This is a genomic window from Nocardia anocheti, assembly GCF_029675105.1.
GTDB lineage: Bacteria > Actinomycetota > Actinomycetes > Mycobacteriales > Mycobacteriaceae > Nocardia.
Genome location: NZ_JAQQFV010000003.1, coordinates 456015 through 568006, shown reverse-complemented (window position 1 = coordinate 568006; position 111992 = coordinate 456015). Strand labels below are relative to the sequence as shown.

Below are 111992 nucleotides of genomic sequence, written 5' to 3'. Positions count from 1 at the left end.
GCCGCGGCCGGGACTCCTACGGCGCGACGATGCGCTGGGCCGCCAGCACGGTGGCCGCGCGCCGGGTGGCGATGTGGCGGTCGTCGGCGTGACTGGTGTCGTGGCGCGCGTGCGTCGCCGCGGTGCGGGCGAGATCGGTGAGCATGCGCAGCAGCAGTGCGGCCGGGATCTCGGTGGTGACCAGGCCCTCGCGTTGGCCCCGGCGCATCTCGGCGACCTTGGCGTCGACGGTGCGACGCAGGATGACGGTGATGTCGGGACCGGAGGGCTCCAACTCGGCCCAGGCCTGCAACTGCGCGTCCTCGGGCTGGGTGATGAAGTGGTCGAAGAGGCGTCCGATGTAGCCGGGCAGGTCGTCGGCGGTGAAATCGGTGTCGTCGGCGGTCTGCTCGGCCCACAGTTCGGTGACGGCGGCGTAGAGCTCGCTCTTGCCGGGGAAGTAGGCGTAGAGCCGGTCCTTGCTGGCATGGGCGGCCGCCGCGATCCGGTTGATCCGGGCGCCCGCGACCCCGTAGCGCGCGAACTCGCTCTTCGCCGCGACCAGAATTCGTTCCCTGGTCGCCTCACCCGCTGCCCGCATGATCGGCATCGTACCTCTTGCCGAACCATCTGGTTCGGAACTATGGTCGCTTTTCAGAACCGGATGGTTCTGGAATCGCGAGACGAGGACATTCATGAGCGCGGACACACCACGCTGGCAACAGCTTCGGGAGCAGGCCGAGGGCGTCGCGACCGACGAATTGGACCAGCTCTGGACGCGGCTACGTCCCGCGCGTGCCGAGGACATCCTGGGCGAATGGCGCGGCGACGCATTTCAGACCGGCCACCCGCTGTGCCGGGCGCTGCCCGCCAGCCGCTGGTACGGCAAGAACTTCGTCGCGCTCGATGACGCCAAGCCGCTGATCTGTCGGGCCGAGGACGGCTCGCTGTTCTCGAATGTCGAACTGGGACAGGGCGAGGCGACGCTGTGGAACATCGAGTTCCGCGGTGAGGTCACCGCGACCATGGTCTACGACGGTCGCGCGGTGTTCGACCACTTCAAGTGGCTCGACGACCACACGCTGATGGGCATCATGAACGGCAGGCCCGAGCTGGTCCTCTCGCGCGGCGCGTACTTCTACTTCCTGCTCGAACGGGTCGGCTGATGCGGACCACGGCCGTGCTCTCCCGCGATCCGGCGGCCGGATTCACGGTCGAGCCGGTCGAGATCGACGACCCGAGGGCCGGGGAGATCCTGGTGCGGGTGGTCGCGGCCGGGATCTGCCACACCGACCTGGTGAGCAGGCGCGCTGGTGCCGCCGACCGGCCGATCCTGCTGGGGCACGAGGGTGCCGGGGTGGTCGAGGCGGTCGGCCCGGACGTGCGTTCGGTGCGTCCCGGCGACCATGTCGTGCTGACCTTCCGTCACTGCGGCGCCTGCGCCAACTGCCTCGCCGGTCGGCCCGCCTACTGCGTGCGCGCGACCGCGCTCAACCAGTTCGGCCGCCGCGCCCATGACGCCCCACGGGTGCACCTCGACGGCATCCCGGTGCTGGACGGGTTCTTCGGACAGTCGAGCTTCGCGGGCTACGCGCTGACCACCGAGGACAACACCGTCGTCGTGGATCCCGCGATCGATCTCGCCCTCGCGGCGCCCTTCGGCTGCGGATTCCAGACCGGGGCTGGCGCGGTCCTCAACGTGCTGCGCCCCGGCGCGGGCGACCAGTTGGTGGTGTACGGGGCCGGTGCCGTCGGAATGGCCGCGCTGCTGGCCGCCCGGACCGTCGACGGTGTGCGCGTGCACGTCGTCGAGACCTCCGCCGAGCGGCGGGCTCTCGCCACCGAACTCGGCGCCGAGACGGCCATCGACCCGGCCGGGGAATCCACCGTGGACCGGGTCCGCGCGGTCACCGACGGCGGTGCCACCCACGCGCTGGACACCACCGGCCGGGCCGAGGTGCTCGGGGAGGCGGTGGCCGCGTTGACCATCGGCGGCGCGGCAGTCGCGGTCGGCCTCGGCCGGGGTATTCCGCCGATCGACCTCGGCGATCTGGTGCTGCACGGCAAGACCGTGCGCGGGTGCCTCGAGGGCGACAGCGTGCCCGCCACCTTCCTGCCGTTCCTGCTCGAACTCCTGGCGAGTGGCCGCTTCCCGGCCGAGCGCCTCGTCGCTTGCTATCCACACACCGACATCGATACCGCGCTGGCCGAGCAACGCGCCGGACGCGTCGTCAAGCCGGTCCTGACCTGGTGATCACATGACGATTATCGATACCGACTTCCTCGGCACGGAGACCCCGGCCGACGCGGTCGACCCCCGCGCCGACCTCGGCACCGCCCGCACCCAGCGGCGGCTCGTCGCCCTGCACGCCGCGCGCGACGTCTTCGTCGCCCACGGCTACCACGGCGCGAGCATGGACGAGATCAGCGCCCGCGCGGGCATGAGCAAGCCGGTGCTGTACACGCACTACGCCAGCAAGCTGGATCTGTATCTGGCGGTGCTCCAGGTGTATCTGGACCGGATGGTCGACGGGATCCGCGACGCGCTCGCGGTGTCCACCGGCCACGAACAGAAGGTGCGCCGCGCGGTCCTGGCCTATTTCGACTTCGTCGACGAGGACGCGGGCGGCCACACGCTGGTCTTCGAATCGGCGGTGCCGAGCGAACCCTGTGTGCGCTGGCGGGTGCGCAACGCGATGGGGGAGTGCGCGGTGCTGGTCAGCGCCGAACTGCGCGCGGCGGGCATGGACCCGACCCGCGCCTACGCGTGCGCGTTCGGCCTGGTCGGTGCGAGCCATTCCGCCGCGCGGCACTGGCTCGACGCGGGTCGTCCGATTCCCAAGGGCGAGGCCGTGGACGTGGCCGTCGCGCTGTGCTGGAACGGCCTGTCGGGCACCACCCGGCGCTGACCCGTCAGCGGACGGGCAGCGGGCTCCCGTCGAGCAGGTGCTCGGCGGGCAGCTGACCCGTCAGCACGGCCAGCGCGCGCTTCCAGCGGCGCAGGATCGCCTCGCGCTCGCCCAGGGTGCCGGTGAGCATGGCCGTCATCGACAGGCCGGTGAGCAGATCGATGGTGAACTCGATCAACACTTCCGCGCGCGGATCCCCGGCATAGGCCTCCCCGAGCACCTCGGCGTAGAGCGTGCGCATCTCGGTGAACACACGCCGTTCCTCGTGCACGAGCCGCTCGCGCAGTTCGGCGTCGGTGCGTGCGGCCACCCACAGATCCAGTGCGGTGAAGAAGGCCGGGCTGTTGAGATCGCGCCAGGCCAGGTCGACCACCGACTGCAGCCGGTCGCGGCCCGGCGCGAGCAGGTCGGCCTCCTGCCGGAACTTCTCCAGGCGCAGGTCGACCACCCGGGTGGTGGCGGCGATGAGCAGTTCGGCGCGAGTGGGGAAGTGGTGTTGCACGGTGCCACGGGCGAGCCCCGCGCGTTCCTGCACCGCGCTGACGGTGGTTGCCGCGTAACCGCTTTCGAGCAGGCACTCGGCCGTGCAGGCGAGAATGCGCGCGCGCGTCGACTCGCGGCGCTGCGCCTGGGTGCGGCGGGGCTGTTGCACGGTCATCCGAGAAATCGTACGCCTCGACGACAAGTTTCAGGAATGTCGCCAATATTGGCACGCCGCCAGCTATTGACGCGGAACAATGGAGCTGGTGCAATCAACAAACCGTACGCAGTAACTGTTTTCTGGATGAAGGGCTGCGATGACGCAGATCTCCCATACCCGCCGGGGCAGTGGCCCGCCGATGGTTCTGGTCCACGGGTTGGGCAGCCGCTGGCAGGTCTTCGGTCCGGTCCTGGAGCGACTCGCCGAGCAGTACGAGGTGATCGCCCCGGACCTGCCCGGCTTCGGTGCGTCCCCGGTGGAACCGGGCCTGCGTCCCGGCCCGCGCGGCTACGCCGAGTGGCTGACCGGCTGGCTGGCCGACCTCGACATCCGCGATCCGCACGTGGTCGGCAGCTCGATGGGCGGCGGCATCGCCCTCGAACTGGGCCGCTCGGGCGTGGCCAGCGCGGTGACGGCGTTCTCGCCGGTGGGCTGCTACGGCACCGCGGGTCTGCGCTGGACGCAGGGGCTGCTCACCGTCATGCGCGGGGTCGCGCGGGTCGCGGGACCGGCGCTGGATCGGGCCGTGGAGTATCCGGCGGGCCGGGTCGCGCTGCTGTCGTCGATGTTCGGCCGACCGACGCGGGTCGACCCGGCCGCCGCCCGGCTCGACCTGGCCGGATTGGCGAACGCGGCGTCCTTCGCCGCCGCGCGTGACGATTTCGGCACCTATCACCTTCGTCCCGGCGATCCGCTCGGCGCGCTGACCGAGATCCCGGTGACGATCGCCTGGGGCACGCGCGACGTCGTCCTGACTCACCGCACCCAGAGTGCGCGCGCTCGGGCGGCGTTGCCCTTCGCCCGTCATGTCGATCTGCCCGGCTGTGGGCACCTGCCGTTCGCCGACGACCCGGACACCTGTGTCCGGGTGATCACCGAGGGAGCCGTATGAAACCGTCCATCGCCGTCATCGGGACCGGTTTCGGTGGCCTGGCCGCCGTGATCGAGTTGAAGAAGCAGGGTTTCGACGACATCGTCGTGTTCGAGAAGGCCGACGACGTCGGCGGGGTGTGGCGCGAGAACACCTATCCGGGCGCCGCCTGCGATGTGCCCTCGCCGTTCTACTCCTACTCGTTCGAGCCCAATCCGCGCTGGCCGCACCGGTTCTCGCGGCAACCGGTGATCCTCGACTACATCCGCGGCATCGCCGACAAATACGACATCCGCCGCCACATCCGCTTCGGTACCGAGGTCACCGGCGCCACCTTCGACGACGACACCGGCCGCTGGAGCGTCGAGCTCGGGGACGGCGAGACCGTGGTGGTCGACGTGCTCGTCTCCGCCGTCGGCCAACTCTCCCGGCCCGCCCTGCCGGAGATCGCGGGCCGGGACAGCTTCACCGGCACCAGTTTCCACTCCGCGCAGTGGGATCACGACGTCGACCTCACCGGCAAGCGGGTGGCCGTGATCGGCACCGGCGCCAGCGCCATCCAGTTCGTCCCCGAGATCCAGCCGCTGGCGGCGAGCTTGACGGTGTTCCAGCGCAGCGCGCCCTACATCATCCCGCGCCCGGACCGCGAGTTCGGCCCTCGGCACCACCGGGTCTTCAAGGCACTACCCGTGACCGAGCTCGCCGAACGCGCCACCTGGTACGGCGTGGTCGAGGGCCTGAGCCTGGCCTGGGTCTACGCCAAGCCGCTGGCCGCCGCGATCCGGCGGATCTCGCGCTGGCATATGCGCAGGCAGACCGCCGCGGTGCCCGGCCTGTTCGAGAAGTTGTGGCCGGACTATCCGATCGGCTGCAAGCGGATCCTGTTCTCCGACAGCTACCTTCCCGCGCTGGCCCAGCCCAATGTCGAGGTGGTCACCGACCGGATCGAGGCGATCACCCAGACCGGGGTGCGCACCGCCGACGGCGTGGACCACGAGGTCGACGTGATCATCTGGGGCACCGGATTCACCCCCACCGAATTCCTGGCCCCGATGACGATCACCGGCGCCGGAGGTCTGGCGCTGGAGAAGGAATGGCGCGCGGGCGCCCACGCCTACTACGGCATGACCGTGCCGCGCTTCCCGAACCTGTTCATCATGTACGGCCCGAACACCAATACCGGGGGCGGCTCGATCATCTACTTCCTCGAGGCACAGGCGAAATATCTGGGCCGCTACGTCGCCCATCTGGCGGCGACCGGAAAACCCCTGGCGGTGCGGCCCGAAGTGGAACAGGCCTACGACGCCCGCATCCAGGCCGAGCTCGGCGGCAGCGTGTGGAGCCAGTGCTCGTCCTGGTATCGACAGGCGGACGGCCGGATCACCACCAATTGGCCACTGTTGGGCATCCAGTACAAGCAGCAGGCGAGGTTCGATCCCGCGGACTACGAGGTGATGGCGTGATGACCGAGTACGACTACGACGTGATCGTCGTCGGATCCGGATTCGGCGGCAGCGTCTCGGCGCTGCGGCTGACCGAGAAGGGCTACCGGGTCGGCGTGCTCGAGTCCGGCCGCCGCTGGAACGCCGAGGACTATCCGAAGACCAACTGGAACATCCCCAAGGCCATCTGGGCGCCGCGCCTCGGCCTGACCGGCCCGCAGCGCATCAGCGCGCTGGGCAAGTGCCTGGTCTTCAGCGGAGCCGGAGTCGGTGGCGGCTCGCTGATCTACGGCAACACCCTCTACGAGCCGCTGCCGGAGTTCTACGGTGACCGCGCCTGGGCCCACATCACCGACTGGAAGAGCGAACTCGCCCCGTACTACGACCAGGCCAAGCGCATGCTCGGCGTGGTGGAGAACCCGCGCATCGGCCCGAAGGACGAGGTGCTGCTGCAGGTGGCGCGGGATCTGAAGGTCGCCGACACCTTCCACCGCACGCATGTGGGCGTGTTCTTCAACGAAGGCGACGAGGGCGTCGAGGTCGAGGACCCCTACTTCGGTGGTGCGGGTCCGCGCCGGGCGGGCTGCATCCACTGCTCGGAGTGCTTCACCGGCTGCAAGCACAACGCCAAGAACACCACCACGCTGAACTACCTGCACCTGGCCGAGAGCAAGGGCGCGCAGGTGCATCCGCTCACCACGGTGACCTCGGTCGCGCCGGACGGACACGGTGGCTACCTGGTCGAGACCGTGCAGTCCAACGGCTGGATCCGCAAGCGGCGCCGCACCTTCACCGCCGGGCAGGTGGTGTTCGCCGCGGCCGCGCTGGGCACCCAGAAGCTGCTGCACAAGCTGCGCGAGGACGGGACATTGCCGCAGCTCTCGCCGCGCGTGGGTGAGCTGACCCGTTCCAATTCCGAGGCGATCATCGGCGTCACCAGCAAGTCGCGTCGCGACTTCTCCCAGGGCGTGGCGATCACCTCCTCGATCCATCCCGAACCGCAGACGCACGTGGAGGTGTGCACCTACGGCAAGGGGCAGAACGCGCTGTTCCTACAGACCGTCCCGATGGTCGACGGCGGCGCCTTCCGCTTCCTGCGGCTGCTGCTGACCATGGTGCTGCACCCGTTGCAGTTCCTGCGCTCGCAGAACGCGCACGGCGCCTCGGAACGCTCGGTGATCCTGCTGGTCATGCAATCGCTGGACAACTCGCTGACCTCCTATCTCAAGCGCGGGCGACTGGTGACGAAACAGGGTGGCGGCGAACCGAATCCGGCCTGGATCCCGCTGGCCCACGACATCGCCCGCCGCTACGCCGCCGAATCCGACGCCATCACCGGCAATATCGCCACCGATATCTTCAACATCCCCGCCACCGCCCACTACATCGGCGGCTGCGTCATCGGCGACTCACGCGAGACCGGCGTGATCGATCCCTATCAGCGTGTCTACGGCCACCCCGGTCTGCACATCGCCGACGGCAGCGCGATCACCGCCAACCTGGGCGTCAACCCGTCGCTGACCATCACCGCGCAGGCCGAACGCGCGATGGCGTTCTGGCCCAACAGGGGTGCGGCCGACCCGCGTCCCGCGCTGGGGTCGGCCTACGAGCGCATCAGTCCGGTCGTCCCGGACCAGCCCGTCGTCCCCGCCTCGGCCCCCGGCGCGCTGCGCCTGCCCGCCTGACCACGAAGGACACCATGAGCATCGAGAGTCTGACCGCGCTCGAACCCGCGTGCACGCGCGCGGAGGCGCTGGGCCTGTTCGACAGCCTGCCGCCGGTGCGGGCCAGCGAGTTGACCGGGCGCTGGCACGGCCGCGAGCTGGGCACCGGCCACCCGATGGACGGCGCGCTGGCGGCCTCGGGCTGGTACGGCAAGCAGTTCGACGGCACCGAGCGGGTGCATCCGCTGCTGTTCCTCGACGCCTCCGGCGAGATCTTCGCCGTGGACCCGCGACGGGTGCCGCTCGGGCTGGTCGGCACGGTGCCGCCGTCGCTGGTGGCGCGGGGCCGGGGCCTGCTGCGCGTGCTGAAACCGGCGCTGCGGACCCGGCGACACCGGGCCCGGCTGCGCGAGGTGGAGCATCGCGGGGTGGTGACCACCGCCATGGTCTACGACCATCTGCCGATCATCGATGTGTTCCGCCGCGTCGACTCCGACACCGTGCTGGGGCTGATGGACTTCCGGGACAGGCCCGAACCGTATTTCTTCGTGCTGGTCCGGGATTGAGTCAGTCCTCGAACTGGCGGCGTTTGTGGTCGCCGAAGGGTTCGTCACGCTCCCGGACCGCCTCGCGGAAACCGGCCGTGGCCGAGCGTAACTGGAAGGCGTAACCCTCGCGCGTGTGTCGGGAGATGCCGTCGAAGACAGTGCTGATCATGCCCGAATTCGCCACCCCCTGGGCGTTGAGCGCCGAGTTGAGGGCGAGCTTGGCCATCATCAGCTGATTGACCGGCATACGCGCGATCCGGGCGACGAACTCCTCGGTGCGCTCGTCGAGTTCCTCGGCCGGACACGATTGCACCGCCAGCCCCCACTGCGCCGCCTGCGCGCCGCTGATGCAGTCGCCGGTGAACAGCAGGCGCTTGGCGCGCTGGTCACCGAGCCGGTGCGCCCACATGCCCGCCGCCGCCCAGGGATTGTGGTTGATCGCCTGGGCGACCGGGTCGACCGTCGTGCCGGTGACATCGTCGCGGCCGGTCTCGGGATCGATGCCGGATTCGGCGAAGATGTCCAGGTCGTAGCCGCCGCAGAAGCCCTTGCCGCGCCCGGACACCAGGATGACGTGCACGCGCGGGTCCAGATCGGCCCGCTCCACCGCGTGCGCCAGGTCCAGGGGCGTGTCGGCGGTGATGGCATTGCCCTTGTCGGGCCGGTTGAAGGTCAGCCGGGCGATGCGGCCGTCGCGCTCGTAGGTGAGCGTGGGGTAGTCGTGCGTGTCGGGCGGTGCGGGACGGTCCTGCCAGGGAGATCCCGGCGTCTCGGTCCAGCACAGTTGCTGGTGGAGCGCGGGCACGCCGCGCTGACCACCGTCGCCGTGCAGAACGCCGCCGGGGTGAGCCGGGGCGCGCTGCTGCACCACTTCCCGACGATGAAGGCGCTGACCGCGGCCCTGGTCGCCCATCTGGTCGAGTGCAACGAGGCGGGCACCCGCGCGACCGTCGCCCGGATCCCGGCCGACACCGATGCCGTCGACCGCGCGCTGCGCGTGCTCTCGGAGACCTTCGCCGCCGCGCCCGCGCTGGCCGAACAGGAATTGTGGGCCGCGGCGCGGACCGATCCGGAGCTGGCGCGGGTGCTGTGCGCGGCCGAACGGCAGGCGGGGCGGGACCTGTTCCGCGTCGTCGACGGGCTCTTCGGCGCCGAGATCGTGGCCCACCCGAACTATCCGGCCGTGCGCGAATTGACCGTCACCGTGCTGCGCGGCCTGTCCGTCGCGCGCCCGCTGCGGACCTCGGCCCACTCGGAGGCGGCGATTCTCGCGCAGTGGGCCCAGGTCGCGCGGATGTTGCTGGATCGATCCTGACGCTTTCGGTCGGATGGGGGTACACCTGAGATAGGGACCACCGACCCACCGGAAAGGGGGCTTAGGCCATGGACGCCACGAGCCTTCCCCATCAGCACAAATTTCCCGATACCGAACGCACCACCCGCTCGCACGCCGGTGAATCCATCCAGGACTCGCTCAACTGGCCCGGACTGCTGCTCATCGGCGTCGGGATCGTGCTGCTCGCGGCGACGCTGACCGCCGCCGGATACGGCTTCGTCGGCTGGACGATCCTGGCTGGGGTGCTGTGCGCGGTGAGCATGCTCGCCGGGATCGCGATCGTGCTCGCCGAGCACCGTCGCATCAAGGTCCACGAAGGGCTGCACCTGACCGATCCGTGCGGGCACTGATCGGCGAACGTTCGGGCACGCGCCGGGTGGCGATGACGCGTGCCCGGAACACCTTCCCCATCTGACTATTCTCAGATAAAGTCTGCCTGGTCGAAAGTCGACAGTGGAAGGTGGCAGACGATGACGGCGACAGCGGTCAAACAGCAGGTGCTCGAGCTCGGCGGAGCGTTCATGATGTCGCGCGAGGCGCGGGCGTTCGGCGAGTCGACCGGTGTGCCGGGGTTCCATCCGGGCTATACGCGCGGGCGCGGTGGGGTGCTCGGCGCGGTGGACGCCGACGTCGTCACCGCGGCCTTCGGCTTCTTCGCGCCGGATTGTGTCCGGACGGCGTGGGAATCGGTGCCCGTGCCCGCGCAGGACGCGGCGGCGGGCTATCTCGCCGCCTGTCAGGACTTCGGACGACGCAGACTCGCCGGTTTCGAGCAGGCCGACCGGCTGGCCGAGCTGCTGCGACGGGTGATCGAGGCGGCACCGGCGGCGGGGCTGTCGCTGTTCGCAGGATGGCGGGCCATGCCGGTGCCCGCCGACGGTCGCGCCGCGGCCCAGCAGGCGACTCATGTGCTGCGTGAACTGCGCGGCGGGCTGCACCTGACCGCGATCCTCGCCCAGGGGCTCACCCCGTTGCAGGCGATCCTGATCGCGGGCTCGCCGGTCTCCGACGGGCCCACCCATGCCGCGCTGCTCGGCTGGCGGGACCCGTTCGAGCCGATCACCGAGGACCATCGGACCCGCTGGGCGGCCGCCGAGAAACTCACCGACGAACTCGTCGAGCCCTGCTTCGAGGTCCTCGACGAGGGCGAGCGGGCCGAACTGGTGGCCCTGATGACCGAGGCGCACCGGGTCGCGCTGACGCGCTGAGCCGGTTCAGGATCCGAGGACGTCGCGCCCCCGGCCCACGATCAGCGGGTCGGCGGTGCCGACGACCCCGGCGTCCTTGTTCGCGTACTCGAAACCACCGAGCACATGCCGCATGGCATTGAGCCGCGCGCGTTTCTTGTCGTTGCTCTTCACCACGATCCACGGCGCGTGATCGGTATCGGTGTGCTCGAAGTTCTCTTCCTTGGCGGCGGTGTACTGGTCCCACTTGTCCAGGGAGGCCAGATCCATCGGTGACAGTTTCCAGTGCCGCACCGGGTCGACCTGGCGGATGGCGAAGCGGGTGCGCTGCTCGAGCGGGGAGACCGAGAACCAGAACTTCACCAGATCGATGCCGTCGTCGACGAGCATCCGCTCGAACAGCGGCACCTGCGCCAGGAACCGCCGATGCTGTTGCGGCGTGCAGAATCCCATCACCCGCTCCACCCCGGCCCGGTTGTACCAGGACCGGTCGAACAGCACGAGCTCGCCCGCCGCCGGGAGATGCTGCACATAGCGCTGGAAATACCACTGGGTGGACTCGCGCGCCGAGGGCTTCTCCAGCGCCACCACCCGCGCGCCACGCGGGTTCAGATGCTCCATGAAGCGTTTGATCGTGCCGCCCTTGCCCGCGGCGTCACGACCCTCGAACACGATGACCACGCGCCGCCCGGTCGCCTTCACCCAGTTCTGCAACTTGAGCAGCTCGATCTGCAACAGCCGCTTGTCGAGCTCGTACTCCGCGCGCGAGAGCCGTTCGCCGTACGGGTAGCCCTCGCGCCAGGTGTCCACGACGCGGCCCTCCGGATGGGTCAGCAGGATCGGATCGTCGTCGTCGGTGTCGTCGACGGTGAACGCGGTGGTGTCGGCGAGATCCACGGCCGTGGCGAGATCGGCGATCTCGCTGAGGTCGCGGGGGATCGGGCCCAACTGGACATCGGTCATCGGTCGGACGCTAACGGGCGGGCGTGTCCGGCAGATGAACGCACGGTGTGGCGCTGGCCGACGACCGGGCCCGCGTGCCGCACACTGTGTTCTGGTTCACGAGGCAACCCGTGCGGCGGCGCCGTGCGGCGGTGGAGAGGACGACGCCATGCAGGATGGGGACTCCGTGGAGGAAGGCGCCTCGAACAACCGCGTCGTCCGGATCGCCTCGGTCGCGGCCCTGGGCGGGCTGCTGTTCGGCTACGACAGCGCGGTGATCAACGGCGCGGTCGCCGCGATCCAGGACGAATTCGACGTCGCCGACGCGGTGCTCGGCTTCGCGGTCGCCTCGGCACTGCTGGGCGCGGCGGCGGGCGCGATGACGGCGGGACGCATCGCCGACCGGATCGGGCGCCTGAAGGTGATGCGGATCGCCGCGGCGCTGTTCTTCATCAGCGCGATCGTCACCGCCTTCGCCCCGGACGTGTGGATCCTGGTGCTGGGCCGCGTCATCGGTGGTCTCGGTGTCGGCGTGGCCTCGGTCATCGCGCCCGCCTACATCGCCGAGACCGCCCCCGCGCACATCCGCGGCAGGCTCGGCTCGCTCCAGCAACTCGCCATCGTGCTCGGCATCTTCCTGGCCCTGCTGGTCGACTTCCTGCTCGCCCACATCGCGGGCGGTGCCGCCGAGATGCTGTGGTTCGGGTTGGAGGCCTGGCGCTGGATGTTCCTGTCGATGGCGATCCCCGCCGTGTTCTACGGCGTACTGGCCACCACGATCCCCGAGTCGCCGCGCTTCCTGGTCGCCACCCAGCGCATTCCCGAGGCGCGCCGCGTGCTGACGCTGCTGTTCGGGCAGAAGAACCTCGAACTCACCATCGGTCGCATCCAGCACAGCCTGGAGAGCGACACCAAGCCGTCGTGGCGTGATCTGCGCAAGCCCGGCGGCGGGATCTACCCGGTGGTCTGGATCGGGTTGATGCTCTCGGTGTTCCAGCAGGCGGTCGGCATCAACGTGATCTTCTACTACTCCAACATCCTGTGGGAGGCCGTCGGTTTCGAGGAATCGCAGTCCTTCCAGATCAGCGTGTTCACCTCGGTGGTCAATATCGCCACCACCATCGTGGCGATCATGCTCATCGACAAGATCGGGCGCAGGCCGCTACTGCTGATCGGCTCGATCGGGATGACGGTCACCCTGGCCACCATGGCGATCTGCTTCGGTGGCGCCGACCAGGTGCCCGATGCCGACGGGGTGCTCGAGCCGCAGCTCAACGGGGCGCTCGGGCCGATCGCGCTGGTGGCGGCCAATCTGTTCGTCATCTTCTTCGGGATGAGCTGGGGACCGGTCGTCTGGGTGCTGCTGGGTGAGATGTTCCCCAACCGGATCCGGGGCGCGGCGCTGTCGCTGGCGGCGGCCGGGCAGTGGGCCGCGAACTGGGCCATCACGGTCACCTTCCCGAGCCTGAAGACCTTCTCGCTCGGCTTCGCCTACGGCATGTACGCGGCGTTCGCCCTGCTCTCGCTGCTGTTCGTCGCGCGGTTCGTCCCGGAGACCAAGGGGATGTCGCTCGAGGACATGGACGCCGCGGCCGGATACGAACACCCCACCACGCGCGCCTGAGGCGGCGGATTCGGCGGTCGCGCTGCGCCGAGGGGACCGGTGTGCTTCTATCAGGTCGGTTGTCCAACTGGCACACGATCCAGAAGGTGAGCATGCACGAGCAGTCCCCGATCGGCATCGGCCGTCGCGAGGTCCTGGCGGGCGCGGTCGGTGCCGTCGCCGGTCTCGGTCTCCTCGGTCTGACCCCCGCGGCCGCCGTTCCCGCCGAGGTCCCGAAGTTCACCGCGCCCACGGGCGGGCAGGTGCGCGTGCTGGTCACCGGTGACGCCGGAACCGGCACCCGCACCCAGTGGGCGGTGGCCGACGCCGCCCGCGCCTTCCACGCCCGCGAACCCTTCTCCCTGGCCGTCGGCCTGGGCGACAACATCTACGAATCCGGTCCGAACGGCCCCGACGACGTCCAGTTCGCCACCAAGTTCGAGGACCCCAACACCGGCCTGGACTTCCCCTGGGCGATGGTGCTGGGCAATCACGACACCAGCGCGGTGTTTCCCGGTGACGGCGGCTGGCTGGCGCGCGGCAACCACGAGGTCGCCTATCACGCGCGGTCGTCGCGCTGGTGGATGCCCAGCCGCTACTACTCGGTGCGGGTGCCCGAGCAGAACCCGGTGGTGGAGTTCTTCGTCCTCGACATCAACCCGCTCGCCGCCTACATCCCGCCGCTGCTGGACCCGTACTGGTCGGTGGACGGCCCGTACATGAACGCCCAGCGCGCCTGGCTCGACGGCGCGCTCGCCGCGTCGACCGCGACCTGGAAGATCGCCTGTACCCACCAGCCCTATCTCAGCAACGGCCCGCACGGCGACGCGGGCAACTACGAGGGCCTGCCGATCGAACCGCTCAACGGCGTGCACGCCAAGCGCTTCTTCGAAGACCATGTGCTGGGCAAGGTCTCGTTCCTGCTGTCCGGGCACGACCACACCCTCCAGGTCCTGGAACCGACCGCGGCCTGCAAGGGCACCCGCCAGATCGTCTCCGGCGCCGCGGCCAAGACCTCCGGCGGCCACGGTTCCTCGGCTACCTCCGGCCACCCCGCCCTGTTCGACACCCAGAGCGAGTTGGGCTTCATGGTCATGGACCTGACGCCGGACACGGTGAACCTGCGCGTGGTCACCGTCGACCCCGCCACCGGTACCGGCACCCAGGTCTTCGACCGCCGCCTGGCCTGACGCCCGGGTCACCCCACTTGCGGGCGGGCCCGCCGCAACACCTCGTCCTCGGTGAGGGCGCTGGCCGGATGGTGGCTCAGGCACATCGGTGTCGCGAGCTTGCCGAAGCCCGCGCCCTCGGTAGCACCGTAGAAGCTACCCGCCGCCAGCCGGGCGACATCGTCGATGCGTCCGCCCTTCGCCCTGGCCAGTTCGGCGGCGGCCTGGATCTGGACCGGGGCATTGAGCAGGCCGAAGAACTGGGTGGCGGCGTTGCCGGTCACCAAGTTGTGCAACGCCTTCGGCGCCTGCGTCGCGTAGACCATGCCGAGGCCGTACTTGCGGGCCTGGGTCGCGAGCTTCAGCGTGCTCTCGGTGGAGGCCGTGCTGCCGCGAGCCGGGACGAAGGTCTGCGCCTCGTCGAGCACCAGCAGCCCGCCCAGTGGGCGATCCCCGGCGGGGTGGCGTTTGATCCACGCGAACAGCGCCAATTGCAATTGATTGACGAAGGTCTGGCGTTGCTCGTCGGTGGGCAACCCGATACAGCTGATCACCGAGACCCGGGCGCGCTTGCCCGCGGCGGGGGTGAGCAGCATGCCGGGATCGAGGCGCACACCGGCCCCGCCGAAGACCGGATCGTTGATCATGGCCGCCTTGAGTTCCTCGGCCATCCCCGCGGCGAGGCGGTGCGCGTCGCGGATGGTGCTGATGTCCTCGGGCAGATCACCGAGCAGCGTGACGAATTCACCGAGATCGCTGCCGCCGTGCCGGGCGAAATGCGTCAGCGCCTCGGTGAGTACCGCCTTGCCGGTGGCGATCCGGCGCGCGGTGAGTCCGGCGCGGGGGACCAGGCCCGCGACCGAGGCGTCGATGGAGGTGCGGAACTCGTCGGGGTCGTCGAGCACACCGCTGAAGTCGGGCAGCGGGTTCAGGGCGAGCGGCCTGCCCGCTTCCCGGCGCGGGGTCCAGACCACCACGTCGGTTCCGGCGAAGTATTGATCGGCGCGGGCCACGTCGCCGGGGCTCCAGCCGGTCGGTGGGGTCGGCCAGGGGTCGCCGAGGCGGGCGAGATCGTTGTTGCTGTCGATGAGGATCGAGGACACGCCGTGGATCGCCGCCTCCTCGACCAGTCTGCGCAGCAGCACGGTCTTGCCCGAGCCGCTGCCCGCGAACACCGCGGTGTGCTTGCGCAGCAGGACGAGCGGGACGGTGAACGGTGCGCCGTTTCCGGCGCGGTGGCCGAGCAGGACCGAGGCGGGGGCCTCGTCGTCGACGAGAAGGGTGACCGGTGTCGATGGTGGCGCACCGGGATCCGCCGGTGGCGGTGGCGCGATCACGGGCGCGACCGGATCGAGATTCGCGCCGACCGGCTTCGCGAGGAGATCGGAGACGATGACCGGTGGAGTGCGGACTTCGCGCTGCTCCGCGACCGATACCAGGCCCAGGACCTCGGTCAGCAGGCGGGACCGGCTCGCCGGGCGACGCACCGCCAGCCAGCTCGAGAAGCCCGGCGTCGCGGCGGCCGACATCGCCGCCAGCGCTGCGAAGGTCCGGACGTCGTCCTCGCACAGTGGCACGGTCACCCCGTGGGCCGAGTCCAACTCGGCCAGCGCGGTCTTGGTGACCGGCCCACCGGAGAACGGGGTGTTCCGCACGATGACGAGGTGGCGTTTCGGCGCCTGTTCGTGCAGGCCCGCTTCGAGAATCGCCGACCGCAATCGGGTGAGCACGGCACGCGGGTGGGGATGGCCGATGGCCCGGAATCCCCAATGCTCCTCCGCCTCACTGGCCTCGTCGAGGGTGCGACGCAGGCGCGCGTGCAGGGCGGGTCGCACGATGGTCGACCGGTCGACGGTGAAGTCGGCGCCGTCGACACGCTGTTCGAGGGCGTAGATGGTGAGCGCGGCGGTGAGCAGCTCGGCCATCCGCTCGTCCTCGTGCCGGGGGTCGAACGGGGTCACCGTGTCGGCGGCCGCGCGCAACCGCGCGAATTCGTCGTCCAGGGCGGACAGTTCACGGGCCGCGGGGACGACGACGGCGCCGCGATCGCTGGCGGTGCGGAAGTCGGTGAGCTCGGTGACCTCGTCGGCGGCCAGGCAGTCGCGCACGTGCTCCTCGACGCGTTGCAGCAGCCGTCGCGGGGTGAAGTGCGCGAGATCGGTATCCTCGAACGCGACCGGCGGCACCGGCCAGGTCGGATACGGTGGCGTGAAACCGATCTCGCCGTACAGACTGCCGAGATGCCCCTCGACAATGGCCGCGGCCACTTCGGCGCCGGGCAACTTGGTGGCGAGTTCGAGCACCGTGAACCGATCGGCCGCGGAGTTCACCCCACGGTTCTTGACCAGCTCCCACGAGGTCGGGAGGCAGGCCGCCACGATGATGGTGCGCGTGGTCTCCTCGCGCATCGACATCAGCCCGTCGGCGAGCCGGTTGGCCAGGGAGTCCGCGTCGATCCGATCCGATTGGGCGATCACGCTGTCGATCTGATCGATGGCGAGCACGACCGGTCCGGTGAGGGCGAACAGCCGCGACAGCTGCTGGAAGATCAACTGCGGCACGCAGTGGCGTTCGCGGAAGCCCCAGGCGCTGCGCTCGGTCTCCTCGATACCGTCGGCGAGCACGAGGAAACTGTGCCCGATCTCGCGCAGCGCGCCCTTGGCCTGATACAGCACCAGCGCGCGCAGGGTGTCCTGGCACTGCTGGACCACCTGGACATCGAGATCCTCCACCCGTCCGAGGAATTCGTCGAGGTCCTCGCGGGTCACCGGCAGGGTGCCGCGCAACCGCATCCGCAGCTCGCCCCCGCACCCGCTGCGTTCGGCGAGCACGCCGAGCATGCGGCCCAGCTGTCCACCGTCGGCGCCGAGCAGCTGGCTGACGATCCCGTGCACCGCGCCCGCCCAGAACGATTTGCCGTCGATGAGTTTCGGCATGAAGAACGCGCCACCGCTGTCCTGCACGTGTCGTCGCAGCCACCCGAGCATGTGGGTTTTCCCGACACCGCGTTCCCCGCTGAGCACCAGACCCGTCGGGATGCTGCGCGGTCGGGTGACGGCCGCGTGCACGGCGCGGGTGATCTCGCCGACGGCCCGCGGGTGCAGCCCATCGACGTGGTGGCTCAGCGGGCTCCAGATCTCGTCGGGTCCGAGCGCGCTGCTGAACTGGATCGAGGCGAGGGCGAGGTGGTGTTCCTCGTTCACCGTGCCGCCTCGATGGTGAGCAGATGTCGGGGCGTGCCGCCCAGGACGACGGCCGCGGCCAGGTCGTCCTCGGTGAGGGTCTTCTGATCGGCTTCGGACCGGACATGGACGCCGTCGCGTCGCGCGAGCAGGCCCAGCGCGCGATCGAACTCGCCGCGGGGCAGGCCGTCGAGCCGCGCGCGCAGTACCGCCAGCCGCACCGGCGCGCCGCTGCCCTGGGTGACGTGCGCGTAGGCCGCCTCCACCTGACCCGCGACATCGGGCGGGAACAGTTCGGCCAGCGCGTGACCGGTGTCGCCGAGGTAGCGGCCCAATCCGGCCAGCACCGCGTAGAGCGCGCCACCCGCCGGACCCGACCGCGCGGGCCGTTCGGCGCCCAGCTCGGCCGTGCAGCGGACCGCGCCCGCATCGGTGAGCTCGTGGACGTAGGCACGATTGACCAGCGTGCTCTCGACCAGACCGAGATCGTTGAGGTTGCGGCGGTACCTGCCGTCGAGCTTGAGACCGGCGATGGCGGACAGCTCGGCATTGGTGAGCTCGCGCGCCTCGGCCATCAGGACGAGCAGCACGCAGCGCTCGGTCAGCGTCAACCGATCCTCGGACATGGACGTCCCCGTTTCTTTCCTGTGGTGTGTGACCAGTGGTGCGCGCGGGTGGTGTCCTGTCAGCCGACCGGGAACGGCGTGCTGGCCCCTGTGACGAGGACACTCTAGCCAATACCCAAGCGGCGGTTGGCGTTTCCGGAACATGCCGTTCGGGTATGGCACGCGGGGCCTTCGCGTCACGCCGAGCGCAAGGGTGTCGGGCGCGGATCGCCGTCGATAGCCTCCGGGCATGACAAGTCAGCTGGTTGATCTGAACGCGATTTCCGAGGCGACCGCGCGGGCGGTGGCGACCGATCCGGCCGCGGCACAGGTGGTGTTCCGGGCGTCCGGGACGCCGACCGGGACGGTGGGCAGCGAGATCAGCGCCCGCTCTCACACGGTGCGGGTGGACGAGCCGCCGACGCTCGGTGGCGCCGACGCCGAGGCGAATCCGGTGGAGGTGTATCTGGCGGCGCTGATCTCCTGCCAGGTGGTGACCTACCGGTTCTGGGCGCAGCGGCTGGGTGTGACCGTGGACGACCTGGCGATCACCGCCGAGGGCGATCTGGACGTGCGCGGATTCTTCGGCCTCGACGACTCGGTGCGACCCGGCTTCCAGGCGGTGCGGGTCAACGTGCGGATCACCGGGCCCGAGACGGCCGAACGCTACGCCGAGTTGCAGCGCGCGGTGGACGCGCACTGCCCGGTGCTGGATCTGTCGACGGGCGCGACCCCGGTGACCACCACGCTCGAAACGGCCTGACACACCACGTGCGCGGGGCTCACGTGGTGGGCCATGTCCAGGACGGCAACGGCTCGCGCGCCGACAACCACGCTCGCGGGATACCCCGGCGGGCGGAGGATTCCGTTCCGCCGGTATCGATTCCGGTGTGCGCCGCCACGATCCCGCCGACGATGGCGGCGGTGGTGTCGACATCGCCGCCCGCTTCGACACAGGCGGTGATCGCCGCCGGATAGTCGGTGAGATGGGTCGCCGCGGCCCACAGCGTGAACGGCACGGTGTCCTGCGCGCTGACCGACGCGCCGTTGCCGAGCTCGTAGGCGGCCTCGGCGACCGATCGCCCGAGCAGCGTCCTGGCGCGGCGCACACCGTCGGCGGTGCGGCCGTCGATGAGATACGGCTCGACCGCGTCCAGCAGTTCGGTCGGCGCGCACGCGCGTGCCCGGGTGGCAGCGGCGTGGCTGGCCGCCACCGCCACGAGCATCGCGCCGAGCACGGCTTCCGGGTGCCGGTGGGTGACCTCCGCCGAGAGCGCGGCCTGGGTGGCCGCGCGGTCCGGGTTGCCCGCGAAGTGCGCGCCCAGCGGCGCCACCCGCATGGCGGCGCCATTGCCACAGGACCCGCGTCCACCGAAGGCCGCGCCCGCCGCCTCGGCCCAGGGTCGACCGTCACGGATCTCGTGGAGCACGACGACCGTGCCGCCGCCGTAACCGCGATACGGTTCGCAGCGCTCGGCGAACAGGTCGGCGAGGGTATCGCGGTCGATGTCACCGCAGGTGTGGATGTGGCCGAGGACCGAGCAGGCCATCTCGGTGTCGTCGGTCCAGGGCCACGGACCGGCGGGTGGGCGGCCGTCGCGCAGGTCGGGGAGTGAGCGGCCGGGGACGAAGAATTGCGCACCGAGGGCGTCGCCGACGGACAGGCCGTCGAGACTGTCCCGGGCGAGATCGGGAATCTGGGTCATACGGCGTCGAAAGATGCCAGTCGAGCGCTGGTCACCGCAATGTGAGCGCGACCGGTCCGTTGACGGCGACCGGTGACGCTCGCGCGGGAATCCGTTCCAGCACACCACCGGCGAACACGTCGTACAGCGGCAGGGTCTCGAGGTGGACGTAGCCGATGTGGCAGTCGCACACCGTCAGCGGGCAGGCGCGCGGGGTGAGGGCGGCGCGGTAGCTGCCGTCGTAGAGATTGCCCAGCGGTGTCGGGACGAAATGGCAGCGGCGCACCGTGCCGGTGCCGTCGACGGAGATCACCGAACTGCCGGTGCGACACGGCAGCCCGGCCGAGCGATGGGGATGGCGGCTGAACGGGAACAGGTCGTCGATGGCGGTCCACGCGGCGGCCTCGTCGTCGGTGTAGGTGTGGCCTTCGGCGGCATTGACCCAGAGATAGACGTGGTCGGGCAGGTCGGTGCGCAGGCGGCGGGCGTGCTCGAGATGTTCGGGCAGTCCGACGATGCCGACGCTGAACCGGGTTCCGGCCGCCGCCAGACGTTCGGCCTTGTCGAGGAATCGGCGGTAGGGGGTCTGGCCCGGATGGTAGGTGCACCACAGGGCCAGGGTGTCGGGGTCGGCTTCGGCGATCCACTCGATGCGGCCGCTGAGATTGGTCTGGATGGCGACCCGCTCGATGTGCGGCTGATGGGACAGTTCGACCAGCGTCTTGCGATACCACGACCGCACCAGCCCCTCGCCCCACGGCGTGAACAGCACCGACAGCCGGTCACCGGTCTGTTCGCGGGCCCAGTCGGTGAAGCGGTGCAGGGCAGCGCGGTCGGCGCGCAACTGCTCGGTGCTGTCGCGTCGTTTGGCGAACGGGCAGTAGGGGCAGTCGTAGTCGCACGAGGCCACCGGGCCGCGATAGAGGATCGTCAGGTCCATGGATCAGCGCAGTTCGTAGGCGGCCATGGCGGCGCGCACGTCGGCGGAGAAGAAGTCCGGGCCGATGGCGTCGGAGTAGGCGAGTCCCTCGGCGGACAGGCGCAGCACTTCGGCGCCGGTGTCGGCGAGCCAGCCGCGCTCGGCCAGGGTGTGCAGTTGCGGGCCGAAATCGGTCCAGGGATCGCCGCCGAACCGTTGCCGGTAGTCGGCCACGGGCATTCCCTCGGCCTGCAACAGGGATTGGAGCAGGTGTCGGCGGGCGGCTTCGTCGCCGTCGATGACCCGGCCGTGCACCGCCGACCCGAAATCGGTGGTGGCGACGTAGCTGTCGATGATGCCGCGTACTTCGCGCAGGTCGACGGCGTAGTCGAAGGAGTAGTGCAGCCGCGAGGTGTAGGAGCGGGCCCCGCAGCCGAGACCGATCATGCCGTCGGTCTGGCAGGCGTAGTCGTCGGGGCCCTGCGGGGGCGCGTCGCGGCGGCGGAACATCCGCATCGAGACCTGCTCGTACCCGGCCGCCAGGAGGTGGTCGCGGCCCTGCGCGTAGCGGGCGAGGCGTTCGCGATCCCAATCATGTTCGGCGACTTCGGGATCGGCGTGCCGGGCCAGACCGGTCAGCGGTCGGACATAGAGCGGGTAGAGATAGATCTCCTCCGGTCGCCACGCCAGTGCCGCGTCGAGCGAGTACCGCCAACTGGCCGGAGTCTGGCCGTCGATGCCGTAGATCAGGTCGATGTTGAGCACCGGGATGCCCGCGTCACGGATCCGCCCCAGCGCGGCCTCGACGTCGGCGCGCCGCTGGGGCCGTACCGCCGCCCGCGCCTCCTCGTCGATGAAGCTCTGCACGCCCAGACTCAGTCGGGTCGCGCCGCGTTCGGCGAGGACGGTGAGGCGGTCGGCGGTGGAGGTCGCCGGGGACGCCTCCACCGAGAGTGGGATCGCGCGCAGGTCGGCTCCCATGATCAGCTCGGCGATATCGCACAGGCGGGCCAGCTCGCCCGCCTCGAGGAAGGTCGGGGTGCCGCCGCCGAACGCGGCGGTGGCGAAGCGTGGCCGCTCGGTGTCGCCCAGCGCGGCGCGCACGGCGGTGGCCTGCCGGGCGAGGGCATCGAGGTAGCGCCCGGTGAGTCCGTCGGGGGCGCCGACCCGGGTGAACAGATTGCAGAAGCCACACCGCACTTCGCAGAACGGGATGTGCAGGTACAGCGACAGCGCCGAGCGGGATTCACCGTCCCACACCCGCGACAGCGCGGGCCGCTTCGGCAGCGGGCGGTAGGCGGTCTTGTGCGGGTAGGCGTAGACGTAGTTCTGGTACGGCCGGGGTAGGGCGGTGTCGATCATGCGGTCGGCTCCAGGAAGAAGTGGCTGTAGGGGACCGTCCACACGCTCTCGTGGCCGAGCCGGTGCCCGGTGTAGCCGTCGTCGCCGTAGGCGGTGCCGTGGTCGGAGCACACGATCGCGAAGCACCGGCGACGCGCGCGCATCGCGTCGAACAGGCGCCCGACATGGGCGTCGATGTATTCGAGTGCGGCGGCGTGGGTTTCTCTGCTGTCCCCGGCCGCCCGGGTGGCACCGGGCAGATGGAACCAGTTCGGCTGATGCAGCGCGGAGGCATTGAGGAACAGGAACACCCGCTGCTCGGCGGGCACCGCCGCGATCGCCTGTTCGGCACAGGCCACCTGCGACTCGAACGAGGTGGGCGAGGCCACGGAGAACTCCGGCTCCCAGTGACTTTCGGCGAACAGATTCGGCAGCACGCTGCCCAGCGCGCCCTGCTTGTTGAAGAAACCGACACCGCCGACGCACACCGTGTGATAGCCGCGAGCGGCCAATGCCGTGACCAGATCGGGCTCGTCGAAGACGAAGGTGCCCTCGGCGGTCGTCTCACTACCCGCGAAACGCGCGGCGAACAGCCTCGGATGTGGGCCCGGCGCGGCCGGGGTGGGCAGGAATCCGGCGAAGATCGCCTGATGGGAGGCATAGGTGAAGCTGCCCGGCGCGTGCCGCCGCTGCCAGCGGCCCTCCGGGAGAAACGTCGAGAGCATGGGCAGGCGACCCGCCGCCGCGAGCTCGACGGCCACGTCGTAGCGCAGGGTGTCGAGAGTGAGCAGCAGCAGGTCGTCACGTCCGACGACGTCGGACATGTCCGGGTGCGGTAGGTGGGGTTCGCTCATGGCGGGGATCCGATCGTGGCCGGTCGTGGTGTCGCGGTGCGGAAGTGGGGTGCGGCCGCGACCTGGGCCGCGTAGGTGTCCATGCCCTCAGCGGGTGTGCCCGGCAGCCCGGTCAGACCGGGGAGCAGGTCGCCGAACGCATTGACCTCACCCACCGTGAACCGGCGCCAGTCCAGGCCGGGCAGCAGATCGACACCGACGCACAGGGTCGCGGGGAAACACGCGGCGGCGCGTTCGCAGATGGCGAGCGCCTCGGCCCACCGATCACCCGCCGCGGCACGGACCGCGTCGAGGTCGCCGCGCATCCCCCCGAGATGCAGATTGGTCAGCGGCGTCCGGCTGGTGCGGACCACGACATGGGTGGCTCGGCCACCGATGACGACGACCCGCAGATCGGCGGTACGATCGGCCAGCGCGGCCTTGGGAATCCAGCGCTCCACGTGGAGACCGTCGGGTGCGAGCCGGTCGACGATATCGGCGATCGTCCGCTCGTCGCGATAGCGCCGGACCCGGAGCGAATTGTGCAGGGCACCATCCGCTCCGAGCTCCGCCGAGGTGGTCGCCTGCCAGCGACCGGAGGCCGTCGACTCGAGGGCGAGCACCCCCGAGGCCGAGGAACCGTGAGCGAGCTTGACGAAGACCCGTGGCATCGAGGCCGCGCGCAGATACTCCTTCACGTCGGCCCAGTCCCGCACCGGACCGGTCACCGGCGACGCCGGGACCGGAATCTCCGCGGCGGTCAGGCGTGCGTGACAGCGGCGCTTGTCGAACAGGACCGCGAGCTCGTCGGAGTCGTCGACGCGCACACCGCCGCGTAGCGAGGCCACGGCGGCGAGGAAGTTCGCGTACCAGCGGGCCGAGCCTTCCACACGGGTCGGCGCGCCGACCCCGCGTAGCAGGGCGTCCGTCGTCGCGTTCTCACCGGGCGATTCCAGCCGGACCAGTTCGTCCCCGGCGAATGCGTGGCCGCCATCGGCCAGCACCCGCTGCCAGGTGAGGACCCGCGGTGCCGGATGCCCCGCGGCACGGACCGCGTCGGCGAACAGGGCGACCCGCCGATTCTCGGCATTGCCGACCACCACCCAGCGCATGCGAATTCACTCGGCGACGGAGATGTAACGCCAGACGGTGTCACCGTCTTCGTAGCTGTCGGCGTCGTCGGAATCGATGTTCAGGGTCACGCCGCCGGTGGTGAGGGTGTCGACCAGGCGGGCGCCGATCTCGGTACTCACGTAGTTGTGGTGCAGATCCAGCGACTTCAGGTGGGTGAGCGGTTGTCCACCCAGCAGCGCGACGACGCCGTCGTCGGTGAGCACCCCCATCGACAGGTCCAGCTCGTGGAGCTGGGCCACCACCGGCGCCGAGGCGACCGCGGCGCACACCGCGTCCTGCATTTCGCTGTTGCGCAGGGCGAGGCGGGTGAGCGCGGGCAGCCGGTCGCCCGCCAGGATCGGGGCGAGGTCATCGCTCTCGCAGTCGCCGCCGTAATCGGAGGTGCCGAGCCACAATTCGAGATCGCGCAGCGCCGGGAACTCGCTGGCCGCCACGCCGCGCACCACCTCGGCGGGCAGACCACCCGCCTGGATGGCGAGCGCGCGCAGGTTCTCGTGCCGGACGGCGGGAAAAGTGAGGTTCTGTCCACCGCGCACGCCGAACTGCTCCAGCGCGGGGAAGGCGTCGAGCAGAGTGGTGACGTCGCCCTGGTTGATCCAGGAGATCTCACATTCCTCGGAGGTGATGTCGCCGACGAACAGCGCCCGCAGCGCGGTGAGCCGGGAGCGGGCAGCCGCGATCGCCGCGAAGATCTCGTCGGGGCCGCTGTCGAACGCCTCGGGCCAACACCCGATCACGAGGGCCTCGACCTTGCCGGGGTCGACCGCGTCCAGGAATCGCTCGAACGCCTCGGTCCAGGTCTCCTCGGCCTCGTCGCAATCCACGGTGATGCGCCAGGCCACCGTGTCCGCGGCGGGCAGGGCACGCATCGCCGTGTCGCGGTCGGCCTCATCGGTGTACTGGTCGAGGACGGGGAAACGATGCGTGGGCAGACCGCCCCATTCGCTGAGATGCGTTCCTGTGGTCATGAACTCCCGCCCCTTGTCGACGTGCCGCCCGGTGGTGACAGCAGCGTTTCTATCAAGGGGCACCGACACCATGCGCGCCTGGGCCGAGTTTGTCGGTGGTCGCCGATACGGTCGGTGCTCATCGACAGGCCGAGGGCGGCCGGACGGGGAGGACGCGATGTACAGACAGGGCGATGTGCTGATCGTGCCGGTGGCCGAGCACGCGGTTCCGGCGGGCGCGCACACCGCGCGCGGCGAAGCACGCGACGGCAGAGGACGTCTGGTGCTGGCGCTGGGCGAGGTGACCGGCCACGCGCACGCGATCCCGGGTCCGGGCACCCTGATCCGGGAGGCGGGCGCGTACGGTCCGTTGCTGCTGCACCTGCCGACCGGCGGCAAGGTCGTGCACGAAGAACACGCGCCGATCCTGTTGCCGAAGGGCTGGTTTCGCGTGATCCGACAACGGGAGTACATCCCGGGTTCGGTGCGGGTGGTGGCGGACTGATGACTGCCGACGCCTCACCGGATTGGCGTGCGGTCGCCGCCGCCATCGGCGCGGGGGACCGGGGCGCGGCCGAAGCCGGAGTCCGGCTCGCCTACACCCGCGCGGGATTGGCCGAGCCGGAACGGATTCTCTGGGCCGCTTCACCTCTGGAAGCGGTCGGGTTGCTGCTCGGCGCCCTGGATCTCGGCGCCCCCGTCCGCGAGGCCGTACGCAACGGTCCGTGGGCGACCGAACGGGCCCGGCTGCACGCCGAACTGGGTGCCGAGGGTTACAGCGCGCACTGGCGCGCGACCGGCGCGGATCTGTGGGAGCTGACGAACTCCGTGGTCGAACGCATCCGCGCGGGAGTGATCGAGGTGGCGGCAGCCGAGGACCGCGAGTTGGAGCGGCGGATCCGGGTCCTGCTGCTCGACGCCGTACTCGGTCAGCACGAGGCCGCATGGCTCAGCGCCTACGACATCCGGCCGGGCAGTCCGCTCGACGGACTCGCCGCCGTGGCCGGGCAGGCGGGCTGGTGGTGGCCCTACGAGAAGGTCGCGGTGCTCACCGAACGCCCGGTCGCCCTGCACCGCGACGAAGCCGGTCGCCTCGACAACGGTGACGGCCCCGCCCTCGCCTACACCGACGGTTTCGCCCTGCACGCCTGGCGCGGGATGCCGGTCACCGCCGAATTCCTCGCCGGTCTGCGCGCGCTGACCCCGCAGCGGATCCGTGACGAGGAGAACGCCGAACTGCGGCGCGTGATGCTCGAGTACTACGGCTACGACCGGTATCTCACCGAGTCGGAGGCGCGCCCGGTGCATCGCGACGAGACCGGCATCCTGTGGCGGATCGCCCTCGTCGGTGACGAGGACGTGGTGATGGTCGAAGTCGTCAACTCCACCCCGGAACCCGACGGCACCCACCGCACCTACTGGTTACGTGTCCCGCCCACCACCCGCACCGCGCGCGAAGGCGTCGCCTGGACCTTCGGTCTCGGCGCGGAGGTCTACGAACCCCTCCAGCAGACCTGACCGCGCGAGGAGATCGCCCGCGCGGTCGCGCTATCGGCGGGCGGCGGTGGTGGTGAGGAACTCGGTGACGGCCGCGGCGACGGCGTCCGGCCGGTCGAGCATGGACAGGACGTAGGCCTCGTCGATCTCGACCAGCCGGGCGTGGGGGAGCAGCGCGGCGAGTCGGTGGCCGTGCGCGCGCGGCATGACCTTGCCCGCGCTGGACCAGAGGACGAGCGCGTCACCGGAGAAGTTCCGGAGGGCTTCGGTGTCGGCGACGAGGTCTGCCGTGCGGCGGGGCGCGCGCATGTACGCGAGCACGTCGGCGCGGACGGCACGCTGCCGCAGGCCGGGTTCGGTCCAGGCGTGGACGAGGTCGTCGGGGATCGGCGACTTGGCCATCCAGCCGAACAGCAGCGGGGAGCGGCGCAGCCACCGCACCCGCAGCTGCCGCAGCGCCAGGGAGACACCACCGGGCAGGTACGCGGCCAGGATCGCCGTCTTGCCGGGCAGTCCGGGCGGGAAGTTGTCGAAGGCCTCGCAGGGCAGCACGATCAGGCGGCCGACGCGCTCGTCGAGACCGTAGGCGGTGAGGAACAGCGCGCCACCCCAGTCGGAATGCACGAGGGTGACCTCGCGCAGGTCGAGGGCGGCGAGGAAATCGGCGACGAGCTGGTTGAGGCCGCGCAGGCTCAGATCGGCACCGGCCTTCATGGGTTCGGGATGCGCGCCGAGCGGGAGATCGGGCAGGACGTAGCGGAACCCGGTCGGGAGCTGGTCGAGGACCGCGTCCCACACGGTGTGATTCATCAGCAGTCCGTGCAGCAGCACCACCGGCGGGCCCTCGCCGTGTTCGCGGTAGTGGAGACGCCCCGCGGGGATGTCGACGATCGGCACGATGTCCTCCTGACGTTAGAGCGTTTGCTCTAGTACGTATGCTCTAGTCTGGAACGGTGAGCGAGGAGATGTCAATGACCACGCGGGAACGGCTGGTCGTCGCGGTCGGCGAATTGCTGCGGGTCCACGGCTACAGCGCCATCACCGTCAAACAGATCACCGCGGCGGCTCAGGCCCCCATGGGCTCGCTGTATCACCATTTCCCGCACGGCAAGGTGCAGATCGCGGCCGAAGCGCTGCGCACCTCGGGCGCCGCCTACATCCAGCTGATACCGCTGCTCATGGACCCGCACGAGGACCTGCGCGTCGCGGTCTCCGCCGCCTTCACCGAGGCCGCGCGCACGCTCGAGGATTCGGGCTGGATGAACATGTGCCCGGTCGGCACGGTCGCCGGGGAGATCGCCGACAGCGAACCGGCCTTGCGCGAGGTCGCCGCCGAGGTCGTGCGGGACTGGATCGACCAGGGCACCGCCTACTTCCACACCCGCGGACTGCCGGAACCAGCCGCCCGCGACCTGGTCCTGGCCATCCTGACCGCCATGGAAGGCGCGTTCATCCTCGGCCGCACCCTGCGATCCGCCGAGCCCCTCCACGCCGCGGGCCGGGCGATGGCGGCCCGCGTCGACGCGCTGGTCGGCGAGCTCCCGCCCACGCGAGACGCGACGGCCCAAGCCGACGCGACAGTGTCCGGCACTTAGCGAACTCGGCGGACCCGCGCCACTCGCGCTGCCCGCGCCACTCGCGCTGCCCGCGCCACTCGCGCTGCCCGCGCCACTCGCGCTGCCCGCGCCACTCGCGCTGCCCGCGCCACTCGCGAAGCCCGCGGTGCCCGCGAAGCCCGCATTGCTCGCACTGCTCGCGACACCCGCGCTGCTCGCCAAGCGCCGTCCATCACCGCCCGAGGGAGTACGCCCCGCAGCGACGAACGCGCGGCGGGTTAGCCGGTCTACGGCTGGTGGTGCAGCACGATGCGCGCGAGCAACGCGCGGTGATCGGCCCCCGGCAGGTCCACCGTCTCGACACCGGTCGCGTGTGCCCCGGCGAGCAGCACGTGGTCGATGCCGACCACCGGCGGGATGCGTTTGTCGGTCGGATAGGTGACCAGTCTGCCCGCTCCCACCTGCGCCCCGGCGTCGGCGAAGCGCCCGGAGACCATCGCGCGGAACCGGGTGTGGTCGTGGGTGGCGTTGAAATCGCCGCCGACCACCACGGGACGCCCGGTCGGCGCGCGTTCGATGATCGCGGTCAGCCGCGTCAGCTCGTCGGCCCAGACACCGGTGTCGTAGATCGGTGGCACGGGATGGATCGCGAAGACCGAGACCGGGCCCACCTCGGGCACCGCCGCGGTCGCCGAGATCTGGTTCAGCACGAACCCGTCGTATTCGACCGTCTCCGACAATGGATAGCGGCTCCAGATCCCGGTCCCGCTGGCGGTCTGCCCCGGCGCCAGATAGCGGTGCGGCAGCACCTCGTCGAGCCCGGCCCGGCCGAGCGCGTCCACGGCCGGGCGGGTGAGTTCGTTGACCGTGAGCAGCGCGACATCCCGGGCGCGCACCTGCTCGACCAGGGCGGTGGGATCGGCACCGTCGAAGAGCAGATTGGCCTGCATCACCGTGATCTCGACTCCGGCGCCGTCCGCGCCGTCGGCGAGGTACAGGGGGCGCCTGCGTCGCGATGCCGATCACCGTGACCAGCGTGGCCACCCCGGTCGCGATCCACTGCCGCGTCACCGCGAATCCCGCCGCGCCCAGGACCGCGCCAGCCATGAGGTAGGGCGCGCCGGAGGCGGCCAGCACCAGCGGCTCCACCGCCCAGCCGACGACATGCAGCGCGACCCCGACCACCCCCGTCAGCGTCGTCGCCCCGGCCAGCAACGCGATTCCGATCCGGACCCTGCGCGATCTCACCCCGTCAGCCAACCACGCGCCCGGATCGCGTGGCGAATGCGGTGGCCGCGCGGGGCAATTGCGCTCACCGCGAGTTGTACTCGCGCGGTGCGGCGAGCAGCGGCGAATCGGTGCGAGTCCGGGGAGGTGGCGCGGGGTGGGGTCCGACAGTGGTAGGAAAGGGACGTGTCGGCATCTGGCGAGAATTCTGGTTCGAACGGTCGGTCCCGCGCGGTGGACGAGGTGGTGGAGCTGGTCAGCACGCTGATCCGGTTCGACACCTCCAATACCGGCGAGTTGGCGACCACCAAGGGCGAGCGCGAATGCGCCGAATGGGTGGCCCAGCAACTCCAGGACGTCGGCTACGAGACCGAATACGTCGAATCGGGCGCCCCGGGGCGCGGCAATGTCTTCGCGCGGTTGACGGGCGCCGACCCGAGCCGGGGCGCGCTGATGATCCACGGTCACCTCGACGTGGTGCCCGCCGAGGCCGCCGACTGGAGCGTGCACCCGTTCTCGGGCGCGGTCCGCGACGGGTACGTGTGGGGTCGCGGCGCGATCGACATGAAGGACATGGTCGGCATGACCCTGGCGCTGGCGCGCCAGTTCAAGGCCGAGGGCACCGTGCCGCCGCGCGATCTGGTGTTCGCGTTCCTGGCCGACGAGGAGAACGGCGGCCGGTGGGGTTCGCAGTGGCTGGTGGACAACCGGCCCGACCTGTTCGACGGCGTCACCGAGGCGGTCGGTGAGGTCGGCGGCTTCTCGCTGACCGTGCCCCGCCCCGACGGCACCGAACGCAGGCTCTACCTGGTGGAGACCGCGGAGAAGGGCCTGGGTTGGATGCGCTTGCGCGCCAAGGCCCGCGCCGGGCACGGCTCGTTCCTGCACGAGGACAACGCCGTCACCATTCTCGCCGAAGCCGTTGCCCGCCTGGGCAAACACACCTTCCCGCTGGTGCTCTCGGACTCGGTCGCGGAATTCCTGGCCGCGGTGAGCGAGGAATCCGGGCTCGAGTTCGACCCGAACAGCCCCGACATCGAGGGGCAGCTCGCCAAGCTCGGCACCATCTCGCGCATCATCGGCGCCACCCTGCGCGACACCGCCAACCCGACCATGCTCTCGGCGGGATACAAGGCCAACGTGATCCCGCAGACCGCGGAGGCCGTGGTGGACTGCCGCGTGGTCCCCGGCCGCCAGGCCGCGTTCGAACGCGAGGTCGACGAGCTGATCGGCCCCGATGTGGAGCGCGAGTGGATCACCAAACTCGACTCCTACGAGACCACCTTCGACGGCCACCTGGTCGACGCCATGAACGACGCCGTCCTCGCCAACGACCCGCAGGGCCGCACCGTGCCCTACATGCTCTCCGGCGGCACCGACGCGAAAGCCTTCGCGCGGATCGGTATTCGCTGCTTCGGCTTCGCGCCGCTGCAGCTGCCGCCGGAACTGGACTTCACCGCCCTGTTCCACGGGGTGGACGAACGGGTGCCGGTGCACTCACTGGAATTCGGCACCCGGGTACTGGAACATTTCCTTCTGCACAGCTGATCGACCACCACTCCGAGAGGTCTCCATGAGCTACAACCCCTATGACGCACTGCCGCAGGTGCCTTCGTTCACCGTCACCTCCGCCGACATCACCGACGGGCAGCCGCTGGCCAACGACCAGGTGTCGGGCGTGTTCGGATCGGGCGGCAAGGACATCTCGCCCCAGCTGAGCTGGTCCGGATTCCCCGAGGGCACCCAGAGTTTCGCGGTGACCGTCTTCGACCCGGACGCGCCCACCGCCTCGGGCTTCTGGCACTGGGCCGTGGCGAACATCCCCGCCTCGGTGACCTCCCTCGACTCCGGCGCGGGCAGCGAGGGCGGCACCCTGCCCGCCGCGGCGGTGACTCTGCGCAACGACGGCGGATTCCCCGGCTTCGTCGGCGCCTCGCCGCCGAAGGGCCACGGCCCGCACCGCTACTACGTGGTCGTGCACGCGGTCGACGTCCCCGAACTCGAGGTCGGGCCGGACGCCGCGCCCGCGTTTCTCGGCTTCAACCTGTTCTTCCACACCCTCGGCCGGGCCACCCTGGTCGGCACCTACGAAGAGCGCTGAGCCACAACGACAGTGGCCCCGGACGGTAATCGTCCGGGGCCACTGTCGTACCGATCGCTACTTCACGTTGACGACGTGTTCCGGCGGCGTCGCGGCGTAGAGCGCCTCGATCGTGTCGGCGTACTTGTTCGCGATCGGGGTGCGCTTGAGCGACATCTTCGGGGTGAGCTCGTCGCCGCCCGGCTCCCACAGCGTCTCCACCACGACGAAGCGCTTGATCTGCTCCACCCGCGACAGCTTGCGATTGCCCGCGAGCACGGCCTCGCGCACCTCGTCCACGATCTCCTTGCGCCGCGCCAGCTCGGCGTGGGTGGCGTCGGTGGCGCCGAACTCCTTGGCGCGCAACGCGGCCACATCGGGATCGAGCATGATCAGTGCGGTGATGTAGGGCCGGGCCTCACCGATGGCGACGGCCTGACCGATCATCGACGAGGCCGCCTTCATCGCGTTCTCGATATTGGACGGGGCGATGTTCTTGCCCGCCTCGCTGATGATGAGTTCTTTCTTGCGGTCCACGATGCGCAGGTAGCCGTCGGCGTCGAGGGTGCCGATGTCGCCGGTGTGCAGCCAGCCCGCGTCGTCGATGGCCTCGGCGGTCTTGTCGGGCATGTTGCGGTAGCCCGGGGTGACGATCGGGCCGCGCAGCAGCACCTCGCCGTCGGAGTCCAGACGCAGCTCGCAGCCGTCCATCACCCGGCCGACCGAGCCGGGCCGTGGCTTGTCGATCTCGGTGTAGGTGCCCACACCGGTGGTCTCCGACATGCCCCACACCTCGCTGACGGCGAAACCGAGACCGAGGAAGTACTCGAGGGTCTCCGGCGGCACCGGGGCCGCGCCGGAGGCGGCCACCTTCAGTTCGGCGAAACCGAGCGCCTCGCGGAGCTTCGAGAGCACCAGCGTGTCGGCGATCTTGTGCTGCACGCCCAGCAGCACCGAACCGCCCTCCCCGGACAGCTTCGCCTTGGCCTGCGCGACACCGACCCCGATCGACCAGTTGGCCAGCACCTTCTTGACCGGGCTCGGCTCCACGGCCAGCTTGTTCTCGATGCCCGCCTTGATCTTCTGCCACACCCGGGGCACGCCGAAGAAGACGGTCGGGCGCGCGTCGGGCAGCGCGGCGGCGATCTCGCGCGGGTCGGGCACGGTGGTGATCTGGATGCCGGTGAGCAGGCTCATCGCGTGCGCGGAGATGCGGTCGGCCACGTGCGCGGCGGGCAGGTAGGAGACGGCGCGGTCGTCGAAACCGACCGGCAGCGGACCCGACACCAGGCCGACGACCTGGGCGATCACATTGCTCTGGGTGAGCTCGACACCCTTGGACGGGCCGGTGGTGCCCGAGGTGTAGATCAGGGTCGCCAGATCGCCCGGCCGCACCGCCTGCCAGGCGGCGTCGAAGTCGAAATCGGCGGCCGGGTCGGCCTCGAGCTCGGCGAGGGTGATGGTGCCCGCGGCGGTGCCGTCGACCAGCACCGTGTGGTCGATCTCGCCGCCCGCCTCGCGGATGACGTCGAGGAATGCCTGCTCGGTGACGACCACCTTGTTGCCCGCGTTGGCGAACACGTGCGCGATCTGCTCGGCGGAGCTGGTGTTGTACACCGAGAACGGGGTCGCGCCCAGGTGCAGGGCGGCGGTGTCGATGAGGTTGAACTCGGGGCGGTTGGTGAGCATGATCCCGACCGCGTCCCCGTGGCCCACACCGAGTTTCGCCAGGCCCGCCGCGAGTGCGCGCACCCGGGTGGCGTACTCCGCCCAGGTGATCTCCTGGGTGCCGCCGACCGTGCGCAGCGCGATCTGGTCGGGCCGCACTGCGGCGGTCTGCTGGAAGGCGGCGGGCACGGTGTGCACCGTGACGCCGGAAGCGTGCGCGAAACCGATGTCTGTCATATCCCTGTTCCCGATAGGCCGAGCGGACACCGAGCCAATGCGAGTGGAACTGTCTCATCGTCTCGAGCGATGGGCGTCAGCAGTGGCGCGGCTCACTCATCGTAACCGGACATACGGGATTGTGGCGTGGGTTACCCACGACCGCTCAGGCCGAAACGTCGCCACCAGCGTGGCCGACGCGGGCGTTCCGGCACGCTCGCGACCTCGGCGGACGCCGAGTAGTGCGGCGCCCACGGCGCGAAATCGCGGGGAATCATGTGTTTGCGGCGCCGGATCTTGGCATCCAGATAGCGGCGCCCTCGGTCGGTACGCAGCTGGATCGCGAGAGGGATCACCTCGACCGCGACTCCCGCCTCGGCCAGCGCCCGCAGCTTCTCCGGATTGTTGGTGAGCAGCCGCACCTGATGGATGCCGAGGTCGAGCAGCGCCTTGGCGACGTGCTCGTAGCGACGGCCGTCGGGGTCCAAGCCGAGCCGCTCGTAGCTGTCGAAGGTGTCGATCCCGTACTGCTCGCTGGTGCGATAGCCGATGGCCTTCCACACCAGTCCGGCGCCGCGTCCCTCCTGTTCGAGATAGACCAGCACGCCCCCGCCCTCGGCCTGGATGAGATCCATCGACAGCGCCAGCTCCGGACCGCAGTCGCAGTCGTCGGAACCGAGCGCGTCACCGTAGAGGCACCGCGAGTGCACCCGCACCAGCGGCCGCGCACCGAGCTCGCCGAACACCAGCAGATGACCGCCGTCGGTGGCGCTGTCGAGCGCGTGCACCTGCACGCGCAGCTGGGTGCCGTTGCGGCTGAACAGATGATCCGGCCGCGGATCCTCGACCGTGTCGATGATCGTCAAGCGCTCCTCCGAGGGCTGTTCCGGCACCGGGCGACCCGGCGGGTGGACAGTAGGGGGCAAGGCAACGGCGCGACTCTACTCCCGGAGTGTCGCCGCGGGCGTCAACCGGGTGTCACATCCGGGTGAACGGCGCCGGAGTACACGCGCACGACCCGATCCACCTCGGCGACGTCGGGAAACACCGTCGAGACCGCACCCAGCTTCTGGGTCGGCAGCATGGCCGCGGTACACCACACGTAGTCCGCGACGGTCGGCGCGCCAGCGGATTCCACCACCCGCGCGGCCAGCGCCGCGGCGAACGCGGCCGCCGCGCCGACGGCGGCCTTGAGCACCTGGGGGAAGTGGTCGACGACGATGTCCTCGCCCTCGGAGTAGACCGCGCAGGCGAACCCGTCCACCGCGCAGACCGTCGACACGCCGAGACCACGCAGTCTGCGCGCGGTGTCGGCGGGGGAGGCGGTGTGGACCTCGGGTAGCAGCGCGTCGAGCTCGGTGCTCGAGCCGACGAGATGGTCCACCACGTCGAGATACATGTAGAGGCTCTGCGGCGCGGCCGGACTCGGTGTCGCGCAGACGATCACGTGCGGCCGCCGGTCCAGTCCGCGCAGGTGCGCGAGGAGATGCTCGAGGATCGCGGCGGGCTGCTCGAAGGTGAGCACGACGACCGACGACGCGGCCAGCGTCGCGCGCACGGTCTCGGTGTCGAGGTCCTCGGTGGTGAGCTGTACGTGCGGGTCCCGGCAGCCGATCAGCCGGACCTCCCCGCTCGGGGTCATGATCACGGCGGTCACCAGCGTCGCGGCGTCGGGCACCACCCGGACCAGCGACTCACCGATGCGGTGGCGGGCCAGCAGATCGCGGATCTGCTGGCCGTTGTCGTCGGCGCCGATGGCGGCGAGCAGCCGGACATCGAGCCCGAGCCGCGCCGCGGCCACCGCCCGGTTGAGCCCCTTGCCGCCGGGCGCACCGGCGAAAGTGCCTCCGACGGGGGAGTTCTCGCCGGGGAAGGTGTCCACACGGTAGAGGTGATCGATCACGGCGTCACCCACCACGGTGACCACCTCGGTGGACAGCGGTGCGGGCGGGTCGGTCCCAGGGCCGGGATCGGGCGCCGGTCCGGTGGTGAGCAGCGCGGCCAGCGCGGTGAGCGCCTCACGTTCGGCGCTGGACCGCAGCCGCTTGACGGTGGGCGCGTCGGGGATCGTCTGCGCGCCGAGCGCGGTGTGTAGACGGGTCCACTGCTCTGCCAGGTGGATTCGGCGCGCGCCGAGGTTGACCGCGTACAGCGCGCCCGGGTCGACACCGGCGATCGCGGGATCGCGGAGCAGGCCCAGCACCAGGGTGGCGTCGGCGATGAGTCGCTGGCTGGGTGGCAATTGCCGGGCGGCCTCCCGGAGGACCGGTAGGACGGCGTCCTCCGGGGCGATCCCGGCGTGCTGCGCATAGCGCGTGACCACGGGCAATTCCAGAATCGGCGCCGCCCCGATCTCGGTGTGCCGCAACCGATCCGCGCTCACCCCGGAGAACTTGCCGAGGCGCGCGAGAATGGCGCGCACCACGTCCGTACGGGGGTCCTGCGGAACCATCGGCACGCGCTCGGCCTCCAGATGTCGACGCGAAAGGTGTTTAGCGACCCGCTTTTCGGGCAATTACCAATTTACAACGGCAATTGACCGCAGTGAAGGGCAAATGCCACACTGGAAGTGGGCATTCACCCGGGAGCCACCGCTCCCCTCAGGGAAAATCGGAGGTGTCCGATGACCATCCACCTCACCCCGAACGACATGCGCAGTACCCGCAGCCCGGAGTACGCCGAACGCGTGGGCGCCGACCCGGAGATCTGGGTCCTCAGCTGGCTGCCCGACCGGAAACTCTCCCGCGAACAGGCTTTCGCGGGCATGCAGCTCGACGAACTGCTCAGCGATGTCAACGCCACCCACGACCGCATGGCGCACGCGCAGATCAACGCCTACGCCGACACCATCGGCATCGTCTGGGAACAGGCGATCATCCGGCTGTACAAGCGGATGATCGAACGCTACGACGGTGACCCCGCCGCCTTCGCCCCGCAGACGGCTCCGGCGGGCCCGCGCACCGCGCCCTCCTTGTTCGGGCACGGCAACGCGACCCGCCGGGTCTACTTCGGTTAGCTCAGGCCGAGTGCGCGCGGTGCTCGGCGCCGACCGCCTCGGCCAGCGACCGGAATCCGCCCGCGCGCAGCTTCGCCGCGATGCCACGGTGGATCCGGGTGGTCCAGAACAGGCCGCCGTAGATGAAACCGGTGTAGCCCTGCAGCAGCGTGGCACCGGCGAGAACGCGCTCCCACGCCTGCTCGGCGGTCTCGATCCCGCCCACCGAGATCAGCACCACCTTGTCGCCGACCCGGGCGTACAGGCGGCGCAGCACCTCGAGCGACCGATCGGCCACCGGGGCACCGGAGAGCCCACCGGCGCCCATGGCCGCCACCTCGGCCGCCGGGGTGCGCAGACCGTCGCGGCGGATGGTGGTGTTGGTGGCGACGATCCCGGCCAGGCCGAGTTCGACCGCGAGATCGGCGACGGCGTCGACGTCCTCGTCGGACAGGTCGGGGGCGATCTTCACCAGCACCGGCACCGAGACACAGTCCAGCACGGCCTGCAGGATCGGACGCAGCGACTCGACCGCCTGCAGATCGCGCAGCCCCGGAGTGTTGGGGGAGGACACGTTGACCACGACGAAGTCGGCCAGTGGGCCCAGCAGACGCGCGCTGGTGGCGTAATCGGCCGCGGCGGCGTCGGGCTCGACGACCTTGGTCTTACCGATATTGGCCCCGATCGGGACCGTCGGACGCGCGCCGTGCAGCCGGGCGGCGGCCGCGGCGGCACCGTGATTGTTGAAGCCCATGCGGTTGATCAGGCCGTGGTCGGCGGGCAGCCGGAACAGGCGCGGAGCCGGGTTGCCCGGCTGCGCGTGCGCGGTGACGGTGCCGATCTCGGCGAAACCGAAGCCGAGCGAACCCCAGGTGTTCGCGCCGTCGGCGTTCTTGTCGAACCCGGCCGCCAGGCCGAGCGGGGCGGCGAAATCGACGCCGAACGCGGTGGTCGCCAGGATCGGATCCTCGACGACGGTCAACTTGCGGACCAGCCAGCGGGTGGGCGGGAACCAGGTCGCGAACCGCAGGCTGGCGAACACGAGGTGGTGCACCCGCTCCGGCGGGATCAGGAACATCAGGCGTAACAACAGGGCGTACATGGGTCGGCTCACAATCCGGGTTCGGGCACAGGGAGGACGGTGTTCTTGCGGCGGCGCAACAACACCCGGCGGCTGCCGTCGGTGTAGGCGCGGACCCGAGACAGTTCCCACCCGCCGAACTCGGCCTGGATGGCCAGCCGCATGGACGCGGTGACCCGGGTGACGTCGGGCGGCAGCCGCAGCGGCACGTACTCGTAGTCGTCGTTGCTGGTTTCCCAGCTCGGCGGGATCGCCGAGCGCGAACCGCGAGGCTTGGTGGCCATCACTGCCCTCTCTTCCGCTCGTCCGCGCCGATCCGCTGCAGACCGTCGCCCGCGGCCGAGGCCACGTACAGGTCGCCGGTGCGTTCGTCGACAGTCACCGCGTCGGGCTGGCGCAGCGTCGGGAAGCGTCCCACCTCGACACCGATGCCCGTCGACAGGTCGTAGCCGACCACCTCGTTGGTCTGCGTGCGGGTCACCCACACCGTGTCGGAACGCGGATCGTAGGCGAGCGCGTAAGGCGATGATGGTACCGGGAAACGCTGCCGCAGCACGAGCGGACCGGCCGAGTAGACCAGCAGTTCACCGCCGTCGGTATCGCTGACGATGATGCGTCCGTGCGGGTCGGTGACCAGGTTGGCGGCCCCGTCACCGGCGCGCAGCATCAGGCCGAGCGCGTCGTCGCGGACGCTGACGACGGCGGTCTGCCTGCGGTCGAGGACGGTGATGTCGTCACCGGTGAGCGCGATGGCGTCGGCCGAGACGAGACCGGTGACGGTGCGCGTCACGGTGCCGTCGGCGGCGAGGACGCGCACAGTGCCATCGGCCGTTCCGACGACGAGTGTGCCGTCGCTGCGAGTTTGCACGCTGCGCACGTCACCGTCGACGGGGGTCTCGGTGACCGCGCCCGTCGACACGTCCACGCGCAGCACCCGACCGGGCGCAGCGATCAGGACCTCGCCCTCCTTGCCCTGGGCGAGCGAGACGCCCGCGGCGGGCAGCGTGACCGTGCGAGCGGTGGTGGCCGCGGCGGGATCGATCAGGGTGAGTGTGGTGCCCGCGGTGTCGAGGGCCACGACCCGGCCGGTCGAGCGCTCGGCGAGCAGGGCCTTGGTGGCGGGCGCGGGCAGGACCCGGCCCGCGGGGGAGGTGGCGGTGGCGGGGGAGACGGCCGCGGTGGCGGGTTCCCTGGTCGGCACGTCGGGGCCGCCGTCGTCACCGGCACAACCCGTCAGCACCACCAGTGCCGCCGCGCCGAGAAACGCTGAGGCGACCGAGCCACGAGGGCGCATGCACCGAACTCCTTTATTCCGCACGAGGTGACCGCTGATCACCATCTGACCATGATGACTCACCAGTAGCTCCAGCCGGGTGGGGCCGTCGGGGCTGTCGGTGACGCGGGTTACTGTTGACGCGTCGACAATTGATGGCCGAGCAACGGCAGGAGATCGCCACGATGACACCAGCGGGGTTCGGCATCGAGGACATCTCCGTCGGCCCGTTCGCCCACGGCTTCGGCACCACCGAGGACGGCCGCCCCTTCGTCTTCCGTACCCGCGGCGCCACACTGACCATCGAGATCTATCGCGCCGACCTGGGCGAAGCCGTCCCCCAACCCGAGGACGTGGTGGCCACCGCGCACGGCCAGGTCACCGATATCGACCTGGGCGACGAGCGCAGCGTGACCGCCTTCGTGCGCGACCTGCTGCACCACACCACGCCGGTCGCCGGGGCCGCGGGCCGGGACACCACGATGATGCGGGGCCTCCTGGGCCGGATCAGCGCGGCGATTGATGGTATGTAGATGGTGATGTCTTCCACACTTTTCGCCAGGGCCGCCGCTGCCACCGCCTGCCTCTCGGCCCTCGTCGCGCTCACCGCGTGCTCGGGGACCACCGACGAGGCCTCGGTCGACGCCGCGCGATCCTCGGCCAACGCCTCCCTCGCGTCCTCGATCGCGATCTCCTCCAGCAAGGCCAACGCGCCGCTGCCGAGCGCCGCCGAACTCGACGCGCAGATCAAGCGGGCGCTGGACCCGAATCTGCCCGATGTCGAGCGCACCGACCTGATCGAGGACGGTGCCGCGTTCAAGGACGCCATCCCCGACATGTACAAGGCGCTGCGCGACAATCCGCACGCCGTCTACGGCGTGGTCGACCCGGTCTTCGACAACCGCGACGGCACGCTCACCGCCACCATGCGCCTGGACAAGGACGGTTCGGGCACGAATGTCCGCACCACCATCGTGCATTTCGTGCTGCTCGACGGTAAGTGGAAGATCTCGCGTACCGATCTGTGCGGCATCCTGCGCTCTGCCGACTACCGCACCGCCGCCTGCGGCTGAGCATGCGGGAATCGCGTTCGATGCGGTGGGGTCGGTTCGTCCACCGCCACCGCTACCTCGTGCTCGGACTGTTCGTCCTGACGGTGCTGATCTCCGGCTGGTTCGGTCGTGACCTGGCCGGTCGCTACACCCAGGAGGGCTGGTTCGACGAGTCGAGCCAGTCGGTGGCGGCCTCGAAACTGGCCGACGACACCTTCGGCCGCGACACCGACGGCGATCTGATCGTCATCTACACCGCCCCGCCGGGCACCACCGTCGACGACCCGTCCGTGCGCGGCCCGGTGACGGCCGCCCTGGCGGATCTGCGCGCGCGGTACGGCGAACGCATCCACAAGATCGACAGCTACTGGGACAGCCCGTTCTCGGCCAACGCCTCCGACCCGACCAAACAGCACGCCTTCGCCAGCATCGGACTGGCCGGTGGGGGCGGCACGGCCACCGTCAACAACTACCTGGCGCTGAAACCGCATCTGAACGCGGACGTGCCCGGTGGGGGACCGGGCGGCACCACGGTGCAGCTGGCCGGGCTGCAGCCGGTGGTCGAGGGCATCAATATCGGGATGCAGCACGACATCAAGCGCGCCGAGATCATCGCGCTGCCGATCGTGGCGATCCTGCTGTACTTCGTGTTCGGTGGCGTGATCGGCGCGCTGCTGCCGGTGATGATCGGCGGGCTCACCATCCTCGGTACGTCCGGGATTCTGCGTCTGCTCACCGCCCACATCGAGGTCAATGTGTTCGCCAGCGCGGTGATGACGCTGGTCAGCCTCGGCTTGGCGATCGACTACGGGCTGTTCACCGTCACGAGATTCCGCGAGGAACTGGCCGCGGGACATGACGTGGAGGAGGCCACCGCGCGCACGGTCGCGACGGCGGGCCGCACCGTGCTGTTCTCCGCCGCGATCATCGCGGTGAGTCTGGGCGCGCTGTTCATCTTCCCCAACGGCGTGTTGCGTTCGGTGCCCTACGGCGGCATCTCCGCGGTCATGCTGGCGGCGCTGCTGTCGGTGACGGCGTTGCCCGCCGCACTGAGCATCGTCGGCACCCGTATCGACTGGCTGGGCTGGAAACGCTTCACCCGCCGCAAGACCGAGGCCGAGATCGACGCCGGGTTCTTCTCCCGACTGGCGCAGTGGGCGATGCGGCGGCCGTGGGCGGTGGTCGTGCCGATCGTGCTGGCCCTGTTGGCCCTGAGTATCCCGATGCGCCACATCGAGTTCGGTGGCATCAGCGAGAAGTATCTGGCCGCCGACAATCCGGCGCGCGTCGCCCAGCAGGATTTCGACCGGCTCTTCCCCGGCTTCCGCACCGAGCCGCTGAAACTGGTCGTCGTCGGCGCCTCCCCGCAGGAACTGAGCGACATCCGCTTCGAGGCCAATCAGATCCCCGGATTGACCGGCCGATTCGAGCCAGCCGCGCCGACGAAGAACGACGTCAATGTCCTCTCGGCGGGCCTGAGCGACAAGCGCGACGCCGACCGCGTGATCGACGCGCTGCGCGCCCTCCCCGCACCACCGGGGGTGGAGGTGATGGTCGCGGGTATCCCCGCGCTGGAACGCGACAGCATCAACGGCCTGATCGACGGCCTACCGCTGCTCCTGGCCATTCTGATGGCCGCGGCTCTGGCCCTGATGATGATCGCCTTCCGTTCGGTGATCCTGGCGGTGAAGGCCGTCGCCATGAGCGTGCTCAGCCTGATGTCGACATTGGGCGTGCTGACGTGGATCTTCGTGGAGGGCCACGGCTCGGACACCTTCGCCTTCACCCCGGGGCCGCTGATGTTCGCGGTGGTGGCGCTGATCGTGACGGTGATCTTCGGGCTGTCCACCGACTACGAGGTGTTCCTGCTGTCCAGGATCGCCGAGAAGCGCGCGTCCGGGGCCGACGCGACCGAGTCCATCCGCTACGGCGTCGCGCACACCGGCGGCGTGATCACCTCGGCCGCGGCCATTCTGATCGTCGTCACGGGCGCGTTCGGCTTCTCCGATCTGGTCCTGATGAAGTACATCGCCTACGGCATGATCGTCGCGCTCATCATCGACGCCACCATCATCCGTATGGTGCTGACACCTGCCCTGTTGAAGATCATCTGGCGGTGAGCACCGCCCGGTAGGTGGTGGGGGAGCGGGCCTTTCGGTTGTCTGCCACCACCTACCGGGGTAGGGGAGAAGCCGTGCCACGGGGCATGGAGTGCGTAGGGAGTTGAGTGACCAACCCTGCGTGAGGACGAACAACTGTGGATCTTCGGTCTCGGTTTTCTCCAGAAACAACATGTTGATACTTGGATATGCGCATCTACTAATATAAATCTCCCTATCCATCCGCTACTCCACACACACCCCACGTCTAAAACAAAGCTTTAGACGTGGGGGCGGCCCCTCCGGCCGATTCGGTATCAGTTGGACAGGGCAGGAGGGGCTGTTGCCCGGCTCGTCAGTCGCGGCCGCGTTCGGGGAGGACGAGTTGCGCGCCGGTGGTGGGGTGGTCGAAGACGTCGACCGGGTGGCGGTACACGGTGGTGAGCAGTTCACGAGTCAGGACCGTGCGGGGTGGGCCGTCGGCGGCCACGCGCCCGTCGTCGAGGACGGTGACGCGGTCCGCGTAGGCGGCGGCTACCCCGAGGTCGTGCACCACGACGACGACGGCCGAGCCCGCGGCAGCGCGGTCGGCGGCCAGGCGCAGGACGGCTTCCTGGTGGCCGATGTCGAGGGCGGCGGTGGGTTCGTCGAGCAGGAGGGTGGCGGTGTCCTGGGCGAGGACGCGGGCCAGCGCGACGCGGGCGCGTTCGCCGCCGGACAGCGACGGGAACGGTCGTCCGGCCAGGTGGGTGACGTCGGTGGCGGCCAGTGCGGCGGCGATGAGTGCGTCGTCGTTGTCGGCCGCGGCGGTGTGCAGCCAGGGGGAGCGGCCCATGGCGACGACTTCTCTGGCCGTGAAGGGGAATCCGAGGCTGTGGGACTGGGGCAGGACGGCGCGGCGGCGGGCCATGTCGGCGTGCGTCCAGTGGGTGAGGGCGTGGCCTTCGAGTTTCACGGTGCCGGTGCTGGGTTCGAGTTCCCCGGCGAGTGCGGCGAGCAGGCTCGATTTGCCCGCGCCGTTGGGCCCGACGAGCGCGACGATCTCGCCCGCCGCGACCTGGAAGTCGACGTCGTCGAGCACGGTGCGTTGGCCGCGTCGCACGGTGAGGCCGGTGGCGCGCAGGGTGACAGTGCCGGGCTCGGGGCGGGCGGGTACGTCGGGGGTGCGGGCGAACAGGGATCGCCACGTGGTGGTGCGGCGGGCGGTGTCGGTCATCCCCAGCCTCCTGCCCTGGCCCTGGTGCGGCGCAGCAGCCAGAAGAAGAACGGGCCGCCGATGAGCGAGGTGAGCATGCCCAGTGGCAGGTCGGCGTTGTGGACGAGGGTGCGGGCGAGCACGTCGGCGCCGAGCAGCACCACGGCGCCCAGGATGGCACTGAGCGGGACGAGGACGCGGTGGCCCGGTCCGACCATCATGCGGACCAGGTGCGGCACGATCAGTCCCACGAACAGGATGATGCCGCTGAAGGCGACACCGGCGGCGGTGAGTACGGCGACGACCACGATGACCTGCCTGCGCAGCCGTTCCACGTCGACGCCGAGGTGGCGGGCGGCGGAGTCACCGAGCGCGAGCAGGTCGAGTTTCGGGGCGATGAGGATCGCGGCGAGCACCCCGGTGACGGCGAGGGTGGCTACCACGGCGACGGCGGGCCAGGTGGCGCCGTTGAGGCTGCCGAGCTGCCAGAAGACGATCTGGTCGCGGGCGGCGGGCGAGGCGACGAACAGCAGCAGGGCGATGAGTCCGCCCGCGAAGGCGTTGATGGCGACGCCGGTGAGGATCAGGGTGACCACTTCGGTGCGCCCGCCGGATCTCGACAGCAGGTACACCAGGGCTGTGGTGATCAGTCCGGCGAGGAAGGCGGCGGCGGCGACCGACCAGGCGGCCACGAACGCACCGCCTATCACGATCACCGTGCCCGCGCCGACGGCGGCGCCCGCGGAGACACCGATGACGCCGGGCTCGGCGAGCGGGTTGGCGAAGACCCCTTGCAGCAGCGCTCCGGCCGTGGCGAGCGCGGCGCCGACGAGCACGGCGAGGGCGACGCGCGGGAACCGCACCTCCCAGAGGGTGACCTCGCCCGCCGGATGCGCCGGGAGCGGGCCGAGATCCAGGCCGATGCGATGGGCGATGCTGCCGAGGACTTCTGCCGCGGTGGTGGGCACCTGCCCCAGCACCGCCGAGACGAGTGCCAGGATGACCAGGGCCAGCAGCGCGCCCGCGAACACGAGGGTGACGCGGGTGGCCCGGTGCCGGGTGGGCGGTAGGGGGTCCGGTGTCGCGTCGGTGATGCGGGGGGCGTCCGACGGCTTGGTCAGGTCGGCTTCGTTCATGCGGGTTTGCCGTAGACGGCGTCGGACAGCGCGGTGATGACGCGGCCGGTGTTGGGGCCGAAGCTGAGGATCACCGCGTCGGACATGTCGACGACGCGCCGGTTGCGTCCGGCGGGGGTCTGCGCGATGCCGGGGACTTTCTCGAGTCCGTCGACGCCGCCGACGGATTTCAGGCCGTCGGACATGACGAGCAGCACGTCGGGGGCGGCGGCGATCATGGCTTCGCTGGTGATGGTGACGAACGGTTCGTTCACTCCGGCGGCGGTGCCCGCGTCGATGCCGCCGATGGCGGTGATGAGCGAGTCGGCGCCGGAGCCGCGTCCGGCGATCATGGTGATGGCGGTGCTGCGCAGGTAGAGGAAGGCGATCTTGGGTTGCGGGTCCTGGTGGGGGACGCGCGCGGTGGCGGTGGCGATCTCGTCGCGGGTGCGCTGGCCGAGCCGGGTGCCCGCCTCGGGGACGCCGAGGGCGTTGGCGACGGCTTCGATCTGTGGGACGACGCCGTCCATGCTGCGTTCGGGGTCGAAGTAGACGACGGTGACCCCGGCGGCGCGCAGTTGTTCGCGGACGGCCGGGGCGGCGCTGGTGGTGTCGGTGAGGAAGACCGAGGGGCGCAGGGCGAGGACGGCTTCGACGCTGAGGCTGCCGTTGCCGCCCGCCACGTTGGTGACGTGGGCGACGGCGGGGAAGGACGCCGAGGTGCTGCGGCCGACGAGGTTGGCGCCGAGGCCGAGGGCCCAGACGGTCTGGGCGAGGGTGCCGTAGCGGTCGACGGCGATGATGCGGGAGACGTCGGTGACGGTGACGTCGCTGCCGTCGTAGGACTTGGCTGTCGCCGGGAGTCGCGGGGTGGGGGTGGCGCCGTCGAGGGGGACGGGGTCGAGGTCGGCGAGTTGGGCGGTCGCCGGGCCCCCGGAAATGGCAGTCGATGCAGAATTGCTCCCGGTGCAAGCGGCGGCGCCGGTCAGCACCGTCGCCGCGAGCATCGCCGTCAGCACACCACGCAGTTTCATGCAGGTAAGGCTAGCCATCATTCGGAACGGGCGCTCACATCGTCCAGTGCCGCGGCGATCGCGCGCGGCAACTCGAGGGTCTCGGCGGCCAGCACGCCGGTGAGCTGACCGATGTCGCGGGCGCCGACGATCATGCTCGTGACGCCGGGCCGGTCCCGGATCCAGGCCAACGCCACCGCCAGCGGCGAGGTGCCGAGGCCGTCGGCGGCGGTGACCAGGGCGTCGACCACCCGGACGGCGCGTTCGTCGTCGAGCCTGCGCCGGATCTCGGCCGCGGTGGACTCGTCGGCGCCGCGCGAGTCGGCGGGGACGCCGTCGCGGTACTTACCGGTGAGCACACCCCCCGCCAGCGGCGCCGCGGCGATGGTGCCGACCCCGTGGTGGCGGGCGGCGGGAATCACATCGTGCTCGGTGCCCCTGGCCAGCAGCGAGTAGGTGGTCTGCGCGGCGGTGATGGGCGCGATGGCGGCGAGGCTGGCCAGCTGCCAGGCCGCGAAACCGCGCACGCCCGCGTAGCGGGTGCGGCCGGTGCGCACGGCGGTCTCGATGGTGGCCGCGACCTCGTCGAGGGGGGTGTAGGGGTCCCAGGCGGCGATGCTCCAGATGTCGAGATGGTCGGTGCCCAGTTCGAGCAGGGTGCGGTCGAGTTGCTTGAGCAGGGTGCGGCGGGAGGCGTCGATGACCGGGCCGACCGCGGCGGGAGCGGGGACGTTGTCGCCGACGCCGCTGCCGGGGGCGTGCAGGACGACGCCCGCGCAGCCGCTCAGGACGAGATCGTCGCGGGAGACCAGGTCACCGAGCAGTCCGGCCAGGATCTGCTGGGCGGCGCCCTCGCCGTACATGGGGGAGGTGTCGACGAGCGTGCCACCGGCCTCGGTGAACGCCGCCAACTGCACTGCCGCCTCGTCGGCGTCGGTATGTGTGCCCCAGGTATGTGTCGCCAAGCCGAACCGCGACACCCGAAGTCCGCTGCGTCCCACCGTTCGCTGTTCCATCACCGCGCCCGCGCTTTCGTCACGGCGACAAGACTAAGCGCACAGTGCGGTCGCACCCGCCGACGACCCGCACTCTCAGCAGATCCCTAGGTGGGCGGGCGGCGACGGGGCACGGTGGCGGGTAGGGTCGCTGCGAGGTCGCGGCGGTCGGTGCCGCACGTGCAAGCAAAAGCCCAGGAGGACGCGGTCTTTCGGGCGCGAGGCAGCAGGAGGACGTGGTGGGCGAGTCGATGACCTGGATACAGGCATTGGTACTCGGGCTGGTGCAGGGACTCACGGAGTTCCTGCCGGTGTCCTCGTCGGGGCATCTGCGCATCGTCTCGGCTGTGTTCTTCGGTTCCGACGCGGGTGCCTCGTTCACCGCGGTGACCCAGCTCGGCACCGAGCTGGCGGTGCTGGTGTATTTCGCCAAGGACATCAAGCGGATCGTGATCGCCTGGTTCACCACGTTGGGGATGCGGCTGCGGGAGCGTTCGCAGGAGGCGGTGCCGGTCGGGGATCGGGTCACCACGAAGCTGCCGGTGATGGATCGCAGCGCGCGCGAGGCGCACGAGCGCGACGCGCAGCGGGAGCTGGACTATCGGGTGGGCTGGTACGTGATCATCGCCACCATCCCGATCGGTGTGCTGGGTTTTCTGTTCAAGGACGAGATCCGGACCGGTGCGCGGAATCTGTGGCTGGTGTCGTTCATGTTGATCGCGTTCGCGCTGGTGATCGCGGCGGGTGAGCATTTCGGCAGCAAGGAGCGCCCGATCGAGAAGCTGACCACCCGCGACGGGCTGATCATGGGTTTGGCGCAGTGCCTGGCACTGATCCCGGGTGTGTCACGGTCGGGGGCGACCTCGACGGCGGGTCTGTTCCTGGGGTTGCAGCGTGAGGCGGCGGTGCGGTTCTCGTTCCTGTTGGCGATCCCGGCGGTGACGGCATCGGGCCTGTTCAGCTTGCCGGACGCGTTCGAACCGGCCGGTGAGGGGCTCAACGCGAGCGGCCCGCAGCTGCTGGTGGCGACGATCCTGGCCTTCGTGGTCGGGTACGCGTCGGTGGCGTGGCTGCTGAAGTTCGTGGGCAAGCATTCGTTCTACTGGTTCGTCGGCTACCGGATCATCCTGGGCCTGGTGGTGATGGGCCTGCTCGCCGCGGGCGTCGTCTCGGCGACCTGAGTCGCGGCGTGGTGATGGTTAGGCTGGTCCCATGACGGTGATCCTGCTCCGGCACGGAGTGTCCACGTCGAATGTCGGGCGGACCCTGGCGGGCCGGAGTCCCGGTGTCGAGCTCACCGAGCGCGGCACCGAGCAGGCTGTCGCGGTGGCCGACCGGTTGGCGACGTTGCCGATCGAACACATCGCCAGCTCACCGCTGTTGCGCTGTCAGCGCACGGTGGCGCCGCTGGCGGAGAAGCTGGGGCTGGAGCCGGACTGCGACGAGCGGTTGATCGAGGTCGACTACGGCGAGTGGACCGGTCGCCCGATCGCGGAGCTGCTGAACGAGCCGCTGTGGAAGGTCGTGCAGGCGCACGCCTCGGGGGCGGTGTTCCCCGGTGGTGAGGGTCTGGCGCAGGTGCAGCAGCGGGCGGTGGCCGCGATCCGTGACATCGAGCGTGGGCTCGCCGAGCGGGCCGGGCGCGATGTGCTGTGGGTGGCGTGCGCGCACGGCGATGTCATCAAGGCGATCCTGGCCGACGCGCTGGGTCTGCATCTGGACGGTTTTCAGCGGATCGCGGTGGAGCCCGCCTCGATCAGTGTGGTGCGCTACGGCCCGATGGGTCCGTCGGTGTGGAAGTTCAACGACACCGGCGCCGATCTGTCGGCGTTGGCGGGGGTGGCACCGGCGCCGTTGGCGCCCGGTGGCGAGGTGTCGGTGGCCGCCGCGGCGGATAATGGGAATGCGGGGCACCGCGATTCTCCTTAGAGGGAGGGTGTTCGTGAGTGTCGAACAGGATCACGTATCAGGAGGTGCATGTGTCACGCGCAATCCATGTCTTTCGCACCCCCGATCGTTTCGTCGCCGGGACTGTCGGTGAACCGGGCGATCGTTCGTTCTACCTGCAGGCCGTGCAGGAGCCGCGCGTGGTCAGCGTGCTGTTGGAGAAGCAGCAGGTGAAGGTGCTCGCCGACCGGATGGGTCTGCTGTTGGACGAGGTGGCGCGCCGCTTCGGTGCCGAGGTGCCCCCCGAGGGCGAGGACGTGCGCGATGTGGCGCCGCTGGTGACGCCGATCGATACCGAATTCCGGGTCGGGACCATGGGTCTGGGCTGGGACGCCGACGCGAACGCGGTGGTGGTGGAGCTGTTGGCGATCACCGAGACCGAGGTGGACGAGTCGGTGGTGCTCGACGACACCGAGGAGGGGCCCGACGCGGTGCGGGTGTTCCTGACGCCGATCCAGGCGCGGGAGTTCGCGTTGCGCTCGGCGCGGGTGATCGCGGCGGGGCGTCCGCCGTGCCCGCTGTGTGGTGAGCCCCTGTCGGCGCGCGGGCACATGTGTGTGCGCACCAACGGCTACAAGCGGGGCGAGATCTTCGGCGCGGCCGAGCTAGACGAGGAGTGATCGATGTGGCGACACTGACCTCCGGTGAGCTCGAGATCGTCGGGCGGGTCGGCGTGGCCAGCAATCTGACGCTGGTGTGTGAGATCGCGGCGCCCGAGCCCGACGGTGCGCCGTTGCGGGTGGTGTACAAGCCGGTGCGGGGGGAGCGGCCGCTGTGGGATTTCCCGGATGGCACGTTGGCGGGCCGGGAGGTGGCCTCGTATCTGATCTCCGAGCAGCTGGGGTGGGGTGTCATCCCGGAGACGGTGTTGCGGGATGGGCCGTTCGGGCCGGGGATGGTGCAGCGCTGGGTGACCTCGGTGGACAATCGCACCGAGGCCGGGCAGCGGCTGGATCTGGTGGATCTGTGCGCGCCGGGCACGGTGCCCGCGGGGTTCTGCGAGGTGTTGCGCGCGCTGGACGGTGCGGGCAACGAGGTGTCGCTGATCCATGCCGACGATCCGCGGTTGCAGCGGATGGCGGTGCTGGATCTGTTGCTCAACAACGCCGATCGCAAGGGCGGGCACGCGTTGGAGGGGGTGGACGGGCAGGTGTACGGGGTGGATCACGGGATCTGTCTGCACAGTGAGCCGAAGTTGCGCACGGTGTTGTGGGGGTGGGCGGGGACTCCGGTGCACGAGTCGCTGGTCGGCGATATCACCGCGTTCGCGGCGAATCTGCCCGGGGCGGTGGCCGATTCGCTGGCGCCGCACATCACCGACGCGGAGATCTCGGCGTTGACCGAGCGGACCAAGGCGTTGCTGGAGAATCCGGTGATGCCGCTGCCGAATTCGGCGCGGCCGATCCCCTGGCCCGCGTTCTGACGAGGGTGTGCTCGGGTTCTGAATGGCCTGTTGGCTGGTCAGGGCCGGTGCTAGTGTGCTCCAAGCACTTTCGTCAACAACGCAAGATCAGAGGAATTACATGTCGACTCGTTCGATTGTCACCACGTCCGCGGCCGCGCTGCTGCTCACCGGAGCGGTCGCCGCGCCCGCGCAGGCGTTCCCGGCCGGTTGGTGGTCGGAGAAGACCTTCGTGTGCACCGCGACCGATCGCAACGGCGCGCCGCTGCCGGATGTCACGGTGGAGGCCGCCGACCAGGTCGGTGCGTCGTTCTACGCGCTGCCGCAGTTCGGCCCGGATGTCGACGGCGCCAACGTGCAGTGCTACGAGCAGGCCTGATAGGTCTGTCCTGACGCGAGGTGTCGCCGCTCCCGACGCGCGGCGACACCTCGTTGTCAGTTCCGCAGGAATTCCCGGATTGTCGCGGTCTGTCCGAGCAGGGCGTGCCCGACGCCGGGCAAGATCTGTACTTCGGCCCCGGGCAGGTGCGCGCGGGCCAGTGCGGCGGTACGCGCGGAGTCGAACAGCGCGTCCTGCTCACCGACGATTATCAGGACCGGGATGTCCACCGTGGAGAGTTGCTCCGGTTGGAATCGGGGTAGTCGTCCGGAGCGTGGCGAGAAGTTGTCGAAGATCAGTTCCACGTCGTCGAGGATGTCCTCGGCCGCCGGGTCGTCGCCCAGGCCCAGCCCGACGCGGGCGGCGTCGCGGACGCTGTGGCGGCCGAGCAGCCGTAGCGGGATCGCCTTCAGCAGCCATCCGTAGCGGTGTTTGCCCAACCCGCCGGGGCACAGCAACCCCAGACGCCGGACACGACCCGGTCGCCGGAGGACGAAGTCGAGCGCGGTCCAGCCACCGAGGGAGATGCCGACGAGGTCGACGGTGTCGAGGCCGAGACCGTCGAGGACCTCGTCGAGCCAGCGCGCGGTGGCGTCGCTGTCGAGTGGCAGGCGGGTGGCCGCGCTGAATCCGGGCTCGCCGGGGAGATCGATCGCGTAGACGCGGAAGTAGGCGGCCCAGTCGGTGATGTCGCCGCGCCAAGCGCTCGCGTTGGCGCCCGAGCCGTGCAGCAGGACCAGGGGTGGGGCGTCGACGGGTCCGCAGGTGAGCACGAAGGTGTCGCCTGCGGTGGTGGGGAGGCGGAGTTCGTCGTGGGGGACGGGCCAGGCGTCGAGGTGGGCGCGGTAGCGCTGGTGGATGGCGTGGCGGCCCGCTTCGGAGGTGTAGATGGTGGTCACGAGCTGAGGATTCCTTCGATGTAGTCGAGCAGGCGGGCGGTGTCGGCGAGTCCGCCGAGCACGATGACTTTCATGCGCGTCCGGTCGGGGTCGTAGCCGGTTTCCACGCGCAGGGTGGGCCCGCCGGGTCCGCGGGTGCCCGCGGTGACGGTGAGCAGGGTGCTGATCCGGTCGGCAGTGGCGCGGTCGATGTCGTCGATCTCCACGACGCAGGTGGTCTCGGCGTGGCTGCCGGTGGCGGTCGGCGGGGGTGGGTTGATCGGCAGGCCGGTGAAGGTCTCGAGGTCGTCGTGGGTGATGCGGTACTGCTTGCCGATGCGGGCGGCGGGCAGTTTGCCGTCGCGGACGTAACCGCGCACGGTGCGCACGTGCAGTCCGAGCAGTTCGGCGACCTGGTCCACCGAGTAGAGACGATCTGTCATGAAACTACCCTAAACGAAGGTATTAATACGTATCAATAGGGAAGTTTGCGTAACCTGCGATGCGGGGAATGATCGTCATCACGCCGCGCGGCAACCGTTCGCCCGGTTCGGCGCGCCTCCCGTGTCCCGGTGCCGTGAATCACCCGGCGACGCCGCGACCAGCGGTTCTGCCTGAACACAACCCTTGACGGGCGGGGGCGAACACGTTTGTGTGCAGGTAGCGGGCCGCGTCACGGCACCGCGAGCTACCGCATGACCCGGGCCGCGGGGCGGGCGCCACAGCCGGGGCTCTACCCTCGAATCATGCAGTCCTGGTCCGATATCGCCCTACCGACCGTCCCCGGAACAGGGCCGCCGTTGCGGTTGTACGACACCGCCGATCGCCAGGTCCGCCCGGTCACCCCTGGCGCGACCGCGAAAATGTATGTCTGTGGCATCACCCCCTACGACGCCACCCACCTCGGTCACGCCGCGACCTACCTGACCTTCGACCTGGTCAACCGCCTGTGGCGCGACGGCGGACACGACGTGCACTACGTGCAGAACGTCACCGATGTCGACGACCCGCTCTTCGAGCGTGCCGCGCGCGACGGCGTCGACTGGCGCGATCTGGGCAACTCCGAGATCGACCTGTTCCGCGAGGACATGACCGCCCTGCAGGTGCTGCCGCCGCGGCACTACATCGGCGCGATCGAGTCGGTGGACGAAGTGGTCGAGCTGGTGCAGAAGCTGCTCACCGCCGGGGCGGCCTACACCGTCGACGACGCCGAGTACCCCGACATCTACTTCCGCACCGACGCCACCGAGCAGTTCGGGTACGAGTCCGGCTACGACCGCGCCACCATGGACACGCTGTTCGCCGAGCGCGGCGGCGACCCCGACCGGCCCGGCAAGCGCGACACCATCGACGCCCTGCTGTGGCGTGCGGCGCGCCCGGGCGAACCGTCCTGGCCCGCCCCGTTCGGCGAAGGACGGCCCGGCTGGCACATCGAGTGTGCGGCGATCGCGCTCAACCGCATCGGCACCGAGTTCGACATCCAGGGTGGCGGCTCGGACCTGATCTACCCGCACCACGAGTACTCCGCCGCGCACGCCGAGGCCATCACCGGCGCGCGCCGCTTCGCCCGCCACTACGTGCACGCCGGTCTGATCGGCCTCGACGGCGAGAAGATGTCGAAGTCCAAGGGCAATCTGGTGCTGGTGTCGAAGCTGCGCCGCTCCGGGGTCGACCCGGCCGCCATCCGCGCGGGCCTGTTCGCCGGGCACTACCGGCAGGACCGCATGTGGACCGACGAGGTGCTGGGCACCGCGCAGACCCGGCTGGCCCGCTGGCGTGAGGCGGTGTCGCTGACGTCGGGCCCGGCGGCCGCGGACACGATCGCGCGGGTGCGTCAGCACCTGGCCGACGATCTGGACACCCCCAAGGCCCTCGACGCGATCGACAACTGGGCCGAGCAGGCCCTGTCCTACGGCGGCACCGACACCGAGGCACCGACGCTGGTGCGTACTGCGGTCGACGCGCTGCTCGGCATCGCCCTCTGATCCGACGCCCCGGGCTGGTCGCGACCACCGGAAGACAGTCGCGACCGGCACGTCTGTGACCTGCGCGGATCCGCGATCCGCACCCGGTACCCTCGCGAGAGGCGCCCGGCGCTGCCGCGCGCCCACCGGCGATGGGAGTGGCGCATGGGCGAACCGGACACCTCGGCCACGACGGTCCTGCACGTCGGCGGCCAGTGGCGAGCGAGCTCCCACGGTGTGCTGAGCGCGGGTCTGCGGCGCCGTCCCGGTGTGCTCGCGGTCGAGGCCAACCCGGTCGCCCAGACCGCCACGGTCACCTACGACCCGGCCCGCACCTCCGTCGCCGAGCTGCGCTCCTGGGTCCGTGACTGCGGCTACCACTGCGCGGGCCGCTCGGTCCCCACCCACCTGTGCGATCCGGTGCGCGAGCCGTCCACCGCGAGCGCGCACGCCCGCTCCCGGGGCTCCGAAGACGACGGCGGGATCGCGGCACCCCAAGCGTCCGACTCCTTGGAGCGGAGTCACGCGCACCCATCGGAACCCCACGCCGCCGACTCCGGAGACGAGACGATGTCACACGGGCACGCGTCGATGTCGATGGACGCCATGGCCCGCGACATGCGCAACCGTTTCCTGGTCGCCCTGGTGTTCTCCACCCTGGTGATGCTGTGGTCGCCGATGGCCACCCACATGCTGGGCCTGCATCTGCCCGTCCCCTTCGGGCTGCGTGTCGATGTGTGGATGCTGCTGCTGAGCCTGCCGGTGATCGGCTATTCCTCGACGGTCTTCTTCACCGGCGCGATCCGGGCGTTGCGGGCGCACACCCTCGACATGATGGTGCTGGTCTCGGTCGGTATCGGGACCGGTTGGCTGTATTCGCTGGTGGTGACGTTGACCGGCGGCGGTGAGGTGTTCTACGAGGCCGCCACCATGCTGGCCACGTTCGTGCTGCTGGGCCACTGGTTCGAGATGCGGGCGCGCAGTGGCGCCGGGGACGCGGTGACGAGCCTGCTGGATCTGTCGCCGCCGAAAGCGGTCGTGGTGCGGGATGGGGCGGAGGTGGAGATCCCGACCGCCGAGGTCGCGGTCGGGGATGTGCTGGTGGTGCGGCCGGGGGCCAGGATCCCGGTCGACGGGACGGTGCTGGAGGGGTCCGGTGATGTCGACGAGTCGATGGTCACCGGGGAGAGCCTGCCGGTGTCCAAGCAGCCCGGTTCGGCGGTGATCGGCGCGACCATCAACACCACCGGCAGTCTGCGGGTGCGCGCGACGAAGGTCGGGTCCGATACCGCGCTGGCCCAGATCGTGGAGTTGGTGCAGCAGGCCCAGAATTCCAAGGCGCCGGGTCAGCGCCTGGCCGACCGGGCCGCGTTCTGGCTGACCCTGGTGGCCCTGCTGGGCAGTCTGGCGACGCTGGTGGTGTGGCTGCTGGTGGGCGCGTCGCTGAGCGAGGCGGTGCTGTTCGCGATCACGGTCGTGGTGGTGACGTGCCCGGACGCACTGGGGTTGGCGACGCCGACGGCGATCATGGTCGGCACCGGCCTCGGCGCGAAACGCGGTGTGCTGTTCAAGAACGCGACGGCGCTGGAATCGGCGGCCCGCGTCGATGTGGTGGTGCTGGACAAGACCGGCACCCTGACCGAGGGCGCGCCGCGGGTGACGGCGGTGGTCACCGCGCCCGGCGCCGACACCGGCCGGGTACTGGCCCTGGCGGCCGCGGTGGAACGCGAATCCGAGCATCCCCTGGCCCAGGCCGTGGTCGGGTACGCGAAAGAGCAGGGCGCGGCGGAGCTGTCGGCGACGGACTTCCGGAACGTGCCGGGGCGGGGTGCGACGGCCAGCGTCGACGGGCACCGGGTGCTGATCGGCAATCGCGCCCTGCTCGACGACGAACACATCGACCTCGGCGAGCTGGCGCAACGGCGTGAGGAGCTGGCGGCGGCCGGGCACACCGCGGTCCTGGTCGCCGTCGACGGTGCCGCGGCGGCGGTGATCGCGTTGGCCGACGCGCCACGCCCGAGTTCGGCGGCCGCCGTGGCCGCCCTGCACGAGCTCGGCGTCGGGGTGGTCATGCTGACCGGTGACAACCGGGCCACCGCCGAACGGATCGCGGCCGATCTGGGCATCGACACCGTGATCGCCGAGGTGCTGCCCGGCGACAAGGCCGACCGCGTCGCCGAGTTGCAGCGCTCCGGCAAGAAGGTGGCGATGGTCGGTGACGGGGTCAACGACGCGCCTGCGTTGGCACGTGCCGATCTGGGGATCGCGATCGGCGCCGGGACCGATGTGGCGATCCAGACCGCGGATGTGGTGCTCATGCGCTCGGATCCGTTCACGGTGTCGACCGCGTTGCGGATCGGGCGCGGCACGGTGCGCAAGGAACGCCAGAACCTGGGCTGGGCGGTCGGCTACAACGGCATCGCGCTGCCGATCGCGGCGGGAGTGTTCGCGCCGTGGGGGTTGACGATGCGCCCGGAGATCGCGGCGATGGCCATGTCGGGATCGAGCCTGATCGTGGCGTTGAACGCGCTGTATCTGAAACGGCTCGCGCTGCCCGATCCGCCGTCGCATTCGGCCGACTCGCCGTCACGCGGGCGGTGAGAGTTCTAGATTCGGGAGATGGACACGATCGAGATCGAGACGCCGACCGGCACGAGGCTCGAAGCACTGCTGGCCCGGCCGCAGGGGGACGGACCGTGGCCCGGTGTCGTGGTGCTACACGACGCGCTGGGGATGACCGACGATCTGCGTCGCCAGGTCGAGATCGTCACCGCCGCCGGATATCTGGTGATCGCCCCGAATCTCTACAGCCGGGGCCGGGCGCGCTGCGTCCAGCAGGCGTTGCGGGCCATCGTCTTCACCGGTACCGGTCCCGCCGTGGGCGAGATCCTGGCCGCGCGTGACCATCTCGCCGCCGATCCCGACTGCACCGGCCGGATCGGAGTGCTCGGGTTCTGTATGGGTGGCGGGTTCGCGCTGCTGACCGCACCGCAGGGTTTCCACGCGTCGGCCCCGTTCTACGGCAGCCTCTACGGCGACTACAAGGCTCTGCTCGACGGCGCGTGCCCGGTGGTTGCCAGCTACGGTCGCCGCGACCCGGCCCTGATCGGCGCACCGGCGAAGCTGGAGGCGGCGCTGACGGCGGGCGGGGTCGACCACGACATCAAGACCTACCCGAACGCCACCCACGGTTTCGCCAATGTCTTCCCCGGTAATCCGGTGCTGGAACGGGTCGGGATCGGCTACGACGCCGAGGCCACCGACGACGCCTGGCGGCGCGTGTTCGCCTTCTTCGACCGGCATCTGCGCGACCCCGACTGACCGCGTGCGGCCGATTGCCGGGGGTGTGCCGGACCTATACTGTGGGCCACAGCGCGACTGACCTGCCGTCGATCGGAGAGCGACACATGGGGTGCTACCGGCGCATCGTGGTGGGAACCAACGGCTCGGAGACCGGGCAGATGGCGGTGACCGTGGCCGGGGAACTGGCCGTCCGCCTCACGGTCGGGGTGTGCGTGGTGGCGGTGTGGAAGGAGGCCACGCTGAAGGCGGGCACCGATATCACCTGGGCCGAGGAGGTCACCGCCGAGGCGGCCGAGCGGCTGGCGGAGGCCGGGGTGGTGGAGGTGGAGCGGGTCGAACGCGACGGGACCGCCGGGGCGGTGCTGCTCGAGGAGGCCGCCCGTGAACCCGGCACGCTGCTGGTCGTCGGGGGCGGTGGGCTGGGCAGTTCCAAGGCGCGCCTGCGCGGGTCGACCGCCAATCATGTGTCCCACCACAGCGACACCGACGTGGTGTTCACCCACAAGGTCCCGAAACGGTGGACGACGGTCGGGTTGACCACCGACGGTTCGGAGAGCTCACTCACGGCGGTGCGTCGCGGCTACGAGGTGGCGTTGGCGTTGGGCGCGCGCCCGTTCCTGGTGACCTCGGCCAAGACCGACGACGACGGCGCCGACACCCTGATCGAGGTGGAAGGCGAGTTGGCGGTCGGTGATCCGGAACTGTTCGGCCGCGATGTGCTCACGGGGGTGCCCGCGGCCGAGGCGATCTGCAACGCGGCCTGGAAATACGACCTGGTCGTGATCGGCAATCGCGGGATGAGCGGTCCGGCGCGGCTGCTGGGGTCGGTGGCCAACAAGGTCAGCCACGACATCGACACCAACCTGCTGCTGGTGAACACCACCGCCGGGTAGCGAGTTAGCTCCGGTTTAGCGGGGAACCGGTCGACTTGCCCGATCCGGCCTGATCGGTCACCTATGATGGCCTGCACGCGCGTTGTTCGGAACACGACGGAGTGGACGCCGGATGAATGCTGGGATCGAAGCGGCGGGGTTCTTCGGACGTCTGGACTGGGAGCAGACGACGGGGCTGTCGAAGTTCTGGGTCGACATGATCAGCATCCCGATCTTCAGCGCGATGGCCGGTCTGATCACCAACTGGACCGGGGTGATCATGCTGTTCGCGCCCGTGCGGTTCACCGGTTTCTACGTGCCCGGGTTGAAGACGCTGTTCCCGCTGCTGCCGCGCAAGGTGCAGATCCTGCCCACCTTCGCCCCGGGCGGCATTCTCGGGTTCCAGGGGTTCATTCCGGCGCGGTCGGAGAAGATGGCCAGCTTGATGGTCGACAACGCCGTGGCCAAGATCGGCACCGCCAAGGACTTCTTCGATCAGATGGATCCGCGCAAGATCTCCGCGCAGGTGGCGCGGGTGGCGTTGCCGAATGTGCGGTCGATGGTGGATCAGATCATGGTCACCGAACATCCCAAACTGTGGGCCGACATGCCGCCGCGTGCCAGGGAGGCGGTGTACACGCGGGTCGAGTCGGAGCTGCCCGCCATCACCGACCGCGCGTTCGACTTCATCGGCGCCAATATCGACCAGCTGCTGGACGTGAAGCTGATGGTGGTCGGGTACCTGCGGCGGCGCCCGGAGCTGCTCAAGGACGTCATCTACGGGCTGGGCGCCCCGGAGCTGCGGTTCATGACCCGCAGTGGCGTGCTGGGGTTCCCGTTCGGGGTGATCGTGGCGCTGTGGTTGTCGCTGCTGCACTACAGCACCCCGCACGGGGACACCCCGGCGCTGATCTCGCTGCCGGGCTGGCTCTCAGACATCCTGCATTTCCTGCCCGCCTGGATGTGGGTGCTCGTGGGCGCCTCGGTGGTGGGCGTGCTGGTCAATGTCATCGCCATCAAGGTGGTCTTCGAGCCCGCGGTGCCGCAGCCGCGCTACAAATATCCGTGGCGGGTCGCGAAATTCGCCAAACGACAGCATCAGGCGGCCGCCGATCTCGGCCACGCCATCGGCTATCAGATCGTCACCCTCGACGTGGTCACCGAGCAGCTGCTCGAAGGGCCCAGCGGCGACAAGACCCGCGCGGTGATCGCGCACTTCCTCAAGGCCGAGATCGATCGGGTGCTCGGACCGTTGCGGTCGGTGACGCGGTTGGCGGTGGGGCCCAAGCAGTTCGACGCCATCCAGGCCACCGCCGGGGCGAATCTGGCGACCGAGATGAAACCGTGGCTCGTCGACGATGTCGAGTTCTCGCAGACCACCGCGGCCAGCGTGGACCGGCTGGCGACGGAGAAGCTGCGCGAGCTACCGCCCGACGAATTCGTCGAAATGCTCTACACCGCCATCGAACAGGACGCCTGGCTGCTCTACGCGCACGGTGGCGCGCTCGGGGTGCTTGTGGGCGCCCTGCATCTGCTGGTCTTCGGAGTGTGATCATGGACGAGAACCTGCCCGAGCGGCCCGAGGAACCGGCGATCCCGACCGATCTGGTCGGGTTGGCGCGGCTGGCCGGATTGTCGGTGCGTCACATCGTCGGCGCGGTCACCTCCGGTGCGCTGCACTCGGCGTTGGATCTGGCCGAGGACATCCGCGCGGGCGAACCGGTCTCGCAGATCATCGACGAACGGGTGGAGTCACTGCGCCGGATCGCGTTGAGCGCCTTGGGTCTGACCGGCACCGCCACCGGTCTCTACGGCCCACCTGAACCGGTCGCCGAGGATCTGCGGGCGATGGGTGACGCGATGATCACCGAGGGCTGGGATTCGGCGCAGCAACCGCGCGATCTGCATCCCTCGTTCGTGCCGATCCTGCACGACCTGACCCCCGATGAGGCCCGGATACTGCGGTTCCTGGCGGTGGCCGGTCCGCAACCGGCCATCGACATCCGTACCAAGACCCCGTTCGGGATCGGGTCGCAGCGTCTGGCCGACGGCATCACGATGATCGCCTATATGGCCGGGTGCGCGATTCCCGAACGCGACCACCACTATCTGGGCAATCTGAGCAGGCTCGGGTTGGTGCGTTTCTCCACCGAGCCGGTCGCCGACTTCCGCCGCTACGCCTTCCTGGAGGCGCAACCGGCCGCCCAGGCCGCCTACAAGTCGGTGAAGATGCGCGCGATCAGTTCCTATCGCAGCATCTATCTGTCGGTGTTCGGCAAACAGTTCTGTGAGGCGTGTTTCGTGCTCGACGACTACACCGGGGGCGGCTGGGCAGGCGACGATCGCGGTGACATCTACCTGGGCAAGGGCCCCCGGCTGCCGTGATCAGTCCTTGCCGCGCAATGCGTCGAGCACCCCGGCGAACATCACCGATTTGATCGCGGTCATCGTCGGCTGGTCCTTGACGCCGATCGGGGCGAGCAGACCCAGCGCGGTGTCGACGATCTCGGTCTCGGGCGCGGTGGCGTCGATCAGGTCGACGGCCAGGGCGGTCTCGGCGTCGTAGCGGCGGCCGGTGGTCATGGCCGCGACGGCGGTCTTGGGCGGGACCTTGGCCTGGATGAGCGCGGCCATGCCGTTGGTGAACGGGATGCGGATGTCGGCTTCGGGGAAGCAGAAATAGCCGCGCTCGGTGCGCATCACGCGGTAGTCGTGGGCGATGGCCAGCATCGCACCGGCGCCGAAGGCGTGGCCGTTGAGGGCGGCGGCGGTCGGCATCGGCAGGGTCAGCACCCGCCCGAACAGGGTGTGTACGGCTTCGACGTATTCGGTGGCGCGGTCACCGTTGGCCGTGAGCCAGTCCAGGTCCAGGCCGTTGGAGTAGAACTTGCCGGTCGCGGTGGTGACCAGGGCGGCCGCGCCGTCGGCGACGACGGTGTCGAGGTGGGCGTGGATCTCGGTGAGCAAGTCGGGGGAGAAGCGGTTCTCGCCGTCGCCGAGGTCGAGGACGGCGATCGCGTCGTGGTGGCGCAGGGTGGGCATGGGGTTCCTTTCAGCGGGGACCGTGTTCGAGCACGGCACGGACGGCGGCCCGCAGCTGGGCGCGGGCCAGGGGATCGGTGAGTCGGTCGCGGCGCAGCAGCAGCGCGGTGGGCAGGTCGACCAGGCAGGCGGTGACGGTGGCGACGCCGCGTTTGTCGGCGCGTCCCCACAGGGCGCGCGCGAGGCGGGTGAGTACCGAGAGCAGGGCGGTGTCGGTGGCGGCGATCTGTGCGGCCAGTTCGGTGGGTAGTTCGTCGTCGAGCAGTTCGGCGCGGTCGACGACCAGCAGCAGGCGGGCGGAGTCGGGGTGGTGTTGGGCCAGGCGTGCGGGGGTCTCGGCGGCCTCGATGACCGCGGCGATGCGGGTCTCGGGGTCGGTGGCGGCCAGGGCGGCGGTGACGGCGGTGGATTGCAGGTCCAGGAAGCGGTGCGCGGCGCGTAACCAGGTGCGTGCCAGTACGTCTCGGCGTGAGCCGAAGCTGTGGTAGAGCGCGCCGTTGGACATGCCGGTGGCGGCGGCGACCGCGCGCACCGTGACCGCGGCGGGCCCGGAGCGGGCGGCGAGGGTCTCGGCGGCGTCCAGGACGGTCTCCGGGTCGTGGGTGCGCGGTCTCGGCATGAACAAAAGTTTACAGAGCGTCTGCTCTGTTATTCCATCCGGTTCCACTTCGCACCGCGCTGTGCACGGATTATGTTCGCGCGCTTGCCATTTCAGAACCTGTCGAGCCGAGGCGGCCACAGGATAGACTTCGTTACGTTCGCGCGAGGCCACGTTACGATGCGGTACTGTTCGCATTCTTCAGCCCTGCCCGCACGAACAGAACGGCATCGCGATGTCCCGAGTGGTCACCAAGGAGCAGTACTTCGACACCGCTGTGGCGGTGCTCGCCGAGTTCGGCTTCAAAGGACTCAACATCGGTGTGCTGTGCCGTCGCCTCGGTGTCACCAGCGGTTCGTTCTACCACCACTTCGGGTCCTGGCAGGGCTTCGTCGACACCCTGCTCGAACACTGGGAGAACCGGCAGATGATCGAGCTACGCACCCTCGAGGTCGGCGGCGGCGATCCGGACGCCGATGTGCGCGCCATGTCGGAACTGGCCAGTGGACTCGAACACGGCGCCGAGGCGGCGCTGCGGGCATGGGCGGCCAATGACGAATCGGTGCACGTCACCGTCAAACGGGTCGACGAATCGCGGCGGCGCACGGTGTTCCGCGTCATCGACGGGGTCGTCGGTGACGAGGCCACCGCCACCGTGGTCACCGAGGTGGGCATGGCGATGCTCATCGGGTACCAGCAGCTCGCCGCCACCGGTGAGCCCACCGCCCTGGACGATCTGCTCGCCGAGTACGCGCGCCTGATCTACTCGCATCGCCCGGCCTGAGTCAGCCCAGCAGTTCGTCGACGTAGCACCAGCGCCACACCTCACCGGGTTCCACGCTGCGCATCACCGGATGCTCGGTCGAACGGTGGTGCGCGCTGGCGTGATTGCCCGGTGAGGACTCGCAGCAACCGATATTGCCGCACGCGGTGCACAGCCGCAGATGCACCCAGGTCAGTCCAGCGGCCACGCATTGCGCGCACACCAGCTCCCTGTCGGGTTCGCGCAGCAGCGGTGCCTGTTCGAGGTGTTCGCACCCGGCCGATCCGGTGCCGAGGGGTTCGGGGCGCTGTTCGTCGTCGGGCTCGTCGAAGCGGTCGATCATCGATTCCTCGAGATCCAGCCGCGCCAGCACGTGTTGGAGGACGTCGTAGTCGACGGTGCCCGCGTCGCGCACCCGCAGGACCGTGTCGCGTTCGGCGGCGAGCATGGCCAGGCGCAGCCGCCGGTATTCGGCGGTGGGCGTGGCCACTTCGGCTTCGGGGCGGCCCAGGCGTTCCCAGGCGGCGTTGGTGCGCCAGATCAGGCGCTGGCGCAGTGATTCGACCACCGGGGCGGGGGTGTCGGGGCCGATGCGGCGGTCCAGTTCGGCCAGGCCCGCCGTCGCGGCCTGTTGCAGCAGTTCGGCTTTCACCAGCGCGTCCTCGGCGCGAGTGGGGCCGCGCAACTTCAACACCCGCACCAGCCACGGCAGCGAGGTGCCCTGCACGAGCAGGGTGCCGCCGACCACCACCAGCGCCAACAGTTTCAGCACCGGCAGCTGCGGGGTCGAGGCGGGCAGCAACAGCACCGCCGCCAAGGTCACCACGCCGCGCATGCCCGCCCACGAAACCACCGCGGCATGACTCAACGGCTCGGTGGCCCGCCCGAACAGTCGCGCCACCAGCACCGGCGTGCACACCCACACCGGGCGGGCCAGCATCACCGCGGCCAGCACCGCCACCGCTGTCACGATCAACAGCTGTCGGTCCAGGCCGCTGTGCCAGGCGTCCTCGACGATCCAGCGCACCTGCAGGCCGATGATCAGGAACACCGCGCTCTCCAGGATGAACTGCACGGTGCGCCAATTGGTGGTCTCGGCGACCCGGGAGGCCGCGCCCTGCCAGCGTTGCGCGCCGTGGCCCAGGATCATCCCGCAGACCACCACCGCGATCACCCCGGAGGCGTGGAAGTGCTCGGCGGGCAGGTACGCCACGAACGGCGCCAGCAGCGAGACCGAGGTGTCGAGCACCGGATCGCTGATCCGGCGGCGCACCACCACCAGCAGCGCCGCGACCGCCGCGCCGACGACGGCGCCACCGACCGCGGCGAGCAGGAAGTCCCCGCCGATCTGCCACACCGTCACGACTCCGGCCATGGCCGCGATGGCGCTGCGCAGCGAGACCAGCGCGGTGGCGTCGTTGAACAGCGACTCGTCTTCGAGCACGGTGACGATGCTGCGCGGCATCCCCGTGCGGCGCGCGATCGCGGTGGCGGCCACCGCGTCCGGGGGCGCCACCACCGCGCCCAGGGCCACGGCCGCGGCGAAGGGCACCGGCAGCAACACCCACACCACCAGCGCCACCGCGAACGTGCTGAACAGCACCAGCCCCACCGACAGTGACGCGATGGTGCGCAGGTTGTCCTTGAAGTCGACCAGGGAGGTGCGCAATGCGGCGGTGTAGAGCAGGGGCGGCAGCAGGCCCAGCAGCACCACCTCCGGTTCCAGATGCACCTGCGGCACCATCGGCAGATACGAGGCGGCGACGCCGGACAGGGTCAGTACCAGCGGTTCGGAGACCCCGAATCGGCGGGCCAGCGCCGCCAACGCGGTCGCCGAACCGATCAGAACCACCAACCCGATCGCGATATCCACCCGGGCATTCTCGCACCCGGGGACCATTCAGTCCGTGGACGTCACCCGCCGCCGCGCGAACACCGACCACAGATACACCCCGAAACTGGCCCCGACACCCAGTGCCACGCACACCGCGCCCGCCTGCACGAAATAACCCACCCCCGAACGCTGATACACCGACTGGATCAGGCCCTGGCACACGATCAGACCGGGCAGCAACGCGCCGGTGATGCCGACCAGCGCCAGCGCCGACATCGGCAACCGCAGCCGGTCGGCGGTGGCCGCGGCCAGGAAACCGAGCACCGTCGCCGCCATCGGACCCGCCCACGCCGACGGGACGTGCCCGAGATGGATCAGCGCCTGGTTCACCGACGCGGTCACCAGCCCCGCCACGGCCGCGGGCAGCAGCAGCGTCGGACCACCGGCGTTGAACAGGGCGTTGCCGAGGGCGCCGAAGACGGCGAACACGATGCCCAGCCACACCGGCAACACCGGCAGCGCCGGATCGACAGGGGTGCCCAGATCGAAGCGCCAGGCCAACGCGAGCACCAGCAGTCCACCCAGCGCGATCCCGCCGATGATCAGCGCCGCGCCCAGCGCACGCGACAGCGCGGTGAGGCTGTCGGCGCTGACCATGTCGATCGCGGTCGAGATCAACTGGGGCAGTGGCGCGATGAGCACCCAGGTCGTCGCGATCACGGTCGCCGCCTGGGCCACGCTGAGTTCGCCGAGCAGATGCGCCGCGCCCGCGATCGTCCCGGCCAGTGCCGCCTGTACCGCGACGGTGAAGATCTTGGGCACGCGCAACGCGGCGAATCCGCGACCGCTGAGGTTCACCACGAGCTGGGTGCCCGCCGCGAGCAGCGCGGTGAGCGCGTTGCCGCCGATCTGCAGGCAGATGCAGAACGCCAGCAGCATCCCGCCCGCCTGGATCGACCACCACGGAAACGGTTGCGGCCCGTGGTCGGCGGCGCGCAGGCGGCGCCGCGCGGACTCGGGGTCGAGCCTCTCGGTGACCGTCGTCCGGGCGACGATCTTGATCCGGCGCATCCGGTCGCAGTCGAAACTGTCCAGGGTCGCCGCCTGGGCCAGTCGCGACAGGGTGCGTCCGTCCGCGCCGCGGCACTGCACGGTCACCACGCGGCCGGTGCCGGTCACTGTCACCTCGGGCAGTTCCCAGGCCGCCGCGCAGGAGCCGACGAGCACGGTCATGGCCTCGGTGGCGTACCCGGATTCCAGGACGGCCGCACCCAGGTCGGTCAGGAAGCGCAGGGCCGCTTCGCGGTGCCGGTCGTCGACGAGCTGGTGCGGGTGCCTCGGGTTCGCCATGAGGTCAATGTATCGGCGCGGTCCCGTTCCGCCGGGTGTCCCACGCGGGGGTCAGCCGGTCGCGGCGGCGTCGGTGAGGTGGTCGACCGCGCCCCAGACCCGCAGGGCCAGGCGCGATCCCTCGCGCCGCCATTGCGAGACCGAGGCGTTGGGTACCGGTTCCAGTGAGTCCGGCACCGGCGCGCCCAGCCCTTCGAGGATGTAGCGCAGGGAGAGCACGACCGCGTCGTGGGACACCACCAGTACCTGTTCCCCGGCGGCGACGGTGTCGAGTTCGTCGAGGAAGCCGCGGACGCGCAGGGCGACATCGGCCAGCGATTCCCCGCCGGGTGGCCGGTAGACCCAGTTGCCGACCAGTTCGCGGCGCGCGGCCTCCTCGGGAGAGCGGCGTCGGATGGCGCGGTAGGGGTGCAGTTCGAAGACGCCCATCTCGCGGTCGCGTAGCCGTTCGTCGACCAGGGTGCGGATCGGGCGCAGGTGCCGGTTGCGGGTGGCGGCGGCCTCGGCCATGAGCGCCCAGGTGAGCCGTGTGCGCAGGTAGGGGGAGCAGATCACCAGGGTCGGGCGTTGGGTCGAGGACAGCGTGGCCAGCCAGTCGCCGAGGCGCCGCGCCTGCCATTCGCCGTAGCCGGTGAGTTCGACGGCGGCGTCGGTGCCGCGCATGGGCCGGGTTTCGGTGGCGGGGTCGGCGAACCAGGCGTTGGCCTGGCTCTGGGCGTGGCGCACGGCCCACAGTCCACCCAGTGCGCGGGGCGCGATCAAGCCCTCGGGGTGTTGGATCCACCCGCGGTGGTGTTCGACGGTCATCGGTGGTCCTCGCTGGGAATACCGGCTGCGTCGCCGATGTTGCACCCACTATTTGAACATTTGTCCAGTTACCTTTCGGCGGACCCCGCCGACCGACTGACCGTCAGGAGGCTCGCTTGACCACCAGAGTAGAGATCTGGACCGACATCAACTGCCCGTTCTGTTACCTGGGCAAAGCCCGCTTCGAGCAGGCGCTGGCCGCCTTCGAGCACCGCGACGACGTCGATGTCGTGCACCGCTCCTTCGAACTGGACCCCACCCTGCCCGCCGACGAATCCGGCCCGGTCATCCCGCACATCGCTGACAAGTACGGCATCAGCGTCGAACAGGCCGCCGCCAACGAACGCGGCATCGGCGCCCAGGCCGGTGAACTCGGCCTGCCCTACCGGACCAGCGGCCGCGACTACGGCAACAGCTTCGACATGCACCGCCTGCTGCACTTCGCCCTCGACCAGGGCCGCCAGGACGCGCTCATCGACGCCCTCTACGCCGCCAACTTCGCCGACGAGGCACCACTCTTCGCCGACACCGAACGCCTGGTCACCGTCGCCGTGGGCGCGGGTCTCGACGAGACGGCCGTGCGCGGGGTCCTGGCCGATCCGGACGCCTACGCCGAAGACGTCCGCCGCGACGAACGCCAGGCCGCCCAACTCGGCGCGACCGGCGTCCCGTTCTTCGTCCTGGACAACAAGTACGCCGTCTCCGGCGCCCAACCCACCGAGGTGTTCACCCGGGCACTCGAAACCGCCTGGAACGACCGCCCCGCCCCGGTCACCGTGACCGCCGACGACGCCACCTGCGGACCCGACGGCTGCGCGATCTGAGCGGTCCCCGGCGTCGGCATTGACGCGCACACCCCCCGCTGCCAGGATCGATGGGTTCTGTCGTCCCGAAAGTCACCGTCGACGTGAGGGCCCACCATGAAGGCAGTCCAGTACCGATCCCTCGGCAGCGCACCGGAAGTCGTCACCGTCCCCGATCCGGAACCCGGTCCCGGTGAGATCCTGCTCGAAGTCGTCGCGGCGGGGGTGTGTCACTCCGACATCGCCGTGATGAGTATGTCCGCCGAGCAACTGCCCTTCCCGCTCCCGCTGACCCTCGGCCACGAAGGCGCGGGCCGCATCGCGGCACTGGGTGCCGGGGTCGCCGGAGTCGAGGTCGGCGAGATGATGGCGGTCTACGGGCCGTGGGGATGCGGGCTGTGCCGACAGTGCGCGCACGGGCAGGAGAACTACTGTCTGCGTGCCGCCGAACTGGGCATCTTCCCGCCCGGGCTCGGCGCGCCCGGCGCGATGGCCGAGTACATGATCGTCGACGACATCCGGCACCTGGTGCCGCTGCGCGGCCTGGACCCGGTGCAGAACGTCTCGCTCACCGACGCGGGCCTGACCCCCTACCACGCGATCAGCCTGTCGCTGCCCAAACTGGTGCCCGGCTCGACCACCGTCGTCATCGGGGCCGGGGGACTCGGCCACGTCGCCATCCAGCTGCTGCGCGCGCTCACCGCCACCCGCGTCATCGCCCTGGACCTGTCCGAGGAACGCCTGGAGCTGGCCCGCCGTGTCGGCGCCCACGAGACCCTGCTCTCCGACGAGCACGCCGCCGCCCGCATCAAATCCCTCACCGGCGGCGAAGGCGCCCAGGTGATCCTGGATTTCGTCGGCGCCCCACCCACCACCGCGCTCGCCGCCGCGGCCGCCGGGGTCGACTCCGACATCACCGTCGTCGGACTCGGCGGTGGCACCGTCGCCGTCGGATTCGGGTCGCTGCCCTATCAGACCACCGTCACCTCGCCCTACTGGGGCAGCCGGACCGAGCTGATCGAAGTGCTCGAACTGGCCCACCACGGCGCGGTCGACGTGCACGTGGAGACCTTCGGCATCGACGAGGCGCCGCTGGCCTACGAACGCCTGCACGCCGGGACGATCACCGGGCGCGCGGTCATCGTGCCCACCAGCTGATCTCGCGTCCGATACGGTGGAGCACGCTCGCACCGATCGACCGCTGCCTGCTGGAGGCGTCTTGCGCATCATCGTCCGGATCCTGTTCGTCCTGATCGCCCTGCTCGGCGCCGCCGCACCGGCCCTCGCCGCGCCGCCGGTCGACGACACCACCGGCCGCAAGATCGACGAACTGCTCGCCGTACGCGCCGAAGCGGGCACCCTGCCCCGCCCGGAACTGCTGGCCCGGCTCTCCGAACGGCTGCTCGGCACCCCCTACGGGGCGAACATGCTGATCGGCTCGGCCACCGAGCCCGAACAACTCGTCATCGACCTGCGCCGCGTGGACTGCTTCACCTTCCTCGACTACGTCGAGGCCGCCTCCCACTCCGCCGACCGCGACCAGTTCGCCACCACCCTGGCGGCCACCCGCTATGTCGACGGCCGCGTCGAATTCGCCCAGCGCAAACACTTCTTCACCGACTGGGCGGGGACCGACCGACCGCTGGCCACCGACATCACCGCGAGCCTGAGCCCCGCCGCGGTGACGGTCACCAAGCACCTCAACGCGAAAGCCGACGGCACCACCTACCTGCCCGGCCTACCAGTCGTGGACCGCGCCGTCACCCACATCCCGGCCGTCGCCGTCGACCGCGACGTGGTGGCGGGACTGCGCACCGGCGACTTCCTGGGCGCCTACACCCCTGAGGCCGGACTCGACGTCACCCACGTCGGCCTGGTCGTGCAGACCCCCAACGGCCCGGTGTTCCGCAACGCGTCCTCGCTGGCCGACTACCAGGTCGTCGACACCCCGCTGACCGACTACGTCCGCAGCGTCCCCGGCATCGTGGTCCTGCGCCCCGGTAACGCTTGACTTCAGGTCGACCTGAAACGGCACGGTGGTCCCATGACCACCTTCGACCACGCCCGCAGCCACGGCTACGACCGCCGCGCGACCCGCCTGCTCACCGGCATGTACCGCACCCTCGCCGCCGACATCGACACCGCCACCGGCCGGGGCGCCACCGTCGCCGATATCGGCACCGGCCCGGCGAAACTGCTGTCGCACCTGGCGATCCGCCGCCCCGACCTGCGCCTGCACGGCGTCGACGCCTCCCCGCACATGATCGAGCTCGCCCGCGACCACCTCACCGGCCTGCCCGCGCACCTGGCCGTCGGCGATGTCACCGCGCTGCCCCACCCCGACGCGAGCTTCGACCACGTCGTGTCCAGCCTGAGCATGCGCGAATGGCCCGATCTCGACGCGGCCGCACGGGAACTGCGCCGCGCTCGACGCCGTCACTCATGTCCTGGACTGCGAGGCCGAGGACTTCCGCACCTGCCCGCACTTCCTCGCGCAGGTCGCCGCGGTCACCACCCCCGACCGGTCATAGCCGGGTGCCGCGCCCGACACCGCACTCCCGTGCCGGGCGCGGCGCGGCGGCCGTGAGACGATCGTGCAGGTGACCAGCATGCCCTCGCGTGACCCGTACCTGCGGGAACTCGCCCTGCTGCGCCGCGTCCGCGACCGCATCGACCGTGAGTACGCGCGGCCGCTGGATGTGGAAGCGCTGGCTCGCGGCGTGCACATGTCGGCCGGGCATCTGAGTCGTCGGTTCCGGGCCGCCTACGGGGAATCGCCGTACTCGTATCTGATGACCCGCCGCATCGAACGCGCGATGGCGCTGCTGCGCCGGGGCGACCTGAGTGTCACCGAGGTGTGTTTCGAGGTCGGTTCGTCGTCGCTGGGCACCTTCAGTACCCGGTTCACCGAACTCGTCGGCATACCGCCCAGCGTCTACAAACAGCAGGCCGCGGTCACCGACGGCATCCCGACCTGCGTGGTCAAGACGGTGACCAGACCGATCAGGAATCGAGAAGCACCCGCCGCCCCCGATCAATAGCGTGGTCGGCATGACCATCACTATTCACCAGAGCTACCTGCCCCACGACGACGCCGACACAGCCCTGGCCTTCTACCGCGACACACTCGGCTTCGAAGTCCGCAACGACGTCGGCTACAACGGCCTGCGCTGGATCACCGTCGGCCCCGCCGGTCAGCCCGACACCTCGATCGTGCTGACCCCGCCCGCCGTCGACCCGGGCATCACCGACGAGGAGCGCCGCGTCATCGGCGAGATGATGGCCAAGGGCACCTACGCCGGGGTCAACCTCGCCACCGACGACCTCGACGGCCTGTTCGAGAAACTGCAGGCCGGGGACATCGACGTCGTGCAGGAACCCACCGACCAGCCCTACGGCATCCGCGACTGCGCCTTCCGCGACCCGGCGGGCAACCTGATCCGCATTCAGCAGCTCAAATAGGTCGGACCCTGTCGATACGATCGAGCGGCGACGCCGACCACCCCGAGGGAGACCCATGAGCACGGCCACCGAATCCGGCACCAGAACCACCGTGGAGCCCGCCGACAGCCACGATGTGATCCGTGTGCACGGCGCCCGCGTGAACAACCTGCGCGATATCAGCGTCGAGATCCCCAAGCGCAGGCTCACCGTGTTCACGGGCGTGTCCGGCTCGGGCAAGAGTTCGCTGGTCTTCGGCACCATCGCCGCCGAATCCCAGCGCCTGATCAACGAAACCTACAGCGCGTTCGTGCAGGGTTTCATGCCCAGCCAGGCACGGCCCGACGTCGACGTGCTCGACGGGCTCACCACCGCCATCCTGGTCGACCAGTCCCGGCTGGGTGCCGACCCACGCTCCACGGTCGGCACCGTCACCGACGCCAACGCCATGCTGCGCATCCTGTTCAGCCGCCTCGGTGACCCGCACATCGGCTCGTCGCAGGCGTTCTCGTTCAATATCGCCTCCATCAGCGGTTCCGGCGCGGTCGCGGTGGAGAAGCACGGCGTCACCGTGAAGGAACGGCGCAGCTTCTCCATCACCGGCGGCATGTGTCCCACCTGTGAGGGCAAGGGCACCGTCAACGACATCGACCTGACCCAGCTCTACGACGAGAACAAGTCCCTCGACGAGGGCCCGTTCACCATCCCCGGCTACAGCATGGACGGCTGGATGGGCCGCATCTACAAGGGCAGCGGCTTCTTCGACCCGGCCAAACCGATCAAGAAGTACACCAAGAAACAACTCGCCGACCTGCTCTACAAGGAACCGACCAAGATCAAGGTCGACGGCATCAACCTCACCTACGAGGGCCTGATCCCCAAGATCCGCAAGTCGTTCCTGTCCAAGGACGTCGAGGCGCTGCAGCCGCACGTGCGGGCCTTCGTCGAACGCGCGGTCACCTTCGGCACCTGCCCCGACTGCGCGGGCACCCGCCTGAGCGCCGAAGCGCGCTCGTCCAAGATCGACGGCATCAGCATCGCCGACGCGTGCGCCATGCAGATCACCGACCTGGCCGAATGGGTCAAGGGCGTCGAGGACCCGTCGGTGGCGCCGCTGCTGGAATCGCTGCGCCAGACCCTGGACTCGTTCGTCGAGATCGGTCTGGGGTATCTGTCGCTGTCGCGGCCCTCGGGCACCCTGTCCGGCGGTGAGGCCCAGCGCGTCAAGATGATCCGCCACCTCGGTTCCTCACTCACCGATGTCACCTATGTCTTCGACGAACCCACCGCGGGTCTGCACCCCCACGACATCCAGCGCATGAACGAGCTGCTGCTGCGCCTGCGCGACAAGGGCAACACCGTGCTGGTGGTCGAGCACAAGCCCGAGACCATCGTCATCGCCGACCACATCGTCGACCTGGGTCCGGCCGCGGGCTCCAAGGGCGGCACCATCTGTTTCGAGGGCAGCGTCGACGGACTGCGCGCCAGCGGCACCGTCACCGGCCGTCACTTCGACGACCGGGCCGCGGTCAAAGACAGTGTGCGCGAACCCCACGGTGCCTTGAAGATCCGGGGCGCCACCGCCAACAACCTGCGCGAGGTCGACGTCGACATCCCCCTCGGTGTGTTGGTCGCGGTCACCGGCGTCGCGGGATCGGGTAAGAGTTCGCTGGTGCACGGCTCCATCCCGATCGAAGAGGGCGTCATCTCCATCGATCAGGCCCCGATCAAGGGTTCGCGGCGCAGCAATCCCGCCACCTACACCGGCCTGCTCGACCACATCCGCAAGGCCTTCGCCAAGGCCACCGGCGCCAAACCCGCCCTGTTCAGCGCCAATTCCGAAGGCGCGTGCCCGAACTGCAACGGCGCGGGCGTCGTCTACACCGACCTGGCCATGATGGCCGGGGTCTCCACCGTGTGTGAAGTATGTGAGGGCAAGCGCTTCCAGGCCGAGGTGCTCGAACTGACCTTCGCGGGCAAGAACATCAGCGAAGTCCTGGCCATGCCGGTCGACGAGGCCCGCGAATACTTCGGCGAGGGCGAGGCCCGCACCCCGGCCGCGCACAAGATCCTCACCCACCTCACCGAAGTCGGCCTGGGCTACCTGACCATCGGCCAGCCCCTGACCACCCTGTCCGGTGGCGAACGGCAACGCCTGAAGCTGGCCACCCACATGTCCGACAAGGGCGGCACCTACATCCTCGACGAACCCACCACCGGCCTGCACCTGGCCGACGTCGAACAGCTGCTCGGCCTGCTGGACCGGCTCGTCGACGCGGGCAAGTCCGTGATCGTCGTCGAACACCACCAGGCCGTGATGGCCCACGCCGACTGGATCATCGACCTGGGTCCCGGCGCGGGCCACGACGGCGGCAGCATCGTCTTCGAAGGCACCCCCGCCGACCTGGTCGCCGCCCGCTCCACCCTCACCGGCCAGCATTTGGCCGACTACGTCGGCGCCTGAGCACGCTGGTGTCCTCGCCCGAGCGGGGGAGGACACCAGCACCGCGCGTCAGAGCACATGCAGCCCGAAACCGGTGCGGCCCACCGGCTCCAGCCCGGGCTCGAGCCGCAGCGACGGGATCTCGTAGTCGCCGAAGTTCTGCCGCCGGAACGCGATCGGCTCGGTCGAATCGACTGTGCGCAGGCGCTCCCGCCAGGATTCGAGCACCTCGGCGTGGCGTGGTGCGGTCATCCGGTCGGCGCCGTAGGTGACGAACGGGGGCAGTGACTCGATGCCCGGGTAGAACAGGATGCCGTGCTGGATCGGGAACAGCAGATCCTCGATCGGACCGTTGATCCCGCGCGGCCCGTAGTGCTCGGCCGGGCCGCCGACCGTCACCGACAGCAGCGCCTTGCGCCCCGCCAGCGTGCCCTCCCCGTAGCGGTCGCCGTAATGGGTGTCGCTGTGCTCGCCGACACCGTAGGCGAAATGCGCGGTGAACACCCGATCCACCCAGCCCTTGAGGATCGCGGGCATCGTGTACCACCACAGCGGGAACTGGAAGACGATCAGCTCGGCCCAGCGCAGCTTGTCCTGCTCGGCCCGCACATCCTCGCTCAAGGTCCCCGCGTCGAAGGCGCGACCCGAATCGGCCACCACGCGCAGCGGACTCGACGCGTCCGGCCCGAAGTCACCGGCGTCGACCACCGCCTTCCAGTTCATCGCGTACAGGTCGCTGACACGCACCTCGTGCCCGGCCGCGGTCAAGGTCGACACCGCGGTCTCGGTGAGCGAGCCGTTCAGCGAGGCCGGTTCGGGGTGGGCGTGCACGATCAACGTCTTCATCGGAACTCCTTCGGATCAGGTGTGTCCTCGATCCTGGACGTCGCGCGACCATCCGTTCAGGGACCGCACTTCCTGGGACCAGCAGGACCACCCTCACCGGTGCGCGCGTGGCCATACTGGGGACATGGACGATCTCGCCGGTTTCCTGCGCACACGGCGCTCCCGCGTCGACCCGGCCGACGCGGGCATCCCCGTCGACCGCCGACGCCGGGTCGCGGGGCTGCGCCGCGAAGAAGTGGCCCACCTGTCCGGGGTCAGCGTCGACTACTACGTGCGGCTCGAGCAGGGCCGCGCCACCCAGCCCTCCGACCAAGTCCTCGATGCCCTGGCCCGGGTGCTCGAACTCGACGACACCGAACGCGAGCACCTGCACCGCCTCGCCCGCCAACCCCGCCGCCGCACCAGGACACCCACCGCACGGCTACGGCCCGAACTGCTGCGGGTGCTCGACCTGGTCGCCGACGCGCCCGCCCTGATCATGAACCACCGGCTCGACGTGCTCGCCGCCAACCGCCCGGCCCGACTGCTCTACGGCCGACCCATCCCCGGCCTCAACACCGCCCGCCACCTGTTCCTCGAGGAAGCCGACCGCGGCCTCTACGCCGACTGGGAGACCTGCACCCTCGACGCCGTCGGCCACCTGCGCCTGGCCGTGGGCAAGTATCCCGACGACCCGCGGCTGGCCTCGCTCATCGGCGAGCTCGCCATGGGCAGCGACCGATTCCGCCGCCTGTGGGCCCGCGCCGACGTCAGTGCCCGCACCCACGGCCGCAAGGCCTACCGGCACCCGCTGGTCGGGCTGCTGGAACTCCACCAGGAGAACTTCGCCTTCCCCGACGACTCCGGTATGGAGCTGATCGTGCTCTCCGCCGCGCCGGACACCGCCGCCGCCGACGGCCTGCGCCTGCTGACCGGCCTGGACACCGACAGCGCCGACCAGGAGACCCTCACGCGCGGCGCTCGGCCATGATCACCACGCCCGGCCCGACCTGCGCGTCGGCGGGCAACCGCAGTTCGGCGACCGGGCGCAGACCCGCCCGCTCGATCAACTCCACGAGCTGACCGGGCTGCCAACAGTGGGTCGTCCACCGCACCGGCACCCCGCCGTAGGCCTCGGTGCGCTCGACATCGCTGTCACCGACGTGGGTGGCGGTGATGAACTGGCCGCCCGGCTTCAACGCCCGCGTGAAGGACGCCAGCACCTGGGGGAGCACCGCGCGTGGCAGGTTGAACAGCGACCACCACCCGAGTACCCCGCCCAGCGACTCCGCCTCCAGCTCCAACTCGGTGGCCGAGGCGACGTCGAAGCGGCAGTGCGGATACAGCCGCCGCGCGTGGGCGATCATGCCGGGCGACAGGTCGACCCCGGAGACGTCGAGTCCGCGTTCGGCGAGGTAACCGGTCACCGTGCCCGGCCCGCATCCCACATCGAGCACCGGTCCGCGCGTGCCCACGGTGTCGGCGAAGGCGTCGATGGCCGCCTTGAGCCACGGGTGGCGGCGGATATCGCCGATACCGGTCGAGGTCACCATCTCGACGTAGTTGTCGGCTACCCGGTCATAGGACTCACGGACCAGGTCGAGATCGGCGGGACGGTCGATGGGGTTGGCGCGCATCAGAACACGATAGGCCTGTGCGCTATGCTCGGAGGCGGCGATGGATCTCCGCCGAGGCATCCTGGATGCCTGAACCACCTCACCCGAGGCTGATGGCTCCTTTTTCCATGATGGAAGGAGTCTGTCCGTGGCCCGTCCCGCCGCCCCCCTACACACTCGTATGTCGGCCATCGCGGCCGTGGCGATCGGTGGACTCGTCGGCACCCCGATCCGCTATCAACTCGGTGTGTGGTTCCCGCACAGCGCGGGCACGTTCCCGGTGACCACCTTCGTCGTCAACGTCACCGGTGCCTTCGCACTCGGCCTGCTGCTCGAGGCACTGACCCGGCTGGGTCCCGACTCCGGTATCCGACAACGCCTGCGGTTGTGTCTGGGCACCGGGGTGCTCGGTTCCTTCACCACTTACAGCACGCTCGCCGTCGAGACGACACTGCTCGTGCGCGACGAGCGACCCACGATCGCCCTGGGCTACGGCCTGGGCAGCGTCATCGTCGGGATCCTCGCCACGATCGTCGGGATCGCCGTCGCCGCGATCGTGCGCCCGCGCCCGGAGGTCGAGGTCCGATGACGCTGCTGTGGGTCACCCTGGCGGGCAGCGCGGGCGCGGTGTGCCGGTTCGTGCTCGACGGCGCCATCCGGGCGCGCCGGGCCACCGAATTCCCGTGGGCGACAGTGATCGTCAATGTGTCCGGGTCACTACTGCTGGGGTTCCTGACCGGGCTCGTTCTGTTCCAGCACGCGCCCGCCGATCTCACCCTCGTCGCCGGGACCGGTTTCTGCGGCGGCTACACCACCTTCAGCACCGCCAGCGTCGAAACCGTCCGGCTACTCCAGCGCGGCAGCTATCGCGCCGCCACCGCCAATGCCCTCGGCACCCTGGTCATCACGGTCTGCGCCGCCACGATCGGCCTGCTGCTGGCCCGACTCTGAGGAGGACACGTGCCCACCGATCCCATCCGCGTCGACGGTCCCCGCACCACGCCCCCGCCGACCACCCAGCTGCTCGTCGGCGTCGACCGCCACCCCGCCGGACAGGCTGCCCTCGCCTACGCCGTGGGCCTGGCCCGTCGTCTCGACGCCCACCTCCACGTCGTCCACGCCGTCGACATCGACGACCTGCCCGTCGACCCCGACAGCCCCGATTTCGAGGACCGCGTGCACGCCACCGTCATCGCCGAACGCGACCGGGCGTGCGCCCTGCTGTCCACCCTGCCCGGCAACTGGACCTACCAGAGCGCACCGGGCGACCCCACCCAGCTGCTACTGGCGATCGCCGACACCGCCGAGGTGGAGATGATCGTCCTCGGCGCGCCCCGCCACGGGATGATGTCGCTGCTGGAACGGCTCATGGGCGAATCCGTGGCGGCCCGCGTGATCCATCACGCGCATCGTCCGGTCACTCTCGTCCCGGCTTCGTGACCGTCAGGGGCGGGGGAGCAGGCCCGAGGTGAGATGGGTGACCAGGTCGTCGAGGAGTTGGGCGGAGTCGTAGTCGGTGGTGTAGCCCGAACCGATGAAGGTCGCCAGGCCCTGCAGGGCGGCCAGAGCGGTGACGCCGAGGCGTTTCGGGTCGCCGGGAACGATCTCGCCCGCGCCCTGGCCTTCGGCGATGAGGGTGATGGGGATGGCGAAGGCGCGGTCGGCGGCCTGCTGGATCTCGGGGGAGGTGTGCCTGCGCGCGAACATCAGCGGGAGCAGTTCGGGGTTGTCGACGGCGAAACGCAGGTAGACGCGGGCGAGGGTGCGCAGGCGGGTGGTGATCGGGCCGTCGGGAGCGGCCTGTTCGAAACAGGTGGCGAGACGGTGCAATCCGGTGACGGCCAGGGCGTCGAGCAGGGCCTGTTTGTCGCGGAAGTGGCGGCTCGGCGCGGCATGGCTGACCCCGGTGTCGCGGGCGAGCTGCCGCAGCGACAGACCGTCCACCCCGACCTCGCGCAAGGTCGACTCGGCGCGCTCGAGCAGCGCGGCGCGGAGATCTCCGTGGTGATAGGGGGTGTGCACGGCCATGGTGAGAGTCAGGATATCCGACCTCCCCTAATGTGGTCATTGACTACAAAGTAGTCGTTGACTACATTGGCCGATGCCATGACGAACGCCCCCGCATACCCGCAGCCACCCCGCCGACAGCGCACCATGCCGCTGCGCGAATGGCTGGCCCCGATCACCCTGGTCACCGTGCTCGCGGCCCTGCTGGGCACCATGTACCTCGGCTACACCGCCGACCCGGAGAAACACCTGCACGACTTCCCGATCGCGCTGGTCAACCAGGACGTCGGCGACACCGTCGCGGGCAACCCCACCCACCTCGGCGACCAGATCACCACCGCGCTCACCGAATCCATCCCCGCCGACAAGATCGACCTGCGCGTCGTCGGCATCAACGAAGCCCAGCGGCAACTGCGAAACGGGGAGGTCTACGGCGCGATCGTCATCCCCGGCGACTTCACCAAACGCGTCGCCATCCTCGCCGCCGCCTCCGTTGTCCCCGGCGACATCGAACAGCCGATCATCTCCGTACTGACCAACCCCCGCGCGGGCACCCTCGCCGCCCAGATCATGCAGACCGTCGCCGACCAGGCCATGACCCAGGTCAACACCACCGTCGGCACCCAACTCACCGACCAGGTCCGCGCCGCCCTCGGCGACACCCCGCTCAGCGGCGCCGCCCAACGCCAGCTCGCCACCCCGATCGACATCGTCGTCACCGCCCACCACCCGCTACCTCCGGGCACCGGACAGGGCCTGGCGGCGTTCTTCTACACCCTGGTCCTGCTCATCGTCGGCTTCAGCGGCGCCATGATGATCAATTCCCTCGTCGACGCCTCCCTCGGCTTCGTCCCCGCCGAATACGGCCCCTGGCACAAACCCACCACCCGCGCCCCGATCAGCCGCTGGCACACCCTGCTCGTCAAATGGGGCATCGCCGCGCTCAGCGCCCCCATCGCCGCCGCGGTCTTCCTCGGCATCGGCGCCCTACTCGACATGTCCATCGAACGACCGCTGCTGCTGTTCCTCTACGGCACCCTGGCCATCGCCGCCATCGCGGTCACCGGACTGTCGGTCATGGCCGCCTTCGGCACCGCGGGCCTGATGATCAACCTCATCGTGTTCGTCGTGCTCGGCATCCCGTCCTCCTCGGGCACCATCCCGCTCGAAGCCACCCCGCGCTGGATCGCCGACATGGCCGCCTTCGAACCCATGCACCAGATCTACCTCGCCGTGCGCGCCATCCTGTTCTTCGACGGCCACATCGAAGCGGGCCTGGGCCGCGGCCTCGGCATGACCCTGGCCGGACTGGCCATCGGCCTGATCCTCGGCGCCCTCGCCACCCACACCTACGACCTGCGCGGCCTGCACCGCCTCGGCACCGTAGCTCGACCCGCGGAAGGCCACTGATGCCCGAGTTCGAAACCCCGGCCACCTACACCATCCCCGAACACGCCAACAACTCCGACAGCGTGTTCCGCCACGCCGAGCACACCCCCGACACCGTGCTGTTCGAGATCCCCGGCCAGCACAGCGACCTGCGCGCGGTCACCGCAGCCGAATTCGCCGCCACCGTCACCGCCGTCGCCAAGGGACTGCTCGCCACCGGGATCGCCCCCGGCGACCGCGTCGCCATCATGGCCCCCACCCGCTACGAATGGGTCGTCCTCGACCACGCCATCTGGGCGTGCGGCGGCTGCACCGTCGCCATCTACGACAGCTCCGCCGCCGACCAGGCCCACTGGATCCTGCGCGACTCCGGCACCCGCCTGCTCATCGTCGACAGCGACCGCCACCGCGGTGTCATCGACCAGATCGACCCCGACACCTTGCCCGACCTGCGCGAAACCCTCCAGATCGACCAGGACCTGCTCACCGAACTCGCCACCCGCGGCGCCCACCTCGACGACCACGCCGTGCACACCCGCCGCGCCCAGGTCCGCGCCGCCGACCCCGCCACCCTCATCTACACCTCCGGCACCACCGGACGCCCCAAAGGCGTGCTGCTCTCCCACGCCAACCTCTACGCCGAATCGCGATCCGACCGGATCGCCCTGGGCGAGTTCGTCACCGAGGGCAACAAGACCCTCATGTTCCTGCCGCTGGCCCACGTCTTCGCCCGCGCGGTCACCCTCGCCGCGCTCGACGCGAAGGTCATCGTCGCCTTCAGCGCCGACTGGTCCACCCTCGTCGACCAATTCGCCAGCTACCGGCCACATTTCATCCTCGCCGTGCCGCGCGTGTTCGAGAAGGTGTTCCACGGCGCCCAGCAGAAAGCCCACGCCAGCGGCCGCGGCCGGATCTTCGACCTCGCCGCCGACACCGCCATCGCCTGGAGCACCGCACTCGACCACGACGGCCCCGGCCTGCTGCTGCGCGCCCGCCACGCCCTGTTCGACCGGCTCGTCTACCGCACGCTGCGCGCCGCGCTCGGCGGACGCTGCACCGCCGCGGTCTCCGGCGGCGGACCACTCGACGCCGAACTGGCCCACTTCTTCCGCGGCATCGGCCTCACCGTCCACGAGGGCTACGGCCTCACCGAAACCACCGCCGCCGTCACCGTCAACACCCCCGGCGACACCCGCGTCGGCACCGTCGGCCGACCCACCGACGGCCACGCGGTCAAGATCGCCGACGACGGCGAACTCCTGCTGCGCGGCCCCGCCGTGTTCACCGGCTACTGGAACAACCCCGACGCCACCGCCGATGCCTTCACCGACGGCTGGTTCCGCACCGGCGACCTCGGCCGCGTCGACCGCGACGGCTACCTCACCATCACCGGCCGCAAGAAGGAGATCCTCGTGACCGCCGGTGGCAAGAACGTCTCACCCGGCCCGCTCGAGGACACCCTGCGCGCGCATCCCCTCATCGGCCAGGCGATGGTCGTCGGCGACGGCAAACCGTTCGTCGCCGCCCTGCTCACCCTCGACCCCGACGCCCTCCCACGCTGGGCCCAGAACCACGGCCTACCCGCCGACACCCCCATCGAGACCCTCCTCGACAACCCCGACCTGACCGCCGAGATCGACGCCGCCGTCGCCGCGACCAACACCAAGGTCTCCCACGCCGAAGCGATCAAGAAGACCCGCCTGCTACCCGACGACTGGACCGAGGCCACCGGCGAACTCACCCCGAAACTGTCCCTGCGCCGCGCGGAGGTCATGAAGAAGTACGCCACCGAGATCGACGCCCTCTACCACTGACCCTCACAACAGCCCCGCCACCGCCTTCGCCGTCCGCTTGGCCGAACCCGGATTCTGTCCGGTCACCAGCCTGCCGTCGACCACCACATAGGACACGAACGGCAACTTTGCCTTCTCGTAGAGCGCACCCCGCTTCCGCATCTCGGCCTCGACGTTGTAGGGCACCAGCGCGTCCACCCTGGCGAGAACCTCCTCCTGCCACGCGAACCCGGTCAACCGCCGACCCGAGACCAGCAGCGAACCGTCCGACAGGCACCGGGCCACCGGCCGGGCTCACCAGGGTCTGCTCGAATCCGTGCTCCTCGAACACCTCCCAGGCATGGTCAGCACCCGCTTGGTCATCGCGCACCGACCGCCCGCAGCGTCTTCAACGCACCGGTCAGCACCCGCGACCACCGCTCGTGATCGATGCTCTTCGGCGGCGTGAAACCCTGCAGCCGCTGATGCGCCACCGTCTGCGGCTCGGTGTACTTCAACAGCCCGTCCGCGCCGTGCCGACGGCCCAGACCCGAATCGCCCATGCCGCCCATCGGCGCGTCCACACTGCCCCACGCGGCCGCGAACGCCTCGTTCACATTCACCGTCCCGGCGTGCAGCCGCGCCGCGACCGCCCGCCCCCGCGCGCCATCGCGCGACCACACGCTGGCATTGAGCCCGTAGGAGGTGGCATTGGCCAGCGCGACCGCCTCCGACTCGGTCCGGAACGAATAGATCGACACCACCGGACCGAACGTCTCCTGCGCGAACAAGGTCATCTCCGGCGTCACATCGGCCAGAATCGTCGGCTCGTGGAACAGCGGCCCCACATCCGGCCGCGCCTTACCGCCCGCGAGCACCGTCGCGCCCTTGTCCACCGCGTCGGCGATGTGTGAGGTCACCGTGTCGAGCTGTGCCGCCGTGGTCAACGACCCCACATCGACCGAGAAATCGAACGCCGCACCCAGTTTCAGCTGCCGCGTGCGTGCCACGAACGCCGCGACGAACTCCTCGCGGATCTCCTCGGCGACATACAACCGTTCGATCGACACGCACAGCTGTCCCGCCGACGGGAAGCACGCCGCCACCGCACCGTCGGCCGCCTTCGCCACATCGGCGTCCGCGAGCACCACCATCGCGTTCTTGCCACCGAGCTCGAGGCTCGCCCCGATCAACCGCTCCCCGGCCGTACGCGCGATCCGGCGCCCGCTGGCCGTGGACCCGGTGAACATCACATAGTCCGCACCCGTCAGCAGCGCGTCACCGATCGAACTCCCGCGACCGACCACCATCTGCCACACGTCGGTGGGCAGCCCGGCCTCCCGCATCAGATCCAGCGCCCACAACGCGGTCAGCGCCGTCTGGGTGTCGGGCTTCTGCACCACCGCGTTACCCGCCAGCAGTGCCGGAATCGCGTCACCGGCGGCCATGCTCAGCGGATAGTTCCACGGCGAGATCACCGTGACGACACCCTTCGGATGCCGCAACTCGGTGGTGTGGGTCAGCACCGGAATCGCACCCCGACGCCGCTTCGGCCCGAGCAGACTCGCCGCACCGCGTGCGTAATAGCGTGCCGTGATGGCGATATCGCTGACCTCGAGGAACGCGTCGCGACGCGTCTTGCCGTTTTCGGCCTGCATCAGATCCAGCGCCTGGTCCTGCCGCTCGAGCACGAGATCGTGGAAACGCAACAGGATCCGGGCCCGCTCCCGCACCGGAACCTCCGCCCAGCGTTCCTGCGCCCGCCGGGCCCGTACGAACGCGTCCGCCACGTCCTCGGGCGTCGACACGGGCAGGTCGGCGAGCGGCTCACCGGTGTAGGGGGCGTGGGTGATCGTGCGCTCGGCCTCCGGAGACGCCGTGACCAACGCGGGCAGACGTCCGACCAGCGGCGAGCTGAACGTCGCGGGCAGGGGAGTGAGCGTGCCGGTCATGCGCGTGCTCCCTTCTGCACCGAGGTCGGGACCGGCATGTGCAGCGCGTTCTGGCCCTCGGTCATCACATCGAACTGGATCGTCTTGAACGGCTTCAACGACCGGATGTCATCGGAGACGCGCCCGGTGCCGAGCCGCAGATCCACGCCACGGGGCAGTCGCGTCGTGCCCGCCGCGAGGGTGTTGGTCTGGCTGAGCGTGGAGTGCCAGGCGCCGCCGATCGTGGTGTAGGAGGTCAGGCTCGAGACCGCCTCGCCCGTGGCATGGGCGGTCTGCGCAGGCGTGCGCGCCGAGAGCGCCACATCGGTGCCACCGTCGGCGTTGGCGACACGCGCGGCGACATGTGCGGTGTCGATGTCGACATCGATCTCGGTCACCCATTTCGGGAAGCCGTAGCCGTCGTGTCCACGCACCTGCGCGATCTCGCTGTTGACCGGCAGCGACAGCACATACGAATGCAGGTGGTCGTTACCGAGGCCGGAGAGCAGATCCACGAACCCGGGCGCGCCGTGACGGGCGGGCCGGACCGCGATACCGACGGCGGCCTCGGTGTAGAAGTCGATATCGCAGACGTCGTAGCGGAAGAACATCACCGACACCAGACCCACGCCACGCACCAGCTCGAGCGGAGCCAGATCCTCGGGCAGGCGGGAGCGGATGGCGCGGGTGGGCGCGAGCATCGTCAGCCGGGCGGTCGAGATCCGGTAGTAGAAGTTCGGGGTCAGGGTCGGGCCGATGGGGGAGTCGACCTTCACCTTCGGCAGTCCACGGAAGAAGTCGACGCCGCTGACAGCGGGATCTCGCGCGATCTCGTCGAGGTCGGGGTCCATCCGGAACCGGTCGTACAGGCCGCCCTGGGGGACATCGACCGAGCGGCCACCCAGATCGACGGTGACCGACGGCGTGGTAGTCGATGCCATGAACATCTCCAATCGTGTTTACAGTGCTTACATGAGACAGGCTATGTCCCGATGTGAGCGCTGTCAACACTCGACCCGGCCGTGCCCTACCGCCCGTCCACCGACATGATCGCGGCGAACGCCGCACGCACATGATCGAACACCTCGTCCGCCGATCGCGCCACGAGCTTGCCGTCGAGATACAGCGACGCGAGTCCGTGCGCGAGCGCCCACCCTGCCTCCGCCAGCGCCTCGACATCCGACCCGGGAAACACCCGACCCATACCGACGCGCAGCAGGTCGTGGATCTCCGCGGCCGCCCGCACCCTCTCCTCGCTGCCCTCGTCGCAGGAATTCTCGAACATCAACCGGAACAGCGCGGGTCGCCGCAGCGCGAATTCGACATAGGCGACCGCGAAATCGCCCAGCCCCTCCGGCGCCGACGGCAGCTCGCGCCCCTCGAGCAGGTCCGCCTTCAGGTCACGCAGCCCCTGCGCCGCCAAGGCCGACTCCAGCGCGTCACGGTCGGCGAAATGCCGGTACGGCGCAGTGGGGGAGACGCCCGCCTCCCGCGCGACGGCGCGCAGCGAGAACGGCTCCCCGGCTTCGAGCATGCGCATCGCCGTGGTCAGGAGCGAGGCTCGCAGATCGCCGTGATGGTAACCACTCTTCAGTGACGTTGACACCGCTTACACCCCTTCCTAGGCTTATGTGAGCAACGTAAACATACCGCATTCAGGAGCCGCGATGCCATCCACCCCCACGCCCACCACGACCTCGCCGATCTTGGCCCCGTTCACGCTCCCCAACGGGTCCGTTCTGCCCAACCGGCTGGCCAAGGCCGCCATGGAGGAGAACATGGCCGTCCGCGGCCAACTGCCCGGCGCGGCACTGTTCCGGCTCTACGAGACGTGGAGCCGCGGCGGTGTCGGCCTGATCGTCACCGGCAATGTCATGGTCCACGCCGAGGCGCTCACCGGACCGGCTGGCGTCGTCCTCGACGCGCACTCACCGCTCGAGCCGTTCCAGCGGTGGGCGGCCGCCGCCAAGAGTGGTGGCGCGAAGGTGTGGATGCAGATCAACCACCCCGGCAGGCAGATCCTCGCCGACATGCCCGGCGTCGCCTGGGGCCCCTCGGCCATCAAGGTCGACATCGGCAAGAACAGCAAGCGCTTCGCCGACCCCGTCGCGATGACCGCCGAGCAGATCGAACAGACCGTCGAACGCTTCGCCGAAACCGCCCGCCGCGCCGAGGAAGCCGGATTCGACGGCGTCGAGATCCACGCCGCCCACGGCTATCTGCTGTCGCAGTTCCTCTCACCGCTGACCAACCAGCGCACCGACCACTGGGGCGGCACCCTGGACAATCGCGCCCGCCTGCTGCTCGACATCACGCGCGCCGTCCGCGCCGTCGTGGCGCCCACCTTCGCCGTCGCCGTCAAACTCAACTCCGCCGACTTCCAGCGCGGTGGCTTCGACGCCGACGACGCCGCCCGCGTCATCACGATGCTCGCCCCACTCGGCGTCGACATCGTGGAACTGTCCGGCGGCAGCTACGAGGCACCCGCCATGACCGGCCAGGCGGGCGACGAACGCAGCCGCGCCCGCGAGGCCTACTTCCTCACCCTGGCCGAGGACCTCGCCGCCACCAGCCCGCTGCCACTGATGCTCACCGGCGGCATCGTCCGTCGCCCCGTCGCCGAGGAAGTCCTCTCCGGCGGTATCGAACTCGTCGGCATGGGCAGCGCCCTGGCCGTGGACCCCGACCTCCCGAACCGCTGGCGCCAGGACGCCACCGCCAAGGTCGACCTCACCCCGGTCACCATCAAGGACAAAGCCGTAGCCTCCGCCGCGGGCATGGCCCGTATCCGCCAGCAACTCCGCCGCCTCGGCGCCGACCGCCGCCCGCGCCCCGGCATCAACCCCATCCTCGCGCTGGTCAAGGAGACCGTCCTCCAGCGGTTCGCCCTACGCCGCTACCGAACCTGGCTGAACGGCCGAGCCGCGTGAAATTTCGAGGCCCAGCACCTTCCGTTAAAACGTCACAGTGACTTTTTAACGGAAGGTGGGGAAGTGGAGGGGAGTGGGGCCCAAGACATTTCAGCGTCCGCCCGGCCGCGAAATCCGGTACAACACCGAGGTCGGCCCACGCTATCGCGAACTCATCGCGAACAGTCATCAATGGCGGAGATCCCGAAATCTGGTCGATCCAGACCAGTGAGCCGGAAACCGCGAATGTCGGCGGGAATCAGGCGTTGGATAGCAGCATCATTGTCGCCAGCGGGAAGTATGCGAGCGGTCTTCCCGAGAGGCGGGACGCTGGCGCGAGAAACGGTCGCCAACAACAACATGCATGCGCGAAAACCCCCGACGACCGGCCGTGTTCAAACGCCGATAATGCACATTATGTCAAGTAGTCCTGATTATCGGCAGACAGCACTGCCCCGAGTCCTTCTTGTAGGTCCCTGACGAAGTACTCGGGAACCTCCAAGGACGGGAAATGCCCTCCGGCGTCGGGTGCGTTCCAGCGGACGATGCGCCGGTACCTCTCCTCCGCCCATGGCCGCGGGCTCTTCTCGATGTCGCGCGGGTACATGGTGATCGCCGACGGAACGTCCACTCGGAGTTCCGGATCGAGCGAATTGTGGCTTTCGTAGTAGATCCGGGCTGCCGAGGCGCCGCTGCGGGTCAGCCAGTACAGCGTGACATCGTCGAGAATCCGGTCCAGCGAGATCCTTTCGAGCGGGCTGTCCTCGGTGTCGCTCCACTCGGCGAACTTGTCGAGGATCCAGGCCAGCAGCCCGACGGGTGAGTCGACGAGTGAGTATCCGATGGTTTGTGGTCGCGTCGCCTGCTGCTTCGCGTAGGCCGCGCGGTGGCGCCAGAAATCGCGAGTCTCCTCGGTCCATCGTCGCTCGAGGTCGGTGAGCCCGTCCGTCGACAGTCCGGGTGGCGCCTCGGCGAACAGCGTGTGGATGCCGAGGACGTGCTCGGGAAACCGGCCGCCCAGGACGGTGGTGATATTGCCGCCCCAGTCGCCGCCGTGTGCCACGAACTCGCGGTAGCCGAGCCGACGCATCAGTTCCACCCAGGCCGCCGCGATCCTCTCGGTCCCCCAGCCTGTGCTCGTCGGCTTGTCGCTGTATCCGAAGCCGGGCAGTGACGGCACCACGACATGGAACGCTGGTGTGTCCGCGTCCTTGGGATCGGCGAGTTCGTCAACCACGTCGATGAACTCCGCGACGCTGCCCGGCCATCCGTGGGTCAGGATCAGCGGCGTGGCGTGCGCGCGGGTGGATCGCCGGTGCAGGAAATGGATTCCCAGGCCGTCGATGGTCGTGCGGTACTGCCCTATCTCCTCGAGCCGCTGTTCGAAGGCCCGCCAGTCGTACTCGGTGCGCCAATAGTTCACGACGTCGACGAGGTCGGCCAGCGGTACGCCCTGGTCCCATCGGCGCGGGTCGGGCGCGGGGCGATAAACCGTCTCGGCCTCCGGTAGCCGGGCCGCCGCCAAGCGGGCACACAAGTCGTCCAACTCGGCATCGGTGACGCTGGCGCGGAACGGGTGAACATCGCTGGATTCCGGATCGACGGTGGACATGAAGACCTCCTGATGGTCGCGGTACCGGCTACTCCCCTACGAGAACCGTCATAGATGGTTCTAACACGACCCAGCAGGACTCGACAACCGGCTATGGTGGTTCCATGCCCGCTGGAGACCCCGACTTCCGTCTCGGCACCGTGCTGGCGACCAGCTTCACGGCGACCCTCACGGAACGCTGCGGCGACGCCGTCGAACGCATCCCCACACCTCAGCGACTCGTCGACTGGTTGGCCGTGTACGGGCTGGTCGTGGAGTCGTGCACCGCCGCCCAACTCGAATCCGCTCGAGTGCTCAGGGAATCGATCCACGCCGCCGCGACGGCCGCCGCGCTGCACGAGACTCCCCCACCGGACGCCGTCGGCGTCCTCAACGACCGCAGTATTCGAGGTCGAGCCTCGGCGATCCTCACGCCCCAGGGCACCCGAATCTGGCGACTCGGTGCGGCGACGGCCATCGATGACGCTCTCGGAGTGATCGCCGCCGACGCGATCAGCATCATCGCGGGCGAACGCGACGGAAGGCTGGCCCTGTGCGCCTCACCGACCTGCCGCGCGGCGTTCTTCGACACCAGCCGCAGCCGCACGCGCAGATGGTGCGAGATGAACACCTGCGGCAACCGCGAGAAGAAGGCGCGCTTCCTGGCCACTCATCGCAAGAGCTCTGATCGGGCGGAGTGACTCCCGGTACCACATTTCTAGAACACGTTATAGTTATGTCCGGCGGCGGCAACGGGGCTTCCGCGCGGAAGGTGGTACGGGTGCGGGCCTGGGACGATGAAGCCGATGTCGTGGTGGTCGGGTACGGCGGTGCGGGGGTGTGCGCGGCCTTGGCGGTGCGGGAGCGCGGGGCGGATGTCCTTGCCGTGGACCGCTATCTGGGTGGCGGGGCCACGGTGCTGTCCGGGGGGATCGTGTACGCCGGGGCTGGCACCTGGGTGCAGCGCGCGGCCGGGATCGACGACGATGTCGAGAACATGATCGCCTATCTGGAGGCCGAGGTCGGCGACGCGGTGAGCCCGGCGACGCTGCGCCGGTTCTGCGAGCAGTCCCCCGCCATGATCGACTGGCTGACCGAACACGGAGTGCCGTTCGAGGCGTCGGTGTGCCCGTACAAGACCTCCTACCCCACCGACGACTACTACCTGTATTTCTCGGGCAGCGAGAATTCCGGCGGCTACCGTGAGATCGCGAAGCCGCGGCAGCGCGGGCATCGCGCGCACGGTCGCGGTGTCTCGGGCAAGGCGCTGTTCGGGCCGCTGGCGGCTTCGGGAGCCGCGCACGGTGTCCGGGTGCGGACCGGCACCAGGACGACTCGTCTCGTCCTCGAGGGCGGCCGGGTGACCGGGATCGAGGCCGTCACCATCGACGGCGCGCCCGCCTCGGTGCGACGTCGTTTCGCCGCGCTGGCCCGGATCTCGTCGAAACCCGGTGTGTATCACCAGGGTCTGCGCGCGGCGGTGCAGCGGCTGCTGGACCGGATCGAACGCGCGCACGGGGTGCCGGTGCGTATCAAGGCCCGCTCCGGGGTCGTGCTCACCACCGGCGGGTTCATCGCCAACGGTGCCATGGTCGCCCAGCACGCTCCTACCTACCCGTGGTCGCAGGGCCTGCCGCTCGGTACGGCCGCCGACGACGGCAGCGGCATCACCATGGCCCTGGACGCCGGGGCCGCGAGCGGCAAGATGGACGCCTTGTCGACGTGGCGTTTCATCGCGCCGCCGAGTGCCTTCTTCGGTGCGATCGCGGTGGACGCCGAGGGCAATCGCATGATCGACGAATCCCGCTACGGTGCGGCCCTGGGTGCGGCGATCGCCGCGGCGCCCGGTCATCGCGCGTGGCTGCTGGTCGACGCCGAGCTCGCCGCGCAGGCTCGCGCGCAGCTCGGTGGGCAGTCGGTGTGGTTCCAGCGCATGCAGACCGAGCGTCTGCTGCGGCTCGGCAGTGTGTCGGGGCGGACGATCGAGGAGGTGGCTCGGCGGGCGGGCGTAAACGCGGCTGGTCTCCATGCGACGGTCGACGCGCACAATCGGGCGATCGAGCACGACTCCCCCGATCCCCTGGGCAAGCCGGACGATCTGCGCAAGCCGATCGGCACCGGCCCGTTCACCCTGCTCGATATCTCGTTCACCGCCCGGCTCACCTACCCCATGCCGATGCTCACCCTGGGCGGTGTGCTCGTCGACGAGGACACCGGCGCGGTCCGCACGGAGGCGGGCGGGGTCGTGCCCGGTCTGTTCGCGGCCGGACGCGCGGCGGTCGGGATTTGTTCGAACGGCTATGTCAGCGGTTTGTCGCTGGCGGATTGCGTGTTCTCGGGTCGCCGCGCGGGCGCGCACGCCGTCGAAGGCCGCTGATCAGGCGAGGCGGGCGGTGAGGCCGGGAGTGCCTGTCGCCGTGGCGAATCGGTCGACGGCGGCGGCGAGCGCGCGTTTCGGCAGCGGTGTCGACGTGAAGGTCGAGACGACGATGTCGCCGTCGAGTTGCTCCCAGGTGCCGACGATGCGCCCGTCGACGAGGACCAGGGGTGAGATCCAGCCCGCCGCGCGGCTGACTTTGGCGCGGTGTTCGGTGGGCAGCATCGCGGTGTCGCCGGTGCCGGGGCCCAGCACGTATTGGTCGAACGGTCCGAGCAGGTGGATGGTGCCGTCGAGGGTGGCGGCGGCGAGGTCGTCGGCGTGTTCGGTGCGAATCCAGCCGGTGGTGCCGTCGACATCGACTTCGGTCAGGGTGTCGCCGAGGTCGGCGAACCAGCGGCGGACGACGGTCTTGCGGAGGTTGTTGCGGCTGAGCCAGGCGTCGAAGGTTTCGGGTCGGCCGGGTCCGTAGGCGCCGAGGTAGGCGGGGATCAGGGTGGCCGCGGCGGTGTCGGGGTCGGGCAGGCCGGTCCAGCCGGGGATCTGGTGGGCGGGGGCGGTGAAGGTGACCTTGGTGCCTCGGGAGGGTCCGTGGCACAGGGCGCCCTGCCAGGAGAGGGGTTTGAGGATCGCGCCCCAGCCGGAGCGCAGTTGCTCGCCGAGGTGGGCGAAGCCGGGTTCGGCGACGACGGCGTCGACGAGTTCGTCGCGGGTGAGTACCTGGTCGGCGAGGATCTCTGTCACGGCCTGCACGAGGGCCGTGATCTGTTCGGGGGTCGCGCCGAAGGTCTTCTGCCAGGACGGCTTCTCCCAGGTGCGCGTCGATCCCATCAGTGACAGGGCCGCGGCGGCGTGTTCGGGTGTCATGGCGTGCAGGGTGCCGCGCATGGCCCAGGTCTTGACGAGGTCACCGGTGGCGAGTGCGGTGGCGACGGCGTCGGGTGCCGGGTTGTCGGCGCGCACGGCGGCGGCGGTTTCGGCGGCCGAGGCGACCTGTGCTTGGAGGCCGGTGAGGCGTTCGGCGATGGCGACCGGTCCGGCGTCGGTGGGGGTGGTGAGGAACTGCCTGCTCATCCGCCAGGCGAATACCTGGTCCCAGCCGACCTCGAGCACGTCCACTCCCCTGTTTCCCGTGGACTGTCACCGCGACAGACCGGTTTCACCCTACCGGCCTGTCGCGGTTGGTTCACATGGAGTAGAGGCTGTGTTTGCGGGGGTTGAACTCTTGGGAGACAGGGTGTTTGTCGCGCAGCAGGCGCAGCGCGTGGCGGATCTCGAGGCGGGTGCGGGAGGGTTCGATGACGGCGTCGATGTAGCCGCGTTCGGCGGCGACCCAGGGGGTGGCGACGGTTTCGTTGTATTGGTTGATCATGAAGTCGCGGGCGGCGGCGCGGTGTTCTTCGGGAATGGCCATGAGCTGGCGTTTGCCGATGAGGTCGACCGCGCTTTCGGCGCCGATGACGGCGATGCGGGCGGTGGGCCAGGCGAAGCTGATGTCGGCGCCGAGTTGTTTGCAGGCCATCATGCCGTAGGCGCCGCCATAGGATTTGCGGACGACGAGGTTGATGATCGGCACGGTCGCTTCGATGATCGCGCGGGGCACGCGGCCGCCGCGGACGATCACGCCGTTGTTCTCCTCGTCGACGCCGGGTAGCACGCCGGGGGTGTCGGCGACGAAGACGAGCGGGATGTTGAAGGCGTCGCAGAGCCGGATGAAGTAGGTGGATTTGTCGGAGCAGGCGGCGTCGATGGACCCGCCGAGCACGAGCGGCTGGTTGGCGACGACGCCGACGGTGCGGCCGTCGACGCGGGCGAAGCCGGTGATGAGGTTGGGGGCGAAGGCGGCGCGGATCTCGTGGAATTCGCCGTCGTCGAAGATGCGCAGCAGGATTTCGTGCATGTCGTAGCCGCTGCGGTCGGAGTCGGGGATGATGCGGTCGAGTTCGCGGTCGCTGGCGGTGATCTCGGGCTCGAGGCCGGGGTTGACCAGCGGCGGCTGTTCCAGGCAGCTCGACGGCATGTAGCCGAGGTAGGCGCGGGCCCAGTCGAAGGCTTGTTCTTCGGTGTCGGTGACGTGGTGGATGACGCCGCGGCGGGCCTGGACTTCGGCGCCGCCGAGGTCTTCGGCGCTGACGTCCTCGCCGGTGACGGCTTTGATGACCTCGGGTCCGGTGACGAACATGTACGCGTTCTGGGTGCCGACGAGCACATCGGTGTTGATGGGTCCGTAGACCGCGCCCGCCGCGCATTTGCCGAGCATGATCGAGACCTGCGGGACGTAGCCGGAGAGTTTGGCCTGCACCCGGCTCATGTGTCCGAACCAGGCGATGGAGGCGACCGCGTCTTGGATGCGGGCGCCGCCGGAGTCGTTGATGGTGACGACCGGGCAGGCTTTCTCGAAGGCGAACTGGAGTGCCTTGGTGAGTTTGCGGCCGAACATCTCGCCGACGGACCCGCCGTAGACGGTCTGGTCGTGGGCGATGACGACGACGGGGCGGCCTTCGATGAGGCCGTGGCCGGTGACGACGCCGTCGCCGTACATGGCGTCGGTTTTGCCGGGTTGTTTGGCGAGGGCGCCGATTTCGAAGAAGGTGCCGGGGTCGAGCAGGGTGGTCACGCGGGAGCGGACGCTGGGGATGTTCTTGTTGGCGCGTTTGGCGACGGCGGATTCCCCGGCGGGTTCCGCGGCGATCTCCAGGATCTTGGTGAGTTCGTCGAGCTTTTCCTGGGTACTACCGACCACGCCGCCAACCTTTCGAACTGTCTGTGTGCGTTGGTGACGTTAGAACCTGCGGCGCGTCGGTGCGGCGTGGTGGGCGAGTTCGGGGAAAGGTCACAGTGGATGGCGTCGTGGTGTCGGGTTTACGACATGTCGGGCGCCCGGAGTTGTCGGACATCGATGCGAACATATGTTCGTGTCCGACCCCGCTGTCTCTCGTCCGCGTATCCGGTCCCGTGCCGAGGCGTCGATTCTGCACGCCGACCTGGATTCCTTCTACGCCTCGGTGGAGCAGCGCGATCAGCCGTGGTTGCGGGGCAAACCGGTGATCGTGGGTGGCGGGGTGGTGTTGGCGGCCAGTTACGAGGCCAAGGCGTTCGGTATCCGCACGCCGATGAACGCCGGGCAGGCGTTGCGGTTGTGTCCGCACGCGGTGGTGGTGTCGCCGCGGATGTCGGCTTATGCCGAGGCGAGCCGGGCGGTGTTCGCGGTCTTCGGTGACACGACCCCGGTGGTGGAGGGCATCTCGATCGACGAGGCGTTCCTGGATGTGGGTGGTCTGCGGCGGATCGGTGGCGAGCCGGTCGAGATCGCGCACCGGTTGCGGGCGCGGGTGCGCGAGCAGGTGGGGTTGCCGATCTCGGTCGGGATCGCGCGCACGAAGTTCCTGGCGAAGGTGGCCTCGGCGGTGGCCAAGCCCGACGGGTTGCGGGTGGTGGAGCCCGACCGCGAGCTCGAGTTCCTGCATCCGCTGCCGGTCGAGCGATTATGGGGTGTCGGCGCGGTGACGGCGGCGAAGTTGCATGCCGAGGGGATCACTCGGGTCGGCCAGCTGGCGGACGCGGGTGAGGCGGAGTTACGGGTGCTGCTGGGGCCCGCGGCCGCCCGGCACCTGTTCGCGCTGGCGTGGGCGCGTGATCCGCGGCGGGTGGAGACGGGCACGCGGCGTCGGTCGATCGGCGCGCAGCGGGCGCTGGGCCGTCGGCCACGGGAGCCGCAGGAGATCGCGGCGTTCCTGGACGGGCTCACCGATCGTCTCGGTCGACGGTTGCGGGCCGCGGACCGCGTGTGCCGGACGGTGGTGCTGCGGTTACGTTTCGACGACTTCTCGCGTGCCACCCGCTCGCACACGCTGGTCGAGGCCACCGATTCCTCGGCGGTGATCCGCCATGCCGCCCGGCTGCTGTTGGACGCGGCGGAGCCGATGATCGTCGAACGCGGGCTCACCTTGATCGGGTTGTCGCTGACCAATCTCGACGACGCCGACACCATGCAGCTCACGTTGCCGCTGGCTCCGCGCGCCGAGAACACCCTCGATGCCACTCTGGACGACCTGCGGCGTCGGTTCGGTGCGGCGGCGATCACCCGTGCGGCGCTGTTGAAGTCGGGTGAGGGCTTGTCGGTGCCGTTGCTGCCGGACTGAACTCGGCGCGGGCGGCATGCGATGATGCTGCGATGCATTATGCGGTCATCGGCTTTCTGACCCTGGCCCTGTGGGTCTACTGCCTGGTCGACATCGTCACCAGTCCCGACGCGGGTATCCGTCATCTGCCGAAGCTGGGCTGGCTGATCGTGGTGGTGTTGATTCCCACGGTCGGCGCGCTGCTGTGGTTGTTCGCGGGGCGTCCGATCAGCGAGCCGCGGCCGGTCTCGAACACCCGTTTCGGGGAGTACGACCGGCCGGGTCGGGCGGTGGCGTCCAATCCCGACGACGACGAGGCGTTCCTGCGGGGCCTGCGCGAGCGCGCCGAGCAGCAGCGTCGCGAGGCACGCCGCCAGCAGGCCGAGCGTGAGCAGGACGGGGCCTGATCAGAGCGGCCGCTGGGGGCGCTTGTCCATCAGGCGCAGGATCAGCGGGGTGAAGATGAGCTGCATGGCCAGTTCCATTTTCCCGCCGGGCACGACGATGCAGTTGGTGCGCGACATGAACGAGTCGTGCAGCATCGACAGCAGATACGGGAAGTCGATCACTTTCGGGTCGGCGAAGCGGATCACCACGAAGCTCTCGTCGGCGGTGGGGATGCTGCGGGCGATGAACGGGTTGGAGGTGTCGACCGTGGGCACCCGCTGGAAGTTGACGTAGGTGCGCGAGAACTGCGGGCAGATGTATTTCACGTAGTCGGGCATGCGGCGCAGGATGGTGTCGATGACGGCTTCGCTGGAGTAGCCGCGGTGGGTCTTGTCCCGGTAGACCTTCTGGATCCATTCGAGATTGATGATGGGCACCACTCCGACCAGCAGGTCGGTGTAGCGGGCGACATCGACGGTGTCGGTGACGGCGGCGCCGTGTAGGCCCTCGTAGAACAGCAGGTCGCTGCCGGGGGTGAGGTCTTCCCAGGGGGTGAAGGTGCCTGCGGGTTGGCCGTGGGGTTTGGCTTCGTCGTCGTCGTGGAGGTATTTGCGGACCTGGCCGACGCCGGTCTCGCCGTATTCGCGGAACAGGGTTTCCAGTTCCGGGAGCAGGTTGGCGTCTTCGCCGAAGTGCGAGAACGTGGTGTCGCGTTGCTGTTCGGCTTCGGCCATCGCCAGTTTCATCTCGGCGCGGTCGTAGCGGTGGAACGAATCGCCTTCCACGACGGCGGCGTTGATCCCCTCGCGCCGGAAGATCTCTTCGAAGGTGCGGGTCACGCTGGAGGTACCCGCCCCGGAGGATCCGGTGATCGCGACGACGGGATGTTTGATCGACATGGCTGCCTCCTAGGTGCGCTGGTCGTGGCGGGCGGGCCGGAACAGTGATCGGCTGCCGAACAGTGAGCTGTCGAAGCTGGGGCCTTCGTCGGGCTCGCGGTGGTAGCGCTCGATGCGCAGCACTTCGTTGCGGGAGCCGAAGATGAACGGCACCCGCTGATGTACCTCGCCGGGGGGCACGAGCATCATCCGGTCGTGTCCGGTGGTGGCGGCCCCGCCTGCCTGTTCGACGATGAACGCGATCGGATTGGCCCCGTACAGCAGTGAAACCCGCCCGGGGCGGGCGGGGTTTCGGGTGTCGCGGGGGTAGAGGTAGACCCCGCCGCGGGTGAGTATGTGGAAGGTGTCGGCGACCAGCGAGGCCACCCAGCGCATGTTGAAGTCGCGTCCGCGTGGTCCGTCGAGGCCCTGCAGACACTCGTGCACGTAGCGCCGGACCGGACGTTCCCAGAAGCGTTCGTTGGCGGCGTTGATGGCGAATCCGGCGGTGTCGGTCGGGATGCGCATGTGCGGGTGGGTGAGCACGAACGCGCCGATCTCGCGGTCGAGGGTGAAGCCGTCGACGCCGCTGCCGGTGGTGATCACCAGCATGGTCGCGGGCCCGTAGAGGGTGAACCCGGCGCACACCTGCTGTACGCCGGGTTGCAGGAAGTCCTCGTCACCGGCCCCGTCGGGCAGGTCGCGGGGGGCGCGCAGGATGCTGAAGATCGAGCCGACGGGCAGGTTGACGTCGATATTGCTCGACCCGTCGAGCGCGTCGTAGGCCAGCAGGTATTTGCCCCGGTGCGCGGTGGCCGGGATCGGCAGCGCGTGCGGGCGGCGTTCGGACAGCAGCCCCGACAGGTGCCCGGTCCACTGGGTCTGCCCGACCATGATGTCGTCGGTCAGCACGTCGAGGCGGCCGCTGACCGACTCGCCGTCCCCGCCGCGCCCGGAGCCGATGATCGCCCCGCGCGTCACCTGATTGGCGATGATCTTGGTCGCGGTCGCCACCACATTGACCAGCGCGGAGAACTCACCGGAGGAGCCGGGATGGCGGTGTTCCTCCTCGATCGTGTAGCGGGTGAGGGTCTTCAGTCCGTCCGGCATGGCGTGGCACCCACCTCCTCGCCGAGGTCGGTGAACACGCTGGAGCCGTACACGTCACGGTCGCACAGGGTGATCAGGTCGGTCTTGGACAGCGGCCGGGCCGCCTCCACGAGCCGTTTGGCTTGACGCAACCGACAGCGGTCGATGGCGTTGCGCACGCTGCGGGCGTTGGAGAAGCGCGGCTTGGTCATGCGCACGGTCAGGTATTCGGCGAAGGCGGCGTGCGCGTCGGCGTCGAAGCGGAAGTTCTCCCCCGCCACCATGAGTTCGGCGATGCCCAGGAGTTCGTCGTGGGTGTAGTCGCTGAACTCGAGGTGGTGGGCCACCCGCGAGGACAGGCCGGGGTTGGCGGAGAAGAACCGGTCCATGCGGTCGGGGTATCCGGCGAAGATGACGACCAGGTTGGCGCGTTCGTTCTCCATCTCCTGCAGCAGGATCTCGATGACCTCCTGCCCATAGTCGCGTTCGTTCTCGGGCCGGAACAGGTAGTAGGCCTCGTCGATGAACAGCACCCCGCCCGCCGCCTTGGCGATGGCCTCCTTGGTCTTGGGTGCGGTGTGGCCGATGAACTGGCCGACCAGATCGTCGCGGGTGACGGTGTGCACCTTGGGTTTGCGGATGTAGCCCAGCGCGTGCAGCATCTGCGCCATCCGCATGGCCACGGTCGTCTTGCCGGTGCCGGGCCCACCGGTGAAGCTCATGTGCATGGTCGGGCGCGACGACTCGAGGCCGAAGCGGCGCCGGGCCCGGTCGATCATCAGCAGTGCCGCGATCTCGCGGACCCGTTCCTTCACATTGGCCAGGCCGATCAGTTCGGCGTCGAGCGCGGCCAGCGTCTCGGCGACATCGTGCCCGGCCAGGTCGAGCGACAGGTCCAACAGCGCGTCCTCGCTCAGCGGTTCCTCGGTCGCGGCCACCTCGGGGGCCGGGGGCCGTGACGGCCGGGCGTCGGTGACGCCCGGCCGTACCAACCGGAATCCGCCCGCGGATCCCTCAGCCGCCATACCGGTGTCCCTGCGGACGATCGGTGGCGTAGGACCGCACGCTGTAGTTCTGGCGGCGGTCGGCGGCCTCGGTGCGGACCAGTTCGAAACCGGGTTCCTCGGCGGGACGCTGCACCAGGAAACTCAGTGCCGTGGTCTGTTTGGTGTAGGTCGCGTCGTAGGCGTTGACCCGCACGTAGTGGCGGGGGAACGTCGCGCGGCAGGCGTTGATCTCGGCCATCACCCCGTCGGGTTCGTCGAGGTCGAACAGCGGCAACCCCCACATCTCCCAGTAGGTGTTGCGCGGGTGCGGATCGTCGGAGTATTCGATCGAGACCGGCCAGCCGTTGAGCAGGGCGTAGCGCACCTGTGCGGCGATCTCGGTGTCGGTGAGTTCGGGCAGATACGAGAACGTCCCGTGGCGCAGATACATCGGGCTCTCCCCTACAGGCTCGGTGTCGGCACCGCGTCGGGTGCGTCGGTGGAGGTGTAATCGAAGGTGACATCGCCCCAGGTGGCCAGCGCGACCTCGAGCGAACGGCAGCTCGTCGCGGCGGTGCGCAACACGTCGGGCCCCTCTTTGAGCAGGTCGCGGCCTTCGTTGCGGGCCTTGACGATCGCCTCGAGGGCGACCCGGTTGGCTTCGGCGCCCGCGGCGATGCCCAGCGGGTGCCCGATGGTGCCGCCACCGAACTGCAGGATGACGTCGTCGCCGAACAGGTCGAGCAGCTGGTGCATCTGCCCGGCGTGGATACCGCCGGAGGCCACCGGCATCACACCGGGCAGGCTGGCCCATTCCTGGTCGAAGAAGATGCCGTTGGCCGGGTTGAGCGGCACGGTGTTCTCGCGCAGGGTGTCGTAGAAACCGCGGGTGGTCGCCGGATCGCCTTCCAATTTGCCCACCACGGTGCCCGCGTGCACATGATCGACGCCGATGAGCCTGCACCATTTGGCCAGGACCCGGAAGCTGACACCGTGGGTCTTCTGCCGGGTGAAGGTCGAGTGCCCCGCCCGGTGCAGATGCAGCAGGACACCGTTGCGGCGCGCCCACTTCGACATCGACTGCATGGCGGTGTAGCCGACGGTGAGGTCCATCATGATCACCACGCTGCCCAGTTCCTTGGCGAACTCGGCCCGCTCGTACATGTCCTCCATGGTGGCGGCGGTGATGTTGAGGTAGTGGCCCTTGATCTCGCCGGTTTCGGCCATCGCCCGGTTCACCCCCTCCATGGCGAACAGGTAGCGATCGCGCCAGCGCATGAACGGCTGGGAGTTGATGTTCTCGTCGTCCTTGGTGAAATCCAGGCCGCCTTTGCAGGCTTCGTAGATCACCCGCCCGTAATTGCGGGCCGACAATCCGAGTTTCGGTTTCACCGTCGCGCCCAGCAGCGGCCTGCCGTATTTGTTGAGGTATTCGCGTTCCATCACCGTGCCGTGCGGCGGACCCTGAAAGGTCTTGACATAGGCGACCGGAATGCGCATGTCTTCCAGGCGCAGCGCGAGCAGCGGTTTGAATCCGAAGACATTACCGATGATCGAGGAGGTGAGGTTGGTGATCGAGCCCTCTTCGAACAGGTCAAGATCGTAGGCGATATAGGCGAAGTACTCGCCCTGTCTGCCCGGAACCTCGACCACCTTGTAACATTTCGCCTGATACTTCGAGTGCGCGGTGAGCCGGTCGGTCCACACGACAGTCCAAGTGGCAGTGGAGGATTCGCCCGCGACCGCGGCGGCGGCTTCGATCGGGTCGACACCCTGCTGCGGGGTCACCCGGAACACCGCGAGTACGTCGGTGTCGGCGGGGATGTAGTCGGGTGCGTAATAGCCCATCGAGGCGTAGGACTGTACACCCGGATCCCAACGATCCCGTTCGGTTTCTTCCGCCATGGTTCCTCCTGTGGAATCCGGTGTGTCCGTTGCGAATTCCAGGATGAGGGGCGGGTGCGCCGCAAACAATCTGAATCTTTCCGGGAAAGCTCAACCGAAACGTTGGGTTTGCTACCGTCGGGTATGGGCAGGGTCAGTGCGGGGCGGATGGAAACCTTTCTGGCCGTGGCCCGGCTGGGATCGATCCGTCGCGCGGCCACCCAGCTGCACGTCACCGAGGCGGCGGTCTCGGCCGCGGTGGCCCACGTCGAAAAACAGCTCGGCGCCAAACTCATCGCCCGCTCCGGGCGCGGCATCGCGCTCACCGAGGCCGGACGGGTCTACGCCGAGTACTGCCGGGGCATCCTCGGGCTGATGAAGGAGGCCCACGCCGCGGTCCGGCAGGCCGACGCGGGCAGGCTGCGCATCGGCGTGGTGGCCACCGCCGGGGAATCGGTGGTCCTGCGCCCGCTGGCCTCGTTCCGTCGCCGCTACCCCGACGTGGAGTTGAGCCTGTCGATCCAGCCCCGCGACGTGCTGTTCCTCGAACTCCAGCACCACGAAACCGATCTCGTCATCGCGGGCCGCCCACCCCACACCGCCAATCTCGTCATCCAGGCCCGCCGCCCCAGCACCCTGGTCGTCGTCGGCGCCGACACCCTCGACCCCCGCCACAGCACCTGGCTGCTGCGCGGCACCGGCTCGGGCACCCGCGAAGCCACTCTCGCCCTGCTCGACCGCCTCCAGATCGACCCTCCCACCCTCACCCTCGGCTCCCACGGCGCCGTCATCGCCGCCGCCCGCGAAGGACTCGGCATCACCCTCATCCACTCCGACGCCGTCGGCGAACACCTCGAATCCGGCGCCCTACACACCCTCGACGTCCCCGGCACCCCCCTCGACCGCGCCTGGCACGCCGTCACCACTCCCACTCCCACCCCCGCCACCCGCCTCTTCCTCGCCCACCTCATCGACCCCCTCGAAACCGGCACCGACGCCTTCCACGCCGCCATCGGCCCGTGAACCATCGCTACCGTCCCTCATCACGAACCCGGGGACGACAGAGCCTGACTACCGGGCGGTCGTGAATCGCGACTGGAAGGCCGTGCGGTTGGGTGAGGCCGGGTCGCGGTCGTAGATGGCGAAAGCCACGTGGTCGAAGGCGGCGCCCCAGCGGTGCAGGGCGGCGTCGAAGGCCGCGGCTACGGCGGTGGGGTCGTTGGCGAACACGCCGCAGCCCCAGGCGCCCAGGACGAGGGCGCGGATGTCGTGTGCCGCGGCGGCCGCGACGACGCGTTCGGCGCGTTGGATCAGGACGAGGCTCAGATCGGTGGTATCGGAGCGGCGGGCGAGCTGGCCCGCGTTCGGAGCGGGTGAGGTCAGGAAGGTGACCGGGAACGGGGGTGAGAGGTCGGCATGATCGTCGCGGATGACCGGTACGTCCGGGGAGATGATCACGCGGTGGCTGTAGCGCAGGTCGCCGGACTGTCGGTGGGCGGCATAGTAATCCGGGGCCTGCGTCAGGCAGGTGTACAGCAGGGCGCTGCGGCACAGGTCTTCCTCCTGGGCGCGGGCGCCCCGCAGGTATCCACCACCGGGGTTGCGGGCGGAGGCGAAATTCAGCACGCCCACCCGCGGATGGGCGAGGTGGAGGCGGCGGGCGGCCTGGATGCTGCCTTCGGCGGTGACTTCGATCAGCGGGTTGCCACGCCCCGGCGCCGGTCGGCCCACCAACTCGTCGAGGTGGTCCGGCGTGTAGGAGACGGTCCCGGTGCGGGCGGCCCGCAGCTGCTCGAGAAGGTCGACCTCGCTGCCACGCGCCGTTCGATAGCTGCCGTCGGCGACGATCTGTTCGTTCACCACGGCCATATTGCGCAATCTGCTACTCATACCGCTGACCGTAGACAGCGCACCGCACCCCGCGCCACAGGTTTTTGTCTTTGTAACAAAAACGTTCGCCGACATGTCGGTGGGTTGTGTCAGGATGGGCCGAACAACCGAACCGCGCTACCCGATGGACGCCTCCACCGGTGCTGAGTACGGTCGGTGACGGGGATTCATTCGAACGAAGGGGTGGGAGATGACCATGCAGGTGAAGCTGTCGGGAGACGCGCTGGAGCTGCCCGGTGGGGTGCGGGTGACATTCCTGCGCACCTTGCGACTGCCCGAGACGGGCACCTATCCGTTGCCGCCGGGATTCGGGGCGTTCCCGCTGCGCCGCGTCGCCGACTACCCCGACACCGTTCCCGCCGAATGGCGCGAGCGCGGCGGGGTGATGCTGCCGGTGTACCAGCGCGAGGCGATGTGGCTGAGCTTCTCCGCCACGACACCCGCCGCGTTGAAGATCGGCGTCGGCAAGGTCTGCGCGGTCTCGGGGAAACCGTGGCGCGACACCCTCGGACAGGACCCGCAGAACTACGTCGCCCTGCCGCGCCAGCCCTGGCTCGACGGCATCAATTCCGGTGACGGCACCGTCCGCCAGTTCGTCGCGGTCCCGCTGGGCCTCGGCGCCACGGTGGAAGGTCAGGTCACCGGTGTCGAGGAGTGGGGTGGCGTCCAACTGGCCGTCCACGGCTTGACCGAGTCCGCTCTGGACAGCTGGCGGCGAGCCCAGGCAGCCTCCCAGCGCACTCGCGGAATGGGATACGGCGGCCCGGTCCCGGTCGCGTGCGCGGCACCCGCCGCGATGGGCGCACCCGGCGCCGCACCGCGGGCGATGGGCCTGGGCGCGGGCGGCACGATGCGCCAGGAGATCTATGCCGACTCTCGCCCGCTCGACGACTACCACCCCGACGCCGACGGCCGGGTCTTCGTGCACCTCGCCTCGGCCGCCCAGTGGCAACAGATCACCGGCGAGCCCGCCCCGTCGACACCGATCACCGCCCAGTCCTATGCCCAGCGCGGCCTGCCCTGGTTCGAGTACTACGCCGCGGATGCCGACGACCTGCCCGCTTCGGCGGAGCTCGCCAAGGTGAAACCGACCGGCGAATGGCTGGCCGACGAGCAACCGTATCCGCCTGTGGAGCAACCACTTCCGGTGATCCCCCTGGGCGACAAGGCAGTCCAGGACGGCACCTGGTAACGGCTTTGCGCCGCAGCGTGACCGGCTGATCCGGTCAACCTGCCACGGGGTGGAGCCGCCCGGACGTACGATCCGGGGGTGGCCGAATCGACTGGTTCCACCCCGCTGCGTGTGCTGGTCTACAGCAACGATGCCGATACCCGTCAACAGGTGATCCTGGCGCTGGGCCGTCGCCCGCGCGCCGATCTGCCCGAACTCGACTTCTTCGAGGTGGCCACCGCACCGGTGGTCATCGAGCAGATGGACGCCGGGGGGATCGATCTGGCGATCCTCGACGGTGAGTCCGCGCCCGCGGGCGGCCTCGGTATCGCCAAGCAGCTCAAGGACGAGATCGCGCAGTGCCCGCCGGTGGTCGTGCTCACCGGCCGCCCCGACGACGCCTGGCTGGCCAACTGGTCGCGCGCCGAGGCCGCGGTCTCGCATCCGATCGACCCGATGCAGCTGACCAACGCCGTCGCCGGAGTGCTGCTCGCGCGCTGATCGGTATCGTCCCGATCCGTCGGATAGTCCGAATCGCACCTTTCCGCCTATCACCACTGGTAACACCCGTGGTTCCCGTCGGCATGCCCGAACCCGATTACCACCGCATCGCTCATGAATCGCGGTACCGAAATCGATCAAAAGTAGGCATGGAAACGACCGGTGCACCCTCGCGACGGCGGTACGCTGTGCTCTAGCTCACACGAGAGCGGGCGACTGCATAACGCTCCGCCATCGCTGCACAGCCCTGCGCGAACCTTGGTTCGGACAACGTTGTCGGCCCCGTCTCGCCAAGCTGCCGTCCGCGGTCGGGCCACACGGCCCGGCCTGCTCCAGCGAGGAGGGGAAGTGCAGTCGTGAATATCGAGGTGCCCGCACTCGTACTCGGTGCCATCGCCGCGGCGTTCGCCGTGTTCTCCGTCGTCATGGCGGCGATGGTCGGCCCCAAGCGCACCAACCGGGCCAAGCTCGAACCCTACGAATGCGGCATCGAGCCGACACCGCACGCCATCGCGGGTGGCCCGGGAAACGCCACCGGGCAGCGCTTTCCGGTCAAGTACTACCTGACGGCGATGCTGTTCATCATCTTCGACATCGAGATCGTCTTCCTCTACCCCTGGGCCGTGCATTTCGACGCGCTCGGGTTGTTCGGTCTCGCCGCGATGGCGCTGTTCATCGTCAATGTCTCCGTCGCCTACGCCTACGAGTGGCGCCGCGGCGGCCTCAGCTGGGAATGAGTGGGAAATCATGGGTCTCGAAGAGAAACTGCCCAGCGGGTTCCTGCTGAGCACGGTCGAAGATTTCGCCGGATACCTGCGTAAGGGCTCGGTCTGGCCCGCCACGTTCGGGTTGGCCTGCTGCGCGATCGAGATGATGGCCACCGGCGCCGGACGATTCGATATCGCCCGCTTCGGCATGGAAGCCTTCCGCGCCTCGCCCCGCCAGGCCGATCTGATGATCGTGGCCGGGCGGGTCAGCCAGAAGATGGCACCGGTGCTGCGGCAGGTCTACGACCAGATGACCGAACCGAAATGGGTGCTGGCCATGGGCGTGTGCGCGTCCTCGGGCGGCATGTTCAACAACTACGCCATCGTCCAGGGCGTCGACCATGTCGTCCCGGTCGACATCTACCTGCCCGGCTGCCCACCGCGCCCGGAGATGCTGCTCAACGCCATCCTCGCGCTGCACGCCAAGATCGCCGAGATGCCGCTGGGCGTGAACCGGGAAGAGGCGGTGCGCGCCGCCGAACAGGCCGCGCTGGCCAGCACCCCCACCATCCGGATGGAGGGCCTGCTGCGATGACCTTCGACGCACCCGATGGCGCCGATACCCCTGCGGGACAGGATGTTCCCCAGGAATCCACCCCGCCCCAGCCGTCGCAGTCCGCCCCGGCCGAGGAGGAGGTGATCGGCACCCGTCACGGCATGTTCGGGGTCAGCGGCACCGGCGACACCTCCGGCTACGGCGGCCTGGTCACCCCGGTGACCCTGCCCGCCGGGACACCACCGCCCTACGGCGGCTGGTTCGACGCCTTCGTCGGCACCGTGCGCGCCGCGCTGACCCAGCGCGTGATCGCCTTCGACAGTGTCGTGGAGAAGATCGTCGTCTTCCGCGACGAAATCACCCTGCACATCTCTCGCGAACACCTGGTCGCCGTCGCGAGCGCGCTGCGCGACGACTCCGCCCTGCGGTTCGAGCTGTGCCTGGGCGTCAACGGCGTGCACTACCCCGACGACGAGGGCCGCGAACTGCACGCGGTCTATCACCTGATGTCGATCACCCACAATCGCCGGGTGCGGCTGGAGGTGTCGGCGCCCGACGCCGATCCGCACATTCCGTCGCTGTTCTCGGTGTATCCGACCACCGACTGGCACGAACGCGAAACCTACGACTTCTTCGGCATCCTCTTCGACGGGCACCCCTCCCTGACCCGCATCACGATGCCCGACGACTGGCGCGGTCACCCCCAGCGCAAGGACTACCCGCTCGGCGGGATCCCGGTGGAGTACAAGGGCGCGCGGATACCGCCGCCCGACGAGCGGAGGACCTACAGCTGATGACCGACACCGATTTCCGCCGCGACGAACCGCCGGTCGTCACCGTCGCAGGCCAGGACTGGGACCAGGTCAGCGAGGTGATCGAGGGTGCGGGCGAAGAACGCATCGTGGTCAACATGGGTCCGCAGCACCCCTCCACGCACGGGGTGCTGCGGCTGATCCTCGAGATCGAAGGCGAAACCGTCACCGAGGCCCGCTGCGGCATCGGCTACCTGCACACCGGCATCGAGAAGAACCTGGAATTCCGCACCTGGACCCAGGGCGTCACCTTCGTGACCCGGATGGACTACCTGTCCCCGTTCTTCAACGAGACCGCCTACTGCCTGGGCGTGGAGAAACTGCTCGGCATCACCGACGACATCCCCGAACGCGCCACCGTGGTGCGGGTGCTGCTGATGGAACTCAACCGCATCTCCTCCCACCTGGTGGCCCTGGCCACCGGCGGCATGGAGCTGGGCGCGCTGACCCCCATGCTGTTCGGGTTCCGCGAACGCGAACTGATCCTCGACGTCTTCGAAGCCATCACCGGCCTGCGCATGAACCACGCGTTCATCCGCCCCGGCGGGCTGGCCCAGGACCTGCCCGAGGACGGTGTCACCAAAGTCCGCGAACTGCTCGACCTGCTCCCGGGCCGGTTGCGCGACATGGAGAACCTGCTCACCGCCAACCCGATCTGGAAGAAGCGCACCCGCGACATCGGCTATCTCGACCTCACCGGCTGCATGGCGCTCGGCATCACCGGCCCGGTGCTGCGCGCCACCGGACTGCCACACGACCTGCGCAAGGCCGCGCCCTACTGCGGGTACGAGAACTACGAATTCGACATCCCGACCACCACCGGATGCGACTGCTACGGCCGCTATCTCATCCGGATCGCCGAGATGGGCGAGTCGATCAAGATCGTCGAGCAATGCCTGGACAAGCTGCGTCCCGGCCCGGTGATGATCGACGACAAGAAGATCGCCTGGCCCGCCGACCTGGAACTGGGCCCCGGCGGGCTCGGCAACTCGCCCCGACACATCGGCAAGATCATGGGCACCTCGATGGAATCGCTGATCCACCACTTCAAGATCGTCACCGAAGGCATCAGAGTGCCTGCGGGACAGGTGTATTCGGCAGTCGAGTCACCGCGCGGCGAACTGGGCGTGCACATGGTCAGCGACGGCACCACCCGCCCCTACCGCGTGCACTACCGCGACCCCTCGTTCACGAATCTGCAGGCGGTGGCCGCGATGTGCGAGGGCGGCATGGTCGCCGACGTCATCGCCGCCGTCGCCAGCATCGACCCCGTCATGGGCGGTGTGGACCGATGACCAACCCCCTACACGCCCGTGCCCGGACCCTCATTCTGCGGAGTGGACCGATGACCAATCCCTACACGCCCGTGCCCGGACCTGTGCCCGGGCCTGCTTTCGGAGGCGTTGACCGATGACGACCACTCCCATCCTGCTGAACCTCACCACCCGCCCCGAGCCGTATCCACCGCATGTCCGCCAGCGCCTCGAACTCGACGCGAAGGAGGTCATCGCCCGCTACCCGCACCCGCGCTCGGCCCTGCTGCCCCTGCTGCACCTGGTGCAAGCCGAGGAGGGTTGTGTCACCGGCACCGGCATCGATTTCTGCGCCGACCATCTGGGCCTCACCGGCGCCGAGGTCACCGCCGTGGCCACCTTCTACTCGATGTACCGGCGCACCCCCACCGGCGACTACCACGTCGGCGTCTGCACCAACACGCTGTGCGCGGTCCTCGGCGGTGACGCCATCTACGCCACACTGCGACAGCATCTGGGCATCGGCCACGGCGAGACCACCGAGGACGGCGCGATCACCCTCGAACACGTCGAGTGCAATGCCGCCTGCGATTACGCGCCGGTCATGATGGTGAACTGGGAGTTCTTCGACAACCAGACCCCCGAATCCGCCGTCGCGATCACCGACGCCCTGCGCGCCGGACACCAGGTGCGTCCCACCCGGGGCGCGCCGCTGTGCACGTTCCGCGAAACCGCCCGCATCCTGGCCGGATTCCCCGACGAGCGTCCCGGCGCCCTCGACGGCGCCCCCGGTGCGGCGACCCTGGCCGGACTGCGCGCCGCGGACGCCGAAGACGACGGGCAGGGGGCCTGAGATGACCCTGACCTCCGTGCTCAGCGCCCACTGGGCCGAACCCCGATCCTGGACCCTCGACAGCTACACCGCCACCGGCGGCTACGAAGGTCTGCGCGCCGCCCTGCGGATGACCCCCGACGAGGTGATCCAGACGGTCAAGGACGCCGGGCTGCGCGGCCGCGGCGGCGCGGGCTTCCCCACCGGGATGAAGTGGTCGTTCATCCCGCAAGGGCCCGGCCCCGACGGTACGACGAAACCGCACTATCTCGTCGTCAACGCCGACGAATCCGAACCCGGCACCTGCAAAGACATCCCGCTGATGCTGGCCACCCCGCACACCCTCGTCGAGGGCGTGATCATCGCCGCCTACGCCATCCGCGCGCGGACCGCGTTCATCTACGTGCGCGGAGAAGTCGTGCCGGTCCTGCGCCGGTTGCAGGCCGCGGTGGCCGAAGCGTACGCGGCGGGCTTCCTCGGGCGCGACATCCTCGGTGCGGGCGTGGACCTGGAACTGATCGTGCACGCCGGGGCGGGCGCCTACATCTGCGGGGAGGAGACCGCGCTGCTCGACTCGCTCGAGGGCAGGCGCGGCCAGCCACGCCTGCGGCCCCCGTTCCCCGCCGTGGCGGGTCTGTACGCGTGCCCGACGGTGGTCAACAATGTCGAATCCATCGCCAGCGTGCCCGCGATTCTGCGCCACGGCACCGAATGGTTCCGGTCCATGGGTTCGGAGAAGTCCCCCGGTTTCACGCTGTACTCGCTGTCGGGACATGTCGCGCGGCCCGGGCAGTACGAGGCGCCGCTGGGCATCACCCTGCGGGAACTGCTCGGCTACGCCGGAGGCGTGCGGGCCGGGCACACCCTGAAATTCTGGACGCCCGGCGGGTCCTCGACGCCGCTGTTCACCGACGAACACCTCGATGTGCCGCTGGACTACGAGGGTGTCGCCGCCGCCGGGTCCATGCTCGGTACCAAGGCACTGCAGATCTTCGACGACACCACCTGTGTCGTGCGGGCGGTGTTGCGCTGGACCGAGTTCTACGCCCACGAATCGTGCGGCAAGTGCACCCCGTGCCGTGAGGGCACCTATTGGTTGGTGCAGCTGCTGCGCGATCTGGAGGCGGGCAGGGGTACCGAGGCCGATCTGGCCAAGCTCGCCGACATCGCCGACAACATCAACGGCAAGTCGTTCTGCGCGCTCGGTGACGGCGCGGCCAGCCCGATCTTCTCCTCGCTGAAGTACTTCCGCGAGGAATACCTCGAACATCAGCGCCGCGGTGGGTGCCCGTTCGATCCGGCCCGCGCCACGGTGTGGGCCCCGGCAGAGGGAGCCAACCGATGACCGCCATCGCCCCGGGCAACAGCAGCGGGGTCGTGCCCGCCGACCTGGTGAGCGTCACCATCGACGACACCACCATCCAGGTCCCCGCCGGTACCCTGCTGATCCGTGCCGCCGAACTCATCGGCGTGCAGATCCCCCGGTTCTGCGATCACCCGCTGCTCGAACCGGTCGGCGCGTGCAGGCAGTGCCTGGTGGAGGTCGAGGGGCAGCGCAAGCCGATGGCCTCCTGCACGATCCCGGTCACCGACGGCATGGTCGCCCACACCCAGCTCAGCTCACCGGCGGCGGAGAAGGCACAGCGCGGGGTGATGGAACTGCTGCTGATCAACCATCCGCTGGACTGCCCGGTCTGCGACAAAGGCGGCGAATGCCCGCTGCAGAACCAGGCCATGTCCACCGGCAGCGCCGAATCCCGTTTCGAGGGCGAGAAGCGCACCTATCCCAAGCCGATCCCGCTGTCCTCGGCGGTGCTGCTGGACCGGGAACGCTGTGTGCTGTGCGCGCGCTGTACCCGTTTCTCCCAGCAGGTGGCCGGTGACCCGTTCATCGAGTTGATGGATCGTGGTGCGCTGCAACAGGTCGGCATCGCCCAGGCCGAGCCGCTGGACTCGTACTTCTCCGGCAACACCGTGCAGATCTGCCCGGTCGGCGCGCTCACCGGCACCTCCTACCGGTTCCGGGCCCGCCCGTTCGACCTGGTCTCCACCCCGAGTGTCTGCGAACACTGTGCCTCGGGCTGCGCGCAACGCACCGATCACCGGCGCGGAAAGGTCCTGCGTCGTCTGGCCGGTGACGATCCGCAGGTCAACGAGGAATGGAACTGCGACAAGGGCCGCTGGGCCTTCGCCTACGCCACCGAACGCGACCGGCTCACCACCCCGCTGGTGCGCGGCTGGGACGGCGTGCTCGCCCCCGCCTCCTGGCCCGAAGCGCTGGCCGCCGCCGCGACCGGGCTGCGTGCTGCCATCGGCAATGCCGGAGTGCTGGTGGGCGGCCGGGTCACCGAGGAGGAGGCCTACGCCTACAGCAAATTCGCGCGAATGGTGTTGGCCACCAACGACATCGACTTCCGCAGCCGCGTCCACTCCGAGGAGGAGGAGCGGTTCCTGGCCGCGCGGATCGCCGGGCGCGGGATGCGCGTCGACTATCAGGCGCTGAGTCAGGCGCCGGTGGTGCTGCTCGTCGGGTTCGAGCCCGAGGAGGAGTCGCCGATCGTCTACCTGCGGTTGCGCAAGGCCACCCGCAAGCACGGGCTGCGGGTGGTGTCGCTGGCGCCGTTCGCCTCCCGTGGTCTCGAACGGCTCGCCGGGGCGCTCATCCAGACCCCGCCCTGCGCCGAGGCCGAGGTGCTCGCCGCCATCGGTGCCGAAACCTCGCCCGACGCCGCCGAACTCATGGGCTTGCTGCGTAGTCCCGGTGCGGTGATCATGGCCGGTGAACGGCTCGCGGGCAGTCCGGGCGCGCTCTCGGCGGTCCTCCGGTTGGCCGAGGCCACCGGCGCCGAACTCGCCTGGGTCCCGCGCCGGGCCGGGGAACGCGGCGCGCTCGAAGCCGGTGCGCTGCCGAGTCTGCTGCCCGGCGGCCGCCCGGTCATCGATCCGGCCGCCCGCCAACAGGTTCGACACCGCTGGCAGGCCGACGAACTGCCGGTCAGCCTGGGCCGCGACACCGCGGGCATCCTCGCCAATGCCGCCCAAGCCGGGGCCCTGGTCATCGGCGGGGTCGATCCGGCCGACCTGCCCGACCCGGCCGCCGCGCTGGCCGCCATCGACGCCGCGCGGTTCGTCGTCAGCCTCGAGATCCGCCACAGTGCCGTCACCGAACGCGCCGATGTGGTGTTCCCGGTCGCCACCGCCATGGAGAAATCCGGCACCTTCCGCACCTGGGAGGGTCGACCGCGCCCGTTCGCCGCGGCCCCGCTCGACACCACCCGCCGGGTGGCCGCCCCGCTCTCGGATCTGCGGGTGCTGCATTCCCTGGCCGCCGAGATGGGCGTACCGATCGCGCTGCCCGACCACACCGCCGCGCGCGCCGAACTCGACGCGTTGGGCCCGTGGACCGGTGACCCGATCGCCGCCCCCGAACACACCAGCCAGACCCGACCCGCGCCCGGTCCCGGCACCGCCGTGCTGGCCGGGTGGCGGATGCTGCTCGACGCGGGACGCCTGCAGGACGGCGAACCGAACCTCGCCGGGGTCGCGCGGCCACCGGTGGCCCGGCTCTCGGCCGCCACCGCCGCCGAGATCGAAGCCGCCGACGCCGATCACGTCATCGTCTACACCGACCGCGGCGAGATCACCGTCCCGCTGATGATCACCGACCTGCCCGACCGGGTCGTGTGGCTGCCGCTGCACTCGCCCGGTTCCACGGTCGCCGCCGAACTCGGGGTGACGCCCGGCGCAGTGGTGCGCCTGCGCCGCGCCGACGACAGGATGAAGGAACACCGCCATGAGTGATTCCGTGCGCTATCTCGCGGCCGACGCGGTCTTCGGCACCGACCCGCTGTGGCTGGTGATCGTCAAAGCGCTGGGTGTGTTCGTGTATCTGATGATGGTGCCGCTCATCGCGGTGTTCGCCGAACGTCGCGTCGTGGCGCGCATGCAGATGCGGTTGGGCCCCAACCGGCTCGGGCCCGGTGGGGTCCTGCAGTCCATCGCCGACGGCGTGAAGATGGCCCTCAAGGAGGACATCGTCCCGGCGCTGGTGGACAAGCCGATCTTCGTGCTGGCCCCGATCATCTCGGTGATCCCCGCGTTCATGGCGTTCGCGGTGATCCCGTTCGGCCCCGAGGTGTCGATCTTCGGCACCCGGACCCCGTTGCAGCTCACCGACATGCCCGTCGGCGTGCTCTACATCCTGGCCATCACCTCGATCGGCGTGTACGGCATCGTCTTGGCCGGGTGGTCGTCGAATTCGACGTATCCGCTGCTGGGCGGGCTGCGCTCGACCGCGCAGGTGATCTCCTACGAGATCGCCATGGCGCTGACCTTCGCCACCGTGTTCCTGCTCTCGGGCACCATGGCGACCTCGGGCATCGTGTCCGCGCAGGAGGGCACCTGGTACGCGTTCCTGCTGCTGCCCTCGTTCCTCATCTACTGCGTGGCCATGGTCGGCGAAACCAACCGCGCCCCCTTCGATCTGCCCGAAGCCGAAGGCGAACTCGTCGGCGGCTTCCACACCGAGTACTCCTCGCTGAAGTTCGCCATGTTCATGCTGGCCGAATACGTCAACATGGCCACGGTGTCGGCGCTGGCCACGACCCTGTTCCTGGGTGGTTGGCGGGCGCCGTTCCCGATCAGCCTGTGGGAGGGCGCCAACTCGGGTTGGTGGCCGCTGCTGTGGTTCACCCTCAAGGTGTGGACGTTCCTGTTCGTGTTCGTCTGGCTGCGCGGCACCCTGCCGCGCCTGCGCTACGACCAGTTCATGAATCTGGGCTGGAAACTGCTCATCCCGACCTCGCTGGTGTGGGTGATGATCGTGGCCGCGGCCCGGGTCCTCGACATCGAGGGCATCCCCGGCCAGAACGCGATCCTCGTCGGCGTCGGCCTGGTGATCACCGCGGCGCTCATCGCGACGTTCCTGCGGGCGGGACGAGCACCAGGACTACCGCCGCTGCCGCAGCCCGAGCCCGCGAAAACGGCGGTCTTCCTCGGGTTCCCGGTGCCGCCGATGCCGCCACGTCCGGTATCCGCGGAACCCGAGGTCGGGCTGCTGGATCCGCTGGCGGGCTTCGCGGTCACCGCGGCCACCATGTTCAAGAAGCCCAACACCGAGTCCTATCCGGAACAGAAGGTGCCGACCGCGCCGCGCTATCACGGCCGCCACCAGCTCAACCGGTACGACGACGGCCTCGAGAAGTGCATCGGCTGCGAACTGTGCGCGTGGGCGTGCCCGGCGGACGCCATCTATGTCGAGGGCGCCGACAACACCGAGGACGAACGGTTCTCGCCCGGGGAACGGTACGGGCGGGTCTACCAGATCAACTACCTGCGCTGCATCGGCTGCGGCCTGTGCATCGAGGCCTGCCCGACCCGCGCGCTCACCATGACCAACGAGTACGAGCTCACCGACGACAACCGCGCCGACCTCATCTACGAGAAGGATCGGTTGCTGGCCCCGCTGGAACCCGGCATGACGGCCCCGCCGCACGCGATGGCTCCGGGCGCCGACGCCGGTGACTACTACCTGGGCCGCGTGCAGCCCACCCCGTCGTCGGAGGAGGTGCTGCGATGACCACGACACAGGTAGTGGCCGCCGAGATCGCCGACACCTCCACCGGCGAAGCGGTGCTGTTCTGGGTGCTGGCCCCGATCGCGATCCTCGGCGCGCTCGGCATGGTGACCGCGGCCAAGGCCGTGCATTCGGCGCTGTGTCTGGCCGCCACCATGATCGCGCTGGCCGTGTTCTACATCGCGCAGGGCGCGCTGTTCCTGGGCGTGGTGCAGATCGTGGTCTACACCGGCGCGGTGATGATGCTGTTCCTGTTCGTGCTGATGCTGGTGGGTGTCGACTCCGCCGAATCCCTGCGCGAAACCCTGCGCGGACAACGCATCGCCGCCGCCGTGGTGGGTCTCGGGTTCGGCCTGCTGCTCATCGGTGGGATCGGTTCGGCGCTGAGCGACAGCGGAACCCGCTATCCGGGACGCGGTTTCGGCGACCGTGACGTCATCGCCGAACTGGCCGAACTGATCTTCCTGCGCTATGTGTGGGCGTTCGAGCTCACCGGCGCGCTGCTGATCACCGCCACCATCGGCGCCATGGTGCTCGCCCACCGCGAGCACTTCACCCCGCGTCGTGGTCAGCGCGAGATGTCGCGCGACCGGTTCCGCACCGGACAGCGCGCGACCCCGCTGCCCACCCCCGGTGTGTACGCCCGGCACAACGCGGTCGACAGCCCGGCCCAACTGCCCGACGGATCCTTCGAGGAGTTGTCGGTGAGCACGATCCTGCGTCACCGCCGCACCCGCGCCCACACCGAGGCCGCCGCGCTCTCGGTGGGCGCGGGCCGCGACGTCACCCCGACGGACGACGAGGAAGGCCCCCGGTGAACCCCGAGAACTACCTGTTCCTGTCTGCGCTGCTGTTCACCGTCGGCGCCGCCGGAGTGCTGTTGCGCCGCAACGCGATCGTGGTGTTCATGTGCATCGAGCTGATGCTCAACGCGGTGAACCTGGCCTTCGTCACCTTCGCCCGACTGCACAGCAACCTCGACGGCCAGGTGATCGCGTTCTTCACCATGGTCGTGGCCGCCGCCGAGGTCGTGGTCGGTCTGGCGATCA

General features: G+C 69.5%; 111 protein-coding genes and 1 pseudogene (1 of these 112 only partly in view). 65 read left to right on the top strand and 47 right to left on the bottom strand.

Annotation, left to right across the window (positions count from 1 at the left end; genetic code table 11):
• Nucleotides 1-16: 16 nt before the first annotated feature.
• The gene (locus tag QC180_RS10185; RefSeq protein WP_278262397.1) at nucleotides 17-580 is read right to left on the bottom strand and encodes a TetR/AcrR family transcriptional regulator; all 564 of its coding nucleotides are present in this window, start codon (nucleotides 578-580) and stop codon (nucleotides 17-19) included.
• Between the two features lie 94 nt (nucleotides 581-674).
• Between QC180_RS10185 and QC180_RS10180 the strand changes: the two genes are divergently transcribed.
• The 3 genes from QC180_RS10180 to QC180_RS10170 are packed head-to-tail and all read left to right on the top strand — an operon-like array spanning nucleotide 675 to nucleotide 2888.
• Nucleotides 675-1145 (top strand): DUF4334 domain-containing protein, encoded by a 471-nt coding sequence (locus tag QC180_RS10180; protein ID WP_278262396.1) that lies wholly within the window; start codon nucleotides 675-677, stop codon nucleotides 1143-1145.
• Nucleotides 1145-2233, top strand: coding sequence for an NAD(P)-dependent alcohol dehydrogenase (locus QC180_RS10175; RefSeq protein WP_278262395.1), 1089 nt, complete (start codon nucleotides 1145-1147; stop codon nucleotides 2231-2233). Before QC180_RS10180 ends, QC180_RS10175 begins: the two co-directional genes overlap by 1 nt.
• Before the next feature lie 4 nt (nucleotides 2234-2237).
• Nucleotides 2238-2888, top strand: a complete 651-nt coding sequence (locus QC180_RS10170; RefSeq protein ID WP_278262394.1) for a TetR/AcrR family transcriptional regulator — start codon at nucleotides 2238-2240, stop codon at nucleotides 2886-2888.
• A 4-nt stretch (nucleotides 2889-2892) separates the two neighbouring features.
• Here the strand turns inward: QC180_RS10170 and QC180_RS10165 are convergent, their stop codons facing one another.
• Nucleotides 2893-3546 carry a TetR/AcrR family transcriptional regulator gene (locus QC180_RS10165; RefSeq protein ID WP_278262393.1) on the bottom strand — a complete coding sequence of 218 codons (654 nt, stop codon included), beginning with the start codon at nucleotides 3544-3546 and terminating at the stop codon, nucleotides 2893-2895.
• 139 nt (nucleotides 3547-3685) lie between these two features.
• On the opposite strand from QC180_RS10165, the gene QC180_RS10160 reads away from it, so the two are divergent.
• From QC180_RS10160 to QC180_RS10145, 4 genes are read left to right on the top strand one after another with little or no spacing between them, the layout of a single operon-like run.
• Complete coding sequence (locus tag QC180_RS10160) at nucleotides 3686-4480, top strand: alpha/beta fold hydrolase (protein WP_278262392.1); 795 nt, start codon at nucleotides 3686-3688, stop codon at nucleotides 4478-4480.
• On the top strand, nucleotides 4477-5922 hold the full coding sequence (locus tag QC180_RS10155; protein ID WP_278262391.1) for a flavin-containing monooxygenase: 1446 nt from the start codon (nucleotides 4477-4479) through the stop codon (nucleotides 5920-5922). The genes QC180_RS10160 and QC180_RS10155 overlap by 4 nt, the downstream gene beginning before the upstream one ends.
• Nucleotides 5922-7586, top strand: a complete 1665-nt coding sequence (locus tag QC180_RS10150; protein WP_278262390.1) for a GMC oxidoreductase — start codon at nucleotides 5922-5924, stop codon at nucleotides 7584-7586. The genes QC180_RS10155 and QC180_RS10150 overlap by 1 nt, the downstream gene beginning before the upstream one ends.
• A gap of 14 nt (nucleotides 7587-7600) precedes the next feature.
• On the top strand, nucleotides 7601-8131 hold the full coding sequence (locus QC180_RS10145) for a DUF4334 domain-containing protein (protein ID WP_278262389.1): 531 nt from the start codon (nucleotides 7601-7603) through the stop codon (nucleotides 8129-8131).
• Between the two features lies 1 nt (nucleotide 8132).
• On the opposite strand, the gene QC180_RS10140 is transcribed toward QC180_RS10145, so the two are convergent.
• Nucleotides 8133-8918, bottom strand: coding sequence for an enoyl-CoA hydratase-related protein (locus QC180_RS10140; RefSeq protein WP_278262388.1), 786 nt, complete (start codon nucleotides 8916-8918; stop codon nucleotides 8133-8135).
• On the opposite strand from QC180_RS10140, the gene QC180_RS10135 reads away from it, so the two are divergent.
• The 3 genes from QC180_RS10135 (at nucleotide 8904) to QC180_RS10125 (ending at nucleotide 10657) form a co-directional block, all read left to right on the top strand.
• Nucleotides 8904-9428: a TetR family transcriptional regulator gene (locus QC180_RS10135; protein ID WP_278262387.1), complete on the top strand. Its 525-nt coding sequence runs from the start codon at nucleotides 8904-8906 to the stop codon at nucleotides 9426-9428. The two genes, QC180_RS10140 and QC180_RS10135, sit on opposite strands and share 15 nt — an antisense overlap.
• A gap of 68 nt (nucleotides 9429-9496) precedes the next feature.
• A complete protein-coding gene (locus QC180_RS10130; RefSeq protein ID WP_278262386.1) occupies nucleotides 9497-9799 on the top strand; it encodes a hypothetical protein in 303 nt (100 codons plus the stop codon).
• A gap of 120 nt (nucleotides 9800-9919) precedes the next feature.
• Nucleotides 9920-10657 (top strand): SCO6745 family protein, encoded by a 738-nt coding sequence (locus tag QC180_RS10125; protein WP_278262385.1) that lies wholly within the window; start codon nucleotides 9920-9922, stop codon nucleotides 10655-10657.
• 6 nt (nucleotides 10658-10663) lie between these two features.
• Here QC180_RS10125 and ppk2 read toward each other — a convergent pair whose 3' ends face one another.
• A complete protein-coding gene (gene ppk2 / locus QC180_RS10120) occupies nucleotides 10664-11599 on the bottom strand; it encodes a polyphosphate kinase 2 (protein ID WP_278262384.1) in 936 nt (311 codons plus the stop codon).
• Between the two features lie 148 nt (nucleotides 11600-11747).
• Between ppk2 and QC180_RS10115 the strand changes: the two genes are divergently transcribed.
• Together QC180_RS10115 and QC180_RS10110 are read left to right on the top strand one after the other, a co-directional pair.
• Nucleotides 11748-13202, top strand: a complete 1455-nt coding sequence (locus QC180_RS10115; protein ID WP_278262383.1) for a sugar porter family MFS transporter — start codon at nucleotides 11748-11750, stop codon at nucleotides 13200-13202.
• A gap of 92 nt (nucleotides 13203-13294) precedes the next feature.
• Complete coding sequence (locus tag QC180_RS10110) at nucleotides 13295-14371, top strand: metallophosphoesterase (protein WP_278262578.1); 1077 nt, start codon at nucleotides 13295-13297, stop codon at nucleotides 14369-14371.
• An 8-nt stretch (nucleotides 14372-14379) separates the two neighbouring features.
• Here the strand turns inward: QC180_RS10110 and QC180_RS10105 are convergent, their stop codons facing one another.
• Nucleotides 14380-17553 carry an ATP-binding protein gene (locus tag QC180_RS10105; protein WP_278262382.1) on the bottom strand — a complete coding sequence of 1058 codons (3174 nt, stop codon included), beginning with the start codon at nucleotides 17551-17553 and terminating at the stop codon, nucleotides 14380-14382.
• Nucleotides 17550-18158: an NAD(P)/FAD-dependent oxidoreductase gene (locus QC180_RS10100; protein WP_278262381.1), complete on the bottom strand. Its 609-nt coding sequence runs from the start codon at nucleotides 18156-18158 to the stop codon at nucleotides 17550-17552. The genes QC180_RS10105 and QC180_RS10100 overlap by 4 nt, the downstream gene beginning before the upstream one ends.
• A gap of 229 nt (nucleotides 18159-18387) precedes the next feature.
• Between QC180_RS10100 and QC180_RS10095 the strand changes: the two genes are divergently transcribed.
• On the top strand, nucleotides 18388-18900 hold the full coding sequence (locus tag QC180_RS10095; protein ID WP_278262380.1) for an OsmC family protein: 513 nt from the start codon (nucleotides 18388-18390) through the stop codon (nucleotides 18898-18900).
• 19 nt (nucleotides 18901-18919) lie between these two features.
• On the opposite strand, the gene QC180_RS10090 is transcribed toward QC180_RS10095, so the two are convergent.
• From QC180_RS10090 to QC180_RS10065, 6 genes are read right to left on the bottom strand one after another with little or no spacing between them, the layout of a single operon-like run.
• Nucleotides 18920-19843, bottom strand: a complete 924-nt coding sequence (locus QC180_RS10090) for an ADP-ribosylglycohydrolase family protein (RefSeq protein ID WP_278262379.1) — start codon at nucleotides 19841-19843, stop codon at nucleotides 18920-18922.
• Nucleotides 19844-19874: 31 nt separating this feature from the next.
• Complete coding sequence (locus QC180_RS10085; protein WP_278262378.1) at nucleotides 19875-20762, bottom strand: STM4011 family radical SAM protein; 888 nt, start codon at nucleotides 20760-20762, stop codon at nucleotides 19875-19877.
• A 3-nt stretch (nucleotides 20763-20765) separates the two neighbouring features.
• Nucleotides 20766-22103: an STM4012 family radical SAM protein gene (locus tag QC180_RS10080; protein ID WP_278262377.1), complete on the bottom strand. Its 1338-nt coding sequence runs from the start codon at nucleotides 22101-22103 to the stop codon at nucleotides 20766-20768.
• Entirely contained in the window at nucleotides 22100-22936 is an 837-nt protein-coding gene (locus tag QC180_RS10075; protein WP_278262376.1) for an STM4013/SEN3800 family hydrolase, read from the bottom strand. Before QC180_RS10075 ends, QC180_RS10080 begins: the two co-directional genes overlap by 4 nt.
• Nucleotides 22933-24027: an STM4014 family protein gene (locus QC180_RS10070; protein WP_278262375.1), complete on the bottom strand. Its 1095-nt coding sequence runs from the start codon at nucleotides 24025-24027 to the stop codon at nucleotides 22933-22935. Before QC180_RS10070 ends, QC180_RS10075 begins: the two co-directional genes overlap by 4 nt.
• Nucleotides 24028-24033: 6 nt before the next feature.
• Nucleotides 24034-25017 (bottom strand): STM4015 family protein, encoded by a 984-nt coding sequence (locus tag QC180_RS10065; protein WP_278262374.1) that lies wholly within the window; start codon nucleotides 25015-25017, stop codon nucleotides 24034-24036.
• A 157-nt stretch (nucleotides 25018-25174) separates the two neighbouring features.
• On the opposite strand from QC180_RS10065, the gene QC180_RS10060 reads away from it, so the two are divergent.
• Together QC180_RS10060 and QC180_RS10055 are read left to right on the top strand one after the other, a co-directional pair.
• Nucleotides 25175-25501, top strand: a complete 327-nt coding sequence (locus tag QC180_RS10060) for a hypothetical protein (protein ID WP_278262373.1) — start codon at nucleotides 25175-25177, stop codon at nucleotides 25499-25501.
• Nucleotides 25501-26514: a DUF6745 domain-containing protein gene (locus QC180_RS10055; protein WP_278262372.1), complete on the top strand. Its 1014-nt coding sequence runs from the start codon at nucleotides 25501-25503 to the stop codon at nucleotides 26512-26514. Before QC180_RS10060 ends, QC180_RS10055 begins: the two co-directional genes overlap by 1 nt.
• Before the next feature lie 30 nt (nucleotides 26515-26544).
• Here the strand turns inward: QC180_RS10055 and QC180_RS10050 are convergent, their stop codons facing one another.
• A complete protein-coding gene (locus QC180_RS10050; RefSeq protein WP_278262371.1) occupies nucleotides 26545-27390 on the bottom strand; it encodes an alpha/beta fold hydrolase in 846 nt (281 codons plus the stop codon).
• Between the two features lie 74 nt (nucleotides 27391-27464).
• On the opposite strand from QC180_RS10050, the gene QC180_RS10045 reads away from it, so the two are divergent.
• Nucleotides 27465-28088, top strand: coding sequence for a TetR/AcrR family transcriptional regulator (locus QC180_RS10045; RefSeq protein WP_347567317.1), 624 nt, complete (start codon nucleotides 27465-27467; stop codon nucleotides 28086-28088).
• Between the two features lie 248 nt (nucleotides 28089-28336).
• Here the strand turns inward: QC180_RS10045 and QC180_RS10040 are convergent, their stop codons facing one another.
• A complete protein-coding gene (locus tag QC180_RS10040; RefSeq protein WP_278262576.1) occupies nucleotides 28337-28999 on the bottom strand; it encodes an endonuclease/exonuclease/phosphatase family protein in 663 nt (220 codons plus the stop codon).
• Between the two features lie 463 nt (nucleotides 29000-29462).
• On the opposite strand from QC180_RS10040, the gene QC180_RS10035 reads away from it, so the two are divergent.
• Together QC180_RS10035 and QC180_RS10030 are read left to right on the top strand one after the other, a co-directional pair.
• A complete protein-coding gene (locus tag QC180_RS10035) occupies nucleotides 29463-30824 on the top strand; it encodes a M20/M25/M40 family metallo-hydrolase (protein WP_278262370.1) in 1362 nt (453 codons plus the stop codon).
• Between the two features lie 25 nt (nucleotides 30825-30849).
• The gene (locus tag QC180_RS10030; protein ID WP_278262369.1) at nucleotides 30850-31377 is read left to right on the top strand and encodes a YbhB/YbcL family Raf kinase inhibitor-like protein; all 528 of its coding nucleotides are present in this window, start codon (nucleotides 30850-30852) and stop codon (nucleotides 31375-31377) included.
• 57 nt (nucleotides 31378-31434) lie between these two features.
• On the opposite strand, the gene QC180_RS10025 is transcribed toward QC180_RS10030, so the two are convergent.
• The 3 genes from QC180_RS10025 to QC180_RS10015 all read right to left on the bottom strand — a co-directional run bounded on the left by QC180_RS10025 (nucleotide 31435) and on the right by QC180_RS10015 (nucleotide 35692).
• Nucleotides 31435-33261: an AMP-dependent synthetase/ligase gene (locus QC180_RS10025; RefSeq protein WP_278262368.1), complete on the bottom strand. Its 1827-nt coding sequence runs from the start codon at nucleotides 33259-33261 to the stop codon at nucleotides 31435-31437.
• A gap of 131 nt (nucleotides 33262-33392) precedes the next feature.
• Entirely contained in the window at nucleotides 33393-34106 is a 714-nt protein-coding gene (locus tag QC180_RS10020; RefSeq protein WP_278262367.1) for a GTP cyclohydrolase II, read from the bottom strand.
• A 101-nt stretch (nucleotides 34107-34207) separates the two neighbouring features.
• Nucleotides 34208-35692: a PfkB family carbohydrate kinase gene (locus QC180_RS10015; RefSeq protein WP_278262575.1), complete on the bottom strand. Its 1485-nt coding sequence runs from the start codon at nucleotides 35690-35692 to the stop codon at nucleotides 34208-34210.
• Nucleotides 35693-35863: 171 nt separating this feature from the next.
• Between QC180_RS10015 and QC180_RS10010 the strand changes: the two genes are divergently transcribed.
• Nucleotides 35864-36256: a hypothetical protein gene (locus QC180_RS10010; protein WP_278262366.1), complete on the top strand. Its 393-nt coding sequence runs from the start codon at nucleotides 35864-35866 to the stop codon at nucleotides 36254-36256.
• A 1-nt stretch (nucleotide 36257) separates the two neighbouring features.
• Here QC180_RS10010 and QC180_RS10005 read toward each other — a convergent pair whose 3' ends face one another.
• The 3 genes from QC180_RS10005 to QC180_RS09995 are packed head-to-tail and all read right to left on the bottom strand — an operon-like array spanning nucleotide 36258 to nucleotide 38610.
• Nucleotides 36258-37337 (bottom strand): quinone-dependent dihydroorotate dehydrogenase, encoded by a 1080-nt coding sequence (locus QC180_RS10005; protein WP_278262365.1) that lies wholly within the window; start codon nucleotides 37335-37337, stop codon nucleotides 36258-36260.
• Between the two features lie 8 nt (nucleotides 37338-37345).
• Nucleotides 37346-37600, bottom strand: coding sequence for a DUF5703 family protein (locus QC180_RS10000; protein ID WP_278262364.1), 255 nt, complete (start codon nucleotides 37598-37600; stop codon nucleotides 37346-37348).
• On the bottom strand, nucleotides 37600-38610 hold the full coding sequence (locus QC180_RS09995) for a hypothetical protein (protein WP_278262363.1): 1011 nt from the start codon (nucleotides 38608-38610) through the stop codon (nucleotides 37600-37602). The genes QC180_RS10000 and QC180_RS09995 overlap by 1 nt, the downstream gene beginning before the upstream one ends.
• Nucleotides 38611-38744: 134 nt before the next feature.
• On the opposite strand from QC180_RS09995, the gene QC180_RS09990 reads away from it, so the two are divergent.
• Genes QC180_RS09990 through QC180_RS09980 form a run of 3 tightly spaced genes read left to right on the top strand, consistent with a single transcriptional unit; the run spans nucleotide 38745 to nucleotide 41761 of the window.
• Nucleotides 38745-39122 (top strand): hypothetical protein, encoded by a 378-nt coding sequence (locus QC180_RS09990; RefSeq protein WP_278262362.1) that lies wholly within the window; start codon nucleotides 38745-38747, stop codon nucleotides 39120-39122.
• A gap of 6 nt (nucleotides 39123-39128) precedes the next feature.
• Nucleotides 39129-39662 carry a WKL family lipoprotein gene (locus tag QC180_RS09985; protein WP_278262361.1) on the top strand — a complete coding sequence of 178 codons (534 nt, stop codon included), beginning with the start codon at nucleotides 39129-39131 and terminating at the stop codon, nucleotides 39660-39662.
• 20 nt (nucleotides 39663-39682) lie between these two features.
• A complete protein-coding gene (locus QC180_RS09980; RefSeq protein WP_278262360.1) occupies nucleotides 39683-41761 on the top strand; it encodes an MMPL family transporter in 2079 nt (692 codons plus the stop codon).
• Between the two features lie 334 nt (nucleotides 41762-42095).
• Here QC180_RS09980 and QC180_RS09975 read toward each other — a convergent pair whose 3' ends face one another.
• Genes QC180_RS09975 through QC180_RS09960 form a run of 4 tightly spaced genes read right to left on the bottom strand, consistent with a single transcriptional unit; the run spans nucleotide 42096 to nucleotide 46079 of the window.
• Nucleotides 42096-42956 carry a heme ABC transporter ATP-binding protein gene (locus QC180_RS09975; RefSeq protein ID WP_278262359.1) on the bottom strand — a complete coding sequence of 287 codons (861 nt, stop codon included), beginning with the start codon at nucleotides 42954-42956 and terminating at the stop codon, nucleotides 42096-42098.
• Complete coding sequence (locus tag QC180_RS09970; protein WP_278262358.1) at nucleotides 42953-44071, bottom strand: FecCD family ABC transporter permease; 1119 nt, start codon at nucleotides 44069-44071, stop codon at nucleotides 42953-42955. Before QC180_RS09970 ends, QC180_RS09975 begins: the two co-directional genes overlap by 4 nt.
• Nucleotides 44068-45084, bottom strand: a complete 1017-nt coding sequence (locus tag QC180_RS09965; RefSeq protein WP_278262357.1) for a heme/hemin ABC transporter substrate-binding protein — start codon at nucleotides 45082-45084, stop codon at nucleotides 44068-44070. Before QC180_RS09965 ends, QC180_RS09970 begins: the two co-directional genes overlap by 4 nt.
• Before the next feature lie 17 nt (nucleotides 45085-45101).
• Nucleotides 45102-46079, bottom strand: coding sequence for an aldo/keto reductase (locus QC180_RS09960; protein ID WP_278262356.1), 978 nt, complete (start codon nucleotides 46077-46079; stop codon nucleotides 45102-45104).
• Nucleotides 46080-46309: 230 nt separating this feature from the next.
• On the opposite strand from QC180_RS09960, the gene QC180_RS09955 reads away from it, so the two are divergent.
• The 5 genes from QC180_RS09955 to QC180_RS09935 all read left to right on the top strand — a co-directional run bounded on the left by QC180_RS09955 (nucleotide 46310) and on the right by QC180_RS09935 (nucleotide 49786).
• Nucleotides 46310-47239 carry an undecaprenyl-diphosphate phosphatase gene (locus tag QC180_RS09955; RefSeq protein WP_278262574.1) on the top strand — a complete coding sequence of 310 codons (930 nt, stop codon included), beginning with the start codon at nucleotides 46310-46312 and terminating at the stop codon, nucleotides 47237-47239.
• Between the two features lie 31 nt (nucleotides 47240-47270).
• Nucleotides 47271-47987 (top strand): histidine phosphatase family protein, encoded by a 717-nt coding sequence (locus QC180_RS09950; protein ID WP_278262355.1) that lies wholly within the window; start codon nucleotides 47271-47273, stop codon nucleotides 47985-47987.
• A 50-nt stretch (nucleotides 47988-48037) separates the two neighbouring features.
• Complete coding sequence (locus tag QC180_RS09945) at nucleotides 48038-48625, top strand: DUF3090 domain-containing protein (protein WP_278262354.1); 588 nt, start codon at nucleotides 48038-48040, stop codon at nucleotides 48623-48625.
• Nucleotides 48626-48630: 5 nt separating this feature from the next.
• A complete protein-coding gene (locus QC180_RS09940) occupies nucleotides 48631-49428 on the top strand; it encodes an SCO1664 family protein (protein ID WP_278262353.1) in 798 nt (265 codons plus the stop codon).
• A gap of 100 nt (nucleotides 49429-49528) precedes the next feature.
• Nucleotides 49529-49786, top strand: a complete 258-nt coding sequence (locus QC180_RS09935) for a hypothetical protein (RefSeq protein WP_278262352.1) — start codon at nucleotides 49529-49531, stop codon at nucleotides 49784-49786.
• Nucleotides 49787-49842: 56 nt separating this feature from the next.
• Here the strand turns inward: QC180_RS09935 and QC180_RS09930 are convergent, their stop codons facing one another.
• A complete protein-coding gene (locus QC180_RS09930) occupies nucleotides 49843-50685 on the bottom strand; it encodes an alpha/beta fold hydrolase (RefSeq protein WP_278262351.1) in 843 nt (280 codons plus the stop codon).
• Nucleotides 50682-51107, bottom strand: coding sequence for a helix-turn-helix domain-containing protein (locus tag QC180_RS09925; RefSeq protein WP_278262350.1), 426 nt, complete (start codon nucleotides 51105-51107; stop codon nucleotides 50682-50684). The genes QC180_RS09930 and QC180_RS09925 overlap by 4 nt, the downstream gene beginning before the upstream one ends.
• 303 nt (nucleotides 51108-51410) lie before the next feature.
• On the opposite strand from QC180_RS09925, the gene mshC reads away from it, so the two are divergent.
• From mshC to QC180_RS09895, 6 genes are all read left to right on the top strand, one after another.
• Nucleotides 51411-52649, top strand: coding sequence for a cysteine--1-D-myo-inosityl 2-amino-2-deoxy-alpha-D-glucopyranoside ligase (gene mshC, locus QC180_RS09920; RefSeq protein WP_278262349.1), 1239 nt, complete (start codon nucleotides 51411-51413; stop codon nucleotides 52647-52649).
• Nucleotides 52650-52793: 144 nt separating this feature from the next.
• Nucleotides 52794-55229, top strand: a complete 2436-nt coding sequence (locus QC180_RS09915; RefSeq protein ID WP_278262348.1) for a heavy metal translocating P-type ATPase — start codon at nucleotides 52794-52796, stop codon at nucleotides 55227-55229.
• A gap of 18 nt (nucleotides 55230-55247) precedes the next feature.
• Entirely contained in the window at nucleotides 55248-55949 is a 702-nt protein-coding gene (locus QC180_RS09910) for a dienelactone hydrolase family protein (protein ID WP_278262347.1), read from the top strand.
• A gap of 86 nt (nucleotides 55950-56035) precedes the next feature.
• On the top strand, nucleotides 56036-56824 hold the full coding sequence (locus tag QC180_RS09905) for a universal stress protein (protein ID WP_278262346.1): 789 nt from the start codon (nucleotides 56036-56038) through the stop codon (nucleotides 56822-56824).
• 112 nt (nucleotides 56825-56936) lie between these two features.
• Nucleotides 56937-58355, top strand: a complete 1419-nt coding sequence (locus QC180_RS09900) for a DUF445 domain-containing protein (protein WP_278262345.1) — start codon at nucleotides 56937-56939, stop codon at nucleotides 58353-58355.
• Nucleotides 58356-58357: 2 nt separating this feature from the next.
• On the top strand, nucleotides 58358-59188 hold the full coding sequence (locus QC180_RS09895; protein WP_278262344.1) for an Abi-alpha family protein: 831 nt from the start codon (nucleotides 58358-58360) through the stop codon (nucleotides 59186-59188).
• Here QC180_RS09895 and QC180_RS09890 read toward each other — a convergent pair whose 3' ends face one another.
• Together QC180_RS09890 and QC180_RS09885 are read right to left on the bottom strand one after the other, a co-directional pair.
• On the bottom strand, nucleotides 59189-59845 hold the full coding sequence (locus QC180_RS09890) for an enoyl-CoA hydratase-related protein (protein WP_278262343.1): 657 nt from the start codon (nucleotides 59843-59845) through the stop codon (nucleotides 59189-59191).
• A gap of 10 nt (nucleotides 59846-59855) precedes the next feature.
• A complete protein-coding gene (locus tag QC180_RS09885) occupies nucleotides 59856-60464 on the bottom strand; it encodes a TetR family transcriptional regulator (RefSeq protein WP_278262342.1) in 609 nt (202 codons plus the stop codon).
• Nucleotides 60465-60678: 214 nt separating this feature from the next.
• On the opposite strand from QC180_RS09885, the gene QC180_RS09880 reads away from it, so the two are divergent.
• Nucleotides 60679-61227, top strand: coding sequence for a TetR/AcrR family transcriptional regulator (locus QC180_RS09880; RefSeq protein WP_278262341.1), 549 nt, complete (start codon nucleotides 60679-60681; stop codon nucleotides 61225-61227).
• Nucleotide 61228: 1 nt separating this feature from the next.
• On the opposite strand, the gene QC180_RS09875 is transcribed toward QC180_RS09880, so the two are convergent.
• The 3 genes from QC180_RS09875 to QC180_RS09865 are packed head-to-tail and all read right to left on the bottom strand — an operon-like array spanning nucleotide 61229 to nucleotide 65197.
• On the bottom strand, nucleotides 61229-63079 hold the full coding sequence (locus QC180_RS09875; protein ID WP_347567316.1) for a Na+/H+ antiporter: 1851 nt from the start codon (nucleotides 63077-63079) through the stop codon (nucleotides 61229-61231).
• Nucleotides 63080-63106: 27 nt separating this feature from the next.
• Entirely contained in the window at nucleotides 63107-64390 is a 1284-nt protein-coding gene (locus tag QC180_RS09870; RefSeq protein ID WP_278262339.1) for a threonine/serine exporter family protein, read from the bottom strand.
• Nucleotides 64391-64441: 51 nt separating this feature from the next.
• Nucleotides 64442-65197: a histidine phosphatase family protein gene (locus QC180_RS09865; RefSeq protein WP_278262338.1), complete on the bottom strand. Its 756-nt coding sequence runs from the start codon at nucleotides 65195-65197 to the stop codon at nucleotides 64442-64444.
• Between the two features lie 116 nt (nucleotides 65198-65313).
• On the opposite strand from QC180_RS09865, the gene QC180_RS09860 reads away from it, so the two are divergent.
• From QC180_RS09860 to QC180_RS09830, 7 genes are all read left to right on the top strand, one after another.
• Nucleotides 65314-66021, top strand: coding sequence for a DsbA family oxidoreductase (locus QC180_RS09860; protein WP_278262337.1), 708 nt, complete (start codon nucleotides 65314-65316; stop codon nucleotides 66019-66021).
• Nucleotides 66022-66117: 96 nt separating this feature from the next.
• Nucleotides 66118-67158, top strand: a complete 1041-nt coding sequence (locus QC180_RS09855) for an NAD(P)-dependent alcohol dehydrogenase (protein WP_278262336.1) — start codon at nucleotides 66118-66120, stop codon at nucleotides 67156-67158.
• A gap of 61 nt (nucleotides 67159-67219) precedes the next feature.
• Nucleotides 67220-68011, top strand: coding sequence for a DUF1460 domain-containing protein (locus QC180_RS09850; protein WP_278262335.1), 792 nt, complete (start codon nucleotides 67220-67222; stop codon nucleotides 68009-68011).
• A gap of 33 nt (nucleotides 68012-68044) precedes the next feature.
• Entirely contained in the window at nucleotides 68045-68587 is a 543-nt protein-coding gene (locus tag QC180_RS09845; RefSeq protein ID WP_278262334.1) for a class I SAM-dependent methyltransferase, read from the top strand.
• A 22-nt stretch (nucleotides 68588-68609) separates the two neighbouring features.
• The gene (locus tag QC180_RS09840; RefSeq protein ID WP_278262573.1) at nucleotides 68610-69041 is read left to right on the top strand and encodes a helix-turn-helix transcriptional regulator; all 432 of its coding nucleotides are present in this window, start codon (nucleotides 68610-68612) and stop codon (nucleotides 69039-69041) included.
• A 10-nt stretch (nucleotides 69042-69051) separates the two neighbouring features.
• Nucleotides 69052-69462, top strand: coding sequence for a VOC family protein (locus QC180_RS09835; protein ID WP_278262333.1), 411 nt, complete (start codon nucleotides 69052-69054; stop codon nucleotides 69460-69462).
• Nucleotides 69463-69517: 55 nt separating this feature from the next.
• On the top strand, nucleotides 69518-71905 hold the full coding sequence (locus tag QC180_RS09830; protein WP_278262332.1) for an excinuclease ABC subunit UvrA: 2388 nt from the start codon (nucleotides 69518-69520) through the stop codon (nucleotides 71903-71905).
• Nucleotides 71906-71953: 48 nt separating this feature from the next.
• Here QC180_RS09830 and QC180_RS09825 read toward each other — a convergent pair whose 3' ends face one another.
• Nucleotides 71954-72730: an NAD(P)H-dependent oxidoreductase gene (locus QC180_RS09825; RefSeq protein WP_278262331.1), complete on the bottom strand. Its 777-nt coding sequence runs from the start codon at nucleotides 72728-72730 to the stop codon at nucleotides 71954-71956.
• A 124-nt stretch (nucleotides 72731-72854) separates the two neighbouring features.
• On the opposite strand from QC180_RS09825, the gene QC180_RS09820 reads away from it, so the two are divergent.
• Nucleotides 72855-73700, top strand: coding sequence for a helix-turn-helix transcriptional regulator (locus tag QC180_RS09820; protein WP_278262330.1), 846 nt, complete (start codon nucleotides 72855-72857; stop codon nucleotides 73698-73700).
• On the opposite strand, the gene QC180_RS09815 is transcribed toward QC180_RS09820, so the two are convergent.
• Complete coding sequence (locus QC180_RS09815; RefSeq protein ID WP_278262329.1) at nucleotides 73678-74346, bottom strand: class I SAM-dependent methyltransferase; 669 nt, start codon at nucleotides 74344-74346, stop codon at nucleotides 73678-73680. The two genes, QC180_RS09820 and QC180_RS09815, sit on opposite strands and share 23 nt — an antisense overlap.
• 127 nt (nucleotides 74347-74473) lie before the next feature.
• Here QC180_RS09815 and crcB (QC180_RS09810) point away from each other — a divergent pair, with 127 nt between their 5' ends.
• From crcB (QC180_RS09810) to QC180_RS09800, 3 genes are read left to right on the top strand one after another with little or no spacing between them, the layout of a single operon-like run.
• Nucleotides 74474-74914, top strand: coding sequence for a fluoride efflux transporter CrcB (gene crcB, locus QC180_RS09810; protein WP_347567315.1), 441 nt, complete (start codon nucleotides 74474-74476; stop codon nucleotides 74912-74914).
• On the top strand, nucleotides 74911-75276 hold the full coding sequence (gene crcB / locus QC180_RS09805) for a fluoride efflux transporter CrcB (protein ID WP_278262328.1): 366 nt from the start codon (nucleotides 74911-74913) through the stop codon (nucleotides 75274-75276). Before crcB (QC180_RS09810) ends, crcB (QC180_RS09805) begins: the two co-directional genes overlap by 4 nt.
• Before the next feature lie 9 nt (nucleotides 75277-75285).
• On the top strand, nucleotides 75286-75765 hold the full coding sequence (locus QC180_RS09800) for a universal stress protein (protein ID WP_278262327.1): 480 nt from the start codon (nucleotides 75286-75288) through the stop codon (nucleotides 75763-75765).
• Nucleotides 75766-75768: 3 nt separating this feature from the next.
• Here QC180_RS09800 and QC180_RS09795 read toward each other — a convergent pair whose 3' ends face one another.
• The gene (locus tag QC180_RS09795; protein WP_278262326.1) at nucleotides 75769-76353 is read right to left on the bottom strand and encodes a TetR/AcrR family transcriptional regulator; all 585 of its coding nucleotides are present in this window, start codon (nucleotides 76351-76353) and stop codon (nucleotides 75769-75771) included.
• 78 nt (nucleotides 76354-76431) lie between these two features.
• Between QC180_RS09795 and QC180_RS09790 the strand changes: the two genes are divergently transcribed.
• Together QC180_RS09790 and QC180_RS09785 are read left to right on the top strand one after the other, a co-directional pair.
• On the top strand, nucleotides 76432-77742 hold the full coding sequence (locus QC180_RS09790; RefSeq protein WP_278262325.1) for a YhgE/Pip domain-containing protein: 1311 nt from the start codon (nucleotides 76432-76434) through the stop codon (nucleotides 77740-77742).
• Entirely contained in the window at nucleotides 77742-79535 is a 1794-nt protein-coding gene (locus QC180_RS09785) for an AMP-dependent synthetase/ligase (RefSeq protein WP_278262324.1), read from the top strand. Before QC180_RS09790 ends, QC180_RS09785 begins: the two co-directional genes overlap by 1 nt.
• Before the next feature lie 3 nt (nucleotides 79536-79538).
• Here QC180_RS09785 and QC180_RS09780 read toward each other — a convergent pair.
• The 4 genes and pseudogenes from QC180_RS09780 to QC180_RS09765 form a co-directional block, all read right to left on the bottom strand.
• Nucleotides 79539-79787 (bottom strand): annotated as a pseudogene (locus QC180_RS09780) (type 1 glutamine amidotransferase family protein); the annotation flags it as partial.
• 86 nt (nucleotides 79788-79873) lie between these two features.
• Complete coding sequence (locus QC180_RS09775; protein ID WP_278262323.1) at nucleotides 79874-81445, bottom strand: succinic semialdehyde dehydrogenase; 1572 nt, start codon at nucleotides 81443-81445, stop codon at nucleotides 79874-79876.
• Nucleotides 81442-82365 carry an acetoacetate decarboxylase family protein gene (locus QC180_RS09770; protein ID WP_278262322.1) on the bottom strand — a complete coding sequence of 308 codons (924 nt, stop codon included), beginning with the start codon at nucleotides 82363-82365 and terminating at the stop codon, nucleotides 81442-81444. Before QC180_RS09770 ends, QC180_RS09775 begins: the two co-directional genes overlap by 4 nt.
• An 86-nt stretch (nucleotides 82366-82451) precedes the next feature.
• Nucleotides 82452-83030, bottom strand: a complete 579-nt coding sequence (locus QC180_RS09765) for a TetR/AcrR family transcriptional regulator (protein ID WP_278262321.1) — start codon at nucleotides 83028-83030, stop codon at nucleotides 82452-82454.
• A 61-nt stretch (nucleotides 83031-83091) separates the two neighbouring features.
• Here QC180_RS09765 and QC180_RS09760 point away from each other — a divergent pair, with 61 nt between their 5' ends.
• Nucleotides 83092-84354 (top strand): NADH:flavin oxidoreductase/NADH oxidase family protein, encoded by a 1263-nt coding sequence (locus QC180_RS09760; RefSeq protein ID WP_278262320.1) that lies wholly within the window; start codon nucleotides 83092-83094, stop codon nucleotides 84352-84354.
• Between the two features lie 394 nt (nucleotides 84355-84748).
• On the opposite strand, the gene QC180_RS09755 is transcribed toward QC180_RS09760, so the two are convergent.
• Nucleotides 84749-85945, bottom strand: a complete 1197-nt coding sequence (locus tag QC180_RS09755) for an epoxide hydrolase family protein (protein WP_278262319.1) — start codon at nucleotides 85943-85945, stop codon at nucleotides 84749-84751.
• Between the two features lie 104 nt (nucleotides 85946-86049).
• Here QC180_RS09755 and QC180_RS09750 point away from each other — a divergent pair, with 104 nt between their 5' ends.
• Entirely contained in the window at nucleotides 86050-86625 is a 576-nt protein-coding gene (locus QC180_RS09750) for a CGNR zinc finger domain-containing protein (protein ID WP_278262318.1), read from the top strand.
• An 80-nt stretch (nucleotides 86626-86705) separates the two neighbouring features.
• On the top strand, nucleotides 86706-88301 hold the full coding sequence (locus QC180_RS09745) for an FAD-binding protein (RefSeq protein WP_278262317.1): 1596 nt from the start codon (nucleotides 86706-86708) through the stop codon (nucleotides 88299-88301).
• Here QC180_RS09745 and QC180_RS09740 read toward each other — a convergent pair whose 3' ends face one another.
• Both QC180_RS09740 and QC180_RS09735 read right to left on the bottom strand, forming a co-directional pair.
• The gene (locus tag QC180_RS09740) at nucleotides 88302-89414 is read right to left on the bottom strand and encodes a winged helix DNA-binding domain-containing protein (RefSeq protein ID WP_278262316.1); all 1113 of its coding nucleotides are present in this window, start codon (nucleotides 89412-89414) and stop codon (nucleotides 88302-88304) included.
• A 73-nt stretch (nucleotides 89415-89487) separates the two neighbouring features.
• Nucleotides 89488-91044, bottom strand: a complete 1557-nt coding sequence (locus QC180_RS09735; protein ID WP_278262315.1) for an acyl-CoA carboxylase subunit beta — start codon at nucleotides 91042-91044, stop codon at nucleotides 89488-89490.
• 166 nt (nucleotides 91045-91210) lie between these two features.
• Here QC180_RS09735 and dinB point away from each other — a divergent pair, with 166 nt between their 5' ends.
• Together dinB and QC180_RS09725 are read left to right on the top strand one after the other, a co-directional pair.
• Nucleotides 91211-92443, top strand: coding sequence for a DNA polymerase IV (gene dinB, locus QC180_RS09730; protein WP_278262314.1), 1233 nt, complete (start codon nucleotides 91211-91213; stop codon nucleotides 92441-92443).
• Nucleotides 92444-92475: 32 nt separating this feature from the next.
• Nucleotides 92476-92829: a PLD nuclease N-terminal domain-containing protein gene (locus QC180_RS09725; RefSeq protein ID WP_278262313.1), complete on the top strand. Its 354-nt coding sequence runs from the start codon at nucleotides 92476-92478 to the stop codon at nucleotides 92827-92829.
• Here the strand turns inward: QC180_RS09725 and QC180_RS09720 are convergent, their stop codons facing one another.
• Genes QC180_RS09720 through QC180_RS09700 form a run of 5 tightly spaced genes read right to left on the bottom strand, consistent with a single transcriptional unit; the run spans nucleotide 92830 to nucleotide 97667 of the window.
• Nucleotides 92830-93708, bottom strand: a complete 879-nt coding sequence (locus QC180_RS09720; protein WP_278262312.1) for a phosphoribulokinase — start codon at nucleotides 93706-93708, stop codon at nucleotides 92830-92832.
• Between the two features lie 9 nt (nucleotides 93709-93717).
• The gene (locus tag QC180_RS09715; protein ID WP_278262311.1) at nucleotides 93718-94797 is read right to left on the bottom strand and encodes a class 1 fructose-bisphosphatase; all 1080 of its coding nucleotides are present in this window, start codon (nucleotides 94795-94797) and stop codon (nucleotides 93718-93720) included.
• The gene (locus QC180_RS09710; RefSeq protein WP_278262310.1) at nucleotides 94782-95801 is read right to left on the bottom strand and encodes an AAA family ATPase; all 1020 of its coding nucleotides are present in this window, start codon (nucleotides 95799-95801) and stop codon (nucleotides 94782-94784) included. The genes QC180_RS09715 and QC180_RS09710 overlap by 16 nt, the downstream gene beginning before the upstream one ends.
• Nucleotides 95791-96213 carry a ribulose bisphosphate carboxylase small subunit gene (locus QC180_RS09705; RefSeq protein ID WP_278262309.1) on the bottom strand — a complete coding sequence of 141 codons (423 nt, stop codon included), beginning with the start codon at nucleotides 96211-96213 and terminating at the stop codon, nucleotides 95791-95793. The genes QC180_RS09710 and QC180_RS09705 overlap by 11 nt, the downstream gene beginning before the upstream one ends.
• 11 nt (nucleotides 96214-96224) lie before the next feature.
• Nucleotides 96225-97667: a form I ribulose bisphosphate carboxylase large subunit gene (locus QC180_RS09700; protein ID WP_278262308.1), complete on the bottom strand. Its 1443-nt coding sequence runs from the start codon at nucleotides 97665-97667 to the stop codon at nucleotides 96225-96227.
• A gap of 123 nt (nucleotides 97668-97790) precedes the next feature.
• Between QC180_RS09700 and QC180_RS09695 the strand changes: the two genes are divergently transcribed.
• A complete protein-coding gene (locus QC180_RS09695; protein WP_278262307.1) occupies nucleotides 97791-98669 on the top strand; it encodes a LysR family transcriptional regulator in 879 nt (292 codons plus the stop codon).
• 48 nt (nucleotides 98670-98717) lie between these two features.
• Here the strand turns inward: QC180_RS09695 and QC180_RS09690 are convergent, their stop codons facing one another.
• Entirely contained in the window at nucleotides 98718-99536 is an 819-nt protein-coding gene (locus QC180_RS09690; protein ID WP_278262306.1) for a TIGR02452 family protein, read from the bottom strand.
• Between the two features lie 190 nt (nucleotides 99537-99726).
• On the opposite strand from QC180_RS09690, the gene QC180_RS09685 reads away from it, so the two are divergent.
• The 12 genes from QC180_RS09685 to nuoK all read left to right on the top strand — a co-directional run.
• On the top strand, nucleotides 99727-100728 hold the full coding sequence (locus QC180_RS09685; RefSeq protein ID WP_278262305.1) for a hypothetical protein: 1002 nt from the start codon (nucleotides 99727-99729) through the stop codon (nucleotides 100726-100728).
• Between the two features lie 78 nt (nucleotides 100729-100806).
• On the top strand, nucleotides 100807-101208 hold the full coding sequence (locus QC180_RS09680) for an Rv3143 family two-component system response regulator (protein ID WP_278262304.1): 402 nt from the start codon (nucleotides 100807-100809) through the stop codon (nucleotides 101206-101208).
• A gap of 356 nt (nucleotides 101209-101564) precedes the next feature.
• The gene (locus QC180_RS09675; protein ID WP_278262303.1) at nucleotides 101565-101945 is read left to right on the top strand and encodes an NADH-quinone oxidoreductase subunit A; all 381 of its coding nucleotides are present in this window, start codon (nucleotides 101565-101567) and stop codon (nucleotides 101943-101945) included.
• Nucleotides 101946-101955: 10 nt separating this feature from the next.
• Nucleotides 101956-102510, top strand: a complete 555-nt coding sequence (locus tag QC180_RS09670; protein WP_278262302.1) for a NuoB/complex I 20 kDa subunit family protein — start codon at nucleotides 101956-101958, stop codon at nucleotides 102508-102510.
• Nucleotides 102507-103265: an NADH-quinone oxidoreductase subunit C gene (locus tag QC180_RS09665; protein ID WP_278262301.1), complete on the top strand. Its 759-nt coding sequence runs from the start codon at nucleotides 102507-102509 to the stop codon at nucleotides 103263-103265. The genes QC180_RS09670 and QC180_RS09665 overlap by 4 nt, the downstream gene beginning before the upstream one ends.
• The gene (gene nuoD, locus QC180_RS09660; protein ID WP_278262300.1) at nucleotides 103265-104578 is read left to right on the top strand and encodes an NADH dehydrogenase (quinone) subunit D; all 1314 of its coding nucleotides are present in this window, start codon (nucleotides 103265-103267) and stop codon (nucleotides 104576-104578) included. The genes QC180_RS09665 and nuoD overlap by 1 nt, the downstream gene beginning before the upstream one ends.
• A gap of 115 nt (nucleotides 104579-104693) precedes the next feature.
• Nucleotides 104694-105389, top strand: a complete 696-nt coding sequence (gene nuoE / locus QC180_RS09655) for an NADH-quinone oxidoreductase subunit NuoE (protein WP_278262299.1) — start codon at nucleotides 104694-104696, stop codon at nucleotides 105387-105389.
• A gap of 1 nt (nucleotide 105390) precedes the next feature.
• The gene (gene nuoF, locus QC180_RS09650; RefSeq protein ID WP_278262298.1) at nucleotides 105391-106713 is read left to right on the top strand and encodes an NADH-quinone oxidoreductase subunit NuoF; all 1323 of its coding nucleotides are present in this window, start codon (nucleotides 105391-105393) and stop codon (nucleotides 106711-106713) included.
• Nucleotides 106710-109169 (top strand): NADH-quinone oxidoreductase subunit G, encoded by a 2460-nt coding sequence (locus tag QC180_RS09645; RefSeq protein ID WP_278262297.1) that lies wholly within the window; start codon nucleotides 106710-106712, stop codon nucleotides 109167-109169. Before nuoF ends, QC180_RS09645 begins: the two co-directional genes overlap by 4 nt.
• On the top strand, nucleotides 109162-110946 hold the full coding sequence (gene nuoH / locus QC180_RS09640; protein WP_278262296.1) for an NADH-quinone oxidoreductase subunit NuoH: 1785 nt from the start codon (nucleotides 109162-109164) through the stop codon (nucleotides 110944-110946). The genes QC180_RS09645 and nuoH overlap by 8 nt, the downstream gene beginning before the upstream one ends.
• On the top strand, nucleotides 110943-111761 hold the full coding sequence (locus QC180_RS09635; RefSeq protein ID WP_278262295.1) for an NADH-quinone oxidoreductase subunit J: 819 nt from the start codon (nucleotides 110943-110945) through the stop codon (nucleotides 111759-111761). Before nuoH ends, QC180_RS09635 begins: the two co-directional genes overlap by 4 nt.
• Nucleotides 111758-111992: the 5' portion of an NADH-quinone oxidoreductase subunit NuoK gene (nuoK, locus tag QC180_RS09630; protein WP_278262294.1), read on the top strand. Its footprint extends 65 nt past the window's final position; only the first 235 of its 300 coding nucleotides appear in the window; the start codon lies at nucleotides 111758-111760; the stop codon falls past the right edge of the window. Before QC180_RS09635 ends, nuoK begins: the two co-directional genes overlap by 4 nt.

Coding starts and splice junctions, on each gene's coding strand:
- QC180_RS10185 (WP_278262397.1), bottom strand. CDS start 580: ATGCGGGCAGCGGGTGAGGCGACCAGGGAACGAATTCTGGTCGCGGCG.
- QC180_RS10180 (WP_278262396.1), top strand. CDS start 675: ATGAGCGCGGACACACCACGCTGGCAACAGCTTCGGGAGCAGGCCGAG.
- QC180_RS10175 (WP_278262395.1), top strand. CDS start 1,145: ATGCGGACCACGGCCGTGCTCTCCCGCGATCCGGCGGCCGGATTCACG.
- QC180_RS10170 (WP_278262394.1), top strand. CDS start 2,238: ATGACGATTATCGATACCGACTTCCTCGGCACGGAGACCCCGGCCGAC.
- QC180_RS10165 (WP_278262393.1), bottom strand. CDS start 3,546: ATGACCGTGCAACAGCCCCGCCGCACCCAGGCGCAGCGCCGCGAGTCG.
- QC180_RS10160 (WP_278262392.1), top strand. CDS start 3,686: ATGACGCAGATCTCCCATACCCGCCGGGGCAGTGGCCCGCCGATGGTT.
- QC180_RS10155 (WP_278262391.1), top strand. CDS start 4,477: ATGAAACCGTCCATCGCCGTCATCGGGACCGGTTTCGGTGGCCTGGCC.
- QC180_RS10150 (WP_278262390.1), top strand. CDS start 5,922: ATGACCGAGTACGACTACGACGTGATCGTCGTCGGATCCGGATTCGGC.
- QC180_RS10145 (WP_278262389.1), top strand. CDS start 7,601: ATGAGCATCGAGAGTCTGACCGCGCTCGAACCCGCGTGCACGCGCGCG.
- QC180_RS10130 (WP_278262386.1), top strand. CDS start 9,497: ATGGACGCCACGAGCCTTCCCCATCAGCACAAATTTCCCGATACCGAA.
- QC180_RS10125 (WP_278262385.1), top strand. CDS start 9,920: ATGACGGCGACAGCGGTCAAACAGCAGGTGCTCGAGCTCGGCGGAGCG.
- ppk2 (WP_278262384.1), bottom strand. CDS start 11,599: ATGACCGATGTCCAGTTGGGCCCGATCCCCCGCGACCTCAGCGAGATC.
- QC180_RS10115 (WP_278262383.1), top strand. CDS start 11,748: ATGCAGGATGGGGACTCCGTGGAGGAAGGCGCCTCGAACAACCGCGTC.
- QC180_RS10110 (WP_278262578.1), top strand. CDS start 13,295: ATGCACGAGCAGTCCCCGATCGGCATCGGCCGTCGCGAGGTCCTGGCG.
- QC180_RS10100 (WP_278262381.1), bottom strand. CDS start 18,158: ATGTCCGAGGATCGGTTGACGCTGACCGAGCGCTGCGTGCTGCTCGTC.
- QC180_RS10095 (WP_278262380.1), top strand. CDS start 18,388: ATGACAAGTCAGCTGGTTGATCTGAACGCGATTTCCGAGGCGACCGCG.
- QC180_RS10090 (WP_278262379.1), bottom strand. CDS start 19,843: ATGACCCAGATTCCCGATCTCGCCCGGGACAGTCTCGACGGCCTGTCC.
- QC180_RS10085 (WP_278262378.1), bottom strand. CDS start 20,762: ATGGACCTGACGATCCTCTATCGCGGCCCGGTGGCCTCGTGCGACTAC.
- QC180_RS10080 (WP_278262377.1), bottom strand. CDS start 22,103: ATGATCGACACCGCCCTACCCCGGCCGTACCAGAACTACGTCTACGCC.
- QC180_RS10075 (WP_278262376.1), bottom strand. CDS start 22,936: ATGAGCGAACCCCACCTACCGCACCCGGACATGTCCGACGTCGTCGGA.
- QC180_RS10070 (WP_278262375.1), bottom strand. CDS start 24,027: ATGCGCTGGGTGGTGGTCGGCAATGCCGAGAATCGGCGGGTCGCCCTG.
- QC180_RS10065 (WP_278262374.1), bottom strand. CDS start 25,017: ATGACCACAGGAACGCATCTCAGCGAATGGGGCGGTCTGCCCACGCAT.
- QC180_RS10060 (WP_278262373.1), top strand. CDS start 25,175: ATGTACAGACAGGGCGATGTGCTGATCGTGCCGGTGGCCGAGCACGCG.
- QC180_RS10055 (WP_278262372.1), top strand. CDS start 25,501: ATGACTGCCGACGCCTCACCGGATTGGCGTGCGGTCGCCGCCGCCATC.
- QC180_RS10045 (WP_347567317.1), top strand. CDS start 27,465: ATGACCACGCGGGAACGGCTGGTCGTCGCGGTCGGCGAATTGCTGCGG.
- QC180_RS10040 (WP_278262576.1), bottom strand. CDS start 28,999: ATGCAGGCCAATCTGCTCTTCGACGGTGCCGATCCCACCGCCCTGGTC.
- QC180_RS10030 (WP_278262369.1), top strand. CDS start 30,850: ATGAGCTACAACCCCTATGACGCACTGCCGCAGGTGCCTTCGTTCACC.
- QC180_RS10025 (WP_278262368.1), bottom strand. CDS start 33,261: ATGACAGACATCGGTTTCGCGCACGCTTCCGGCGTCACGGTGCACACC.
- QC180_RS10015 (WP_278262575.1), bottom strand. CDS start 35,692: ATGGTTCCGCAGGACCCCCGTACGGACGTGGTGCGCGCCATTCTCGCG.
- QC180_RS10010 (WP_278262366.1), top strand. CDS start 35,864: ATGACCATCCACCTCACCCCGAACGACATGCGCAGTACCCGCAGCCCG.
- QC180_RS10005 (WP_278262365.1), bottom strand. CDS start 37,337: ATGTACGCCCTGTTGTTACGCCTGATGTTCCTGATCCCGCCGGAGCGG.
- QC180_RS10000 (WP_278262364.1), bottom strand. CDS start 37,600: ATGGCCACCAAGCCTCGCGGTTCGCGCTCGGCGATCCCGCCGAGCTGG.
- QC180_RS09995 (WP_278262363.1), bottom strand. CDS start 38,610: ATGCGCCCTCGTGGCTCGGTCGCCTCAGCGTTTCTCGGCGCGGCGGCA.
- QC180_RS09990 (WP_278262362.1), top strand. CDS start 38,745: ATGGCCGAGCAACGGCAGGAGATCGCCACGATGACACCAGCGGGGTTC.
- QC180_RS09985 (WP_278262361.1), top strand. CDS start 39,129: ATGTCTTCCACACTTTTCGCCAGGGCCGCCGCTGCCACCGCCTGCCTC.
- QC180_RS09980 (WP_278262360.1), top strand. CDS start 39,683: ATGCGGTGGGGTCGGTTCGTCCACCGCCACCGCTACCTCGTGCTCGGA.
- QC180_RS09975 (WP_278262359.1), bottom strand. CDS start 42,956: ATGACCGACACCGCCCGCCGCACCACCACGTGGCGATCCCTGTTCGCC.
- QC180_RS09970 (WP_278262358.1), bottom strand. CDS start 44,071: ATGAACGAAGCCGACCTGACCAAGCCGTCGGACGCCCCCCGCATCACC.
- QC180_RS09965 (WP_278262357.1), bottom strand. CDS start 45,084: ATGAAACTGCGTGGTGTGCTGACGGCGATGCTCGCGGCGACGGTGCTG.
- QC180_RS09960 (WP_278262356.1), bottom strand. CDS start 46,079: ATGGAACAGCGAACGGTGGGACGCAGCGGACTTCGGGTGTCGCGGTTC.
- QC180_RS09955 (WP_278262574.1), top strand. CDS start 46,310: ATGACCTGGATACAGGCATTGGTACTCGGGCTGGTGCAGGGACTCACG.
- QC180_RS09950 (WP_278262355.1), top strand. CDS start 47,271: ATGACGGTGATCCTGCTCCGGCACGGAGTGTCCACGTCGAATGTCGGG.
- QC180_RS09935 (WP_278262352.1), top strand. CDS start 49,529: ATGTCGACTCGTTCGATTGTCACCACGTCCGCGGCCGCGCTGCTGCTC.
- QC180_RS09925 (WP_278262350.1), bottom strand. CDS start 51,107: ATGACAGATCGTCTCTACTCGGTGGACCAGGTCGCCGAACTGCTCGGA.
- mshC (WP_278262349.1), top strand. CDS start 51,411: ATGCAGTCCTGGTCCGATATCGCCCTACCGACCGTCCCCGGAACAGGG.
- QC180_RS09915 (WP_278262348.1), top strand. CDS start 52,794: ATGGGCGAACCGGACACCTCGGCCACGACGGTCCTGCACGTCGGCGGC.
- QC180_RS09910 (WP_278262347.1), top strand. CDS start 55,248: ATGGACACGATCGAGATCGAGACGCCGACCGGCACGAGGCTCGAAGCA.
- QC180_RS09905 (WP_278262346.1), top strand. CDS start 56,036: ATGGGGTGCTACCGGCGCATCGTGGTGGGAACCAACGGCTCGGAGACC.
- QC180_RS09900 (WP_278262345.1), top strand. CDS start 56,937: ATGAATGCTGGGATCGAAGCGGCGGGGTTCTTCGGACGTCTGGACTGG.
- QC180_RS09895 (WP_278262344.1), top strand. CDS start 58,358: ATGGACGAGAACCTGCCCGAGCGGCCCGAGGAACCGGCGATCCCGACC.
- QC180_RS09890 (WP_278262343.1), bottom strand. CDS start 59,845: ATGCCCACCCTGCGCCACCACGACGCGATCGCCGTCCTCGACCTCGGC.
- QC180_RS09885 (WP_278262342.1), bottom strand. CDS start 60,464: ATGCCGAGACCGCGCACCCACGACCCGGAGACCGTCCTGGACGCCGCC.
- QC180_RS09880 (WP_278262341.1), top strand. CDS start 60,679: ATGTCCCGAGTGGTCACCAAGGAGCAGTACTTCGACACCGCTGTGGCG.
- QC180_RS09870 (WP_278262339.1), bottom strand. CDS start 64,390: ATGGCGAACCCGAGGCACCCGCACCAGCTCGTCGACGACCGGCACCGC.
- QC180_RS09865 (WP_278262338.1), bottom strand. CDS start 65,197: ATGACCGTCGAACACCACCGCGGGTGGATCCAACACCCCGAGGGCTTG.
- QC180_RS09855 (WP_278262336.1), top strand. CDS start 66,118: ATGAAGGCAGTCCAGTACCGATCCCTCGGCAGCGCACCGGAAGTCGTC.
- QC180_RS09845 (WP_278262334.1), top strand. CDS start 68,045: ATGACCACCTTCGACCACGCCCGCAGCCACGGCTACGACCGCCGCGCG.
- QC180_RS09840 (WP_278262573.1), top strand. CDS start 68,610: ATGCCCTCGCGTGACCCGTACCTGCGGGAACTCGCCCTGCTGCGCCGC.
- QC180_RS09835 (WP_278262333.1), top strand. CDS start 69,052: ATGACCATCACTATTCACCAGAGCTACCTGCCCCACGACGACGCCGAC.
- QC180_RS09830 (WP_278262332.1), top strand. CDS start 69,518: ATGAGCACGGCCACCGAATCCGGCACCAGAACCACCGTGGAGCCCGCC.
- QC180_RS09825 (WP_278262331.1), bottom strand. CDS start 72,730: ATGAAGACGTTGATCGTGCACGCCCACCCCGAACCGGCCTCGCTGAAC.
- QC180_RS09820 (WP_278262330.1), top strand. CDS start 72,855: ATGGACGATCTCGCCGGTTTCCTGCGCACACGGCGCTCCCGCGTCGAC.
- QC180_RS09815 (WP_278262329.1), bottom strand. CDS start 74,346: ATGCGCGCCAACCCCATCGACCGTCCCGCCGATCTCGACCTGGTCCGT.
- crcB (WP_278262328.1), top strand. CDS start 74,911: ATGACGCTGCTGTGGGTCACCCTGGCGGGCAGCGCGGGCGCGGTGTGC.
- QC180_RS09795 (WP_278262326.1), bottom strand. CDS start 76,353: ATGGCCGTGCACACCCCCTATCACCACGGAGATCTCCGCGCCGCGCTG.
- QC180_RS09790 (WP_278262325.1), top strand. CDS start 76,432: ATGACGAACGCCCCCGCATACCCGCAGCCACCCCGCCGACAGCGCACC.
- QC180_RS09785 (WP_278262324.1), top strand. CDS start 77,742: ATGCCCGAGTTCGAAACCCCGGCCACCTACACCATCCCCGAACACGCC.
- QC180_RS09775 (WP_278262323.1), bottom strand. CDS start 81,445: ATGACCGGCACGCTCACTCCCCTGCCCGCGACGTTCAGCTCGCCGCTG.
- QC180_RS09770 (WP_278262322.1), bottom strand. CDS start 82,365: ATGGCATCGACTACCACGCCGTCGGTCACCGTCGATCTGGGTGGCCGC.
- QC180_RS09760 (WP_278262320.1), top strand. CDS start 83,092: ATGCCATCCACCCCCACGCCCACCACGACCTCGCCGATCTTGGCCCCG.
- QC180_RS09755 (WP_278262319.1), bottom strand. CDS start 85,945: ATGTCCACCGTCGATCCGGAATCCAGCGATGTTCACCCGTTCCGCGCC.
- QC180_RS09750 (WP_278262318.1), top strand. CDS start 86,050: ATGCCCGCTGGAGACCCCGACTTCCGTCTCGGCACCGTGCTGGCGACC.
- dinB (WP_278262314.1), top strand. CDS start 91,211: ATGTTCGTGTCCGACCCCGCTGTCTCTCGTCCGCGTATCCGGTCCCGT.
- QC180_RS09725 (WP_278262313.1), top strand. CDS start 92,476: ATGCATTATGCGGTCATCGGCTTTCTGACCCTGGCCCTGTGGGTCTAC.
- QC180_RS09720 (WP_278262312.1), bottom strand. CDS start 93,708: ATGTCGATCAAACATCCCGTCGTCGCGATCACCGGATCCTCCGGGGCG.
- QC180_RS09715 (WP_278262311.1), bottom strand. CDS start 94,797: ATGCCGGACGGACTGAAGACCCTCACCCGCTACACGATCGAGGAGGAA.
- QC180_RS09710 (WP_278262310.1), bottom strand. CDS start 95,801: ATGGCGGCTGAGGGATCCGCGGGCGGATTCCGGTTGGTACGGCCGGGC.
- QC180_RS09705 (WP_278262309.1), bottom strand. CDS start 96,213: ATGTATCTGCGCCACGGGACGTTCTCGTATCTGCCCGAACTCACCGAC.
- QC180_RS09700 (WP_278262308.1), bottom strand. CDS start 97,667: ATGGCGGAAGAAACCGAACGGGATCGTTGGGATCCGGGTGTACAGTCC.
- QC180_RS09695 (WP_278262307.1), top strand. CDS start 97,791: ATGGGCAGGGTCAGTGCGGGGCGGATGGAAACCTTTCTGGCCGTGGCC.
- QC180_RS09690 (WP_278262306.1), bottom strand. CDS start 99,536: ATGAGTAGCAGATTGCGCAATATGGCCGTGGTGAACGAACAGATCGTC.
- QC180_RS09685 (WP_278262305.1), top strand. CDS start 99,727: ATGACCATGCAGGTGAAGCTGTCGGGAGACGCGCTGGAGCTGCCCGGT.
- QC180_RS09670 (WP_278262302.1), top strand. CDS start 101,956: ATGGGTCTCGAAGAGAAACTGCCCAGCGGGTTCCTGCTGAGCACGGTC.
- QC180_RS09665 (WP_278262301.1), top strand. CDS start 102,507: ATGACCTTCGACGCACCCGATGGCGCCGATACCCCTGCGGGACAGGAT.
- nuoD (WP_278262300.1), top strand. CDS start 103,265: ATGACCGACACCGATTTCCGCCGCGACGAACCGCCGGTCGTCACCGTC.
- nuoE (WP_278262299.1), top strand. CDS start 104,694: ATGACGACCACTCCCATCCTGCTGAACCTCACCACCCGCCCCGAGCCG.
- nuoF (WP_278262298.1), top strand. CDS start 105,391: ATGACCCTGACCTCCGTGCTCAGCGCCCACTGGGCCGAACCCCGATCC.
- QC180_RS09645 (WP_278262297.1), top strand. CDS start 106,710: ATGACCGCCATCGCCCCGGGCAACAGCAGCGGGGTCGTGCCCGCCGAC.
- nuoH (WP_278262296.1), top strand. CDS start 109,162: ATGAGTGATTCCGTGCGCTATCTCGCGGCCGACGCGGTCTTCGGCACC.
- QC180_RS09635 (WP_278262295.1), top strand. CDS start 110,943: ATGACCACGACACAGGTAGTGGCCGCCGAGATCGCCGACACCTCCACC.